This window comes from Sphingobacterium sp. UBA5670 (assembly GCF_002420705.1).
Classification (GTDB): domain Bacteria; phylum Bacteroidota; class Bacteroidia; order Sphingobacteriales; family Sphingobacteriaceae; genus Sphingobacterium.
Window position 1 is genome coordinate 335,362 of sequence record NZ_DIIM01000002.1, and the last position, 105,555, is coordinate 440,916.

The 105,555-nt window shown below is 40.4% G+C and carries 98 protein-coding genes (1 of these 98 only partly in view); 57 read left to right on the forward strand and 41 right to left on the reverse strand.

Annotated features, from left to right (window positions below; all coding sequences use genetic code 11):
- From B3C94_RS02440 to B3C94_RS02455, 4 genes are all read left to right on the forward strand, one after another.
- A protein-coding gene (locus tag B3C94_RS02440; RefSeq protein WP_293898417.1) for a xanthine dehydrogenase family protein molybdopterin-binding subunit crosses the window boundary here: on the forward strand, positions 1-766 show its 3' end. The gene continues 1,526 nt to the left of window position 1, outside the view; only the last 766 of its 2,292 coding nucleotides appear in the window; its start codon lies off the left edge, out of view; the stop codon is at positions 764-766.
- A gap of 318 nt (positions 767-1,084) precedes the next feature.
- A complete protein-coding gene (gene fdhD, locus B3C94_RS02445) occupies positions 1,085-1,966 on the forward strand; it encodes a formate dehydrogenase accessory sulfurtransferase FdhD (protein ID WP_293898420.1) in 882 nt (293 codons plus the stop codon).
- Between the two features lie 26 nt (positions 1,967-1,992).
- On the forward strand, positions 1,993-2,343 hold the full coding sequence (locus B3C94_RS02450; RefSeq protein WP_293898423.1) for a DUF7009 family protein: 351 nt from the start codon (positions 1,993-1,995) through the stop codon (positions 2,341-2,343).
- A gap of 44 nt (positions 2,344-2,387) precedes the next feature.
- Entirely contained in the window at positions 2,388-4,787 is a 2,400-nt protein-coding gene (locus B3C94_RS02455) for an FdhF/YdeP family oxidoreductase (protein WP_293898426.1), read from the forward strand.
- Here the strand turns inward: B3C94_RS02455 and B3C94_RS02460 are convergent.
- Entirely contained in the window at positions 4,775-5,410 is a 636-nt protein-coding gene (locus B3C94_RS02460) for an NTP transferase domain-containing protein (RefSeq protein ID WP_293898429.1), read from the reverse strand. The genes B3C94_RS02455 and B3C94_RS02460 overlap by 13 nt on opposite strands.
- Positions 5,411-5,710: 300 nt before the next feature.
- Between B3C94_RS02460 and B3C94_RS02465 the strand changes: the two genes are divergently transcribed.
- From B3C94_RS02465 to B3C94_RS02475, 3 genes are read left to right on the forward strand one after another with little or no spacing between them, the layout of a single operon-like run.
- Positions 5,711-6,175 (forward strand): (2Fe-2S)-binding protein, encoded by a 465-nt coding sequence (locus tag B3C94_RS02465; protein ID WP_293898432.1) that lies wholly within the window; start codon positions 5,711-5,713, stop codon positions 6,173-6,175.
- Positions 6,176-6,188: 13 nt separating this feature from the next.
- Positions 6,189-6,830, forward strand: coding sequence for a hypothetical protein (locus tag B3C94_RS02470; protein ID WP_293898435.1), 642 nt, complete (start codon positions 6,189-6,191; stop codon positions 6,828-6,830).
- 33 nt (positions 6,831-6,863) lie between these two features.
- A complete protein-coding gene (locus tag B3C94_RS02475) occupies positions 6,864-9,104 on the forward strand; it encodes a xanthine dehydrogenase family protein molybdopterin-binding subunit (RefSeq protein WP_293898438.1) in 2,241 nt (746 codons plus the stop codon).
- A 7-nt stretch (positions 9,105-9,111) separates the two neighbouring features.
- Here B3C94_RS02475 and B3C94_RS02480 read toward each other — a convergent pair whose 3' ends face one another.
- Genes B3C94_RS02480 through B3C94_RS02490 form a run of 3 tightly spaced genes read right to left on the reverse strand, consistent with a single transcriptional unit; the run spans position 9,112 to position 15,283 of the window.
- Positions 9,112-10,581, reverse strand: a complete 1,470-nt coding sequence (locus tag B3C94_RS02480; RefSeq protein WP_293898441.1) for a rubredoxin — start codon at positions 10,579-10,581, stop codon at positions 9,112-9,114.
- Entirely contained in the window at positions 10,571-14,092 is a 3,522-nt protein-coding gene (locus B3C94_RS02485; protein WP_293898444.1) for a nitrate reductase, read from the reverse strand. The genes B3C94_RS02480 and B3C94_RS02485 overlap by 11 nt, the downstream gene beginning before the upstream one ends.
- Positions 14,093-14,110: 18 nt before the next feature.
- Positions 14,111-15,283 (reverse strand): MFS transporter, encoded by a 1,173-nt coding sequence (locus B3C94_RS02490; protein WP_414712630.1) that lies wholly within the window; start codon positions 15,281-15,283, stop codon positions 14,111-14,113.
- 932 nt (positions 15,284-16,215) lie between these two features.
- On the opposite strand from B3C94_RS02490, the gene B3C94_RS02495 reads away from it, so the two are divergent.
- On the forward strand, positions 16,216-16,608 hold the full coding sequence (locus tag B3C94_RS02495; RefSeq protein WP_293898449.1) for a Rid family hydrolase: 393 nt from the start codon (positions 16,216-16,218) through the stop codon (positions 16,606-16,608).
- A 207-nt stretch (positions 16,609-16,815) separates the two neighbouring features.
- On the opposite strand, the gene B3C94_RS02500 is transcribed toward B3C94_RS02495, so the two are convergent.
- Positions 16,816-17,724 carry a DJ-1/PfpI family protein gene (locus tag B3C94_RS02500; protein WP_293898452.1) on the reverse strand — a complete coding sequence of 303 codons (909 nt, stop codon included), beginning with the start codon at positions 17,722-17,724 and terminating at the stop codon, positions 16,816-16,818.
- A gap of 309 nt (positions 17,725-18,033) precedes the next feature.
- Between B3C94_RS02500 and B3C94_RS02505 the strand changes: the two genes are divergently transcribed.
- The 15 genes from B3C94_RS02505 (at position 18,034) to nagA (ending at position 41,905) form a co-directional block, all read left to right on the forward strand.
- A complete protein-coding gene (locus tag B3C94_RS02505) occupies positions 18,034-18,627 on the forward strand; it encodes an RNA polymerase sigma factor (protein ID WP_293898455.1) in 594 nt (197 codons plus the stop codon).
- Positions 18,628-18,716: 89 nt separating this feature from the next.
- Positions 18,717-19,802: a FecR family protein gene (locus B3C94_RS02510; RefSeq protein ID WP_293898458.1), complete on the forward strand. Its 1,086-nt coding sequence runs from the start codon at positions 18,717-18,719 to the stop codon at positions 19,800-19,802.
- Between the two features lie 67 nt (positions 19,803-19,869).
- Positions 19,870-22,911: a SusC/RagA family TonB-linked outer membrane protein gene (locus B3C94_RS02515; RefSeq protein ID WP_293898461.1), complete on the forward strand. Its 3,042-nt coding sequence runs from the start codon at positions 19,870-19,872 to the stop codon at positions 22,909-22,911.
- An 11-nt stretch (positions 22,912-22,922) separates the two neighbouring features.
- Complete coding sequence (locus B3C94_RS02520) at positions 22,923-24,614, forward strand: RagB/SusD family nutrient uptake outer membrane protein (RefSeq protein ID WP_293898464.1); 1,692 nt, start codon at positions 22,923-22,925, stop codon at positions 24,612-24,614.
- Between the two features lie 11 nt (positions 24,615-24,625).
- The gene (locus tag B3C94_RS02525) at positions 24,626-26,626 is read left to right on the forward strand and encodes an FAD-dependent oxidoreductase (RefSeq protein WP_293898467.1); all 2,001 of its coding nucleotides are present in this window, start codon (positions 24,626-24,628) and stop codon (positions 26,624-26,626) included.
- A 4-nt stretch (positions 26,627-26,630) separates the two neighbouring features.
- On the forward strand, positions 26,631-28,280 hold the full coding sequence (locus B3C94_RS02530) for an FAD-dependent oxidoreductase (protein WP_293898470.1): 1,650 nt from the start codon (positions 26,631-26,633) through the stop codon (positions 28,278-28,280).
- Positions 28,281-28,309: 29 nt separating this feature from the next.
- Positions 28,310-30,151, forward strand: a complete 1,842-nt coding sequence (locus tag B3C94_RS02535; protein WP_293898473.1) for a carbon starvation CstA family protein — start codon at positions 28,310-28,312, stop codon at positions 30,149-30,151.
- 324 nt (positions 30,152-30,475) lie between these two features.
- Positions 30,476-33,559, forward strand: a complete 3,084-nt coding sequence (locus B3C94_RS02540) for a SusC/RagA family TonB-linked outer membrane protein (RefSeq protein ID WP_293898476.1) — start codon at positions 30,476-30,478, stop codon at positions 33,557-33,559.
- An 11-nt stretch (positions 33,560-33,570) separates the two neighbouring features.
- Positions 33,571-35,118: a SusD/RagB family nutrient-binding outer membrane lipoprotein gene (locus tag B3C94_RS02545; RefSeq protein ID WP_293898479.1), complete on the forward strand. Its 1,548-nt coding sequence runs from the start codon at positions 33,571-33,573 to the stop codon at positions 35,116-35,118.
- A gap of 15 nt (positions 35,119-35,133) precedes the next feature.
- Positions 35,134-37,176 carry an alpha/beta hydrolase family protein gene (locus B3C94_RS02550; protein WP_293898482.1) on the forward strand — a complete coding sequence of 681 codons (2,043 nt, stop codon included), beginning with the start codon at positions 35,134-35,136 and terminating at the stop codon, positions 37,174-37,176.
- Between the two features lie 5 nt (positions 37,177-37,181).
- The gene (locus tag B3C94_RS23460; protein ID WP_349679112.1) at positions 37,182-37,901 is read left to right on the forward strand and encodes a Gfo/Idh/MocA family protein; all 720 of its coding nucleotides are present in this window, start codon (positions 37,182-37,184) and stop codon (positions 37,899-37,901) included.
- 44 nt (positions 37,902-37,945) lie between these two features.
- Entirely contained in the window at positions 37,946-38,602 is a 657-nt protein-coding gene (locus B3C94_RS23465) for a hypothetical protein (RefSeq protein ID WP_349679116.1), read from the forward strand.
- Positions 38,603-38,640: 38 nt separating this feature from the next.
- On the forward strand, positions 38,641-39,375 hold the full coding sequence (locus B3C94_RS02560; RefSeq protein ID WP_293898485.1) for a glucosamine-6-phosphate deaminase: 735 nt from the start codon (positions 38,641-38,643) through the stop codon (positions 39,373-39,375).
- Positions 39,376-39,384: 9 nt separating this feature from the next.
- Positions 39,385-40,704, forward strand: coding sequence for a sugar MFS transporter (locus B3C94_RS02565; RefSeq protein WP_293898488.1), 1,320 nt, complete (start codon positions 39,385-39,387; stop codon positions 40,702-40,704).
- A gap of 1 nt (position 40,705) precedes the next feature.
- On the forward strand, positions 40,706-41,905 hold the full coding sequence (nagA, locus tag B3C94_RS02570) for an N-acetylglucosamine-6-phosphate deacetylase (protein WP_293898491.1): 1,200 nt from the start codon (positions 40,706-40,708) through the stop codon (positions 41,903-41,905).
- 6 nt (positions 41,906-41,911) lie between these two features.
- On the opposite strand, the gene B3C94_RS02575 is transcribed toward nagA, so the two are convergent.
- On the reverse strand, positions 41,912-42,928 hold the full coding sequence (locus tag B3C94_RS02575) for a LacI family DNA-binding transcriptional regulator (RefSeq protein WP_293898494.1): 1,017 nt from the start codon (positions 42,926-42,928) through the stop codon (positions 41,912-41,914).
- Positions 42,929-43,012: 84 nt separating this feature from the next.
- Complete coding sequence (locus tag B3C94_RS02580; RefSeq protein ID WP_293898497.1) at positions 43,013-43,801, reverse strand: helix-turn-helix domain-containing protein; 789 nt, start codon at positions 43,799-43,801, stop codon at positions 43,013-43,015.
- Between the two features lie 81 nt (positions 43,802-43,882).
- Here B3C94_RS02580 and B3C94_RS02585 point away from each other — a divergent pair, with 81 nt between their 5' ends.
- The 3 genes from B3C94_RS02585 (at position 43,883) to B3C94_RS02595 (ending at position 46,465) form a co-directional block, all read left to right on the forward strand.
- Positions 43,883-45,016, forward strand: a complete 1,134-nt coding sequence (locus B3C94_RS02585) for a 2-isopropylmalate synthase (protein WP_293898500.1) — start codon at positions 43,883-43,885, stop codon at positions 45,014-45,016.
- Between the two features lie 307 nt (positions 45,017-45,323).
- Positions 45,324-45,812, forward strand: coding sequence for a helix-turn-helix transcriptional regulator (locus B3C94_RS02590; protein ID WP_293898503.1), 489 nt, complete (start codon positions 45,324-45,326; stop codon positions 45,810-45,812).
- 11 nt (positions 45,813-45,823) lie between these two features.
- Positions 45,824-46,465, forward strand: a complete 642-nt coding sequence (locus B3C94_RS02595) for a nucleotidyl transferase AbiEii/AbiGii toxin family protein (protein WP_293898506.1) — start codon at positions 45,824-45,826, stop codon at positions 46,463-46,465.
- Between the two features lie 140 nt (positions 46,466-46,605).
- Here the strand turns inward: B3C94_RS02595 and B3C94_RS02600 are convergent, their stop codons facing one another.
- A complete protein-coding gene (locus tag B3C94_RS02600; protein WP_293898509.1) occupies positions 46,606-47,733 on the reverse strand; it encodes a hypothetical protein in 1,128 nt (375 codons plus the stop codon).
- Between the two features lie 305 nt (positions 47,734-48,038).
- Between B3C94_RS02600 and gndA the strand changes: the two genes are divergently transcribed.
- From gndA to pgl, 3 genes are read left to right on the forward strand one after another with little or no spacing between them, the layout of a single operon-like run.
- Positions 48,039-49,457, forward strand: a complete 1,419-nt coding sequence (gndA, locus tag B3C94_RS02605; RefSeq protein ID WP_293898512.1) for an NADP-dependent phosphogluconate dehydrogenase — start codon at positions 48,039-48,041, stop codon at positions 49,455-49,457.
- A gap of 9 nt (positions 49,458-49,466) precedes the next feature.
- Positions 49,467-50,948, forward strand: a complete 1,482-nt coding sequence (gene zwf / locus B3C94_RS02610) for a glucose-6-phosphate dehydrogenase (RefSeq protein WP_293898515.1) — start codon at positions 49,467-49,469, stop codon at positions 50,946-50,948.
- A gap of 17 nt (positions 50,949-50,965) precedes the next feature.
- Complete coding sequence (gene pgl, locus B3C94_RS02615) at positions 50,966-51,676, forward strand: 6-phosphogluconolactonase (protein ID WP_293898518.1); 711 nt, start codon at positions 50,966-50,968, stop codon at positions 51,674-51,676.
- A 430-nt stretch (positions 51,677-52,106) separates the two neighbouring features.
- Here the strand turns inward: pgl and B3C94_RS02620 are convergent, their stop codons facing one another.
- A complete protein-coding gene (locus tag B3C94_RS02620) occupies positions 52,107-52,739 on the reverse strand; it encodes a hypothetical protein (RefSeq protein WP_293898521.1) in 633 nt (210 codons plus the stop codon).
- Positions 52,740-52,918: 179 nt separating this feature from the next.
- Positions 52,919-54,070, reverse strand: a complete 1,152-nt coding sequence (locus tag B3C94_RS02625; protein ID WP_293898524.1) for an Atu1372/SO_1960 family protein — start codon at positions 54,068-54,070, stop codon at positions 52,919-52,921.
- A 58-nt stretch (positions 54,071-54,128) separates the two neighbouring features.
- Between B3C94_RS02625 and B3C94_RS02630 the strand changes: the two genes are divergently transcribed.
- The gene (locus tag B3C94_RS02630) at positions 54,129-54,953 is read left to right on the forward strand and encodes an AraC family transcriptional regulator (protein WP_293898527.1); all 825 of its coding nucleotides are present in this window, start codon (positions 54,129-54,131) and stop codon (positions 54,951-54,953) included.
- Between the two features lie 268 nt (positions 54,954-55,221).
- On the opposite strand, the gene B3C94_RS02635 is transcribed toward B3C94_RS02630, so the two are convergent.
- Genes B3C94_RS02635 through B3C94_RS02645 form a run of 3 tightly spaced genes read right to left on the reverse strand, consistent with a single transcriptional unit; the run spans position 55,222 to position 58,196 of the window.
- Complete coding sequence (locus B3C94_RS02635) at positions 55,222-56,052, reverse strand: glycosyltransferase family 2 protein (protein WP_293898530.1); 831 nt, start codon at positions 56,050-56,052, stop codon at positions 55,222-55,224.
- Position 56,053: 1 nt separating this feature from the next.
- Positions 56,054-57,121 (reverse strand): glycosyltransferase, encoded by a 1,068-nt coding sequence (locus tag B3C94_RS02640; protein WP_293898533.1) that lies wholly within the window; start codon positions 57,119-57,121, stop codon positions 56,054-56,056.
- Positions 57,111-58,196 carry a glycosyltransferase family 4 protein gene (locus tag B3C94_RS02645; RefSeq protein WP_293898536.1) on the reverse strand — a complete coding sequence of 362 codons (1,086 nt, stop codon included), beginning with the start codon at positions 58,194-58,196 and terminating at the stop codon, positions 57,111-57,113. The genes B3C94_RS02640 and B3C94_RS02645 overlap by 11 nt, the downstream gene beginning before the upstream one ends.
- A gap of 379 nt (positions 58,197-58,575) precedes the next feature.
- Here B3C94_RS02645 and B3C94_RS02650 point away from each other — a divergent pair, with 379 nt between their 5' ends.
- The 6 genes from B3C94_RS02650 (at position 58,576) to B3C94_RS02675 (ending at position 64,052) form a co-directional block, all read left to right on the forward strand.
- Complete coding sequence (locus tag B3C94_RS02650) at positions 58,576-58,812, forward strand: hypothetical protein (protein WP_070566443.1); 237 nt, start codon at positions 58,576-58,578, stop codon at positions 58,810-58,812.
- A 233-nt stretch (positions 58,813-59,045) separates the two neighbouring features.
- On the forward strand, positions 59,046-60,047 hold the full coding sequence (locus tag B3C94_RS02655; RefSeq protein ID WP_293898542.1) for an L-histidine N(alpha)-methyltransferase: 1,002 nt from the start codon (positions 59,046-59,048) through the stop codon (positions 60,045-60,047).
- A 12-nt stretch (positions 60,048-60,059) separates the two neighbouring features.
- Positions 60,060-61,253: an ergothioneine biosynthesis protein EgtB gene (egtB, locus tag B3C94_RS02660; RefSeq protein WP_293898545.1), complete on the forward strand. Its 1,194-nt coding sequence runs from the start codon at positions 60,060-60,062 to the stop codon at positions 61,251-61,253.
- A 1-nt stretch (position 61,254) separates the two neighbouring features.
- Positions 61,255-62,175 carry an ABC transporter ATP-binding protein gene (locus B3C94_RS02665; RefSeq protein WP_293898548.1) on the forward strand — a complete coding sequence of 307 codons (921 nt, stop codon included), beginning with the start codon at positions 61,255-61,257 and terminating at the stop codon, positions 62,173-62,175.
- Positions 62,172-63,737: an ABC transporter permease/substrate-binding protein gene (locus B3C94_RS02670; protein WP_293898551.1), complete on the forward strand. Its 1,566-nt coding sequence runs from the start codon at positions 62,172-62,174 to the stop codon at positions 63,735-63,737. Before B3C94_RS02665 ends, B3C94_RS02670 begins: the two co-directional genes overlap by 4 nt.
- 165 nt (positions 63,738-63,902) lie before the next feature.
- Positions 63,903-64,052, forward strand: coding sequence for a hypothetical protein (locus B3C94_RS02675; RefSeq protein WP_293898554.1), 150 nt, complete (start codon positions 63,903-63,905; stop codon positions 64,050-64,052).
- A 9-nt stretch (positions 64,053-64,061) separates the two neighbouring features.
- On the opposite strand, the gene B3C94_RS02680 is transcribed toward B3C94_RS02675, so the two are convergent.
- Entirely contained in the window at positions 64,062-64,619 is a 558-nt protein-coding gene (locus tag B3C94_RS02680; RefSeq protein ID WP_293898557.1) for a DUF4382 domain-containing protein, read from the reverse strand.
- Between the two features lie 747 nt (positions 64,620-65,366).
- Here B3C94_RS02680 and B3C94_RS02685 point away from each other — a divergent pair.
- Positions 65,367-65,639, forward strand: a complete 273-nt coding sequence (locus B3C94_RS02685) for a hypothetical protein (protein ID WP_070566451.1) — start codon at positions 65,367-65,369, stop codon at positions 65,637-65,639.
- 67 nt (positions 65,640-65,706) lie between these two features.
- On the opposite strand, the gene B3C94_RS02690 is transcribed toward B3C94_RS02685, so the two are convergent.
- Positions 65,707-66,315 carry a hypothetical protein gene (locus tag B3C94_RS02690; RefSeq protein WP_293898561.1) on the reverse strand — a complete coding sequence of 203 codons (609 nt, stop codon included), beginning with the start codon at positions 66,313-66,315 and terminating at the stop codon, positions 65,707-65,709.
- Between the two features lie 537 nt (positions 66,316-66,852).
- On the opposite strand from B3C94_RS02690, the gene B3C94_RS02695 reads away from it, so the two are divergent.
- Genes B3C94_RS02695 through B3C94_RS02710 form a run of 4 tightly spaced genes read left to right on the forward strand, consistent with a single transcriptional unit; the run spans position 66,853 to position 68,950 of the window.
- Positions 66,853-67,269, forward strand: a complete 417-nt coding sequence (locus tag B3C94_RS02695) for a MarR family winged helix-turn-helix transcriptional regulator (RefSeq protein WP_293898564.1) — start codon at positions 66,853-66,855, stop codon at positions 67,267-67,269.
- 12 nt (positions 67,270-67,281) lie between these two features.
- Positions 67,282-67,626 carry a GIY-YIG nuclease family protein gene (locus B3C94_RS02700; protein WP_293898567.1) on the forward strand — a complete coding sequence of 115 codons (345 nt, stop codon included), beginning with the start codon at positions 67,282-67,284 and terminating at the stop codon, positions 67,624-67,626.
- 1 nt (position 67,627) lies between these two features.
- A complete protein-coding gene (locus B3C94_RS02705; RefSeq protein WP_293898570.1) occupies positions 67,628-68,050 on the forward strand; it encodes a hypothetical protein in 423 nt (140 codons plus the stop codon).
- A gap of 3 nt (positions 68,051-68,053) precedes the next feature.
- On the forward strand, positions 68,054-68,950 hold the full coding sequence (locus tag B3C94_RS02710) for an alpha/beta fold hydrolase (RefSeq protein WP_293898573.1): 897 nt from the start codon (positions 68,054-68,056) through the stop codon (positions 68,948-68,950).
- A gap of 10 nt (positions 68,951-68,960) precedes the next feature.
- On the opposite strand, the gene B3C94_RS02715 is transcribed toward B3C94_RS02710, so the two are convergent.
- The 10 genes from B3C94_RS02715 to B3C94_RS23495 all read right to left on the reverse strand — a co-directional run bounded on the left by B3C94_RS02715 (position 68,961) and on the right by B3C94_RS23495 (position 75,274).
- The gene (locus tag B3C94_RS02715; protein WP_293898576.1) at positions 68,961-69,854 is read right to left on the reverse strand and encodes an MBL fold metallo-hydrolase; all 894 of its coding nucleotides are present in this window, start codon (positions 69,852-69,854) and stop codon (positions 68,961-68,963) included.
- Positions 69,855-69,878: 24 nt separating this feature from the next.
- A complete protein-coding gene (locus tag B3C94_RS02720) occupies positions 69,879-70,727 on the reverse strand; it encodes an alpha/beta fold hydrolase (protein WP_293898579.1) in 849 nt (282 codons plus the stop codon).
- A gap of 35 nt (positions 70,728-70,762) precedes the next feature.
- Positions 70,763-71,236 carry a PaaI family thioesterase gene (locus B3C94_RS02725; protein WP_293898582.1) on the reverse strand — a complete coding sequence of 158 codons (474 nt, stop codon included), beginning with the start codon at positions 71,234-71,236 and terminating at the stop codon, positions 70,763-70,765.
- 58 nt (positions 71,237-71,294) lie between these two features.
- Positions 71,295-71,834: a DinB family protein gene (locus B3C94_RS02730; protein WP_293898585.1), complete on the reverse strand. Its 540-nt coding sequence runs from the start codon at positions 71,832-71,834 to the stop codon at positions 71,295-71,297.
- Between the two features lie 10 nt (positions 71,835-71,844).
- Positions 71,845-72,489, reverse strand: a complete 645-nt coding sequence (locus B3C94_RS02735) for a hypothetical protein (RefSeq protein WP_293898588.1) — start codon at positions 72,487-72,489, stop codon at positions 71,845-71,847.
- A gap of 48 nt (positions 72,490-72,537) precedes the next feature.
- A complete protein-coding gene (locus B3C94_RS02740; RefSeq protein ID WP_293898591.1) occupies positions 72,538-73,359 on the reverse strand; it encodes a class I SAM-dependent methyltransferase in 822 nt (273 codons plus the stop codon).
- 10 nt (positions 73,360-73,369) lie between these two features.
- Positions 73,370-73,825, reverse strand: coding sequence for a VOC family protein (locus B3C94_RS02745; protein WP_293898594.1), 456 nt, complete (start codon positions 73,823-73,825; stop codon positions 73,370-73,372).
- Between the two features lie 52 nt (positions 73,826-73,877).
- Positions 73,878-74,105 (reverse strand): GNAT family N-acetyltransferase, encoded by a 228-nt coding sequence (locus B3C94_RS02750; RefSeq protein WP_293898597.1) that lies wholly within the window; start codon positions 74,103-74,105, stop codon positions 73,878-73,880.
- A gap of 199 nt (positions 74,106-74,304) precedes the next feature.
- Positions 74,305-74,901 (reverse strand): TetR/AcrR family transcriptional regulator, encoded by a 597-nt coding sequence (locus B3C94_RS02755; RefSeq protein ID WP_293898600.1) that lies wholly within the window; start codon positions 74,899-74,901, stop codon positions 74,305-74,307.
- Between the two features lie 97 nt (positions 74,902-74,998).
- Complete coding sequence (locus B3C94_RS23495) at positions 74,999-75,274, reverse strand: SDR family NAD(P)-dependent oxidoreductase (RefSeq protein ID WP_414712632.1); 276 nt, start codon at positions 75,272-75,274, stop codon at positions 74,999-75,001.
- A gap of 183 nt (positions 75,275-75,457) precedes the next feature.
- Between B3C94_RS23495 and B3C94_RS02760 the strand changes: the two genes are divergently transcribed.
- From B3C94_RS02760 to B3C94_RS02775, 4 genes are all read left to right on the forward strand, one after another.
- Positions 75,458-75,754, forward strand: a complete 297-nt coding sequence (locus tag B3C94_RS02760) for a TetR/AcrR family transcriptional regulator (RefSeq protein ID WP_293898603.1) — start codon at positions 75,458-75,460, stop codon at positions 75,752-75,754.
- 9 nt (positions 75,755-75,763) lie between these two features.
- On the forward strand, positions 75,764-76,126 hold the full coding sequence (locus B3C94_RS02765) for a hypothetical protein (protein WP_293898606.1): 363 nt from the start codon (positions 75,764-75,766) through the stop codon (positions 76,124-76,126).
- Between the two features lie 216 nt (positions 76,127-76,342).
- A complete protein-coding gene (locus B3C94_RS02770; protein WP_293898609.1) occupies positions 76,343-77,884 on the forward strand; it encodes a DHA2 family efflux MFS transporter permease subunit in 1,542 nt (513 codons plus the stop codon).
- 26 nt (positions 77,885-77,910) lie between these two features.
- Entirely contained in the window at positions 77,911-78,660 is a 750-nt protein-coding gene (locus B3C94_RS02775; RefSeq protein WP_293898612.1) for an SDR family oxidoreductase, read from the forward strand.
- A gap of 1 nt (position 78,661) precedes the next feature.
- Here B3C94_RS02775 and B3C94_RS02780 read toward each other — a convergent pair whose 3' ends face one another.
- On the reverse strand, positions 78,662-79,105 hold the full coding sequence (locus B3C94_RS02780; RefSeq protein WP_293898615.1) for a hypothetical protein: 444 nt from the start codon (positions 79,103-79,105) through the stop codon (positions 78,662-78,664).
- A gap of 42 nt (positions 79,106-79,147) precedes the next feature.
- Complete coding sequence (locus B3C94_RS02785) at positions 79,148-79,507, reverse strand: winged helix-turn-helix transcriptional regulator (RefSeq protein ID WP_293898618.1); 360 nt, start codon at positions 79,505-79,507, stop codon at positions 79,148-79,150.
- 107 nt (positions 79,508-79,614) lie between these two features.
- On the opposite strand from B3C94_RS02785, the gene B3C94_RS02790 reads away from it, so the two are divergent.
- Together B3C94_RS02790 and B3C94_RS02795 are read left to right on the forward strand one after the other, a co-directional pair.
- Positions 79,615-80,412: an MBL fold metallo-hydrolase gene (locus tag B3C94_RS02790; RefSeq protein ID WP_293898621.1), complete on the forward strand. Its 798-nt coding sequence runs from the start codon at positions 79,615-79,617 to the stop codon at positions 80,410-80,412.
- A 13-nt stretch (positions 80,413-80,425) separates the two neighbouring features.
- Positions 80,426-80,707, forward strand: coding sequence for a hypothetical protein (locus B3C94_RS02795; RefSeq protein WP_293898624.1), 282 nt, complete (start codon positions 80,426-80,428; stop codon positions 80,705-80,707).
- Positions 80,708-80,979: 272 nt separating this feature from the next.
- On the opposite strand, the gene B3C94_RS02800 is transcribed toward B3C94_RS02795, so the two are convergent.
- Entirely contained in the window at positions 80,980-81,753 is a 774-nt protein-coding gene (locus B3C94_RS02800) for an Fpg/Nei family DNA glycosylase (protein ID WP_293898627.1), read from the reverse strand.
- A gap of 29 nt (positions 81,754-81,782) precedes the next feature.
- Entirely contained in the window at positions 81,783-81,968 is a 186-nt protein-coding gene (locus B3C94_RS02805) for a hypothetical protein (RefSeq protein WP_070568431.1), read from the reverse strand.
- Between the two features lie 93 nt (positions 81,969-82,061).
- On the opposite strand from B3C94_RS02805, the gene B3C94_RS02810 reads away from it, so the two are divergent.
- From B3C94_RS02810 to B3C94_RS02820, 3 genes are all read left to right on the forward strand, one after another.
- Positions 82,062-82,244 (forward strand): DUF3606 domain-containing protein, encoded by a 183-nt coding sequence (locus B3C94_RS02810; protein WP_293898634.1) that lies wholly within the window; start codon positions 82,062-82,064, stop codon positions 82,242-82,244.
- 4 nt (positions 82,245-82,248) lie between these two features.
- Positions 82,249-82,506, forward strand: a complete 258-nt coding sequence (locus B3C94_RS02815; protein WP_293898637.1) for a hypothetical protein — start codon at positions 82,249-82,251, stop codon at positions 82,504-82,506.
- 119 nt (positions 82,507-82,625) lie between these two features.
- Positions 82,626-83,072, forward strand: a complete 447-nt coding sequence (locus B3C94_RS02820; protein ID WP_293898639.1) for a hypothetical protein — start codon at positions 82,626-82,628, stop codon at positions 83,070-83,072.
- Between the two features lie 26 nt (positions 83,073-83,098).
- Here the strand turns inward: B3C94_RS02820 and B3C94_RS02825 are convergent, their stop codons facing one another.
- Positions 83,099-83,491 (reverse strand): hypothetical protein, encoded by a 393-nt coding sequence (locus B3C94_RS02825; RefSeq protein WP_293898642.1) that lies wholly within the window; start codon positions 83,489-83,491, stop codon positions 83,099-83,101.
- Positions 83,492-83,866: 375 nt separating this feature from the next.
- Here B3C94_RS02825 and B3C94_RS02830 point away from each other — a divergent pair, with 375 nt between their 5' ends.
- The 3 genes from B3C94_RS02830 (at position 83,867) to B3C94_RS02840 (ending at position 86,728) form a co-directional block, all read left to right on the forward strand.
- On the forward strand, positions 83,867-84,613 hold the full coding sequence (locus B3C94_RS02830) for a hypothetical protein (RefSeq protein WP_293898645.1): 747 nt from the start codon (positions 83,867-83,869) through the stop codon (positions 84,611-84,613).
- 29 nt (positions 84,614-84,642) lie between these two features.
- Positions 84,643-85,359, forward strand: coding sequence for a hypothetical protein (locus tag B3C94_RS02835; protein WP_293898648.1), 717 nt, complete (start codon positions 84,643-84,645; stop codon positions 85,357-85,359).
- A gap of 1,066 nt (positions 85,360-86,425) precedes the next feature.
- Positions 86,426-86,728, forward strand: a complete 303-nt coding sequence (locus tag B3C94_RS02840; RefSeq protein WP_293898651.1) for an SOS response-associated peptidase family protein — start codon at positions 86,426-86,428, stop codon at positions 86,726-86,728.
- A 272-nt stretch (positions 86,729-87,000) separates the two neighbouring features.
- Here B3C94_RS02840 and B3C94_RS02845 read toward each other — a convergent pair whose 3' ends face one another.
- Positions 87,001-87,954 carry a helix-turn-helix domain-containing protein gene (locus B3C94_RS02845; RefSeq protein WP_293898654.1) on the reverse strand — a complete coding sequence of 318 codons (954 nt, stop codon included), beginning with the start codon at positions 87,952-87,954 and terminating at the stop codon, positions 87,001-87,003.
- 83 nt (positions 87,955-88,037) lie between these two features.
- Between B3C94_RS02845 and B3C94_RS02850 the strand changes: the two genes are divergently transcribed.
- Both B3C94_RS02850 and B3C94_RS02855 read left to right on the forward strand, forming a co-directional pair.
- Positions 88,038-89,204, forward strand: a complete 1,167-nt coding sequence (locus B3C94_RS02850) for an FAD-dependent monooxygenase (protein ID WP_293898657.1) — start codon at positions 88,038-88,040, stop codon at positions 89,202-89,204.
- Positions 89,204-89,599: a hypothetical protein gene (locus tag B3C94_RS02855; RefSeq protein ID WP_293898660.1), complete on the forward strand. Its 396-nt coding sequence runs from the start codon at positions 89,204-89,206 to the stop codon at positions 89,597-89,599. Before B3C94_RS02850 ends, B3C94_RS02855 begins: the two co-directional genes overlap by 1 nt.
- Positions 89,600-89,883: 284 nt before the next feature.
- Here B3C94_RS02855 and B3C94_RS02860 read toward each other — a convergent pair whose 3' ends face one another.
- Both B3C94_RS02860 and B3C94_RS02865 read right to left on the reverse strand, forming a co-directional pair.
- Positions 89,884-94,392 carry an AAA domain-containing protein gene (locus B3C94_RS02860; protein ID WP_293898663.1) on the reverse strand — a complete coding sequence of 1,503 codons (4,509 nt, stop codon included), beginning with the start codon at positions 94,390-94,392 and terminating at the stop codon, positions 89,884-89,886.
- Positions 94,393-94,736: 344 nt separating this feature from the next.
- Complete coding sequence (locus B3C94_RS02865; protein ID WP_293898666.1) at positions 94,737-95,405, reverse strand: flavin reductase family protein; 669 nt, start codon at positions 95,403-95,405, stop codon at positions 94,737-94,739.
- Positions 95,406-95,940: 535 nt separating this feature from the next.
- Between B3C94_RS02865 and B3C94_RS02870 the strand changes: the two genes are divergently transcribed.
- A complete protein-coding gene (locus B3C94_RS02870; protein ID WP_293898669.1) occupies positions 95,941-96,285 on the forward strand; it encodes a nuclear transport factor 2 family protein in 345 nt (114 codons plus the stop codon).
- Here B3C94_RS02870 and B3C94_RS02875 read toward each other — a convergent pair.
- Positions 96,213-96,911: a hypothetical protein gene (locus B3C94_RS02875; protein WP_293898672.1), complete on the reverse strand. Its 699-nt coding sequence runs from the start codon at positions 96,909-96,911 to the stop codon at positions 96,213-96,215. The genes B3C94_RS02870 and B3C94_RS02875 overlap by 73 nt on opposite strands.
- Before the next feature lie 526 nt (positions 96,912-97,437).
- Here B3C94_RS02875 and B3C94_RS02880 point away from each other — a divergent pair.
- The gene (locus B3C94_RS02880; protein ID WP_293898675.1) at positions 97,438-98,094 is read left to right on the forward strand and encodes a response regulator transcription factor; all 657 of its coding nucleotides are present in this window, start codon (positions 97,438-97,440) and stop codon (positions 98,092-98,094) included.
- A 76-nt stretch (positions 98,095-98,170) separates the two neighbouring features.
- Here B3C94_RS02880 and B3C94_RS02885 read toward each other — a convergent pair whose 3' ends face one another.
- The 7 genes from B3C94_RS02885 to B3C94_RS23500 form a co-directional block, all read right to left on the reverse strand.
- Entirely contained in the window at positions 98,171-98,350 is a 180-nt protein-coding gene (locus B3C94_RS02885; RefSeq protein ID WP_349679117.1) for a response regulator, read from the reverse strand.
- 227 nt (positions 98,351-98,577) lie between these two features.
- Positions 98,578-99,054, reverse strand: coding sequence for a pyridoxamine 5'-phosphate oxidase family protein (locus tag B3C94_RS02890; protein WP_293898678.1), 477 nt, complete (start codon positions 99,052-99,054; stop codon positions 98,578-98,580).
- Between the two features lie 125 nt (positions 99,055-99,179).
- Positions 99,180-99,545: a response regulator gene (locus B3C94_RS02895; RefSeq protein WP_293898680.1), complete on the reverse strand. Its 366-nt coding sequence runs from the start codon at positions 99,543-99,545 to the stop codon at positions 99,180-99,182.
- A gap of 3 nt (positions 99,546-99,548) precedes the next feature.
- Positions 99,549-99,926 carry a response regulator gene (locus B3C94_RS02900; protein WP_293898683.1) on the reverse strand — a complete coding sequence of 126 codons (378 nt, stop codon included), beginning with the start codon at positions 99,924-99,926 and terminating at the stop codon, positions 99,549-99,551.
- Positions 99,927-99,930: 4 nt separating this feature from the next.
- Positions 99,931-103,524, reverse strand: a complete 3,594-nt coding sequence (locus B3C94_RS02905; protein WP_293898686.1) for a response regulator — start codon at positions 103,522-103,524, stop codon at positions 99,931-99,933.
- Positions 103,525-103,532: 8 nt separating this feature from the next.
- Positions 103,533-104,996: a hybrid sensor histidine kinase/response regulator gene (locus B3C94_RS02910; RefSeq protein ID WP_293898688.1), complete on the reverse strand. Its 1,464-nt coding sequence runs from the start codon at positions 104,994-104,996 to the stop codon at positions 103,533-103,535.
- Positions 104,997-105,077: 81 nt separating this feature from the next.
- A complete protein-coding gene (locus tag B3C94_RS23500) occupies positions 105,078-105,407 on the reverse strand; it encodes a SemiSWEET family transporter (protein ID WP_414712631.1) in 330 nt (109 codons plus the stop codon).
- Positions 105,408-105,555 lie beyond the last annotated feature (148 nt).

Consider the following 105,555-nt stretch of genomic DNA (forward strand, 5'->3'; position numbering starts at 1 on the left):
ATACAATGTGCCCGCGATCAATATTGCCACACATGATGCGAAAGCTCATTTACGAATTGGCTGGTTAAGATCGGTACGCAATATTCCGCAGGTATTTGCGTCGGCAACAATGCTTGACGAAATTGCTGAAGCCAGAGGTCTTGATGCTGTTGCCAATGCCTTGGAACTGCTCGGAGAAGATCGCCATATCACTTTCGAGCAAGAACTGATCAAGACAACCTATCCAAACTATGGTGAAAAGATCGAAGATTACCCTTGGGATACGGCGCGCATGAAGCATGTCATCAAACGGGTCGCCAAAGAATCCGGCTGGGGTAAATCCATGCCGGCAGGCAGTGCATTAGGATTTGCTGCCCATAAAAGCTTTTTGACCTATGTCGCCTGTGTGGTAGAGGTCAATGTAGACCAGAATAAAAAAATTAGCATTCCAAATGTCTATTATGCCCTGGATTGTGGCCTAGCTGTCAATATAGATCGAATCAAATCACAATTTGAAGGCGGTGCGCAATTTTCAGCTAGTTTAGCGCTAAAAAGTACGATTACGGTTAAAAATGGGCAGGTAGAACAAGGAAATTTTGACGGCTATCAGATCATTCGAATGCCTGATTCGCCCAAACAGATCCATGTGCATATTATCGATAGTGAAGCTAAGCCAACAGGAATTGGCGAGCCACCTGTACCACCGTTTACCCCGGCGCTCTGTAATGCCATCTATGCAGCAACTGGAAAACGGATTTATACATTGCCCATTGATTTAAGCATTTAATCAAAAAAAGGGTGTTCCTGTTCATTTGGACACCCTGATTACTACTAACTGATCTAAATTTTACTCAAAGGTATATATCAATAGGTTCATTCACACAGCTTTTTTAATTACGATACTATCATGAATTAAGCCTACTATTTCCAAAATAAATTTCTATTTGGATTGTTAGCAAAAAGCCTTGTTAGCGAAAGCCTTCAAGATGCTTTTTGAGACTTTTTTTTCCCTTTCTTTAACTACTGTTGTTGTCAATTATTTGGAGCTATAAAGAAGCTTGAGACAATAAATTTTAGTATCTTTAAATAACACGAACCAGCAACTATGGAATCCAATGCGCTACTCGATACGGCCTTAAAACAAATTCAACTCGTCAAAGTCACGGAAGGCGCTGCAGTTTACGCTATAGATAGTGTTTCAGTGGAGGAGCCCCTAGAAATTAGAATAGCGACAACTGTCGACGGGATAATTGAATATAAAAATATTTCAGTCACGATGCGTACTCCAGGCAATGACACAGAACTCGCTATAGGATTTCTATTTACCGAAGGGTTAATTTCCACTATCAGCCAAATCGAAACTGTGGACCGTTTGGATGCCGTTTGCACAAGAAATTCTGATAATATCATTGTTGTGAGACTGGCCGAGGGGGTGGTCCCGAAAACAATAGCCTTAGATCGCAATTTTTACACGACTTCGAGTTGTGGTGTTTGTGGAAAGGGCTCCATTGCGGCCATCAAAACGGTTAGCATATTTAAAGAATTTTCACCAAAGGAAAGCATATTAGAACTAGAAGTCATATACCGTATACCCGATCAGCTTCGTGCCGCACAGGGCAATTTTTCGGCAACGGGCGGAATACATGCCGCAGGGTTGTTTGATCTACAGGGAGAACTTATCGCGTTGCGGGAGGACGTGGGTCGGCATAACGCACTGGATAAGCTCATCGGTTATGCGCTGTCGGATCAAGTGTTACCGTTGCAAAAACAGATCTTGGTGTTAAGCGGAAGGGCAAGTTTTGAACTTATACAAAAGGCGGCGATGGCCGGAATACAGGTTATTGCGGCAATTGGTGCTCCTTCGAGCCTGGCCGTTGAACTGGCGAAGGAATTTGACATCACCTTATTAGGCTTTGTACGTGACCAAAGGTGCAATATATATCATCAGGCAAAACATATTATAATCAATGGTCTGATGAGCCATTGATCAGAATTTGACCAAAACATATAAAGATGAAAATAAGAATTAGAGATAATTCCGTTAGACTACGATTGACCATGTCCGAAATCGATAAATTGGGCGACACGGGTGAAGTTGCTTGTCGCACTGAATTTATCAACCAACCCCTTGTATATCGTATTCTGCAAACGGGTACAGAAGAACTTGTGACTTCTTTTATTGAGAATGAAATCATTACTGAACTATCTGCCAATATGATAAAGGAATTGGTGGAGACAGAAAGAATAGGTTTTGAAGGCCAGTCAGGACCGGTTAAAATTCTCGTCGAAAAGGATTTTGCTTGTATCGATAACACTATGGAGGATCAAAGTGACAATTTTCCGAATCCAAATCTCAAATGCTAAGTGTATAAAACATCCGTTTGAACTGTCCCAAAAATCTACTGGTTATGGAAGAGAACAACAAGCAAAAATTGGAGCAATCAATCCAGGGGGAACCAAAAGCAGAAAACCCCTATAAGCTCTTAGATCTGAAGTTAACGCCAGTTGAAAAGTCGGCGGCCGGCATTCCGGCTGTACTGGCGGCTTTTGCAGATCTTATTGAAGAGAAAACGCTTATTAGAGGTACCAAGGCGCTATTTAAAATGAATCAAGTCGGTGGTTTTGATTGCCCTAGTTGCGCTTGGCCCGATCCTGATGATGAGCGATCTCCTGTGGGGGAGTATTGTGAAAATGGAGCAAAAGCACTGGCGGAAGAAGCTACAACAAAAAGGGTCACGCCAGCGTTCTTTGAGAAAAATTCAGTATATGATCTATCGCAGCTTAGTGACTATGAAATTGGCAAAATGGGCCGTTTAACCGACCCTATGTATTTGCGTCCAGGTGGAACACATTATGAACCAATCAGCTGGGAGGGAGCTTTCGAAAAAATCGCTGAGCAGCTCAATGCTTTAAAATCGCCTCATGAGGCGGCTTTTTATACTTCAGGCCGTACTTCAAATGAAGCATCCTTTGTCTATCAATTATTTGCAAAGGAATTTGGCACTAACAATATGCCCGACTGCTCCAACATGTGCCATGAAACGTCTGGTTCGGCTCTTCGTTCCACGATTGGAATCGGAAAGGGAACAGTCAAACTTGACGATTTTTATGAAAGTGAATTGATTGTCATCATCGGTCACAACCCAGGGACAAATGCTCCCCGTATGATGAGTGCACTGGAGAAAGCCAAAAGAAATGGCGCCAAAATAATCGCTATAAATCCTTTACCGGAGGCTGGATTAATGGGATTTCACAATCCGCAGCAAATCAACGGGATCATAGGAAAAGGAGTGAGTTTGGCCGATCTTTATCTTCCCGTGAAGATTAACGGTGATATGGCACTCTTAAAAGCATTGGAACTTATCTTATTGGACCTTGAAACCAAAAATCCCGGAAAGATCGTTCATCGCGATTTTATTGACAAAAAGACAACCGGATATATTGATTTTGTGAAGCAATTCGATGCACCCGGATATAATCTTGAGCATCTGAGTCATGTTAGCGGGATAGAAATTACAGAAATCCAAAAAGCAGCAGCGCTTCTCGCTTCGAAGAATAAAATTATTTTTTGTTGGGGAATGGGATTGACACAACAACCCAATGGCGTGGATATGATCCGCGAAATCCTCAATATCCTGCTGATGAAAGGAAGTATTGGTATAAAGGGAGGAGGTGTGTGTCCAGTCCGAGGTCACAGCAATGTTCAAGGAAACCGCACAATGCTTATTGATGAGAAACCTACAAGCGAGCAGTTGGATCGTCTTCAGCAGTATTTTGGGTTTAATCCGCCTCGTGAACATGGGTGTGATGTGGTTCACACAATTAAAGCTATGCATGCTGAAAAAATTAAATTCCTGTTTTGCATGGGAGGAAATTTTCTGTCGGCGACGCCTGATACAACTTTTACAGCAAATGCGCTGCGCAAGCTGAATCTATTGGTATCTGTATCCACAAAGCTAAACCGCAGCCATCTCATCCATGGCAAAGAGGCGCTTATTCTGCCCACTTATGGACGCAGTGATAAGGATATTGTCGATGGCGAAGTGCAAATTGTGAGTACGGAAAACTCGATGGGTGTCGTACAGTCTTCTAAAGGTGTACTGGATGCCGTTTCCAAGAATCTAATCAACGAAACGCAGATCGTTTGCCGAATGGCAATAGCAACGCTAAAAGACAAATCGGTAGTCAATTGGAAGCGCTATCACGACAGTTACGATGCGGTGCGAGATGCAATTGAGCAATGCATTCCCGGTTTTGAAAATTACAATGTAAGAGTTCGTCAAAGAGATGGTTTCTATCTACCAAATGCAGCTCGTGATAGGCAATCTTTTGCGCAACAACTTGGAGGAAAAGCGCCTTTCACATTGACCGAGATACCGGATAACCATTTAGATGCGGATGAATATATGATGGCAACAACGCGTACTCATGATCAATTCAATACCACCATCTATGGACTTGATGATCGCTATCGGGGTATAAAAAATGAGCGTCGTGTCATATTTATGAATCAGAAAGATATTGACAAAGCAGGTTTTAAAGCTGGAGACAGCGTGGATCTTTTTAATTACGATGATGGAATAGAACGAATTGCACCTTTATTTTTAATTGTAGCTTATTCTATTCCTGAAAAAAATACAGTCACTTATTTTCCGGAAACCAATGTACTTGTTTCGGTTAATAATGTCGTAAAGGAAAGCAATATGCCCGCGTCTAAATATGTGAAAATTAAAATAAAAAGGCATGATCCCGAAGTGTACAAGAAGGTGGATGCCATGCTTTACAATGGAGCACTTCAGCGGCCTTGACCTTTGCCGGTAATCATTGATTTTGCCAAGGTGGCTTCGGTCGGCGTATTTACATTCGTAAGCGTCTGTCCATCTGGTGCTTGGATGCATAGGGCATGATGTTGTACCAAAACATGACGTGGAGATAATTTATTTTGTACAAACATCTGCTGAAGAATAGACAGACTATGGGGTTCCCAAATAGCAAACAATGGTTCGGGAAAATTGTTCCCTGGGCTTGCAAATGCTGTGGCTATCTTTCGTGGATCGCGTTTTTGAATTAAATGATTGATCGCTTCTGGTCCCAGCATGGGTAAATCACAAGCCGTGACAAGCCAAGCACGCTCTGGCTGAAATTCGAGAGCCGTCAATATACCGCCCATAGGGCCAATATCCACATAACGATCGGAAAGGCATGCATAGCTGGACGTATTCTCTTCGTTGGCGGTTACCTCATTAACCTGTTCCGGACGACAAGAAATATATACGCTTTCGCAGTAGTTCTGTAGCAGGTCAGCTAAATAAAAGCGTTGTTCCTTGCCATGCCAACGGATCTTTTCTTTTGGACTCCCCATACGTTGACTTCTACCGCCAATGAGCACCACACCATTTAATTTCGGAAATCTATTTATATCAGGAATCATTGTGATAGCAATTAATACAATAGCGTTTTGTTGAAGTTACACATTTTAAAAATGGATACAAAAGCTCCATCGCGATATAAGATAGTTTTGTGATCTAACAATACTAAATATCCTTTGAATCTCAATGTCTTCCATATTTAATACCCCAATTACGGAATTTGTTACCCTAATTACGGATTTGCGCAAGAATCTTCTTTTCATATCAATCAAATACTTATTTTTAAGAAAAATCCACTTAAAGTTGAGCTCGATAAAACATCATCCATCAGGTGATGTTTTATATAAATAGAATAAACCATTATGAATTTAATTCGAATCAATAAAAAGGAATATACTGTCGACATAGACAATGAGACACCATTATTGTGGTTTCTGCGGGATCACATAGGTCTAACAGGAACAAAATATGGATGTGGAGTTGCACAATGCGGGGCTTGTGTCGTCCACCTAGATGGTGAAGCTGTGCGCTCTTGCGTAACAAAATTGAAACGTGCCATAGGTAAAGATGTAACTACAATAGAAGGGTTATCCGAGCATGGTGACCATCCTTTACAAATAGCATGGAAAGATGTCGATGTGCCCCAATGCGGCTATTGCCATGCTGGACAGATTATGTCTGCGGCGGTATTGTTACGTGAGCGTCCAAATCCGACAGATCAGGATATCGACGACGCCATGACAGGAAATATCTGTCGATGTGGCACGTATTCCCGCATCCGCAAGGCAATCCATCATGCCGCTGAATTACAAAAACAAAACGGTTAAAAATAAGGATTCTATGGAATTATATAAAGAAAAAAACACCAAAAAAGGCCGTAGAATGCCAATAACCTTAACTGTTATTGCACTGCTTTTAATGGGACTCGTTTCCGCTTTTTCAGAGGATACCAACCAAACAACAGCTTTTAATGCGCCAGTCAGCTCAAAAAAAGATAGCTTAACATCTGTCAATGCCTTTAAAAAGGTCTATGCGGTATTGCAGAGTCCTCGCTGTATGAACTGCCATCCTAAAGGTGACATTCCATTGCAGGGGGACGACAACAGACTCCATGCCATGTTTCCAAAACGTGGGACCGATGGTAAAGGCATCCTTGCCATGAAATGCACGAATTGTCATCAAACCGAAAATACAGCTGGTCTAAAAACACCCCCGGGTAGTCCCGAATGGCATCTACCACCAACAAATATGAAGATGGTGTTCCAAGGACGCAGTGCGCATGAACTGGCCAGACAAATCGTGGATCCCAAACAAAATGGAAACAAAGATCTAAAGACCTTGATCGCTCATGCTGATGATGGTCTGGTCAAATGGGCCTGGACTCCAGGTGAAGGCAGGACATTGCCGCCTATCAGTCATGCTGACTTTAAGAAAGCATGGATCACTTGGTTAACCAATGGTGCTTATGCGCCGACAAAGTAATGTTTTATAGACAGTTTTTTGAAAGAACGAACAATGAAAGCAGACGAAAATACTATCGATAGAAGATCTTTTTTAAAAGCAGCTTTATTGGCTGGAGGAGGAATGATTTTGCAGTTTCATTGGCCAGGCGCCACAGCATTGGCCGCTCATCTCCCAACAGAAACTACAGCAGGTGAACCCTTCTCACTAAATAGTTACATCAAAATTCATCCCGATGGAAAAGTTACGCTCTTTAATCCCAATCCGGAGTTTGGCCAAAACGTAAAAACCTCATTACCCATGATTTTAGCGGAGGAATTGGATGTCAATTGGGAACAGGTGCAAGTCGAGCAGGCCGATTTTTTTCCAGAACGTTTTGAACGGCAATTCACAGGAGGGAGTCAATCTATTCGAAGAGCTTGGCCTGTATTGCGCACAGCAGGTGCGGCTGCCAGGCAGATGTTATTGCTCGCCGCTGCAAAACGATGGTCTGTTGCCGTGAGTGAACTGCGGACCGATGCCGGCCAGGTATTTCACTCGAAGAGCAAGCGCACACTTTCCTATGGTGAGCTGGCATCAGCGGCCGCTTTGGTACCTGTTCCGAAAGATGTTAAGCTCAAGGATGTAGCCAACTTCAAGATTATCGGCTCTTCTAAACATAATGTGGAGATGGACAATATCGTAACTGGCAAACCACTGTTTACGAGCGACTATAAAACGGAAGGTATGCTGATAGCCATGATTGTGCATCCGGCAAGTTTCGGTAGAGAAATTATTGACATAGATGATACAGCTGTGCGGAAAATGCCTGGAATAAAGGATGTGTTTATCATTGAACCTCTTTCTCAAGATTATAAAAAGAACGGGTTTGATGTTATGAGCTATACAAAGCTTGCTGTCATAGTCGGGACGACTACCTGGGAGGTCATGCAAGCCAAAAAAAAGCTGATCATGCAATTGACTGGACCGACCGGAAATGCAAATAATGGAAAGCCAAATTTTTTGGAAAGCACCGAGAGACATTATGCAGACATGGAGCATTATTCCACATTGCCGGCAAAAGTAAGGCGACGGGATGGGGATCCTGAATCTGCCTTTAAAAATGCAGTACGAATTATTGAACGCACCTACACTGCACCATTTCTTGTGCATAATACCATGGAACCAGTCAGTTGTTTTGCGCACGTAACAGCTGATCATGCGGAATTATATGCTCCAATACAGGCACCGGAATTTATCATGTCAACGTTGTCAGCTCGACTGGGACTCGCAAAAGACAAAATAAAAATTAATTTAGCCCGAATGGGCGGGGGGTTTGGGCTACGTGCTTATGGCCACCATCTTGTTGAAGCAGCAGTTATCTCTCAAAAGTTGAGCGCTCCAATCAAGCTTATCTATACCCGTGAGGATGAGGCTACCTATGGGATTTATCGTCCTAGCTATCGTGCTACTTACAGAGCCGCTTTAGATGAAAACAATGAACTTATAGGTTTTCACATTAAAGCAGGAGGGATACCGGAGTCGCCAATTCATGAAAACCGATTCCCTGCAGGGGCGATAGCTAATTACCTTGCTGAAGCTTGGTCTGTACCATCAGCAATAACTATAGGCGCTTTCCGAGCACCTGGGTCCAATTTTATAGCCTGTGCGGAGCAGTCCTTTTTGGACGAATTGGCTTTTGAAATGAAGAAAGATCCAATCGATTTCAGGTTAGAATTGCTTCAACGTGCAAAGGATAAGCCAATTGGACAACGCAATGACTACGATATTGACCGTTATGCAGGTGTCATCCAATTATTAAAGGATAAAGCAAACATAACCGAGAGGCCTCTAGGGACAGGGCGGGGAATGGCGGCATATTTTTGCCACAATACGTATGCTGCAGCAATGGTTGATATTGGCGTAAAAAACGGCGAGCCTTATGTTTTTCAGGCCCTTGCAGCCATTGACTGTGGTATTGTAGTCAATAAGGACGCGGCCATAAACATGGCAGAAGGAGCGCTTACCGACGGGATAGGCAATGCCTTGTATGGCGAGCAACTTTTTATGGACGGTGTACCACAAAAAAGCAATTTCAATAACTATCGGATCATCCGTATGAATGAATCACCAGTTAAATTAGATGTACATTTTGTCGAAAACCAAGATAATCCAACAGGAATGGGCGAACCTGTGTTTCCACCTACATTTGCTGCTGTAGCTAACGCCCTATTTTCATTTAGTGGGAAACGCTATTATAGGCAACCTTTTGTCAAACAATATGTGGATGAAAATGTGTCGGAACAGAAGGCCTAAAGAGTACTCACTTTACCAATTTGCTAAAGGTTAACTTTTCGTTTTCGCAGACACTACAGCAATACGTCTCGGGCAGATCTTCAAATGAAGTCCCGGCAGGGATATCCTGGGTACTATCTCCCCAGATGGGGTCATAGGTGGTCTGACATGCCGGGCATTGATAGGTTACATTGATCGGCTCGGATTCTCCTGTAGTAATCTGTGTAGGTGTAATAGGTAGTTCCTGCGCCAATTCGCTATCTTGAAGCCGATAAAAATCTTCACACAGTGCCAAGATCACAGCTGTAAGTTCTGCGCGCTCCACACGTTTTTGATAGGTAATAAAGTCCCTGGAATTAGGATTAAAGTTTTGTGTATGTTGGACTTGAAACCAAGTTTTGCTTTCCTTGGATTCAATGAAACGCAAAATTACAGATCCCCAAATTCCACTTTTGGGCTGCATTTTAATGCCAAAACACAGTTTGTAAGTACGAATATCCAACCAATTCATACAGTGCACCAATTCCTGTTTGAGGGCTAAGGCAGCGGGATCAAAATCTTCTGTCATCCAATTGAGCTCATTTAGGGCATGGCGCAAATTGATCCGATGTCGATCCAGTACAATATCAAATGAGGATCTTACACTTGCCTGAATATCTTTGATGATGATTGATTTCCAAGGTGTAGTATAGAATTGACCGATCCTGTGTTGCAGACAGAGGTGGCATATGTCGCGTAAAAAAGCGATCGAAAAGGTTTCAGAGCGCCGATACACCCCTAGCCACAGTCTGTCTTGGTAAGTATTAAATCCCTCATAATAGGGGAGTTTAAATGCGGGTTCCAAAAACGGTTGTCCAATGGATTGGAAAAAAAAATTTCCTGAAGCAGTTGCTAAGCTTTCTAATTTTTGGCCCAGCTCTTGTCCTTCGGTTGCCGTTGTGACGAGGGTTTCAATCAGCGTAGACTCGAGAAAATAACAGAGCCTGGCGATGTCATCCGTATTTACCAAGGTGGACCAGGTGTAAAATAAATTGCTTTTTGAGAACCGAAGCTGCAAATGCCAATAATTGCTAATTTCGGAAGTAATGAAATTTAGATTTCCAGTATAGTAAGGTACCAGTGATTGAGTAGAGTCCACAATATTGACTTTTAACCTCGGGTTGAAGTCAAAGCTATCCAAGACATCTTTATATACCCCTTCACGGATCCATGCCCCTTGATTAAAAAGCCCATCTGCCACATATGAGCTCACAATGTTTGGATAGATATCCTGACCAATTTCATAAGCAAACTCCTGGTTGAGTAGTGTATACTCCAATTCTTCAAGCTGTGAATCATTTATCAGAAAATACAATTGTTGCCTACTGCCAAATTTAACCTCTGTAATGCCTGCTTCCTCCAAAGGGATCAATAAATTGAGAAGCTCTCCCGGAGAGATTGCCCCGCCTGAAAGGTTAATCTTAACAAATTGTCCATCTTTCATTATTTTATTTTGCATAGGATTTTACCTCCTTATCCATTTCTACAATATAGTGTTCCAAAATACGCTTCACTTCAGGTTTACAAGATCCACAGCCTGTCCCAGCTCCAGTTGCAGTGCATAACTCCTGGAGATCCGTACATCCATCGCTTAAGCGTCGCTGCAGATTGCCTTCTCCAACCTGACTGCACGAACACACCAGACGACCAATGGCCGCTTCTTTTGCAGTACCGCTGCGTAGCAGCTGCAAACGTTTTTCGCTCAATTCAATTCTGTTTGCAATCAAGTTTTTAAATTCAAGAAATTCATTCTTATCTCCGATTAAGATGGCGCCAACAAGTCTATCCTGATAGATAATACATTTTTTGTAATAACGCTTGGCTTTGTCGATAAAAATAATCTCTTCATAGCCTTCATTTGGTATTTCCGTCAGACCGATGCTACACAGGTCAAAACCTTGTATTTTGATAATATTCATAAAAAGGCTTCCCTTATAATGACTGCTGATATCCCCCTGATGATAATGAGCTACGATAGCTGCCTGTTCTTCGGCGGCTGCCGTAATGCCATAGAGCGTCCCATCAAATTCTGCAATCTCACCAATAGCATAGATTGCAGGGTCACTGGTTTTCAGGTGATGATCCACAACCACGCCTCGCTGGCATAGAAGGCCGGCCTCCTTAGCCAATTCAATATTAGGAGTAGTGCCAATGGCCAAGATAACCGCATCGCATTTGATCTGTCGCCCGCTTTTTAATTCGATCTTTGTCAGTTTATTGCGACCGCAGTATAGCTGCACTTCATCGTTATAGAATATATCACAGCCAAGGTCTACCATTTGTTCATGAAGCAATTGACTTCCCAAAGGATCAAGCTGCCGGTTCAAAAAACGCGAAACGCGTTGTACTACAGTTATTTTTGTTCCATTTTCACGGAGTGAAGCTGCCATTTCCAGCCCCAATAATCCTCCGCCCACGATAACGACATGCGCTTGTTTGGGCAGGTATCGTTTCAAAATATCTGCGTCCGTACGACGACGCATTGTAAAAATACCCGGCAACTGTGGTACATGCTTTGGTAGGCTGGGACGGCTTCCTGTCGCCAATATCAAGACGTCATAATGAGTTTTAATTCCCCGCGAATCCCAGACGTATTTATTGGTTCGGTCAATCTTTGTAACCTGGACACCACGTATATGTTGTATATTGAGTAAAGGCTCCTCGGCATCTTTCATCTTGATTAATTGCTCCCACTGAAGCTCTCCACTTACATAATGCGGCAGCATCACACGATTGTAGAAGGGCAGATCCTCATTACTAAAAACGGTAATTTCATCGACCTTATTTAACTCTCGGAAGGACCGGACAAAGCCATGTGCTCCGGCACCAGCACCTACAATAACAATACGTTCTTTCTTTTTTACATGAGCTTCGACACGTACAGCACAGAATTTAAAATCAGGTTCCTTAGAAATAGGATCCACTAAATCGTTGGTCAGGTTATTGGCCCTATGGAGATCAGATCCCAATAGCTTACCCCAATGCATTGGTAGAAAAACTACGCCCGGTTTGATCGTCTCACTAACCCGTGCTCTGACACGAACTTCACCACGTATCGAATAAACATTTGCCAATTGTCCATCGACCAAGTTGAGCGATGCTGCATCATTTGGGTGAATTTCCAAAAATGCCGTCTGAATATGTTGATTCAGTTTACTTACCTTGCCAGTTTTCGACATTGTGTGCCATTGGTCGCGGATGCGTCCTGTTGTCAAGATAAGCGGAAAATTTTGGTCAGGCAGTTCGCTGTGATTCTGATCAGGAGGGCTATGCAAGTGTGCGCGGCCATTCGGAGTAAGGAATTTTTTATCTTGAAAAAGACGAGCTGTTCCTTGTTTCTTTGTCAAATCAAAAGGCCATTGCACGGTATTCAGGTTGTCAATAAGTGTATAATCCAGGCCGGCAATGTCAATACTTGTTCCGGCCGTTAGCTGGACATGTTCTTTATAAATATCCTGTGGTGTAGGATATGAAAAACCTTTAAATTCCAATTTCTGGGCAAATCGCGATAAGATTTCTGTATCCGGAAGAGCTTCGCCCGGGGGGGCGATAGCCTTATGTAGGTGGCTTATCCTACGTTCTGAATTTGTCATTGTACCTTCTTTTTCAGCCCATGCCGCTGCGGGAAGAATGACGTCTGCAAAGTCTAAGGTCTGCGGTTTGTTGGATATTTCCTGAACGACGACAAATTTAGCCATTTGCAATGCCTTTTCCACCAGCCTAGCGTTGGGAAGGCTGGTGAGGGGGTTGGTGCAAAGAATCCAAATTGCTTTCAATCGTCCATCGGCTAATGCTTCAAACATTTCGGTTGCTGTAAGCCCTGGTTTGTCGCTCACGGCGGTTCCTGACCAGAACTGTTGAAGTTCATCGCGATGTTTTTTATTATCCATATCACGATGAGCGGGCAGAAGATTGGCAAGCCCGCCAACTTCTCTGCCGCCCATAGCATTGGGCTGACCAGTTAGCGAAAAAGGACCGCTTCCCGGCTTCCCGATCTTTCCTGTAATCAGGTTGAGATCAATTAGACTCAGGTTTTTGTTAACGCCCACCACACTCTGATTCAGCCCCATTGTCCACAATGTCAAAAAAGCCTTAGATTCACCGATATATCCAGCTGCGCGCTCAATGTCCTCTGCTGCCAATCCACATATTGCAGCGGATTCCAATAGCGTGCGTTCGAAAACCCGCGCTTTATACGCCTCATAACCTTCGGTATGGTTGTTTATAAAGTCAAGGTCTATATCTCCCTGTTCTATAAGTAATCTTCCCAGCGCGTAATTGAGCACAATATCAGTTCCGGGGTTAATCTGCAGATGCAGGTCAGCCAGTGCACAGGTATCCGTGATACGAGGGTCTACAACAATAATTTTAGTTCCTGGATTTTTAGCTTTGTGCGCTTCTACACGTCGCCAAAGTATCGGATGACACCAGGCCGGATTGGCGCCAGCTACCAAAAAGCAATCAGCAAGCTCGATATCATCGTAACATATTGGCACACTATCTTCGCCCAGCACTTTTTTGTAGGCAGCTACAGCACTGCTCATACAAAGACGGGAGTTTGTGTCAATATTATTTGTACCAATAAACCCCTTGACCAATTTGTTGAGAATATAGTATTCCTCCGTAAGGCATTGTCCGGAAGCATAAAATGCCACGGCATCAGGACCATACTTTGCAATCAGCGTACGAAAGACAGCTGCAGTACGATCCAAAACTTCATCCCATGAAACACGTTGTAACGGACTAGACCTGTGATGGCGCATTTGCGGATAGAGAAGTCTGTCTGAGCGATCGTTGACTGTATATTGCAGATTCATTCCCTTGCTACATAATTTGCCTTGATTGACGGGGTGTTCAGTATCACCCGTAACGGAAATCAGCTGATTTTTTTCGACCGTAATCTTTACGCCACACCCTACACCACAATAGCAGCAGGTACTTTTATAAACACTATTCGACTCTTTGTTCATCGTAAAAGGATCCTAATTTTAGACTTCTAGTGACATATTCTGAACAGCAGATTCAGTTCGAGGGTGGAAGCGCACAAGAAGGACAGTGAAACCTATAAGTAAAACACCAATACCGATGTACTGGAAGGCATCGGCATAACTGAGTGTTTCAGATTTAAAAAGAAATCCGACCAGCATGGCGCCGATATTTCCCCCTGCGCCGACAATTCCGCTTACACTGCCAATGTTATCTTTATTTATGAATGGGACGATACCATAGGTACAGCCATTGGCCATCTTAAGAAAGAGTGCAAAGAGCAACATCGTAATAATGGCAAGAAGCAAGGTGTTCGAAGTGGCGAACAAACTGATGCCGATTCCTTCCAAAAGTAACAGTATGCCCAAAATCATACCCTTCCCTTTCATACCGTAACTTTGCCCTACTTTATCACTTACAATTCCGCCAAGAGCGCGGGCGAATAGATTCATGCCGCCAAAAATACTTGCGAGGGCCCCAGCCAATATAATCCCTGTATCAAAACGATCCATGAAGAAGGTAGCAGCGACATTGTCGACTGTGATCTCTATCCCAAAACAAGCAGCATAGGCGAGAGTGAGGATCCAGACGCGATAGTCCTTGAGCGCAAGCACGAAAGAACCATTTTTCTTTTTATTTGTTCCATGTCCCGCAGACAGTTTATTGAAATTTCCCTGCGGTGTGTCTTGGGTGTACCTATAATAGATAAAGGCCATAATAAGTAAGATAATGCCGGGAACAACCATTGCGATCCGCCAAGAATCAGACTGACTGACGAGGCCCATTCCGACAAATGCTGCTGCGATCAGTGGCATAACCAAATTGGTGATCCCTCCCCCCAGGTTCCCCCAGCCTCCCGTTACGGCATTTGCGGTGCCAATAATACTGGGAGCAAACATCATTGACGTGTGAAATTGTGTGATGACAAAAGACGCGCCGATAATACCGATGAAAAAACGGAATAATAAAAAGGACTCGTAGCTATTGCTCAATCCAATAAGTAAAACCGGAATAGCACCTGCAACCAGCAGAATTGTGTATGAGATTCGTGGGCCAAGTGTATCACACATCTTTCCAACAAATAATCGTGCGATAATAGTTGCCGAAACAGATGCGATTATAATGTTTCCAATTTCACTTTTAGACAGTCCGAGCTGTTCGCGAACCAGTGGCATGAGGGGAGCGACGCCAAACCAGCCAAAGAAACAGAAGAAAAAAGTGATCCATGTGATGTGAAAGGTGCGCATCTGTACCCCTTTAAAAGAGAAGATCCGAAGTTTGTGTAGAGGTTGATTGTGTGCGGTCATGATTTAATAAGTTTATGGTTGATGATTGAAATAATTACATGGTTTTTAAATTTATTTGGTTATTTTTTATTTTTACGTCTGATATTTTTGATTTTTATTGTAAAATAATCTTTAATGTGTTTATTTATTGGTTGTAATCCATTAAACAAACACTTTATTTAAGTGTTTATTTTGTTTATAAGCAATTTTTAATATAATAATGATTTTTTTATTGTTTAAACTATGTATTTTATTAAAATGTATAATCAAATCTAATAAAAATATGATATAAATCATATTTTTATAACATTATAATGGTTTTATGTTTCATTTATTTGGTTTGTTTTGGTATTTTGTTTGATTTTGTTTAGTGAAAATGTTTTTTTATGATTTTTTTATATAAAATGCCTCTTGTTTTTGGAATTTTGTTGGTTTAAAAACTTTAAAGTGAGGTTTTATGATGATTTTTGGATAAAAAGTACAAAAATTATCTAAATAACCTTAACAAACGGCTAGAAGATGCAGAAGAAATGTGGATGGTCACACCGTTTTAGAAATATGAGCATCGCCAGTTAACTATGTGAAGTCCACACTAGACATGAGCAGTTAGGTTGCTAGCGTTGGGAGTATGAAAATTACGATATTTCGTAATTATTACCATTGCTCTCTTGTTTATAAAAGTCTGTATAATAATATATTAAATTTTATGGTATCCTTCTTGGTAGATAAAATGCGATTGTAGATTAGGAGATGGAAAAATTTTCGCTCAGTAAACTACATCCGTGTAATTGTATAAATCATAATACTTTAAAATTCAAAAGATGTCAAACAAAAACAAAAAAGCAGAGGGCTTTGGAATGCCCTGGGAGGAAATTTATGGTTACTCACAAGCGATTAAAAAAGGAAATACAGTTTGGATTTCGGGTCAGCTTGGTCACAATGAAAAAGGCGAGTTGCCGGAAGGAATGGATGCACAGATGAAACAGACATATGTCAATATCAAAGAACTGTTGTCTAGATTTGGGATGAGCATGGAAAATGTTGTTGAAGAAGTTATATATACTATGGATATGACTACAGCATTTGACGCTAGAAAGAATTTTAAAGCAGATTTTTATGCGGATCCTAAAATGGTTGCCAGCACTATGGTCGGCGTAACTGGGCTTGCATTACCCGGTCAATTGGTAGAAATAAAGATTGTTGCAACTGAATAATCAGGTATTGATTATAATAGGGGTATACTTCACTTTTAGCATTTTGTTAATGGTATAGAGATTTGCCGGCGAGAAGTTCTTCACTGTGCTCTGCATATGGGGACTAAATCAGAATGCTGCAGCTGGTGGAATTGATGAACATGCAGAGCGTCCTTAGCGAAATGGTATTAGCATCTTGCGAAAAGTGAAGGAACAATTCGGTTGCCGCTAGGTGCTATTTTTAGCATCACCTCCTGCAGGTTTTTCTACTTTTGATTTTTCATTGGCGAGAAGTTCATCTGCGCAAAGTTTCCCAAATTTATCGGCCGCTAATGGGCTATCCGCAGTAATCAATTTTCTGTCAACGTGACAATCGCCAGCAATTTTTTTATTCAAAATTTCAACCCCAAGTTGTTTGAGTTTTTCGCCATAAAACCAAGGCATCTCACCCGGCTGATAGCCACTTTCCGGCAAAGTCTTATCCATTTCATCCGGAAACGAATTGATCTGATACCCCTTAAACGGAAACTCGGTGTCTCCACAATCTGCTACGCTTAAGAGCGCTGCCGGACCATGGCAGATAGCTAATAGATATTTATCTTCACCTACTGCCCATTTGATAAGTTCTTTTACATCGTTATTTTCGGGTAATCCAAGCATTGCGCCATGCCCGCCCGGGATAAAAACGGCAACGTAGTCAACATATCCTTTGTTCGTGTCAGTTATAAAATCCCTTAGGTTGTGCGGGTTTGAAAATTGAGTATTATACTTGTCGAGGATTTTACCGATATTTTCATCTTCATACGGCATAGCCCACATTTCAAATTTTACAGAAGCACCGGTTGGTGTATAGAAATCCACCTCAAATCCCGCCTGCTCGAAATGAAGAATGGGAACCAGTGTTTCGACCGGATGATTACCCGTTGAAAATTTCTTTCCATTTTTCATTGTCATATACCGTTCCTCGGTACAAAGCACAAGAATCTTTTTCCGGGTGTCCTTGTTGATATCACTGTACTTTTTTTTGCTGTAAGTTGTTTTGGTCGTAACCATCGTCTTTCTTGAAAAAAAAGAAGGTTCGTAACCAATGCCGTCAAATACGGATTCTTTGCTTAAATCGTTTGAAAATATTGACATAGTAGTATTGTTTATAGTTTGTAATTCGTGCTCTTGATAAGCTTCGAATGTCAAACTTTCTACATTTTATAAATCTTTAAGAGATAACAATATCAAAACCCATGCTGTTTCGCCAAAAAAATATTTTTGAAAAACAGCACTCGATGGAGGTGCGAGAATCATGGAGCGCTCACTGTAATCGATGGAATAAAAGAAGCAAACCGATTCGTAGGAAAGATAAAATTTTATTTGGGGTACCAATGATTTTGATTTAGTAAATTTATCACTATATTAAGTTCGTCGTTCGTACCAATTATAAGAATTTGCCAAATGAAATCTCCTAAAGAAGCTGCTACACTGGAAAAACTTAAAAATGGAGACCTAAATTCGTTTAATGAAATTTATTTCCATTATTCGCCAAAAATCTATATTAGATTGATCAAATTGGTGAAAAATCAAACTATTGCAGAAGAAATCTTACAAGAAGTATTTACTAAAATATGGCTCCAACGTGAAAAGATTGACCCTAATAAGGGATTTGTCTCATTTCTCAATCATATTTCGGATAATTTGGCCATGGATTTTTTTCGAAAAGTACAAAGAGACAAGGCTCTTCAATTGGAAATATGGGCTTCGGCAATAGAACTGTATTATCATACCGAAGAAAAACTGTTTTTCAAAGATAAACAGCAGATGTTGACCAATGCAATCGACTCCCTGAGCCCCAAACGAAAGAAGATTCTGTTGCTCAATAAATTTGAAGACAAAAGTTATAAAGAAATCGCCGATTTATTGGGGATTTCAGTCTCTACAGTGAGTAATCAACTCGTAAGTGCACTCAAAGATATCAAAGAATATATTCAAAAAAATTACCGAGATGAGTATATAATCAGTCTTTTTGCAGCCTTTTTATTTAAGCTATAAAAAAAAATCAAAATGCAATAGTGTGATTCTCTTTGCCAAACGTATAGAGTAACAAATACAGCAATGTATTGAACTAATTATAGAAAATTTTGAAAGAGCAATCCTTTAAAGATCAATTGTTGGCGTATATTCACAACCGTTTGGATGCGCAGTATTATGAGTCATTTTTTGACGAAATGGCCGATATGGATACTGCAATTCTGGAACTGTGGATCACTGAGATACTTGATCAGGATGAAGAACAAGTATTACAACAAATTCCCTTACCAGATCTAAGCCTGGTTCATCGGAAAGTGCTCGATCATATCTATGCCGTAGATCCGCCCAAGCCTAAGCTAATCCAGAGAATAAGCCCGTGGACCTGGGCTTCATGTGCCGCCGTGCTACTCTGTGTGCTTTCGGTTCTCTTTTTGAGAAATTTATCAACCTCAACAAAAGAACAGGTCACCTGGTATGAAAATAAAAATGCTTATACGATCAATGCTCAGCTTCCTGATAGCACGACTGTTATACTTTATCCTCATGCAAAAATTGGATTTGAATATAATGGCCAAGGCCACCGGGATGTAAAGCAAGTGCAAGGGCGAGTTATTTATAACGTACACAAAAACAAAAATGCGCCTTTTCAAGTCAATTACAGAGGATATTTGACCACCGCCTTGGGGACAATATTTAGTGTAGACCCCAAGGATGCCGATCATGTACTGATAAAACTAATGGAGGGCAAAATCTCTGTCGGATCAGTTACAGCGGATAGCCGCAATCTAATATACCTCAGACCAAAAGAGGAAGTATTGGTTAACTTAAAACTGCAGCAGATGATTAAGTATTCTGAGCCTGAATTGACAAAATCTCAGCCTGCTCGTGTGGATAAAGAGTTAAGAAAACTCATTCCACATCTAACCACCGCCAATGTCGAATGGACCAATCAGTCTGTCAAATTTAACCAAACCAAAAACGTTCAACTCTTAAGAGTAATCGAAAGCCTTTATGATGTTTCGATTGTATGCGATAATCCTGATTTGCTCAACAGTTCCTTTACAGGAAGTTTAAATAGCAAAGAATCGCTAGCCAATTTTTTGACAAGCTTCTGTCAATTGAACGGTTGTACATTCCAAGTGAACAATGGTATTGTCAACATCAGTAATTCGGGAAGAAAGGAGGACGTACAGTAGGAGAGAGTCAACCCAACGCGGAAAAATAAACCAATATATAAATCAGAATAACCAACTGTAAACAATTATGAAGCATATTCTAATCAAATTAATGCTCGTGGGATTGCTATTTCCATACTTTTCTGTAGGATTTGCGCAATCAAACCTGAAAGTAAATGGTAAAATAGTAGACAACGAAGGGAATACATTACCCGGTGCAACTATTGATCTTGTCCACGAGAAGAGCAGCAAAAAGCTCCATTTTGTGGCCGATAACAACGGATTGTTTGTTTTAACGCCACTTGTAGCTGGCGAAAATTATACGATCTATGCACACCATCTCGGTTACGATACCGATTCTGTTAAGCATTTTGTGGCAACGGCTACCAGCAAAAACACAGTGCTTATCCGTCTGAAACCTCACACCGGAATGATAGATGAAGTTGTCGTCGTCGGTTATGGTGTTCAGAAAAAGGTCAATTTGACGGGCGCTGTTTCCGCCGTATCGGGTGAAGATCTGAATAATAGACCCGCTGGGCAAACTTCGTCAGCCCTACAGGGCATGGCCTCGGGAGTAACCGTGACGCAGCGTTCTGGTAAGCCGGGGTCGGACGGTGCGGATATCCGTATTCGCGGTATCGGTACACTTGGCAACGCCGCGCCTTTAGTACTAATTGATGGGATTGAAGGCTCCATCAATAATATCGACCCCAATTTAATAGAGAATATTTCAATATTAAAAGATGCCGCATCGGCGTCGATCTATGGGTCGAGAGCTGCCAATGGTGTTATCTTGGTCACGACAAAAAGGGGAAGTTCTGATAAGGTCGCTATTGCCTACAATAATTATTTTGGTTGGCAGTCCGCAACCAATATGCCCAAAATCGTCAATGCCCTAGATCATATGCTGCTGACGAACGAAGCGTATACCAATGTTGGTGCGAGTCCATTGTATCCAGAAGATATCATTGCCGCCTACCGTAGTCAGGGCAACGGTAGTTCGGACGAGTATCCCAATACTGATTGGCAAAAGGAATCCTTGCAGGGCAATGGATTTCAGCAAAGCCATTTTCTGACAGTCAATGCAGGCACAAACAAAGTTAAAATGCTGACTTCGGTCGGTTATTTCGACCAGAAGGGCTTGACACTGAATAGTTCGTTTAAGCGCTATACCATCCGCAACAACGTGGATGTTAAATTCTCAGATCAGCTCGCTGTTAAATTTGACTTTCAATACGTCAATCCGATCGTCACCTCACCGGCAGCGAGCATCGAAGAACTTTTTCAGTGGATGAGCAGTATTCCCGCCAATCAATCCTTCAGAAATTCCAATGGTACCTGGGGATTGGGCTGGAATGGTAATAATCCCGTCTCGGCCGCGGCTGATGGTGGTGTTGCTACCAACAAAAGTCCATTTGGCAGTATCAATGCATCATTGATCTACAGACCCAAAGAATGGTTGACCGCCGAGGTCAATTATGCACCTAAATATGCGACACAGGTAAATAAGAATTTCCGAAAAGCAGTACAATCCTATTTTCCAGATGGTACGCCGAGCTTCTCGGTCCCTGTGCGGACAGCACTTACGCAATACAATAGCCAAGAACTTTTTAATAATATGCGGGCGACCCTTACGCTAAACAAAGATTTTGGTCCGCATCAGCTGAAAGCATTGATTGGTGGTTCGCGTGAAGACTACAAAATTGACTACTCCCAGGGTTTTAGAGACACCTACGTTCTCCCTGACTATGAAGTGCTAAATGCCGGTTCGGCACTGAATCAGTCAGCTACAGGTAGTGCCTCCGAGTGGGCGTTACAATCTTTATTTTCCCGCATCAATTACGTTTTCAGAGATCGTTATCTTTTGGAACTCAATGCACGCTACGATGGTTCGTCCAGGTTTGCCAAAGGTAATCGCTATGGCTTTTTCCCGTCGGCGTCTGCCGGATGGCGTTTTTCTGAGGAGCAGTTCCTAACAGCATCCAAGGGCTGGCTTACAGAGGGAAAAATCAGGGCGTCATGGGGTAAACTGGGAAACCAGAATATCGGTACCTATCCAGCCGTGGCCTCTTTAAACCTAGGTTCTTACACATTGGGCAATGGCATCGTCAATACGGCAGCGCTAAATGATATGTCCAATCCTGATATTACATGGGAGTCTACCGAAGAGAAAAATATCGGAATTGATCTTACCTTATTTAAGCGATGGACTATTACCGCAGATCTATACAACAGAAAAACCAGTGATATATTATTACAGCTGGACATCCCGCTCATCATTGGTTTGAATAAGCCTTATCAAAACGCAGGCGTCGTTGAAAATAAAGGGTGGGAGCTTTCCATGGGCTATCGAAGCGATCCGGCCAAAGACTTTAAATATAATTTTACATTCAACCTCTCTGATGTCAAAAACAAAGTGCTGGATATGCGGGGAATCAATCAGACTGGTCTAACGGTTAATCGGGAAGGCTACCCAATTAATTCGATCTTTGGCTATGTTTCGGAAGGCTTTTTCCAGACTGCCGACGAAGTGAAAGCACATGCCACACAGTTTGGTACCTTGGCGCCGGGTGACCTCAAATACCGTGATCAAAATGGCGATGGCGTAGTTAATGAGTCCGATAAGGTCATTATCGGGAGTACCATTCCAAGATATACCTATTCGCTCAACTCCAATTTTAGTTTCAAAGGGTTCGACCTCAGTTTTCTGTTGCAGGGTGTGGGGAAAGCCGATGGCTACCTCTACGGGGCCGGTATACAGCCTTTTACAACAACGGGAGCAATTGGCGGAACGATCCGTGAGGACAATAAAGACCGATGGACGCCTGACAATACTACGGCTAAATATCCGCGGCTCGCTTTCGGACAGAATAATAACCAGCAGTCCTCCCAATTCTGGATGAAAAATGCCGCCTATCTTCGTCTGAAAAATTTACAGTTCGGTTATACCTTTCAGGCTGAGCTGCTAAAGTCTATCGGACTGAATAAACTTCGGATATTTGTTAATGGTTCAAACTTATTCAGCGTAGATAAATTTTGGGACGGCTATGACGTCGAAGCACCAGTAGGTTATGGCAACTTTTACCCACAGGTAAAGGTGTATTCTTTTGGATTGGATATCACATTATAAACTTGGCTTGTATGAAAACTCTAAATAAACTCGCGTTATATATGCTGTCGATCGCAGTTCTCCTTTTGGTGGGTGCATGCGAAAAATACCTGGACAGATCTCCCTTGGATGGCCCTTCGGACGAAAATTATTTCAAAAATCAGGATGAGCTGACATTGGTTGTCAATGGTTTGTACAGTGCCTTGGCATTTCACCCTACGGACGACATGCCCATTAATCTCACACTTGATGATGCCACCGATATTGGCTGGGACCGTAATACCTCTGATCTACAGGCTGTGGGAAGAGGAGACCACGATAGTAACAATGGCTACATCCGGAATATCTGGACCAATTCTTATAAGGTCATTGGCAAATGTAATTTCATCCTGGATAATATCCAAAAGTTGGATGGAAAGATGGATGCCAACCTCCAAAAGCGTTATAAAGCCGAGACACAGTTTATCCGGGCTTTTGTCTACCAATATCTGATCGATTACTTTGGCGGAGTGCCCCTGGTAACGAGTGGCCTAAGCCTTGCTGATGCGAATGTTCCGAAAACATCGCAGGCTGAAATTGCTAGCTTCGTCCTCAAAGAACTTGATGAAGCTGCAGCTATTTTGCCAGTTAGCTATGGTTCGTCAGATATTGGACGTGCGACCAAAGGGGCTGCATTGGCCATACGCGCTCGGGCAGCACTTAATAATGGACTTTGGGAAGAAGCAGCACGTTCGGCCAAAGAAGTCATGGACCTGAAAGTATATGCCTTACACGCTGATTTCAGCCAATTATTTACCTATGATGGGCAGGCTTCCAAGGAGATTATTTTTGCTTTTCAATATTTACGGTTACAAAAAACAAAGACCCACAGTGCTACGCGCGGATTTCTGTCGCGCAATGCACAAGGGACTTCCAACAAAATTCCGTCGCAATCCATTGTTGATAGCTATCTCTGTACCGACGGATTGGCCATTGACAAATCTTCCAGATTTGATCCTAAAAAACCATTCGCCAATCGCGATCCGCGTTTGGGATACACCATTGCGCTCCCTGGTACCACATTTTTTGGTTTTCAGTTTGAGACCCATAAGGATAGCATAACCTGCTGGAACTACACATACAATACGTCGACGGCAGTACGTATCCAAAATCAGGATGCGATCAATGCTTATGCGACCTTTTCTGGTTATTGTTGGAAAAAATATGTCGATATGAAGGACAAGGACTTTACCATGGAGTCGGAGTTAAATATTATTCAGAGCCGATATGCAGAAGTGTTGTTGATCTACGCTGAGGCGATGATCGAAAACAATAAGATCGACCAAACCGTCTATGACGCAATCAACAGCATCAGGCAGCGCCCTAGCGTCGATATGCCAGCGATCGCGAGTAATAAAACACAAGCTGAGCTGCGCGAGATTGTACGTAAAGAAAGACTTTACGAACTAGCCAATGAAGGCTTTCGTCTAGTCGATTTGAGACGTTGGAAACTGGCCGATAAATTTATGAATTCGACGCTCTATGGCCGCATTCCAAAAGGCTTGCTGGCCAATGCGCCGACGATCGATGCGGATAATTACGTGAATTATAAAAATGTCACTAATCAGAAAGACATGCGGGTTATCGAACTCCGAAAGTTCGATCCCGGCAAGAATTACCTTTGGCCGATCCCGAATATTGAAATTGTAACCAATAAAAACCTGGAACAAAATCCAGGCTATTAAATCCGAAGATGATGAAAAAGACACTCCTAATGACCCTTGGACTTTTGACGATGTTTTGGCATTTAGTCAAAGGGCAAACCGACAGACAGGTAGATCTATGTATTTATGGCGCCACCTCAGCCGGCGTAATAGCCGCCTACACCGCTTCACAGGCCGGAAAATCAGTACTACTGATCGATCCTGGTACACGGGTGGGCGGGCTCAGCTCCGGTGGATTGGGGCAGACGGATATCGGAAATAAATATGTCGTCACGGGGCTCGCACTTGATTTTTATCGCAAAATGGGAAAGCACTATGGCGGTTTTGAACAATGGATTTTTGAACCCAAGGTAGCCGAATCTATTTTTAAGGACTATCTGGCACATTCTGGCACACAAATGCTAATGGGACATCGCTTGATAGCTGTAAAGACCGACAACCGATCGATTAAAAATATTTCGCTGCTTCCAAGCGAGAGCAGGAATGGGAAAAAGACCACTGTCAGCGCCAAAATGTTTATGGACTGCAGCTACGAGGGCGACCTCATGGCCAAAGCTGGCGTATCCTACCACGTAGGGCGAGAGTCGAATAGCACTTATGGCGAGACAATTAATGGTGTACAATTGCTAGATGGTCATCAGTTTCCAGATGGTGTGGATCCCTACAAGAAAAAAGGTGATCCTAAGAGTGGTATTTTATGGGGGATCAATTCGGAGCCTTTAAAACAAAATGGAACGGGAGATGCCAAGGTTCAAGCCTATAATTATCGCATCACATTGACTAATGTCCCTGAAAATAGAATAGCAATCACCAAACCCCACAATTACGACGCAACCAAATATGAACTCTTAAAGCGCCAAAAGGAGATACAGCCTTGGAAGAGTATCCAGGACGTATTTATCTGGAGTCTGATGCCCAATGGAAAGACTGATATCAATAACAGGAATGGATTTTCCACGGATATGATTGGCATGAACTGGCGTTATCCCGAAGCCGATTATTTCGAACGGAAAGAGATTGTTCAGGCCCATGAAGATTACACCAAAGGTCTGTTATATTTTGTTGCCACCGATAGTTCAGTACCAGAGGCGATCCGAAGCGAATTTCAAAAATGGGGATACCCCAAAGATGAATATCTTGACAATAGCCACTGGTCCCCACAATTATATATCCGCGAAGCCCGAAGGATGATTGCTGATGTCGTCATGACCCAAGACCACTGTCAGGGTCGTGCGCTAGTCGCCGATGGCGTAGGCTATGCTGCGTATACCATGGACTCGCACAACTGCGATCGTGTGATTGTGAATGGCATGGTCAAAAACGAGGGCAATGTTGAGGTCGGTGGTTTCGCCCCCTTTCCGATTTCCTATAGGGCCATTGTGCCCAAAAAAGAAGAAATCAACAATCTTATTGTCCCCGTATGTCTTTCGGCAAGTCACATCGCCTTTGGTTCCATCCGCATGGAGCCCGTATTTATGGTATTGGGGCAATCTGGTGCTGTGGCCGCTTGCGAAGCAATAGACAACAAAATAGCCGTTCAAGATGTTGATATAAAACGCTTAACGAAAATATTGCGTGACAATCCGAAAGCAGATGGCCGGATGGCCGATTATATTATTCACGTCGAAAATAAAGATCAAGTGATGTTGAAAGGAGCTTGGCACGTCTCTTCAAAAAAGGGCTATGGTATGAGTTATCAGGAAGTGGATAGCGATCTCGCTGCTGTCGCACGTTTTACACCTGGAAAAGATTTTGCCGCGGGGAAGTATAAACTTTATAGCTATTTTCCAAAAACTGCCGAAAGCACGGAAGCCGGAAAATTCATCATTCATACCGGAAAGACAAGGATCGAAAAAAATATAAATTTCAAGGAGGTCAATATTCTCGGACAGACAACCAGTACCTGGGTAGCACTCGGTGAATATGAATTTGAAAACGGAGGCAACAAGCCTTATGTTGAGATTTTGCCAGCCGCAAAAGGCGTTCTGGCCGCAAATGCATTATTGTGGGTTCCGGTTACCGATCAAAATTAGACGTATGAAAAAGACTAAAGTGGCTTTAAAATTAATGCTTGTTTTCGCTTTTCTACAGGCTGAAGCGCAGCATTTAACCAAAAAGGTAGATGTTTTGGTTTATGGAGGAACTCCTGCGGCGATTACTGCCGCATTGCAAGTGAAGCAGGCCGGTAAGTCTGTAATCATCTTATCGCCCGATGAGCATTTAGGAGGTTTAAGTTCGGGCGGACTTGGTTTTACTGATACCGGCAATAAAGCAGTTATTGGTGGCCTCGCCAAGAAATTCTACCAAGACGTATACAATCACTATTCGGAAGAATCGAGCTGGAACTGGCAGTCCCGGACGTCCTTTGGCAATCGGGGGCAGGGCACCGTCGCGATGGACAGTGCGCATGGGACGATGTGGATCTTTGAGCCTCATGTCGCCGAGCGTATTTTTGATGCCTGGGTGCGCGATCATCAGATTGATGTGGTCCGTGGAGCTTATTTAGATCGGCAGGAAAGTGCCATTCAAAAAGAATCCACATCCATCAAATCGATTAAGACCTTAGACGGAACAGTCTACGAAGCGAAGATATTTATTGATGCCACTTATGAAGGTGATCTGATGGCGCTGGCTAAGGTAAGTTATACGATCGGGCGGGAGGCCAACCAGACTTATGGGGAGCAGTGGAACGGTGTACAGACGGGAGTCTTTCAGCACCGGCATCATTTTATTGCGCAGATTAGTCCCTATAAACGTGAAGGCGATCCGGGAAGTGGCCTGGTATTCGGCGTTTCTGCAGAAGATCCCGGGCAATATGGCGCAGCAGACCAGAAGCTGCAGGCCTATTGCTTCCGCATGTGCCTGACCAATGATGCGCGCAATCGGAAGGCCTTTGCTAAGCCTGTTGGCTACGATCCACAGCACTATATTCTTCTGCAACGATTATTCCGTGCCGGCTGGGACGAAGCCTTTCAAAAATTTGATCTGGTGCCCAATCATAAGACCGATGCCAACAACCATGGTCCGTTCAGCACAGATTTTATTGGGATGAATTATGGTTATCCCGAAGCGAGCTATGCCGAACGCAAATCCATTATCGAAGCCCATCGTCGGTATCAGCAGGGCTTATATTATTTTATGGCCAATGATCCTTCGGTTCCAACGGCAATCAGGACAAAGATGGCCGATTGGGGACTTGCAAAAGATGAATTTCAAGATAATGACAATTGGCCTTTTCAATTGTATATACGTGAAGCGAGGCGGATGCTTGGACAATATGTGACGACCGAGCATGATATTTTAGGGAGGAACAAGGTAGAAAATCCGATTGGCATGGGCTCCTATACGTTGGATTCCCACAATGTACAACGCTATGTGACCAAAGAAGGATATGTTCAAAATGAAGGTGATATCGGTGTTCACGTACCACGGCCTTATGCTATTTCCTATGGATCGATCATCCCAAAGAGCGATGAATGTACAAATTTGCTTGTCCCTGTCTGCGTATCCAGTTCACATATTGCCTTTGGTTCAATTCGTATGGAGCCCGTATTTATGGTGCTGGGTCAGAGTGCTGGTGCCGCTGCAGTATTGGCACTTGATCATGATCATGTTGTGCAGCATGTCGATTACGGGCTATTAAAAAAGGAGCTGTTGAAAGCAGGACAAGTATTGGAACAAAAATAATATATTGCGTTAGAATTATACTTAGATATATGATGGATTTGGCTAATATGAATGCCCTCACGCTGGTATTTGCGTCAATTTTAATTTTTGCGCTCGCATACCGCTTTTACGGAATTTTCATGGCGCAGAAAGTGCTACGTCTCAACGATGCGGTAGCGACTCCAGCGGTCGAGTTTGCTGATGGCCATGATTACGTTAGGACGGACCGTAAGGTCTTGTTTGGGCATCATTTTGCCGCAATAGCCGCGGCAGGGCCATTGGTAGGTCCGGTTCTGGCTGCACAGTTTGGTTATCTTCCTGGGGCACTTTGGATTTTGATCGGCTGTGTCCTGGGCGGTGGAGTGCATGATATGGTTGTCCTGTTTGCTTCTGTACGGCACAAAGGGCAGAGTCTTGCTACCATAGCGTCCAAGGAGATCGGCCCCGTTGTCGGGGGTATAGCCGGTATAGCCGTTCTGTTTATTCTGATCCTCACTTTGGCCGGTCTATCCCTGGCCTGCATCAGCGCCATGCACGAAGCCCCCTGGTCCTTATTTACCATTATTCTGACTATGCCAATTGCGATATTTATGGGACTCTTGATGCGGTATAAAACAGGGTCTGTTACATTGGCTAGTGTTTTGGGGGGAATTTTATTGATCGTTGGCATCATTGCGGGGCATCGTCTGATGGAGATTCCGATCGTTCATAACCTGTTCGATTGGGATGTGAAGACCATTTCAATCGCGATTGCTGTTTACGGATTTTTAGCTTCGGTCTTACCCATCTGGCTGCTTCTGGTACCACGCGATTACCTTTCCACTTATCTTAAGATCGGTACGATCCTGATGCTGGCCGTAGGCATTGTGTTTGTGCATCCGATCATACAGATGCCAGCGTTGACCGAATTTATCCACGGCGGCGGACCTGTAATTGGTGGACCTGTACTGCCATTTATCTTTATCGTGATCGCTTGCGGTGCAATTTCGGGTTTTCATGCTATTATTGCCACTGGAACTACGCCTAAGATGCTGGGAACCGAAAGGGAGATTCTTTTTGTGGGCTATGGTGCAATGCTGGTGGAGGGATTTGTTGCCTTAATGGCATTGATCGCTGCCTGTACCTTACTGCCGGGCGACTATTTTGCGATCAACACACCAGTCAGTGACTACGCACATTTTTTGGCACAACATCCCGAATTAAAAGCGGTAGATCTGCAGCATTTTTCAGATCGGATAGGAGTAGACCTTCACGGCCGTACGGGGGGCGCCGTCTCATTGGCCGTCGGGATGGCCCATATTTTTGATAAGGTTCCTTTTATGGACAATGTGATGGCTTATTGGTATAATTTTGCTATCATGTTTGAAGCCGTGTTTATTCTCACAGCTATCGATGCCGGTACGCGGGTCGGACGGTTCTTTTTGCAGGAAATGCTGGGTAATGTCTTTCCGGCATTCAAAGATAAGGATTGGAAACCGGGCGTTTGGTTATGCAGTGCTATTTTTACTTTTTCATGGGGCTATCTTGTTTTTACGGGAAATGTAAGCAGTATCTGGCCGCTATTTGGAATCAGCAACCAGCTGTTGGCTGCCTGTGGGCTTATTGTCTGTACGACAATGCTTATTCGGATGAATCGGGGGAAATATGCCTTAATTACGGCAATTCCGGGTGTATTTATGGCTGGGATTACCTTTTGGGCTGGCTATCTACAGGTCACGGATATTTATTTGCCCAAGGGACAGCTGCTATTGGCTTCATTGGCGATATTGGCTATGCTTTTGATGCTGCTTGTGTTTATAGGTACGTTCCGTAAATGGTATCAGTTATTTAAAACTGAGGCTAAATTTATCGACCAAAATGGAGAATCTGTCAAGGAATTGGTTGACCGTTAAGGGGAAGTTTCAAATCACACTCAAAATTATAATTAAGCTTTTTTAATTTCTTATTTATTACTTTTTAAATTAAAAAGTAATAAATAGGTTATTTAAATACCTTTTTTTGCGGATTTTTATTACTCTTAAATTATATTGTAAGTTTTTTAATAGGAAATTTGTTCCTAATTAAGTGCTATGTTGGGTGCTAAATGAACCGTGATTTTCGATAACGTTACCGCTACTTTATCCGGTTAAAGTGTTGGATTTTTAGGCTTTTAGATCTTTCTTTGGGTTATAACGCAATTGAATAAACTAAAAATCTTAACCCTAAATGGATAAATTATGATAGTTCATATCCACAGTAATCCAACATTTTCAGTAGGCACGATGCTGAGCTGTCTCTTCCTTTGGACAGGTCTCGCTTCGGCACAGACTACAACAATACAGGGACGTGTCACCAATGCGACCGATCATACCGCATTGGAAGGTGTAACGATCACTAATCTGAGTATGACTGCTGCAGCACGGACAGACAAACAGGGAAATTTTAATATCAGAGCGAATGCAGGGGATAGGCTCAAAGTTTCGCTGCTGGGTTTTAAGACAGTCGAAGTTGCTGTTCCCTCCACGGGTAATCTCCAGATAGCACTTAACGAAGAAAGTCGACAGATTGATGAAGTGGTGGTTACCGCGTTGGGTATCAAACGTCAGACCAGGGGGCTGACCTATGCGACACAACAACTTGATGGAAGTGCAGTCAACGATGCCCGCGACAACAGTGGCAACGTGCTGAGTAGTCTGACGGGTAAAGTCGCGGGTGCTGTGGTGACTACGGCGGCTACAGGGCCCGGTGCCTCCGCCAAAGTAGTTTTGCGGGGCAACAAGTCCATTTCCGGTAATAACAATGCGCTAATCGTGGTAGATGGTGTACCTTATGATAATTCCAGTGCACAACAAGCTAGCGGAACAACCTACAATTATGGGACGAGCGATGGCGCTGCAAATATCAACCCGGACGATATAGAATCCATCAATGTGCTCAAAGGTCCTTCTGCTGCTGCACTATACGGTAGCAGGGCCGCCAATGGTGCCATATTGATTACAACTAAACAAGGTAAGGCTGGTCGGTATAATATTGATTACAATGGTAGTGCATCCTTGGATCAGGTCAACATGCTCAGTAAATTCCAGAATACCTACGGGCGGGGAAATGGAGGTGTCAGTGGTACAAATGTCGGGGAAAGCTGGGGACCACAAGGGCAAACCTATAAAAATAATGTCCGCGATTTCTTTGAAAATGCGACTTCCTTCAACAATAGCATTAGCACTTACGGAGGGACGGAAAAAGTGCAGGGTTATGTTTCTTATACAAACAATAAAATTGGAGGCATTATTCCTGGTAACGACTTGAAACGTAATAGCTTGAATCTTCGCGTCAATACGGAACTGATCCCAAAACTAAAAACAGATGTAAAACTCAATTACGTTAACCAGCAGATTGACAATCGTCCGCGTTTGGGTGATATGGGAATCCCGGTGGAAGTGTATGTGATGCCACGGGATATGGATAAGGCTGAACTTAAAGACTTTGAGGCTATTGATCCGGTTACCGGTGAGCCGCAACGGAAGTACTGGTCCGGTTCTGCTGTATACGACAATCCTTATTGGAGTACCAACCGCACCTCGGTCAATGAAGTACGCGATCGCATTACCGCATTGGGTTCGGCAACCTATCAGTTGACGGATTGGCTAAATGTAATGGGAAGGTTCAGTTATGATAAATACATTGATAAGACAACCGGATCATTCTACGCAGGTACTGTTTCTCTTGGCGATGTCCGTCCCGGAGGTAAATATTATGAAACACATGCGCGCTATCAGGAACGCAACTTTGATTTGTTGTTCAATGGAAATAATACACTTAACGAGGCGGTCAAAATCAGCTATAATGTGGGTGCAAGTTCCTTAAATCGGGAGTACAGTAGTTTTCAGAATATGGCTAATGGCCTGTCCGTACCAAATGAGTTTAGTCTAACGATGGCTACAACCCCAGAATTTCTATTGATCAATGGTTACCAACGACGTCTAAATTCGGTTTATGGAAGTGCACAGCTGGCCTTTTTTAATCATACCTTTCTCGATATGACAGCACGCAACGACTGGACGTCAACCTTAAAATCTCCACACAGTTATTTCTATCCCTCAGTCGGCGTATCCACTATTTTCAATGAATGGCTCAAGTTGCCAGCCTGGATCAGTTATGGCAAGCTAAGAGCTTCCTATACGCAGGTAGGTAACGATGCGAATCCCTATCTGCTTCAACAATTGTATTCTTTTGGGCTAGGTGCTGGAAAAGGATTTATCTCCCGTTCACCAATAAAGGCAATCCCAGAATTGAAACCTGAGCTGACCAAATCCTATGAAGCGGGGCTGGATATGAAATTCTTTGCCAACAGATTGGGGTTTGACCTGACGATGTACAAAAGTAATACAGTCAATCAGCTTTTGTTTCTTGGATTGCCAATGGCAAGCGGCTTTAGCAGGCAATACATCAATGCCGGAAATATAGCAAATAAGGGAATTGAAGTCCAATTAACTGCGACGCCTATAAAAAATGAAAAGCTAGAGTGGCAGACCACTTTCAATTTTGCAGCCAATACCAATAAAGTAATTGAACTGCACGAGCGGACAAAACGAGCAACGATTACCGAAAGTACCAAATATGCTTCTGTTGTCGTCAATGAAGGGGAGAAATACGGGGATCTTTACGGTTATAAATGGAAAAGGGATGCGGCGACAGGGAAATATGTGGTTGACGACAGCGGCTTGCCGGTGGTCGAAGCGAATCAAAAATTGGGCAATTTTAACCCCAAGGCCTTATTGGGCTGGTCTAATTCGGTCCGCTATAAGAATTTTACGGTCAATGCCTTAATTGATACACGTATTGGTGGTGAGATCGTATCGGGTACCTCAGCCTATCTAGCGGCTTTTGGAGTGGCTGATTATACCACCGATTACCGGGAAGGAGGTCTGCTGCTCGATGCCGTGGACGTGAGTGGCGCATCGAATACCAAGGCTATCACATCTCAGCAGCTTTGGACCCGAGTATCGCAGAACGGACGCGATGCCTGGGGAGAATTCTTTACCTATGATATGACCAATGTCCGCTTACGAGAACTATCTGTCAGTTATAAATTTAACCTCAAAAATACCGCCGCAATCAAAAGTGCACAGCTGATGCTGACGGGCCGCAACCTATTTTTCTTTTATCGTGGAAAATCCAAATTGGATATTCCGGGAATAGGCAAAACAGACAACCCCATAGATCCTGAAGCAGCATTGGGAGCGGGTAATTTTCAGGGAATTGAAGTGGGCTTGCCGCCGACTGTCCGTTCCTTTGGACTGAATGTTAAGTTAACTTTTTAAATCCTTGAACAATGAAAAAAAGCACCCTCTTTACTTCGCTATTCGCACTAAGCTTGTTGTCCTGTACCAAGGACTTTCAGGACATCAATACCGATCCCAACAATATCACGGTGATCACACAGCGTGAATTGCCCTTTATGTTTGCCAAGGCACAGTCTTCGGCGGCAATGAATAGATCTTTTTATCAAACAGTGCAAAATCTGGGGCCGGATCTATATGCCCAATATTTTGCACTCACTACGAATTCGTTTAGTACGGACCGTTATCTCCTTACGCCTGATTGGCAGCGCCGGTTTTGGACAGTTATTTATGTCGATACCGCACCACAGCTCAAAAGCATTCTCGAAAATACAGAACCCAAATCAGGTGAGGCCGCATTGGCCAATATCATGTGGGTATATGCCTTTCATCGGCTAACAGACCAATTTGGGCCGATACCTTATTTCGGTGCTGCCGAGGCCAACGACGTTATTCCTTATGACTCCATGGATAAGATCTATGCAGATTTCTTTGAAAAATTGACTACAGCGGTAGCCAATCTGAAGGCCTTGCCAGCCGGAACGAAAATCTTTCAGGGATACGACCTGATCTTCGATGGAAATACCGAAAACTGGATCCGCTTTGCTAATTCGCTCCGTTTGCGGTTGGCCTTGCGTATCGCCAAGGTGGATGCCAATCAAGCAAAAGTCGAAGCAGAAGCAGCTGTTGCTGCCGGTCTGATGTCTAGCAATACCCATAATGCCAGTATGCTCAAATCCCTTTCTGGAAATGATACCAATGGATTGGCGCAGGTTGCGGTATGGAACGAGTTTTCAATGAGTTCTACGATTGCTTCATATCTAAAAGGCTATGCCGATCCACGTTTAGGTATTTATTTTCAACCCAGTTATATTGGAAAGACATTCAATAGTGTGCGAAATGGGGCTACGGCCACGGATTTAGGGAACGTACGTAATCAGTCAGGCTCCAATTCCAATGTGGGCACCTATTGGGTACGTTACAATGGCGTGGCTATTGAAGGAAATTTTACCCAGAATTTCCATGTGATGTGTGCTGCAGAATCTTTTTTCTTAAGGGCCGAAGGGGCGTTGAATGGCTGGAATATGGGCGGTGAGGCCAAGCAACTGTACGAGGAAGGCATCAAAACAAGTATGGAACAATGGGGCATTACAGATGCTACCCAGATCAGTAATTACATCGCATCAGACCATGTGCCTATCGCTCCCGGTGATTATCATAATTCGCCAGCTGTAGCCAGTATCCCGGTCAGATGGGCGACAAGCGTGGCCGAACAACGTGAACAGATCGGCGTACAGAAGTGGTTGGCGATCTATCCCAACGGTATGGAGGCTTGGGCAGAATATAGACGTACAGGATTCCCAAAAATGTATGCATTGATCCAGTCCGACAACCCAGACCTGCCTATTGGGACATTTATTAAAAGATTGCCTTATCCACTGACCGAGGCGACAGACAATCTCGTTGAACTGAGCAAAGGACGTGCACTGCTTGGCGGTACAGACAATGCGGCAACCAAACTCTGGTGGGATGTGGACTAAATTGGGTAAATTACAATGATAGACTTCAAGATCTGGTTAGTTTCTTTCGGCACACTTATGGGATTAAATTCGAGCATTCAAGCACAACAACAACAACAACAACAACAAAAAGCGGCGTTGCCCAGCGTATTGGCCATACCTGCTGAGATCGACCCGATAAAGGTCATGGTGGAAGATCAGGCAGAACAGCTCATCAGAGCTTTGGATGGCGAGAAAGCTGCAAATCCGCAAGATATTATCCAGTTAGTCAGAAAAAACCTGAAACTGGACGGATATGCTATTCCGCCACTGGACATGCAGCTAATTTCGTCAATTGAGCAGGACAATTATACCATTCACAGCCTGATCTTTCAGAGCTTGCCTGGGCTGTATGTTCCAGCAAGCTTATATGTGCCAAAAGGCAAGGGACCATTTCCGGCAATACTCAATAGCCATGGGCATTGGCCACCGGGGCGGCGAAGTGAGATTGTTCAGCGTACGGCCCATATGTTGGCATCCAACGGCTATGTATGTCTTTGTATCGATGCCATGGGATCGGGCGAGCGCGGACGTGCGCATGAGCATGAGTATCATGGGGCTAATCTTGGGTCGGCACTGCTCGATCTGGGGACGCCACTGATGGGTATACAGCTGCTTGAAAACAGTCGTGCCATCGACCTGCTGTGTAGCTTACCTGAGGTAGATCCCGAAAGGATTGGGGCTACCGGCGCCAGTGGTGGTGGCAATCAGACGATGTGGCTCGCGGCGATGGATCCGCGGATCAAGGCCGCCGTTCCTGTCGTCAGCGTCGGAACTTTCCGCGCGTATATCATGAACAGCAATTGTGTCTGCGAACTCCATCCCAATGGGCTCCTGCATTTTGAAGAAGGACAACTGTTACAAATAATGGCTCCTAAGGCAATTAAGATTATTTCGGCACTTAAAGATGGTAACGCTGCTTTCAACGCTCATCAGATGCTCAAGTCTTTTCGTATTGCCAAGGAAGCTTTTGCAAGGCAAGGGGTACCTGAGCGGATCGATTATGAGCTTTTTGATGAACCACATAGCTATACCACAGAAATGAATATAAGTATGATCAATTGGTTTGATGGGGCATTTGGCATGATGCGCGAGGAAGGATTAAAGTTGGACAATGTGCTTCTATTGGATACGAATGAGCTTGCAGTACTGAAACATGGGGTTAAGCAAGAGCTGATCCTCAGTATACCAGCTTTTATCAGCCGTGAATTTAGTCGGACCGAATCACGGATTGCGACATCCACACTCGATAAATTGGATTACAAAAAACAACTGCGGGCATTACTTTATACAGGGGGTACCGATAGTTTGCTGCGTGTCCAGCCGTTGGAGTCGCAGCAGGGCTGGCAACGGGTTCTATTGGAGACATCGACGCGACAGCTGATTCCGTTATTAATCAGCCCGCCCCTTAATAACTCAAATACGCTACATGTCTATTTCCCCTCGATGGGTAAGCAACAGGTCGCTATGCAGGAAATTGAGGCGCTTCGAAGCAAAGGTGAGGGAGTGGTGCTCATCGATCTCTTTGGGCTCGGTGAGCGCTCTTCAGCCACTGCTGATCAAATCGATGGGGCGTTACCGCGCTTTCATACACTTTCGCGCTCACTGCTCTGGATGGGTAGTAGTATGATGGGAATTTGGGCGTCTGAAATTGGGCTTGTCAATGCTTATCTGCAACAAGAATATAAGTCCTTCAAGATGACCATGGTTGCAGACCGGGAGACGGCCATAGCAGCATTGATCAGCAATGTGCTGAATACCTCAGAACCGGAATTACTGCTTCGTGAGCTCCCCATCAGTTATCTGCCGGGCGCAACGGGAGCGCTGGACAGCTACAATATGTCAATCCATATTCCAGGTATTCTCCATTGGGGCGATATTCCGATGCTGCTCGCGCTCAATGAACAGCGAGTCATGGTCGATGGACTTAACCAGTTGGACGGTAAGCCTTGCGAAATAGCAAATAAACAGCAATTAAAAAACAAAGTGCAGCACTATAAGAAGCAATTAAATAACCAAGGAACACTCCTTATTAATTAAACATTATGGGAACAAATCGAAGATCATTTTTAAAACTGTCCGGGCTGGCCGGAATTGGATTGATGGCTGGCTGTGGACAGGAAAATAAAGCTTCAGCAAAGACAAATCTGGATCATATCCGGCTGGAAGCAGCAAAGAAATATACAGCTACATTTAATATGTCGGGCTACGCGGCCCCCAAGATACCAACTGTAAGAGTCGGTTTTATCGGTGTCGGCAATAGGGGTTCCGCTGCAGTGGAACGTATGAGCCAGATTGAAGGTGTTGCGATTAACGGCATCTGTGATGTACGGGCCGAAAAGGCTGCTGAAGCAAAGGCAAGGATAAAATCAGCTGGTCACCGCGCGGAGTTATTTACGGAGAATGCCGAACACTGGAAAAAGATGTGTGAACAGGCAGATTATGATCTTATCTATATTGCAACCCATTGGAAGTTGCATGCCGAGATGGCGATATATGCCATGGAACAGGGAAAGCATGTCGCTTTGGAGATTCCTGCAGCGACGACGGTGGAAGACTGCTGGCGATTGGTACAAACCTCCGAGAAGACCAAAAAACACTGTGTCATGCTGGAAAATTGTTGCTACGATTACTTTGAACTGCTGACCTTAAACCTAGCTAGACAAGGTTTCTTTGGAGATATCGTCCACTGCGAAGGGGCTTATATCCATGACATTTTGGAGAGTTTTTTTTTGCTGAAAAACGCTTTGATTTTTGGCGCTTAAAGGAAAATGCGACACGCAACGGAAATCTTTATCCCACCCACGGTCTGGGACCGATCTGCCAGATTCTGAAGGTCAACCGCGGTAATAAGATGGAGTATATGAGTTCGATGTCTTCAAAAGATTTTATGCTAGGGCAGAAAGCCAAAGAGATGGCCGCGACCGATAAGCAATTTGAGTCTTATATAGACAAGCCCTTCCGCGGCAATATGAATATTTCCAATATCCTCACCAATAGCGGCAGTACCATAATGTTACAGCATGATGTGAGTTCGCCAAGGCCTTATTCACGTCTCCATCTGATTAGTGGTACCAAGGCCTTTGCGCAGAAATATCCTCTGCCCGGCAAAATCGCTATTGGCCATGCCGATTTCCTGTCGGCCGAAGAGATGACCAAACTGGAACAGCAATATACACCGGGTATAGTCAAAAAGATCGGCGAACTGGCCAAGCAGATCGGTGGTCATGGAGGTATGGATTTTATGATGGACTGGCGCCTGATCGATTGCCTGCGCAATGGTTTACCGATGGACATGGATGTCTATGATGCCGCCAGCTGGAGTGTCATAGGCCCTTTAAGTGAATGGTCGGTCGCCAATGGTTCTCAGCCAATCGAGGTGCCTGATTTTACTGCTGGTCATTGGAAAAATAATCAGGTACATGATATTGAGCTGGCAAGGGAAACGAGCATAGTATCATCATAAACAAAACACAACGAGAACATTATATTAAATCAAGAGACGTGAATATTAAAACTTTTAACACCCGGTTAGAACTGGGACAACATGCAGGAGCTGCAGGAATTGAAGCTATTAACGCTGCCATTGCGGCGAGGGGAGAAGCCAACATTATTTTAGCAACCGGACAGAGCCAGTTCGAAACATTAGAAACGCTGGTGGCTAGTGATAATATCGACTGGAGCAAGGTGCGCATGTTCCACCTCGATGAATATATTGGCATGCCAATTAGCCATAAAGCTAGCTTTCGGAAATACTTAACCGAGCGTTTCATCACGCAGGTGGCGACACTGAAGGAAGTGGTACTGATTAATGGTGAAGCGGATCCAGCTGCAGAATGCGAACGTCTGCACAACAAGATTAAAGCACATCCCATCGATGTTGCCTTTGTGGGCATCGGAGAGAACGGTCATTTGGCTTTTAATGATCCTCCTGCTGATTTTGAGGTAAAGGATGCTTATCTAATTGTCAATCTGGACGAGCAGTGTCGTCGTCAGCAGTTGGGAGAAGGATGGTTTGGCTCACTCGCCGAAGTGCCATTGCAAGCTATCAGTATGTCCATACAGCAGATTCTATCAGCTCAGAAAATAATCTGTGCGGTGCCGGATGAACGTAAAGCACTAGCTGTGAAAAATTGCCTTACGCAACCTGTTTCCAATTTGTATCCAGCGAGTATCCTGCAGCAGCATGCCGACTGCACCTGCTACCTGGACGCCGGATCTGCATCGCTTTTAAAATGACGGTATCTTATGACAGCATCAGTACACGATAGGAAAACTACCTGGGTATCCATAGGCATTATTGGAACAATGTTTTTTATCTTTGGATTTGTATCCTGGATTAATGCGATTCTCATTCCATATTTTAAAATAGCCTGTGAACTGAGCAATTTTCAGTCATACCTTGTTGCTTTTGCATTTTATATCTCTTATTTGTTGATGTCGATGCCTTCCTCGTATTTGCTCAAAAAAATAGGCTATAAAAATGGAATTATGGTAGGCTTTTGGATTATGGCATTGGGGGCATTTTTATTTGTCCCTGCGGCCTATAATAGGGCCTATCCGATCTTTTTGATTGGTCTATTTACGTTGGGAAGTGGATTAGCCCTGTTACAGACCGTCGCCAATCTATACATTACCCTGATCGGTGAAAAGGAACGTGCAGCGCAACGGATTAGTATGATGGGCATTTGTAATAAGGGAGCAGGTATACTGGCACCCTTACTATTTTCTTATATTATTTTGCGCCCACAGGACAATGAGCTCTTTAAGCAGCTTCCACAGATGACAGAAATGGCTCGTACTTTGGCTTTGGATGAATTGATCTTACGCGTGGTTGGCCCGTATACTGTGGTTGGAATTATCTTACTATTGATCGGGTTGTTTGTTAAGTTTTCTGTTCTTCCCGAATTGGATCAACAACAAGATGGAGCTGGGAAAGACAGGGACGAAACCAAGAAAAGTATATTTCAATACCCACACCTTATTCTGGGTGCTGTGGCAATATTCCTCCATGTGGGTACACAGGTTATCGCGATAGATACGATCATCAATTATGCAGGGGTAATGGGCCTATCCCTACTGGAAGCAAAAGCACTACCTTCTTATACGCTAACGGCAACAATATTAGGCTACCTATCGGGAATTATCTTGATTCCCAAAGTGCTCAGTCAACACAGTATGTTGCGTTTCAGCACAGTTCTTGGTCTGATTTTGTCTATCTTAGTTGTGTCGACTCATGGACATGTTGTCCTGTTTAATATGGATCTGGATATTTCGATCTGGTTTATTGTATTGATTGGGTTTCCTAACGCACTTATCTGGGCGGGCATATGGCCGTTGGCGCTTGAAGGGCTCGGCCCATTGGCCAAACAAGGATCGGCACTATTAATTATGGGACTATGTGGCAATGCTTTACTTCCGCTCCTCTATGGGGTACTGGCCGATACGATCGATCCTAAATCAGCCTATTGGATATTGACGCCATGTTTTTTATACCTGTTATTTTACGCCTTTAAAGGCTATCGGATTCAGACATGGTCAGGACAAACAAAAAAATCAACGAATTAATATGTGGATTATAACAAATACCAATATCATAACACCTTACCGCGTGATCGCGGATGGGACAGTATGGATTGCTGAGGGGAAAATTGTGCATATTAGCGAAGGCTATTTGGCAAAAGAAGCTGTCGAAGAAGGTTGGTCAGCTGCCCAATGGATGGATGCCGAGGGGCTGTATCTTGCACCGGGTTTTATTGATATACATGTCCATGGCGGTGGCGGCGCTGATTTTATGGATAACAGTGTGTCTGCATTTTTAACTGTTGCCGAAACGCATCTACGTTATGGTACCACTGCCATGCTGCCGACCACCTTGACCAGTGAACGCGAGGAGCTATTGGAACTTTTCTCCGTCTATGAAGCAGCTAGGGAGCAGAATAGCAAAGGGAGCCGATTTTTAGGTTTGCATCTCGAAGGTCCCTATTTTGCGATGAACCAACGGGGGGCGCAGGATCCCAAATATATCCGTAATCCGGATCCAAAAGAATACATGCCTATACTCGAACGTTATCATCACCTCATCAGTCGATGGAGTGCGGCTCCTGAGCTGCCTGGAGCATTGGACTTTGGACGGGCTGTGCGCAGTCATGGTATCTTATTGGCTCTAGCACATACCGATGCAGTGTATGAGGAGATATTACCTGCGGTCGAAGTTGGATATCGTCTGGCAACACATTTCTACTCTGGTATGTCCGGCATGAGGCGCGTTCACGCGCATCGTTATGCCGGAGTTATTGAGAGCTGTTTTCTATTGGACCAGATAGATGTGGAGATTATAGCAGATGGTGTCCATCTGCCCGAGCCTTTTCTGCGGCTAATTTATAAAGTGAAAGGTGCGGATAAAATGATCCTGATTACCGACGCGATGCGTGCAGCTGGTATGCCCGAGGGTAAAAGTGTGTTGGGAAGCTTGCGTCACGGAACTGAAGTAATTGTTGAGGAAGGCGTAGCCAAGCTGACCGATCGTTCTTCTTTCGCAGGTAGCGTGGCTACTGCAGATCGCCTCCTCCGCACCATGGTCAGCAAGGGAGGCGTCAGTTTGGTAGAAGCCGTACAGATGATGACGATCAACCCCGCAAGACTACTTGGGCTGGATCATAAGATCGGAGCAATAGCCATAGGAATGGAAGCAGATATGGTGCTTTTTGATGATGATGTGGTCATTCATCACAGTTTCGTTGCTGGTGAATTACGTTACAGTAAATAAAGACCACTAAGAGGATCGTTTGGTAGAATCCCGTTCGATTAATTTGCCAGGCAATACCATATCCTGAATTTCAAAATCCCGATTTTTTATATGACGGATGAGCAGCGCACAACTCCTTTTGCCGATCTCCATGGCAGGTTCTTCAATTGTGCTTAAATTGGGTTCTACCACAGTAGCAATGGGATCATTGGTAAATCCGATGACGCCAATGTCCTGGCCTACACGGAGCCCCTGCTGCTTGATAGTCTGAATGGCACCAACAGCTTTGCGGTCATTGGCAGCGAAGATCGCATCTGGACGGTCAGAAAGGGTAAGTAGCTGCAACGTATCAGTGGCGCCGTGAGCCTGTGAAAAACCAGAATATACAATAAGACGCGGATCGATAGCCATGTTGTGCTGTTTCAGTGCTTGTAGATAACCATTTAGCCGCTGCTGTGTGAATTGCAGATTCTCGGGTCCAGCAATATGAGCAATGCGCGTATAGCCTTGTCGGATTAGGTATTCGGTCGCCTGTAAGGCTCCTGCAAAATCATCTTGGACAACTTTGGAGGCATCTATATCTTTAGGTACACGGTCAAAGAATACGATTGGCATTCCCTTGGCCATCAATTGTTCAAAATGATCGTTTGTGGATGAATCGGAGGAGATCGAAATAAGAAGTCCATCCAGACTGCTCGTTGATAGGTTTTCCAATAGGTTCTGTTCCCGTGCGACATGATCGTTGGTGACGTAGAGAATCACATTATAATCGCGTTCATAAGCTTCTTCCTGAATACCTGAAATCACCATCGAAAAATAATAATTGGTGATAAAGGGAATGACCACACCTATATTTTTTGTTGAACCGGAAGCTAAGGCGGAAGCATTTTTATTAGGCTTAAAGTTTAATTTCTTGGCGAGTGCCAGTACCTTTTTTCGGGTTTCGGGATTGACATCGTGGGTATCCCGAAAAGCCCGCGAAACTGTCGATACCGAAATTTTGAGCATCTTGGCGATATCCTTGATGCCTAAAGGATTCTTCATATTTAGATAGGGTTAACAAATTACGATACAAAATACTAAAAACTATCGAAAAATGTAGGATCCATCTTCATCTATATCTCCAATTCAAACTGGTTCGGTGAGCCTCGCCCTATACTGTTGCGGTGACAGTCCAAAATATTCTTTGAATAGATTGGAAAAGTTAGGTACACTTTCATACCCGACTTGATAGACAATTTCAGCGATATGCATATTCTTATTTTCCAATAATTGAAGAGCCTTTAGAAGTCTATGCTGTTTTATGAACTGGAATATGGTAATCTGCATTTCTTCCTTAAACTGTCTGAAAAGTGTTCGCTCCGATAGAAAAAAATTAGCGCTAATCTCAGCGATTGACAATTTATTATCGAGGTGTTGGAGGATATACGTGCTTACCTGGATCATCAATTCACTTTTTGCCGGCGTGATTTGTAACAGGATCGGTTTTGCCAATACTATTGGAAGCATAGACTTCAAGGCCTCCAAGGTAGATGATGTCAACGTGTCGTGGTCTTTAAGCTTCCAATGTCGTTGTCCAAAAATCAAAAAATGATTCAACAATTCATTTGATGGATATACCTTAACCTCCTCGTGCATATTGTTCATATCCAAAAAAATGGATTTTAATGACAGTTGCTGGGAACGGGAAATGAGTTTATGTGGGACATTTGCCGGGATGTATACATAGAACGTACTGGGCACACAGAAACTGGCTTTTTCGGTATAGATAAAGAGGGTTCCATTTGTTGGGCTAAGTACCTGTACTTGGTCGTGCGCATGCATTTCTGTGTTGAATTGTCCATAATTACGTAGTTCAATTGTGCCATCGGGGAAGTTCTTAGCACATTGAACAAAGGGAATGGTGGATTTTGGCATTATTGAATAACAATTGTTTTATTTTCAAATATATTAAATTCTGTAGTTCCGGTACTTTTGAACTATAAAAATAAGTTGAATATGAAACAAGTTAAGATTTTCGATACTACTTTACGCGATGGCGAACAGGGACCGGGCTGCCAGTTGACACTGAATAATAAATTAGAAATTGCTGAAAAACTCGATGCAATGGGGGTAGATGTGATAGAAGCAGGTTTTCCAATAAGTTCACCTGGAGATTTTAAGGCAGTCACAGAGGTTTGTAAACTGGTGAAAAAGGCAACAGTCTGTGCATTGGCTAGGGCCAATAAAGAAGATATCGAACAGGCCTCTTTGGCCTTGGGTAAAGCAAAGGTAGCGCGGATTCAGCTCGGAATTGGAACATCGGACATTCATATTAAATATAAGTTTAATACCACTCGGGAGGTAATCTTGGCGAAAGCTTATGAAATGGTGGCGTATGCGTCGGATAAATGCGATGAAGTACAATTTTTTGCCGAAGATGCTGGCCGCGCAGACAATGATTTTTTGGTTCAGATGACCAATACGGTGGTTGAAGCGGGTGCAAAAGTGGTGAATCTTCCTGATACCAATGGTTTTTGTACACCCTTTGAGTACTTTGAAAAGATAGCCTATGTGAACCAAAATAGAAGGGAAAAAGAGAGCGCCATTCTATCTGTCCACTGTCATAATGATTTAGGTATGGCTACTGCGAATAGTATAGCCGGGCTAATGGCGGGGGCACTTCAGGTGGAAGGAACGATTAATGGTGTGGGCGAACGTGCTGGAAATGCTGCCCTGGAAGAAATTATTTTGACACTCCTTATAAAAGAAAATCTGGGGATTGCGACTGGAATTGATCCAACATATATTGTGGAACTAAGTAGTATGGTAGAACGGGCGATGTCAAATCCTGTACAGGCCAATAAGGCCATTGTCGGGAAAAATGCTTTTGCGCATTCTTCCGGTATCCATCAGGATGGTGTGCTGAAAGACCGTAGAAACTATGAAATTATTGATCCACAAATTATAGGGGGGAAGCTTCCTGAATTGTTTTTATCCGCAAGGAGTGGACGTGCTGCATTAAAAGATCGGTTAAAAAGTATGAAAATAGATTTCCCTGCTGAACATTTTGAAAATATCTATCACCGATTTCTTGTTTTGGCAGATCAGAAACGCTTTATTGAAGATAAGGACCTGCGGAGTTTGGTTTAGTACTTGGTGTTAGTGATGATTATGTAATTGACTGTCATAGAAATTGGAGTGAATTTGAAAATATAGACAACCTAAATAATTTATCTTGTTTACTATGGAAATTTGAAGAAGGTAAAATTAAAGAAGTATTTAATTTTCCTCAGGATCAGCACGCAGTTGATTCTTTTTTTAATAAAAATTTTAAGGACAAATAATACTTGAGTTATATACAGATAGAAAGGCAAGGATAGGCTGTCCTTAAAATAATATATCATCAATATTTTTTATGTGTCGCAAATATGTAATCAATTTTGATTACATTTGTGTTATGGAAAAAAGTATGGAACGTTTTAAAGGAATTCATCCAGGGCTTATCTTGGAAAGAGAGCTTAAGAGGCGTGCGATTAAGCCTAGTCCATTTGCACGCTCAATAGATACACAAAGACAAATATTCAATGCAATCATAAAAGGTCAACGCGGCATTCCAGTACCCCTATCATTGAAAGTTGACCAAGCACTAGGATTTGAAGAAGGGACTTTTGCCTTGTTACAAACTTTTTATGAGATTAAAAATGCTAAAATAAATATTGGAAATATAAACACGCCAGATTTAACTATTTTGCGAAAAGTTCTTTTTTGGGACACCGATGTCCATAAAATAGATTGGGAAAAACAAGCTAAAGCCGTAATTCATCGCATTTTCGAAAGAGGAGATCAAGAAGAGAAAAATGAAATATTAAGGTTTTATGGCAAGGAGCAAGTTCAGCAGGCTTTATCTGAACCAGCAACAGCTCCAATGTTGTTGCATAAACATTAGCGCAAATAATTATGCTATATTATAATACGGTTAATGACCTATTAAGGGATACACTATTGACCTTAATGAAAGCGGACGTTTTTTCAACTTTCCGATTGGTTGGAGGAACCGCCTTAAGTTTGCATTTAGGCCATAGAGAATCTGTCGATATTGATCTTTTCTCGGATGTTCCATACGGTAGTTTGGACTTTGAGTCAATTGACAATTATCTGAAAGATACTTTTTCGTATGTTGATCACTTATCCAATATTGCTCCCGCAATGGGAAAGTCTTATACGATTGGAAATGATAAAAACAATAGCGTTAAATTGGATGTTTTCTATTCCGATCCATTCGTTCGAGAACTTATCGAAGAAGATGAAATTCGTTTAGCCTCAATCGAAGAAATTATTGCCATGAAGATCGATGTGATTCAGCGAGGAGGACGTAAAAAAGATTTTTGGGATTTACACGAGTTATTAGATAAGTATTCGATTTCACAAATGGTTGCATTACATGAAGAGCGATATCCATTTTCTCACGATGAGAAAACGATCTTGATGAACTTAATCAATTTTGAAAACGCTGATAATGATTTCGATCCAGTGTGTTTAAAAGGTAAATATTGGGAATTTATTAAAGCTGATTTTGAGGAAGTAATAGGTGAGATTTAAACTTGTTAAAAAGCAATTTAAACTGACTGTCAATAAATGCTAATATATTAGTAATAAAGTGTACCAAATTGCCAATGATGGGATATATTGTGTTAATTTCACCTGTCCAGAATCCACAACGTCTTGCAATGTCGTTATTCTTAAATCTCCTTGCTTTTAGTCACTTGAGGAATATAAATCAAATAATCATAACCCTTAATAACTCTTGACAAATAAACATCATCTAACTCCAGCTTATTTTGTAGAATGGATTTCTTCAAAGGCCTTAGATCAAAACAGTACCATTGATCGTCTTTCATCATATTCAAAAATGATTTGAAACTATTGTTGTCGTCTTGGTCTTCTCCTTTTCCGAGAAGCATGATGTGCACCGATTTTCTAAAATTGGCCTCTTCAATATTAGAAACTAAGTTACCAATATCGTAGATATCAGTTTTCGTCAATATAGTTTCGCCTTTTGGTACATGGACCGCACCAAATTTGAAAAGATTCTTTTTACCTTTCCATTCGGATAGTTGATTCAGTAAGATGTTTTTTAACAACTGAATCCTTAATAGATGATTTCTATTTGTATAGATCGCTCTGCTTAATTTTAAGTCTTCAATCTCTTTGCGCTCTTTATCAGAAATTTTTAGATTCAGCAATAAGTCTATTTTTTGAAGGCAATCTTCGGATAAGATGTAGTATTTTTCCAAACCATCCTTAGACGCTATTTGTTTAGAATGTTGAAGCATTTGCTCATAGATCTCAATCGCTTTTTTATTTTTCGAAGTTTCTTTTAAGCTGGAAATGACCATTTGATCTGCAAAAATGCTAATCTGTTCTACGCCATATATTTTCGTATTCCGTTTGACCAAATCCTTAAACAAATCAAATTCAGGTTTGTATTCCAAAAAAGAGAAATTCGAACTATATTCTTTTACAAACAGTTTAAGACGCTCATCAGGAAGTGATTTAACTTTTGTTTCAATGATATCGACTGAATAAGGGTCAACCTCCAGAAAATAGTTGTCAAACTTGATCTCATTGATAACAGCATTTGTAAAATAAGGGATTTCGTTGGTAAAATGAGTCTCTCCCAGTAAAACTGAATTTGATTGTTTGATGTCGTTTAACAAGACATCCCATCCTTTTCCCTGAAATGAAATATTCTTATCACTTTGGAAAGAAAAAGTATTCTTTTGAACCAAACTGTCAAGGACTTTGTTTTGGGCATAGTTAAAATTGCTGATGAATGATGTAAGGAGTAAAAATGTTATTTTTTTCATGTAGAATAAGCTTTTTTATGGAGTATTTAGGTAATGGCACTTCAGTTTTCTGACGCACTAAAGTTTCAATCTAGCGACGGGGTAAGCAAAAGCCAAGTAATGGAATAAAATTAATAAAAAAGTCAATATAATTGGCTTCCATAAAGAGTTTATGTTTTTAATGTTTTCATTATCAGTATATTATTAATTAATGGCATTTTCCAGTTGATGATAACTAGTGTAACGATTGAAAGAAAATCTTAGATAATTTTTTTACTGGCATGCATTTCAGTAATTTTGATCTATAACATAAACTTTAAGTAAGAATGGAAAAATATAATTACGGGGTCGTTGGTCTGGGTGTAATGGGAAGAAATCTGCTTTACAATATTGCCGATAACGGTTTTTCTACCGTAGGATTCGATTTAGATGAAGAAAAGGTAATCGAACTTCGTAAAGGAGTGGCTTCAGGTACAAAGGTTGTTGGAGCTGTTTCTCTAGAAGAATTTGTGTCAAGTTTAGATAGTCCGCGAAAGATTATTTTAATGGTTCCTGCAGGCAAGCCAGTTGATGCTGTTCTTGAAAGCCTAACACCACTTTTGAGTCCAAAAGATGTTGTAATTGATGCGGGCAATTCTTATTTCAAAGATACCGAGAGACGTAGAGCTGATTTAGCTTCTAAAAACCTTCATTTTATGGGAATGGGAGTTTCTGGAGGAGAGCAGGGCGCAAGAAGAGGACCGAGTATTATGCCAGGTGGAGACTTGGAAGTTTTCAATTTGGTGAAGCCTATGCTGGAAGTTATTTCGGCAAAAGTAAACGGGGAGCCTTGCACCGCTTATATGGGGAAAGGAGCTGCAGGCAATTATGTTAAAATGGTTCACAACGGAATTGAATATGCCATCATGCAATTGATCAGTGAAGCATACGATTTACTGAGAAAAGGAGCTAATCTTACCAATGAACAACTGTATGAAGTTTTTAAAAGATGGAATGAAGGCGAGATGAATTCTTTCCTTATTGAAATAACAAGAGATATCTTCCAACAAAAAGATGATGTAACAGACGGTTTTCTTGTCGACAAGATTTTAGATAAAGCAGGAGCAAAAGGAACCGGAAAGTGGACTTCCGAGGAGGCTATGGAAATCGGTGTGTCTATTCCAACTATCGATATTGCAGTAACATCAAGAATTTTATCCGCTTACAAAGATGAGCGAGTGAAGGCATCTCAACTATATGCTAAAGAAGAAGTAAAAACTCCTGAAGATACAGAATTGTTCATCAAAGAGGTGGGGGATGCTTTGTATTTATCTACTTTAATCAGTTATGCTCAAGGTTTGGCATTATTGGTAAAAGCTTCTGAAGAATATCAGTTTGAAATTCCGTTAATAGACGTTGTTAAAATCTGGAGGGGTGGATGTATCATCCGTTCTGGTTTATTGGGAAAATTTTATCAGGCTTATTCAAAATACGAGAACTTATCTAATATTTTATTGGATCAGGAAATTTCAGAAATTGTAAAAGATAAAATTTCGTCATTAAGAAAAACAGCTGCTTTTGCTGTATCAAACGGGATTCCAAGTTTAGGAATTCAGTCGGCTCTAGGCTATTTTGAAGCTTACACCACAGCATCTTTGCCTGTAAACCTGCTTCAGGCTCAGCGTGATTATTTTGGTGCACACACTTACCAAAGAACGGACAGAGAAGGAGTCTTTCATACTTCATGGCAAAACCCAAATAACTAGATCCTAATAATGAGCGACAATACAGTCCTGCACCCAACAACGATCGTTATTTTTGGTGCAACAGGGGATTTGGCAAAAAGAAAGCTTTTTCCTGCCTTTTATAATTTATATATCGATGGCAGAATGCCAAAAGGTTTTAATATTTTAGCTTTAGGAAGAGCCGAAAATACGGATGAAAAATTCAGTGCTTATATTAAAGAGAATCTGGAGACTTTTTCCAGAAAGACTGTAGTCAAGGAAGATTGGGCTGGTTTTCAGGCTCACATCAGCTATTTTCAGCATCAGCTTGATGAAGAAAGCTCTTATCGGAATTTATATCAGAAACTGGAAAATTTCGATAAAGTGTACGGAATGAGAGGAAACAGACTTTTCTATTTGTCCATTGCACCAAACTTTGTTTCGGTAATTTCAAACCATCTTAAAAATACGTCAATAGCATCTGATCCTGCAACAGATCGAATAATTATCGAAAAACCTTTTTGTCACAATAAAGAATCTGCCATTGAGCTGAATAATCTTCTTTCACAGACTTTCCAGGAAGAACAAATTTATCGTATCGATCATTATTTAGGTAAAGAAACAGTTCAGAATATTTTGGCGTTCAGGTTCGGAAATTCAATTTTTGAACCTCTTTGGAACCACAGACATATAGAATCGGTGCAGATTACAGTTGCCGAACAAGTAGGAGTGGAAACAAGAGCCAGTTTTTATGAGCAGACAGGAGCTTTGCGCGATATGATTCAGAACCATCTTTTGCAAATTCTTTGCATGGTTGCTATGGAACCTCCGGCTTCACTCGAATCAGGTGAGATCAGGGATCGTAAAGTTGATGTTTTAAAATCCATCCGTAGGATTTCTCCCGAAAAAGTAGATCATTATGCGGTAAGAGGACAGTACGGACGAGGCAAAGTGAATGGACTAAAAGTAAATGGCTATCGCCAGGAAGAGGGAATTGCTCATGATTCCAATACGGAAACATTTGTTGCTATTAAGTTTTACCTCGATAATGAAAGATGGGAGGATGTTCCTTTTTATGTTCGTACCGGGAAGAAGATGAAAGAAAAGCATTCTTATATAACGATTCAGTTTAAGCCACTTCCAAATTCTACGTTTTCAGAAAGCACCTCGCTTCTGTCGGCTAACCGATTGGTTATTAATATCCAGCCACAAATGGACATCAGATTGCAGTTTATGTCTAAAAAGCCAGGCTTGTCTTTAGAGCTTAAACCTGTGGAAATGATTTTCGATAATTTTGCCTGTCAGACCGATACGCCCGAAGCTTATGAAACTCTTTTATTGGAAGCACTTGTGGGAGACCTTACATTGTTTATGCGCTCTGATCAGGTAGAAGAAGCTTGGGATGTGATAAAAACGATTCAGGAAACCTGGGAAAAAACCAAAGACCCATCTTTCCCAAATTATGCTTCAGGCAACTGGGGGCCTGATGAAAGTGATGCATTGGTAGAGCGGCAGGGACATCAGTGGGTTTAAAATCTAATTAAAAGAAAATGAATATTACAATATTTGATAATCTGGATGCCTTATATAAAAAAGCCGCTGATACATTTGTTGAGCTTTCGGAACAAGCAATCCAGAAGCATGATAAATTTGTGGTTGCGTTGAGTGGTGGCTCTTCACCGAAAGCCATCTTTAGTTTATTAGCTACTCCCGAATATGCAGATAAAATAATTTGGGACAAAATCCATTTTTTTTGGGTAGATGAAAGATGGGTTTCTCTTGAAGATGAGAAAAGTAATTTTAAGATGACTTTGGAAGTCCTTTTGAATAAAGTTCCAGTCAATGAAAATCAGATTTTCCCCATGTATAAAGACGGAATTGAGCCTGAAAAATATGCTAAAGAATACGAAGATCAAATCAGAAATGTTTTGGGAGCTGACGGTATTTTTGATTTCATCCTTTTAGGAATGGGGGATGATGGCCACACAGCTTCTCTGTTTCCAGGTGAAAAGATCTTACAAGAAAAAGAAAAATGGGTTGATGCCTACTATCTAAAGCCACAGGAAATGTTCAGAATTACGTTGACTGAACCTATCATCAATAAAGCTGAAAATATTCTGATTGTTACATTTGGCAAATCCAAGAAAAACGCTTTGAATGAAGTTCTTCATGGTGTATATAATCCTGAACTATATCCGTTACAGTTAATTGAAAAGAAAGCAGGAGTCCAGATTTTTACTGATAAAGAAGCTGGAGTTTAATTGAATTGTCTTTTCATCCGAATGCCCTTTATTTTCAATTGTATTTTTGGGGTAGGCAGTATGCATGCGAAAGATTTAGGAACACGTTAGATTTCTATAAAATCGCAACAAGGAGTATGAGTAGAAGGAGGAACCTAACGCCATACAACACAGGATTCCATTATATGCAGGAATATTAACCTCCATTTCGATATTGAGATTATCAAAAAGACCTTTCCGCAATTACGGAAAGGTCTTTTTTATTCCTCTTTTCGTGCGATGGAAGGAAATATATTGATCCTAAAAATACGCAGATTTTAGCTGAGTATAAGATGAATTTTCTGGAGCGGTCTACAGGACATTTCCCTCAGCAATTGGGACCTGAGGTGAAACAAAAAAATCATAGCAGGTTTTAGTGAATTTCCGAAGATTGACGGGAAATGACTTAAAACTATTTATTTCCTTTGACAGATTCATCTATAAGTTTCATTAGATGATCGACAGTTTTAGCTACCTCTTCTTTCTTCACGACTAAGGTTTTTTTTTCTAGACCCGGAGGAAGAGAAATCTTACCGTTAAATTCAGGAAGAAACAAATTGATCTTTTCCTGATCCATCTTATTGAAATTAATAAAAGTCCATTTTTTGGTTTCGTCCTCTTTTAACGCTAATAAGTAAGCCGAGGTAATAGCCATTTTGCCTTTTTCAGGCATAGACATTACCAATACCTGAGGAATAAAGCAGTAGGCTATCCCATCAATTTTTGAGACATCCATATCGACATAATTGATCGTGGAATCAATTTTAACCCCATATTTTATAAGAGAAGAATAGAGTTCCTTGGTCAGTTTTGTTGCCTGATCTATCCCGCCCATGCTTTCAATTATGCGGGGCGATGTTTGACTTATAATACCTTCGATATCTCCAGAAATAGATGCTTTTGTCATGATAGACAGTGCTTCCCTGAGCTGAGGATCTTTTTGCGCGAAGCTTGTATGATGAAAAATAGTTAATAGCGTAATTAACCAAAATACCCTTTTTCGCTGGATGTATTTAAACCGGTTGAACCAATTGTTACTTTGCATAATGGAAAGAGGTTAATTTCCGTTGAATGTACGGGTTTTTATTTACAAATCAAATTTAGATAAGTGTCTCCGTATGAAGTATATTTTATTAATCTCTATCAACGCCAAAGCACAGGAGATAGAGATTTTAATTTGACTAGATCGTATCGGAAAGCATTTTTCAGGGACACCGATGGAATTTATTCAATTTCGAATATAGCCTGTATTTCGACTGAAGTATTTCCTGGGAGTGACGAGGCTCCCACCGTTGCCCTGGCGTGTTTTCCTTTTTCACCAAATACTTCTACAACCAAATCTGATGCAGCGTTCATGAGGTCAGCGTGTTTGGTATAGTCATCAGTTACATTAAAGTACCCAGTTAACTGAACACATTTTTTTATGCGGTTAAGATCGCCTCCCACAGCATCTTTTAATACTCCCAATACATTGAGCATTGTGGTACGTGTCGCTTCCTTAACCTGCTTTTCATCCACGTCTTTACCGAGTTTTCCGGGGTACTGTAATTTCCCATCCTTTAATGCATATTGATTGATAAATATCAGGTTTCCGGTACGTACAAATGGCTGATAATTTCCAGCAGGTTTTGGAACATCAGGCAGGATAATATTTTTATTGATCAGTTCCTGATTTATATCATTATTGTTTTTTTGTTCAATAGAAGCGGATTCTTTGTGAAATGTTCCTTGTAAGGCCTTTGCAACCTTCCCGAAGTTTTCCCCCTGATCTTCGGCAAGAAGGCGTTCATCGGAGCTCGGACGTGGCACATTTTTTATACTTACCAAGCTCGTGGTTCCTAAAACAGAATTGCCCTGAGCAATTGATCTGTCAATTTTGTCATTTGAGCGTATGCCATTTGAAACAAGTATCATTCCATGAACCGCAAGGGTGTTCCAAAACGACTGTAAGGCAAGTTCACGTCCTGCTCCGGTACCCGCAGACATAAATACACTGGCAGGCATTCCTTCAAGTGCGTGTTTCGCCCATAGATCTGTTGTTTTGGAGAAAAATTCGCTCATGCCGGTACTAATATTTCCAAAATACACCGGAGAGCCAAACGCAATCCCATCATATGATGAAAGCTCCTCCATACTAATAACTGGGATGGTTTTTAAAATTGGATTGTCCGAATGCTTTACTTGTTTGATTACTGATCGAACATTTGAGTTTTTTTCTAAGCCTTTAGCAAATTCTTTTGCTAATTCTAAAGTCCCACCGTTATCGGAGTAAATAAGGACCAAGACATTTACATCTTTCTTTTGTGCCATGGATTGAGTTGATAAAGTAGTCATCATAACCATTAAAAGCAGTAATAACTTTATAAAGTTTTTCATTTCTAAGTATTTGGTCAAAATTAATCAAAGTACTTTTTTTAACTTTGCCAAAAAGTGTATGCAAAACGACATGGTTAAATGTGGATTAACTGAAGTTGAGCCAGGATGCTATACGGATCGAAGTGAAAAAAAATCCTTTGTATGGTATGAAAGAAATTATCAGCATGATAACTATGAGCATTCTCACAGTCATTATCAACTTACCTACGTTGAAGATGGTTATCAGTATTTTCATATTGAAAACAGTATTTACCTCGTTCCGCAAAATAGCCTGATCTGGATTCCTTCGGGTGTGAAACACCGTATCTCTTCTGATTCGAAAACGGTTAATTTAATGGTCCTGTTTTTTAACGATTTGCAGGCCGAAGAATTTCATAAGGAGGTTCATGTTTTTTCTTGTCCAGTGGTATTAAGAGAAATGCTTATTTACGCAAAAAAATGGAACAGGCTTAATGCCATAGATAAAGAAGAATTAAGTTTCCTAAATACGATTATCAATAGCCTTCCTAGTTTCTGTAATGAAAGTACTTCGCTACAGATCCCTGTCCCAACCGACAAACGCCTTTCCAAGGTCTGTAATGAAATTAATGTAAATTATGCCTCTGGGGTTGACCTCCTGGAATTGGCTTCTATAGCATCTTTGTCAGTAAGACAGATGCAACGGATATTTAAGCAAGAGACAGGAATAACTATTTTAAAGTACCAACAGTTGCTGCGAATAGTTAAAAGCATTGAGTTACTCGACAGCGGCCAGTTTACACAGACACAGATTGCCACAATGGTTGGATACAAAAGTCTTCATGCTTTCACAAGCTCTTTTAAATTACTGATGAAAAAAAGGCCTGCAGTGAATAAGCACAAGACCAATTTGGATATAGGATGATAATTTCCTTTGAGCAGATGCAGATATACTTTTGTCGTGCATTCATATTTTCCAGCGAAACCGAGGTTTCGTATTTCTTGATCTCCGGAGTTCATTATGAATTTCACTTCAGCTCAGATATATTGTAGGATTTAAATGCATTTTGGGGAAATTTAAATATGTTGAAAATATGTTATCAATATTTTTTTTAATTTGTTGCGAATTATAATCCGATAATAGTTGACAAGGACGGTTCTTTAAATGTCCGAGAACAACCTTGGCCTGCTTTCTATTCAATGAGGCTGGCCGCAATTTCTTGTTTTGAAGGTTCTCGAACAATGGTTATTTTATTGTTTTTGAAGGATATATAACCGCACTCATTAAATTTCGTTAACCATCCCATCATTGGCCATACTCTCCATTTTAGGAAAAATTGATTAGCGTTGATGACAATTGGTTTGAAGTGGTTTAAAGGGGGATTATAACTTGGATGATATTGGTGGTAGGCCAATGCGTCGATCGTGATATGGGCAACCCCATTATTCCTCGCACTGAAACCAAAATCGGTATCTTCAGCTCCATATCCAATATAATTTTGATCAAATCCTCCAATTTTATGGAAAGTCTCTTTGGTACACGCAAAATTGAGGGACCAAAAAAGTTCATAACTAAATTGATCTACATCTTTCCTGACAGGATCCGGCCTGCTGTTTTGCATCAACTGCGACATCCATCCAAGTTTATCTGCAAAGCCTTTTTTTAAATACCTTACCCGGCCGCTTATTAAGATATTTTTTGTTGAATAGGGCAGATACTGTTCTATTAAATCATCTGCCGGGATACAATCTACGTCTAAAAAGATATTAAATAAAGAACTCGAACTTTTTATAGCCGTATTTCTTGCTTTGGCCAAATTTAATTCACCTGCTGTATCTATTTCCAAGGACTTTATCTTAAAGGGATATTCGTCTTTGAGTGGGTAGGCACGTTCATTGATATAGACAATGATCAGCTCTATGGGTAGAATAGAATTTTTTGCGAGCCCATTCATCAGGTTTATTAGCGCGTCATGGCGTTTATGTACGATCGTCAATACAGAAATGGAAGCGGTAGGGTACATATTATTTATATAAAGTTTTAAATAGATTTGAATGCAGTTTCTTAAGGCGCGCAGCAATTTCGATGGTCGCTTTTGGGTTCATCAATTTTTCCCATGCTTCGACCTTTAATTTTTTTGCGTTTTCAATGATGTGGGACCAATTGACCTGATGTAAAGCTTGCTCTTCTATTATCGTCGCTACACCAGCATTTTGCAGTAGCTTGGCTTTTATTTTCTGCTCTTCAAAAGGCCTTTCCGCAGGTACGCAAATAACTTTTTTTCTTAAGTCGCCCAATTCCATCACGCAGTTGTGTCCCGCATTGCTTATCACGATTCCGCAATTTTTTAATATATCGTATGCAGTTTTTGAATTGCCATAATAGCTGACTCCACTAATAGCGTGATAATCTGGTATTGTGCCGAGTATATGTAGGCTGGATGTTTCAGGTAGATCTTTTCGAATTTGAGCGATGAGCTTCCAATCGAAACATGTGCCACCTTGGCCAAAAAACATCGCTATTTGATCGTCCGCACTCGTATTGTTCTCAACCGACATGCCGCTATACTTGGAGAAGCCACCTGAATAAAATGTTTTATGCGCAAAATCATTTTCAATATCTTGAGCCATTGTTTTTGCGTATGGTGCCAACACAAAGGAAGCGCTTTCATAAGCCATTAAGTGTGCTAGGTCGGAGCGGTTGCCATGTTGTCTTACGACTACTGTTGGTATCCCACAGAGACGCGCAAGTAAAGTTATCTCGACCGACACATCAACGAATAGTAAACAGTGGTTGTGCTTAGCAAAAAATTCTGTTATAAGGTAATTTCTATTTATTATACCCTTCACATTCAACGGAGCATAATGTAAAAAACTCAGGTCACTAGCAGCCCAATCCCGATCGCTATTGGCGGGAATATCAAATGGCAATACGATTGAACGAATACCTTTTGGTATTAAATCTTTATAAGTTTCTAATGAACTACCGAGGAAAACCACTTCGTCAGAGGGTAGTTGCGCAGCTATAGCTAAGGCTCGAGTAAGATGACCAGACCCATGATGGTGAATGTAAAAAGCATATTTATAAGACATATTTATCTGCACATTTTTTGATTACTTGAGCAAATATATTTTCATAGGAAGATACCATATGCTGTATATCCAATGATGATTCGGCATGCACTCGACATGCTTTGCGACTAAGCTGTGCTGCGTCGTTTATGCACTTAGCCAATTCTGTCACTGAGCAGGACGCTGTAAGACATCCAGTTTCTTTTGTCACAATTTTTGGTAGCGCTCCTCTCGCAAAGCCAGCGACTGGCGTTCCGCATGCTAAACTTTCAGCAACAACCAAACCGAAAGGTTCTTCCCAGCAGGGGGTAATCACACTTACTGCCGCATTTCCGATTAGTTCATTAAGTTGTTCGTGTGTGCAGTGCTCTACCCATTCAGCGTTTTCATCGAGAAGCGGTTTGACAAAAGTTTCGAAATAATGTTTGTCTGCGACCGAACCTGCGATTTTGATAGGTCTTCCGGCCAATTTTGCAGCCGCTATTGCGAAATGGGTTCCTTTATCGGGATGAATTCTGCCAAACCATAATGCATACTCTCCAGAGTTATTTGCTATATAGCTCCATTTATTCAAATCAATTCCATTGTGTACGACCTTACAATCCGGTATATAGGGCTTCCACATTGATGCATTTGTTTGCGAGACAGATACATAAGTTATTTTGTTGTATCTGTTTGCTGCCATAATAGCTTTTTTCATCTCAAAAATAGGAGGTGTATGCAATACAGTTACCATCGGTGTTTCCGCCAAGGTCGCCATTGTAATAGGTACGTAATTTAGGCTATTGTTAAATATAACATCAAAATCATATTGGTCTATCTCCTGCATCAGCTCCAGATAGGCGTGATGTGTCGATATAAAGTCTTCACTCAATTCGTGCGAGCGAAATCTACTTAACGTTTCCATATCGTAATCTACATCGCTAAGGATAGCATGCACATTTAGAGAAGGGTCCGAATGCTCACTGGCAAACAAGGTAACCTCGTGTCCCCTTTGCAGTAAAAGTTTAGTTACTTCGTATGTAAAGGCTTCCAACCCGCCCATAAATGGTTTGCGGATGGGATGTTTTAAATGAGCTAGCACTGCTATTTTCATAATATATTGATTGTATATGTGATGCACGTGACGTAACCATGCTGATTAGAACAGCACCAAGTGAAATTCGTTCACCGTTAGTAACAATTATTTTTAGGATACCCTAAAACCAGCTACTATTGAATTGACTATTTCGACGCTATCTAGGTTGATATGCTAAACTCTCGTGAAAACCTATAAAACAATAGGGATTAAGCTTCCTGGTTTTAGCATTTTATTTTAAAACAAAGCTATGTGCCAAATGGTTATTTTAGTCCTCCATTATCAATATTACGTATCATGTTAAGGTCGAGAATCAGAGTCTCGACCTTTTTTTTTGTTTAAATTTAAACTATTTCATTTTGAAAGTAGTTCAATTATAAACCAAAGTAGATATATTATGGCACTTACAACAGGAAATGAAGACAAAGTAACAAGAGAGGTAGAAAACCAAACTTCTAAAATTCCATCGATTTTATTTTTAGCAGCTTCTCTGGCAGCGATGGGAATTTCAGCAGCATTAAAATGTTGCAAAACAAAAGACGACAATAATGCACTGTTTGTCGGCCAGTGGGCGGCACCGTTTTTATTATTAGGTATTTACAACAAGATTGTTAAGACCGAAGGGCACGATTAGTATGTTTTATTGTGATGAGTGTTTTAGAGGCTGATCTTATGATCAGCCTTTTTTAAATAGTAGGAATTCCTCCGAATCGAGAAATTCAATCGTAAATCAGCATAACGTCGCCGCCTTAATCCAGGCTGGCCATTTGCTGTTTCGACCATTTTCACAGATTGGATTATTCCGAAACTATTCGCTCATTTTTCCTGTTATATTTCTGTAACAAAGACCGCAAATACCATAGAGTTATGAGTTTACAATTAAATAATGTTCTACCAGTAATTAGTGCTTCACCTGAGATCGAAAAGTATGAAGGGGTTTTTCACAAGGAAGTGGTAGAAGGTTTAAATACTTATCCGAAGAAATTATCTTCAAAGTATTTTTATGATCCCATTGGCGATCGACTTTTTCAGGATATTATGCATATGCCCGAATATTATCTGACCAACTGCGAGCTTGAAATATTTCGCACAAAAACTGCTGAGTTAGCAGATTTTATCACAACTGATGAATCCGATTTCGACCTGATAGAGCTGGGGGCAGGTGATGCCCTTAAATCAAGTCATCTGTTAACCCATCTCAGTGCACATCATAACACGTACTCCTACATGCCTATCGATATATCGGGCAATATTCTTGCGGTATTAGGCGAAAAATTACATCGTGACATTCCAACTTTAGACATCGTACCGTTGGAGGGAGAGTACTTTGAAATGCTTGACCAGGCGATGAAAATTTCCGAACGGCGAAAAGTAGTTTTATTTTTAGGTGGTAATATCGGAAATATGGATATGGACGAAGCCCAACTTTTTTGTGCCGAAATCCGCCGTAAACTAAGCCCCGGTGATATTTTTATAATCGGTTTTGATCTCAAAAAAAATCCACACACCGTTCTTTCTGCCTACAACGATAAAACCGGAATCACGTCGGCCTTCAACATCAATTTACTGAATCGCATCAACCGGGAACTTGAAGCTGATTTTGATACCCAATATTTTCAGCATTATCAATCCTACGATCCAATCTCCGGAGCCTGCCGCAGTTTCTTGGTCAGTCTAACCAATCAACATGTCCATATCAAAGGCGAGTCTATATTTTTTAAGGAAAATGAATTAATTGACATGGAAATTTCTCAGAAATATGCTCCTGAGGAAATACAGCGAATGGCTTCTCTAGCAGGATTTCAGCTGATCGCAAATGTTGAAGACAGCAAAGGATGGTTTGTTGATTCGGTATGGAGGGTGTTCTAATAAGTTTTATTTATGAAAAATATACAAAATGCGCTTATCGAAATGTCCGAAAAGCAAAAATGGATCGATAGCTATCTTGCTATACGGGCCTATTCCGAAGAAATTTGCCAACCGTTGGAAACTGAGGATTATGTTGTTCAGCCCATAGGAGAGGTTAGTCCTCCGAAATGGCATCTTGGACATACCACCTGGTTTTTCGAAACATTTATTTTACTTCCGCATCTGCCAAACTATCAGCCATTTGACGCTGAATACAATTTTGTATTCAATAGTTACTATGAAACAATAGGAGCTCGGGTGATTCGTACAGATCGAGGAAATCTGAGCAGACCTTCCGTTGCAGACATCTATAGATATCGCAAATGTGTGGACAAGTCCATGATTGAGTTTTTGGATGGTGGTTTTTTGACAAATGATCTCCTTGACATCTTTGTGCTAGGATTAAATCACGAACAGCAACATCAAGAATTGCTGCTTACGGATATCAAATATATACTGGGTCACAATCCCCTTTTTCCTGCTTATGGCAGTACAAAAGCTCCTTTCAGTTATGCCGCTGCTGAATCAACGTATGTCCAATTTGATGCTGGGATTTATGAAATCGGATATGAAGGTTCAGGTTTCTGTTTTGATAATGAGAAAGGAAGACATAAGGTCTATTTGAATGACTTTGAAATCGCGAGTGATTTGGTGACAAATAAGGAATACATTGCTTTCATGGAAGATGGTGGGTACGACGATTTCCGGTATTGGCATTCCGAAGGTTGGGACTGGGTAAAACAGCATCAGGCTCAGGCTCCCTTATATTGGCATTTGACGGATGGACAATGGATGAATTATACCTTAGCGGGGTTGATGGAAATAGACTTGGAGGATGCAGTTTGCCATGTCAACTTTTATGAAGCTTCCGCATTTGCAGCCTGGAGGGGAATGCGGCTTCCGACAGAGGCAGAGTGGGAAGTTGCGGCAGATCATCTCAATTGGGGACAGCGGTGGGAGTGGACCAATTCTGCATATCTTCCTTATCCCGGATTTAAAAAGGAAGCTGGCGCCGTGGGTGAATATAACGGAAAATTTATGGTCAACCAGATGGTCTTGCGTGGAGCCTCCATTGCAACACCTAAAGATCATAGCCGCAAAACGTACCGAAACTTTTTTCAGACGGCACTGCAGTGGCAATTTACAGGTATTAGACTCGCGAGATAATATGATAGATATCGTCTCCATTTCAAAATTCTTTAATGGAAAGGCCGCAGTCGATCAGATTTCCCTTCAGGCCAATCAAGGCGAAGTTCTTGTTCTGCTAGGAACCAGCGGTTGTGGAAAGACGACAACCCTAAAAATGATCAATAGGCTTATCGAACCCGATAAAGGCCAGATCTTTATTGCTGGCAAAGATATCAGAGAAAGAGACATCCATGATTTACGTAGGCAAATTGGTTTTGTCATGCAGCATGCCGGCCTTTTCCCCCATTATACCGTTGCACGCAATATTGCTGTAGTTCCAGAATTGTTGAAATGGGAAAAAAAGAAAATAAGCATGCGTACTGCGGAGCTACTTCACAAATTAAACTTGGGCGAGGAGATCCTCCAACGTTATCCCCATGAACTGAGTGGAGGGCAACAACAGCGCGTAGGCATTGCTAGGGCACTGATCGCCGATTCACCTATTCTATTAATGGACGAGCCATTCGGAGCACTGGATAATATAACCAAAGCAGATATCCACGCAGAATTCAGATCCTTGGAGGAAATACGCAGTAAGACGATCATCCTCGTTACGCACGATGTGTCTGAGGCTTTCGAACTTGGACAGCGGATCTGCTTAATGGACAAGGGGAAAATCGTGCAGATTGGAACGCCAAAAGAACTGTTATATAGACCTGCAAATGAATTTGTAGCCAATTTCTTCGCCGAAAATCGCCTACTATTGGAGTATAAAGTGACTACCTTACAAGAACTACAAGGGATTACGGCGATAGATCCTTTTATCTCGCGTTATGGATTTACATTGAGCACAGATTTATGGCATGCCACCCAGGTTCTGAGTATGCATACAGATACGGCGCAAGCCTATGAAACGCTAGTGGGCGCATTTAACAACTATCGAAAACAACAAGTGGTATGAAAGCGCAAAGTTTTTGGCAATTTATTCTCGAACAACAGGACAAGCTATTGACCCAGATTGGCCAACATCTCGGGCTTACATTTTTATCTTTGGTATTTGCCATTCTTATCGGAGTGCCTCTAGGGGTACTGATCTCGAGGAAGAGAAAATTTGCTGCTATTATTTTAGGTTTTGCAGGTGTTTTGCAAACTGTACCGAGTATTGCATTGTTGGGTTTTCTTATTCCGGTTCTGGGTATCGGAGCCATTCCCGCCATTGTTGCACTATTTATTTACGCACTCTTACCCATTATCCGGAATACCTTTACCGGCATTACAGGAGTTGGTTCCAGTATCGTGGAGGCAGCCAAAGCGATGGGTATGACCGATTGGCAACTGCTTCTCAGAGTAGAACTCCCACTTGCCATGCCAGTGATTATCGCAGGCGTACGTACAGCGGCAGTGATCAATGTTGGTGTAGCTACCTTGGCATCATTTGTTGCCGCCGGAGGCTTGGGTGAATTTATTTTTGGCGGTATATCCCTCAACAATTCCAACATGATCTTGGCCGGTGCTATTCCTGCAGCATTACTAGCAATCCTCTTGGACAAAGGCATTGCACTAATCCAATATTCCCTGGTAAATATCAAAAGTCGACAGACCTATATTATATTGGGCATATTCACCGCTGTGTTCATTTTAAGTATGCTTTATACGGCTATGAGGTCCAATGACAGTCGCATCAAGGCAGGTTTCACGCCAGAGTTTATGGGACGTCAGGACGGTGACCTGGGACTTCGCAGTATCTATGGTCTTCAGGTCAACCCACTTGTTGTCAGCGATGCAATTATGTATAAAGCCGCTTATGAAAAAGATCTTGATCTCATTAGCGGATACTCCACCGATGGGCGGATCAAGGCATACGACCTGTTTGTGCTGGCAGATGACAAGAAGATTTTCCCACCTTATTTTGCTTCACCGATCATCAAAGAGGCAACCCTTCAGAAATTCCCCAAGCTGGAAGAGACAATGAACCTGCTGGCAGATAAGTTCAATGATTCGGTCATGACGGAGCTCAATTATAGAGCAGACTTTTTGAAGCAGACGCCAGAACATATTGCAAAGGACTTTCTACTGCACAACAATCTTTATAAGCCAACTGGTTCTGGGAGCGCCGGTACGATAAGGGTAGGTTCAAAAATTTTTGCAGAACAATATATTTTGGCTGCGATATACAAAATTCTGATCGAAGGCCATACCGATTATAAAGTAGATACAAAGACGGGGTTGGGTGGGACCAAAATATGTTTTGATGCATTGATGAGCGATGCCATTGATTGCTATGTAGAGTACACCGGAACAGGCCTTTTGGTGTTGTTAAAACCAAATCAGCAGGTATTAGGAAGCGTATCCAAAAGTCCTTCCGATACCTATAATTATGTAAACAATGAGTTTCAGAAGCTGTACGGCGTCAAGTGGTTAAAACCTTTGGGATTTAATAATGCTTATGCGTTAATGATGCGGCGGTCTCAGGCCAGAGAACTCCATATTGAAAGAATTAGTGATTTGAAAAAATATTACTAAAACTAGTATAAAAACTAAATAAGAAAGTCAAAAAATGATGTTCCGAAGCATTTCTCCTGTAGGATTACATCTCATATCGTTGGTTTACAAAGCCCAAATTTGCTTGCTTGCTGTTATATAAGGAAAGACAAAAAACAGCATAGCCCCGATTTAATGCCAAGCTGGATGAGACATAATACCAATTCTGCACCTGCGCTCCGTGGGGTCGGTATCTATTTGGTTGAAGGCAAAATTGTCCTGGACTACGGATTCCCTTCCATCGAGTTAATCCGCTTCGTCAAGATGTCCTTAAAGCCTGATCCGGGGAGTGAGTAACCTGCCGCTTTAATCCAGTACTGCAGTGAGGTTAGGATTTATTATAAATTTACCTTCTGCCGTCTCCTGAATGAAATCTGATAGATTGATATGAAGCATTAATGTATGGTTTTCATTTGGAAAAAGCTTACTGTCGGCTGCGATATTCACCGCGATAATTTCTCCTTGTGGCATCTCTAAAGCATAGGAAAGGTCATCTATGACTATTTCATTCCCTGTAGGGGCTACTTTTAGCATAACTTCCTGTAGGCTGCCATGGGGGACATGTCCACCCGCGATGATGCTATCCGTTTGAATTTTCAGGATGTTTACCCTTTTATTTGCTACGACCTTTCCTCCACCTGCAGACGTGCGGGTCCATAGCTGCTGGATCTCGAGATGGACTGCATCATACTGATCACCTTGAGTTTTCACCTTCACTTTTAAGTGCGCCTGCTCAGGTGCGGGGCTATCGTCCTCATGGCAGCTACCTAAAAATATGAGGAGGACCAGAGCCATAAGGTGCAAGAGGGTAGAAACCCTGCGGGCGGTTAACTTCGTGTTTTTTCTATTGGAAATCAGGGCCATAATTGTTTTTTAAGTTGAACACAAGCGGAGCAGTCATCGTTTGTTTTTTTTAACAGCCCGCTACGTGAACCCATATATACATTGTCTTTTCAACAGAAGAGATGATCGTGTAACCACTGTTATCACGAATCGACAATTGCCGAGCTGCCCTTTTTCTTAGAGATCGACCAGAACATAGGTGGCACCCTGTAATAAGAATCTACGAAAATTGCGACAGGGAGGTAGCGGATATTACAATAGAATTGATTGAATCAGGGGAAATTCCAACTTTAGAAAAAAGGCCGGCGAGATGAATTACCGACCTTAATAACTACTAAAACAAACTAACTTAACCTATCAGATAACGATATCCATTTATAATAGTTCATTTTTTAGCAAAAAAAAGACTAATCTTTCGATTAGCCCCTAACAGCTATTTTGTTTTAACGTTCTTCGTTATCTGCCATGATTTTAAATGATGATTGTAGGCGAGCTGTACACCCAACGTTGAGACTTTTTCCTTGAAACATGTTGACGACCAAAATCTGCAATTGGTCGCAAAACTTATACAGGACAGTTTGAATAGTTATATATAAAAAGGAGTAACCACCACGAGTCTCTTGATTCGGGAATGGATCCGATGCAAGCGATCAGTCAGATTTAGTACTTATTAGGATGTGCTGCTAAGCACAAAAAGTTAATGACTTTTGAACCATATGGGTTGTATTTCTGTTCCAAAGTAAAGACAACCGTATATAGCTTTCGAAGATGAAATTTGTCAAAGTAAATCGAGTCGTATTAACCGCGCTGCGAGCGATGGGGTATAATGTGCTAATTTCACCTGTCACTGTCCAGGATCCACAAAATATTACCTGGAAGGCGATATGGGTAGATGACGTAGATACCTGGATCAGGAGTTTGTATTGTGGGCATGGAAGTACAGCTCGTCCTAATATTCTCGACATTGATTATGTATTAGCCAATGTTCCCGAGTGCTATTTGTCGGGAAGTGTATTTATAGAAAGTGATAAGGTCCATTAGGCTATAAGTCCGCTTGGTTATTTGGCGTGAATATCTTCTGTTTAAAGATTATTGTGGCTATATTTTTTTAAGAGATCCAGAGGTTAAAGAATCGTTGTATGATTACCCATTTACCATTCACTTTTTCAAGCAGAAATGCATCACCGTTTCCACATAAAGGGCCGCATATATAGTCAACCGGCACGTATGCTTTTTTGCGATTATACCCTATAATGGGAAGATGAAAGTAATAAATGCTTTGGTTGCGGTCCATCCTGTATTTATCGGCGTCATCAACAGTGTACGCTGCTTTGATCGCGGCTGGAATTGGGATGATTGCCTTCCTTTCGTTCATCTGATTAAGCATATCCAGCGAGTCTGTGAGCTGGTTATCCAGTATTTTCATCAGCTTATGTGGATCGACGTTGTAAAAAACATAATTCTTGTCATGCAATGATGAGATAGAATCTCTCATAAACTTGTTATGGATGAACGCCCTTCGTTCTCCTTCACGTTGCAGTTTGATATCAGCCGAATCGTCAGACAAAATTGTTTCTAAAATGGAAACATAGTCTTGTTGCATTGAGCTGTCATTGTATATTTTGGACTTATTATTTTGTACCGGTGTCATTGTACTTTTACGCATTGTACAGCCCTGGAGAACTAAAAAAAAGAAGATAATATATAGATTATTCATATGCAATTAGTTGTTCCTATTTCCGTACCAGATCTGTGCCAAAAAACTTCACTTTCAGTTTTTGGTCTAATGCGGCTTTCCGTCTTTTGCGCTATCCTAGACTTCAGTAATCCTGTAATACGCATTCTATCTGCGTACTTCTATGTTCCTGTGCAAGCTTCAAATTTTTTTAAGAAAATTATCTACCTGATAATAAGCGATCTTCCATTGTTTTTATGCTCTTTTTTTAATGCGCAAAAAGGCTTCAGTATTGCCATCGATCTTTGTGTTAATCCTTTACCTTCATACCTTTTTACGATAATATGGCTCAACTTTTTAGCGGCATTTCAGATTTGACAAAAAGTAAATTTATTGACTTCAAAAAAGGAAATCCTCAGATAATAAATACTTAAAGAGCTAGCATTTCGATACAAAGATGTTTTAGACCTCCAATCTGTAATATTTATCTTATGGAAATAAGCGATAGCTTTTGCAAGTGTAAGCAAATTCTTTATATTTGCAATATACTTGACTAATCAAGTATATTGCAAATGTAAAATGAAAGAAATAAGTACAATTCTGAATGTTTTAAAAGTTCAATCTGTCATTACGAAAAAGTTTGACGGTTTAAGTCTGCATGGTATTAGCCTTACTGACTATATGATCCTCTATATTTTAAATAATGCACCTGGTAATCGTTTAAAAAGAATTGATCTTGCTGAGAACATTGGTTTAACCGCCTCTGGCATTACGCGGATTATTTTACCAATGGAAAAAATAGGACTTGTAGAGAAAGAAAACAGCGATCGGGATGCTAGGGTGAGTTATGTAAAACTCACTTCTACCGGAGAAAAAATTTTTGCAGAGGCGACCACTACAGCAGAATACATATCCAAAAAGTTATTAGGCGGAATTGTAACGGAAAACTTAGATGTTTTCGCGGGACAATTGAAAATCTTAGGGGGTGATCTTTAAATTAAAATGAACATGGACAAAAAGTACAGAAAGAAATTAAACGCTGAGTTTTTAGAGATGAAACCGTTAATGGGTGTATTGACTATTCTGAATAATGCAGAAAATAAAATATTTATCAAAGAGAGTATAAATTTAAGATCACTTTCCAACAGAATCCGGTTTGAACTGAACAACGGGCAATTTGATAACAGGAACTTACAGTCCGATTGGATCCGGCTAGGAGAGGAGGGTTTCGTTTTTGAAAATGCAATCATTGTTCCATGGGAAGAGAACAAAATCATAGACTATAAAAAGAAGGTGCAAAAAGTCAAAAATGATCTGCAAGAAGAGCAAAGTAATTTAAAAAATATATATTGATATGGAAATCAAAACCTATTTATATCCAACTTACGAAGCCGGCCGGGATCTTATGTTAAAAAATATTCAAGGGTCAATTGTAAATTTAAATCTGATACGTTTAAAGAAAAATGCTGACTATTCCGAGTTTCCTGAAATTGCACCTGCCAGCGAAATTTCAGGTTATAAAGCTTTTATGCGCTATATTAACCTTGCCAAACCTTTTCTAGAGCAGGGTGGTGGAGAGATTCTTTTCGTTGGAAAAGGAGACCGCTTTTTGATAGGTCCTCAGGACGAACATTGGGATATCTGTATGTTAATTAGACAAAGAAGTGTATCGGATTTTTTTGCTTTCGAGCAGAATCCGTATTATATGAAGATTACGGGCCATCGCGTAGCTGCCATATTGGATTCCAGACTTTTACCTTTAGAAATTGCATTGTAATTTATGGGATATATTGACCTAAAAAATGCTACCATCTATTATGAATTATTCGGCGTAGAAAACAAGGAGACCATTGTACTGGTTAGTGGGCTGAATACCCAGATGACCCGTTGGGAAGCACCGTTTCTTGAGATGCTTTCAGAGGAAGGGTTTCGTTTAATCTGTTTTGATAATAGGGATTGTGGAAAAAGTACTTTTAAAACAAGTGACCCTAATGATACAATCAATTTTTCGCTGAACGATTTTCTGCAACATCCAGAAAAATATCCTGTCCCTTATTCTTTATTGGATATGGCGGATGATATAAAAGATTTGCTCCATTCACTTGCCATTCGTAGCGCACATATCGTAGGGCGGTCGATGGGAGGCATCATTGCACAGTTATTTGCATCATGGTATCCGGAAATGACTCAGACACTGAATTTATTGATGTCTTCAAGCTTCAATCCTGCTCTTCCGAAGGCAGATGACGCATTGATAGGCAAAATGACAAACAGCACTGCAAGTTTTCACGATAATAAGCAAGCTTATATAAATGAAAAAGTTGATTTTATGAAAGCTATTTATGGAAATAAATATAGGTTTAATGAAGAAAAGGAACGTTGGTTAATTATCGAAGACGAAAGCCGAAAGTCTCCATTCGTTAGGCCTTTTCGTCAGATCATTGCCCTGCTGAGTTATCAATATGATTCAAATGTTCTTAGTAGTCTCCATGTACCCACATTGGCGATACATGGAGATGAAGATCCGTTATTTAATATGGAGCATGCTGTTGATTTAAAAAATACTATTCCTTACTGTGAGCTGATCATAAAAAAAGGAATGGGGCACGCTATCCCGGATTCATTGTTTTCGTCACTGGTGAAAGACATTTCAGACTTTATTGGTAAAACTGGATGAAAAGTCATGATCAAAATGTAAGTAGCAATGGTGAAATATATGGTTTTGGAGTCCATTGCCATTGATCATGAGATCTGTCAATATATCCTATTCCCGGCCAGGGAAGGTGGGATGCACAAATTAGCAATTTTTGCTCATGACATTGTTCCAGTATATTTTTTCGGGTGTCGATCCCCAAAGAAAAATCAACATCCCACTGTGTACCCCAAACCGGATTAGAGATCAGCACAGGGCTATGAACCAGATCAACCAGATGCGTAATGGATAGCTTACCCGAGTAAACCGTAAATATGATGTGTCCGGGAGTATGTCCGGGAGCTGCCTGCGTTTTAATACAGGAAAATAATTCGTCACCTGCATCATATATTTCTAAACGGTGGCTAATGGCCCCTAATATCCGCTTAACCAGTGAAAGAGAACCATGACCAAACTCAGGTCTCCGGCTGTTGGGGAAATTCGGCTCCTGTGCCAACCAGAATTCCAGTTCAGTCCGTGAAATATAGAATCTTGCATTTGGAAATACCAGATTATCATCTTTGGTTAATATACCTCCAATATGGTCCCGGTGAGCATGCGTTATCAGTACATCGGAAATATCAGTGGCTCTATATCCGGCACTTTCCAGACTATATAATAGTTTCCCCGCATTTTTTTTATCGTAAAAGCCTTCCCCTGTATCTACAAGTATCAATTTGTCATTCTTTCGGATAAGCATCACATTAATAGGAGCTTCGTAGATACCGGCAGGTAAATGCAGTCGGCTTAGCTCTTTTTGAAGATCTGCAGGTGCTGCATCCGTTGCAATAATGGGTTGATATGGTCCTATATCAAAATATCCATCGGAAAGAATATAGATTTCCAGGTTATCAAATGGAATCTTGAGGTGACTGTAGTTTGTTTGCATATTTATTAGAGTACTGCGATTAAATTAGCATTTGGTCTTGTTTAAAAAAGGAAATATTCGTGGTGCTAATCCAGCCAAAACATGTCCCATTTCTGGAATGGTTATTACGGTAAAGTCCTCGATAATATTTTGCAATCTAGTGGCAATTTCCTGAGTAGAGCGGATTATATCCTGTTGACCGCCGATGAATAATACAGGCATTGTCAAACGGCTGAGCTCATCATCTGAAAAAATATATTCTTTTTCTATCCTCGCATTAAAGTTGGTTTGTATTAAATCCATAAATGAAATAATCTTACTGTCCACACGCTGGCTTCCCAAGACCAGTCTATTGATCTTAATACGTCCAGTTGCTCCCAAAAGGGAATAGAGTACGGCTTTTATGATAAATGTTGTTTTGGTAGGAACTACTCCCGCCGGTGTCAGCAAAATCAGCCGGCCGACTAATTCAGGATAGCTTGTTGCAAATCGTAATGCCAACCATCCTCCTTGTGATAATCCGATTATATTTGCCTTGCTGATATCGAGCCTGTCGAAAACCTCTTTTAGCCATTTCGCGAAGTCTTTTGTTTGATAAGAAGGTCTGGTTTCTGCACTCTTTCCTGCCTCTCCGATAATATCTATTGCTATGACTTTATATTGTTTTGAATATTCGGCTATGTCGGATAACCATGACGTCGCATTAGAAGACGCACCATGCAGTAAGATGACGATTTCTTGGTGTTGGCTTCCGGCCTCCAAAAAATGGGTGTCCCCATAAGTTGTTTTCAGCACGCCCGTTTTCAAATTCAATGGAGCATTTTTTATTGCATCGTCGTAAGCCCGGATAATTTTGTCTTTTCCTTCAGGGCTTTTAAAGATTGATTTATTCATGAATGGTTTGTATAAAGTTGTAATTGAGAATTGGATTAACGTCCTGTCGCTTTATCACCTCTTAAAGTCATGACCGTACTTGTTATCATAGCGGCTTTTTTACCATCACTGCGGAAAATATCGCATTTATAATGACTTAAATTTTTTCCACTATGTAAGGGTGATGCTTTGGCAGTGAGTATATCCTCGAAAATGGGCCGGTAGAAATTGATTTTCAATTCTACGGATGTAAAAGTTTCGCCTTCCTGAATAAGGGTCGAATGTGCGGTTCCGATGGCTGCATCTGCCAGTTCACATAGCAGGCCACCGTGAATGGTTCCCTGTTGGTTACTGTGCAGTTCTTTTCTAGTATTGATCTGTACGGTCGCTGTACCTAAACCAACTTCTATAATGTTTATGCCCAATGTTTTTGATATTGGTGTCGGGTAATGCATATGCGTATGCATATCGCCGGTAATTTCCCTTTTTATGAATTTATTTAGGTAATCTAATATCGATAGTTTTGTCATATACGTTGTTATTATATTTATATAAATAAACCAATCGGTCTTTTTATTAATAAAAAAATTATAAGTTTTTCATGCTTCCTATCATAGACTGTATGGCGTACAAATGGTGCAAATCATGCTCCGCAACAAAATGCATTAAGTCAATGATATTCATGGGGTGTTGTAACCTCGGATGCATACTTGTCTTCAATAAGTCTTCTTCACTCAAATTTTGCAGCATTGCAATTGTTTTGTGTCTTTCGCTGACCAGGTTCTTAATAAGCTTTTCAACCAACATGTTGTTGAAAGAAGACTCATCTGTTGCTGTATTGTTTAAATCGGCAGACGACATATCTGGTTTTCCTTCCTTTATATCTCTAAAACGCATTCGCCATAGATCTTCTAAAAGGATTAAATGCCCTATATTCTCATTGACAGACCATTTATCTCCTATTTTGCGGGTTGAAGCTTCTATAGGACAACTTTTCAGCAGTCTATTTAGAACAGACGGAAAATGTTCAAGTCTTTGTAAAAATTCGTCAAAATATTCCGAACCTGTGTTTGAATCAAATTGTCGGTCGAACCATCTGACAAATAATTGTGGCTTTACTTTTTTCATTAGTATTAATTTATAGCTTATTACTATTAATCCATGCTTTGGCAGGTATTATCCACTCATCTAATGCCCTGAACAGAAAGCCATGTTCCAGACCTGTGTTGAGGGTAATCTCTTTAAAAGAATTTAAATCAGAATTTTTAAATCTAAGTTGCCTTGATAATAACTTAGCGCCGACATCGGTTTTTTCATTAATCGATAAAACCTTCCCGTACAGCCGGAACTTTCGATCTTCGTTCATTGAATCATTTTTAAAGCTTGAGCCAATAAAAACAAATTTCAAATCTGGATTTTTGGCATAATAAGAGATATATTGAGCTATATAACCTCCCTGAGACGTTCCGACAATTGAAATATGGTCATAAGGAACTCCATAGTTATGTAAACTGTCAATTGTAAGTATCATCTTTTTTGCATACATCTTAGGATCAGTGTCGGGCTTTCTTTTTTCGGATAGTATGACAGAATTTGTGGATTGAAGCTTTTCTAAAATGGCTGTATAAGCCGCTGGTCCGTATTTAGGATGGGATTCATTTAACGAATGTCCTTCCGAAAATTTATTATGCAAAAAAAAGACATACTTTCTTTGAGTACTATTTTGAGCATTAGTAGCAAACGGAAGAAATAACAGATAAAGAAATATTAATCTAAGAAACATATAATTTGAATAAGACAGACCATTTTAATTTAGAGACAGCATCAGATTTTATTGGTCCTTATCCACAAGATGTCTTTTTGAGGCTGTCAATGCATACACCATAGGGATTTTGTCTCCCAGATGAGCAATTCTGAACTTACCGGGTTCAAATTCAATTGAATTATTGAAATTATTGTATGGTGAATAATCAAATTCTTCAATGGAATTCATTTCTAAACCATTTTGCATCAGACTGCTTATTACTTCGGCTAAGCCGTGGTTCCAGCCAATTGATTTGACTTCAAATTCCGCTTCTTTATCTGCATAAGTTCCTTTTTCAGTTTCTATAATGGCTCCGGAATTAAAATATCTGTATTCAATCTTTTTAAAACCCGCATCAAACATCCAAACAACCGGATGAAATTCTACAAACACAAATGTACCGCCGGGTTTCAGGAATTTCGAAATGATCTTTGCCCACCGATCCAAATCCGGAAGCCAGCCGATGGTCCCATAACTTGTAAAGACAATATCAAACTGACGATTCAGATGATTGGACAGATCATAAACATCGCTGCAGATAAAAGTTGTTGAAACATTACTCTGTTTTACCAGTTCCCGTGCTTGGTCTATTGCTACATCCGAAAGGTCAACGCCGACTACGTCCGCTCCCAGGCGGCTTAAAGAGATACTATCCTGTCCGAAATGGCACTGTAAATGCAATACGGATTTGCCTGTCAGATCTCCAAGTAAATTAAGTTCTATATCTTTTAATGAATTTTTGCCCTTCAAAAAGGCTTCCAGGTTATAAAAATCAGAATTGATATGAGCTTCTGTTCTGGTATTCCACGACTCTCTGTTTATTTCCAAATAGTTCTCTTCTGCATTCATATGTATTTGTCTAATGAAGTGAATTGATTTTTTGCCATTCTTCGTAGCTGATTACGCCAAGTTCTGGCTGGCTTTTACCGTTCAGAATATGGATAAACTCCAGCTGATTTCCGTCTGGATCGTCAAAATAAAGAGCAAGTGCGGGCATCCAGGCAAAAACCATTGGTTCATTGCTTCCATTTTTGAGAAAATTATAAGCCTTTAAGCCGTTTTGATCTAAAAAAGTATTTGCATCTTTTAAAATAAAATCTTTGGAACAGCTGAATGCAAAATGTCGTTTATGGAGATTACCTTCCTGCTCCCAAAGTCCTATCATTGCCTTTTTATTTTCTCCAACCCAAAGAAACGCAATTGGTCTGGTTTCATCATAGTGTGCAAGCCGCAGTCCCAATATTTGAGTATAGAACTGAACTGCGTTTTCCAAGTTGCTTACTTGAATGTGTGTCTCGTATAATCCTTCAATCATATTTATATATTTTATTATTAATAATTATAGTACTTTGATAATAACGACGATTTCATCTTAGCATATGAATAATCGGATAATCTTTGCCAGAGCCGTCTTTTTCGGATCTTCCTACTTTTCTGAACCCTAATTTTTCATAAAATCCGATAGCCTGATAATTTTGCTCGTTGACGTCAACCTTTATAATGCCTTTTGTCTCATCCATAAATTGAAATAAGCTCTTTCCATAACCTTTACCACGGTATTCATTGTGAATAAAAAGCATTTCGAGATTTCCCAAATTTCCATAATTCTGGGGTAATCTCCGATGGTTGCAAGCCTGATTTCAGTGTTATATCCTAATTGAGCGGTTCTGATAGCAGCTACATATCCGCCGGGACCTGACCCTATTACGGTAATATCAAACGTTTCCATTTTATTGTTAAATATTCTTAATAACCTAAAAATAAACCGATCGGTCTTTTTAAAAACAAAAAAAATTATACTTTCAAATTCCTGATCAGCCTCTCTAAGAATGACATCGCTATATTAAGCTCTGTCATACGCTTGTTGACCTTCGCCTGCATAAATGCACCTTCGATCATTGAAATCATCACGACTGCAATTTCAGTCGGATCGGTATCTACTTTTATTTCGTTTCTTTTGATACCACGTTTGATTTGATTTTCTAGGGAAGTTTTCCAAAAATCAAGCGCTTTTTGTACACGTTTTTGGAGTGACGGGTGTGTATCATCAGCCTCGGTAGCAGTATTTAGAATAGGACAGCCTGCCTGTAAATACGGATACCTGAAATAGTTTTTGTAGGTATGGGGATAAACCAGCAATCTTTCAATTGAATCTTCACTTGCTAAAATACGTTCTTTCATATGCTGCGTTACCTTCCCAAAATTGTAGTCAAATACGCTTAATGCAATCTCATCCTTATTCTCAAAATTACCATAAATGCAACCTTTCGAAAGACCAGTGGCGCTCATTACATCATTTATCGATGTACCCGCAAAGCCTTTCACATTAAAAACGGTCGAAGTTTTCTCTATGATTAGCTGTTTGGTATTTTCGGATTTTTGAGTTTTCATCAGTGATAATTCTTGCCCAGGACAAAGTTAAATAAAAAAATAGAACAACCGGTCTTTTTTTTAAGGATATTTGGGTAATGGCTCCAATGTGGAGTTCTTAATTAACTTCAATAATTGGATTTATAACGGCATTGTTGAACAGTATGTCCGCATTTCCGGTCTGATATCGAATCTCATGAAATAAATTCGTAACATCTTCATGTTTTAAAGCATTGGCGCGGATAGCTATAGCACGGCGTCCGCCGGCTATGATTTGATCAGCGATTTCTTCAGCCTCAGCGGATGATATGCCATAATTGATAATAATTGTACATCCTCGTTGGCGAGACGCGGATAACCTCAGAATGTTGCTTCTAATTTGAGCTCGAGAGATTTAGTATCAAATGAAAGTGCAGAATCAGAGTGGGGTGAACAAACCGAGAGCTTCCTTTACTTGAATTTAAAAGTTTTTTAGATAGTAAAAAGCGGTTTCAAAAGGATATTATAATTGATAAACATATTAAACAAATCAATAAATATATATTAATATACCGAAAGGTATTATATTTTTATATATTTGTGCACAATTAAAGTTTTTGTCAATAGTAATGAGCAAGATGCCAAAGCAGAAAAAACAAGAGAGTTTATCATTCAGAAATCAGCACAGGTATTCAATATTAAAGGATATGAAAATACTTCGTTCACTGATATTCGGGAAGCGACTAAACTGACTAAACGAGCGATATACGGTATTTTTTCAGACAAGAATGAATTGGCAGTTGCAGCATTTCAGCATACCATCTCGATTGTGTTCAACCGAATCAGTAAATGCATAAATGATGCTTCAACTTTGTATGGCTACAAAATAATATGATAATAATTTATGAACAATCTCTTAAAATTAACGATCGAAGCACATGGGGGGCTTCAAAATTGGAATATGTTTACTAACATATCTGCACATCTAAAAGTTGATGGGCTGACTTGGATTCGGAAGCAACAGCCAGGAATAATAAACGATACCTACGTGTCTGTAGATACAAAAAGACAATTTGTGTCTTTCCAACCGGTCTATGCAGATTGGAAGACATCGTTTGAACCTGATCATGTTGTTGCTTTAACGCTGGATAATGAAATAATTGAAGAACTCTACAGTCCCAGGCAGTCTTTTTTTAACCACAAGAGAGAAACGCCTTGGACGCGCTTACAGGCATTTTATTCTGCAAGTTATGCTGTTTATCCGTAACGATGATAATACAAGTGTTCAACCTGTGCCCGTCCTGGTAGTCGTTAATGTAATGGATATTGTGCTGAAGTAGTTCGCAAATTTGCTGAACCAAGGCAGATGAAATGGTTCCTCCTGTAACAGGGTAACAATACAACCTTAACTATTTTAAGGATTTTTTTTAAGCTATAATATACCGATTGGTATATTATAGCTTAGGTATTTAAAAATAAAAAAATGAATCGAATACTCCTCATCATTACCGTTATATCAGCGGCTATCATGGAATTGATTGATACGTCTATTGTCAATGTGGCAATCAATCATATGAGCGGAAGCTTGGGCGCAACATTGGAAGATACTTCCTGGGTTGTGACTTCTTACGGCATCGCAAACGTTATCATTATTCCGATGACGGGTTTTCTTGTGAATAATCTGGGCCGTAGAAACTACTATATAGGATCCCTTGTACTATTTACATTATGTTCTTTTATGTGTGGCAATGCCTCTGGTATTTGGGAATTGGTGGCTTTTCGCTTTTTTCAGGGTATCGGCGGAGGAGCATTGCTCTCTGTCTCTGCGACGGTGGTCTACGAATGCTTTCCAAAAGAAAAACAAAATATCGCGAGTGCCCTATTTGGTATCGGTGTTTTTATCGGACCGACCATCGGGCCAACACTTGGCGGACACATAATTGATAACTTTTCCTGGGAATGGATTTTTTATATTAATATTCCTATCGGCATCATTACGGCTATTATCTGTTATCGTATACTTCCGGAATCGCCAACAAGAAAAAAGGTCAAAGAAATAGACTGGGCAGGAATCTTATTATTGATCACAGGGATCGGTTCTTTACAGACCATTCTTGAACGAGGGGAAACAGAAGATTGGTTTGAAACCCGGTATATCACCATACTTGCAGTTATTGCATTTCTTTCACTTCTTCTTTTTATTTATAGGGAACTTACCACAGCACACCCTGTGGTGAAATTATCTATTTTAAGATCTCCTTCATTAAGTATTTCTGCATTGCTCACTTTTATTACTGGTATGGGGATGTTTACTTCTATTTATTTGACCCCTGTATTTGCTCAGAGGCTTTTACAGTTTACCCCGTCAATGGCTGGTTTAATGCTCCTTCCTGGATCTATTATAGCCGTATTTGCGCTAATAATTACAGGACGTGTGCTACAAAAGGGGGTACCACCTGCATTAATTGTATTCATCGGCTTCTGTTGCTTCATCTATTTCAATTGGTCGATGTCCAGGGTAACTCTAAATGTCCCGTTCACAACCATATCAGTTAATTTGATTTTCAGGGCACTGGGAATGGCAATGCTGACGGTTCCGCTTTCTACGCTTGCTATTTCGTCATTAAGATCCGAAGATATACCACAGGGAACAGCCATAAATAATATGATGAGACAGCTGGGTGGGTCTTTTGGTATTTCTATCATCAATACGTTTATTGTCAGAAGAATGGCCCAGCACCGGTCGGATTTAGTTTCAAACATCACCTACACAAATAATTCAGTGGTAGAAAGGCTGGATAAGTATACAGCTCTTTTTCAAACTAAAGGGTTTGGGCATGTTGATGCGCAGCATCGGGCCATCGGCCTAATGGATATGATTGTGCAAAAACAGGTTTTCATGTTAAGTTATATCGACGCTTATCTTTTCATCGGGGCGGCATTCGCATTATCACTGCCTTTGCTGTTATTTTTCTTCATTCGGAAAAGCAATAAAAAAATTGTAGTTGCAGCAGCCGATCATTAATAAAATTAAACTCAAAAAATAAGAATATGAACACAAAAAACAACACAGTTATTATTTCTGGCGGTACAGCCGGAATAGGTTTGGAACTTGCCAAGCTATTTGCAGAATATGGAAATAAAGTTATTATAACAGGCCGTACAAAAGAACGGTTAGATAAAGCTTTACAACTTTTGCCTGGCGCCATAGGAATTCAGTGCGATATCTCAAAACCGGAAGATACCGGCGCCCTGATTAGAGAAATTGAAATGAAACATGGCGAGGTTAACATACTGATCAATAATGCAGGCGCAGCACATGTTTATAATCTGTTAACCGAAAATATAAACGCGGAGGAAAAAGCGCGCGAAGAAATGCTGACTAATTACTTATCCATAATCCGATTAAATGAGAAGCTTTTGCCTTTGCTTCAAGCCCAAAAAGAATCAGCAATAGTTAACGTTTCTTCTGTTGTTGCTTATGTGCCGGGAAAACTTGCAACATATTCAGCAAGTAAGGCTGCTCTGCATTCTTATACACAGTCGTTAAGAATAGCGCTCGATAAAATCGCTTCGACAGTAAAGGTCTTTGAACTTATGCCGCCGTTAGTTGATACGGAATTTTCGGCACCTATTGGAGGACAAAACGGTATTCCCGCGTCTGAAGTAGCTACACGTTTTATGCAGGGATTCAGGGAAAATGAACTTGAAATCAGGGTAGGGAAGACTGAGGATATTTACCACAGTTATCTTTCCAACCCAGCAGAAGCATTGAAAATGATGAATCAGGATAGCAAGTGAATTAAGTAAAACTTTTTATAAAGCGAAATAAGCTGTATAACAGAAGCAAAACTTCAATGGAGGATTTTGCATATTTAGCACATTGTTCCGGTCGTTTTTGTGCCGACACGATCAGCATCATAGGCCTTCTGGGTTCGTCTGCCATTCCGGCGACATTATTAACCATCTCCGTTTTTGGCTGTGGTTCAGTAGCTAAATTGATCGCAAAGTTGTTTGCAAGCAGGATTGTAAGGTAAGTGGTCAGTGTCCTATGGTATTTTATTACATTGTTTTGTAAGAAATGTGTTTCCCGCTTTCCTTCTTCAAAATAATAGTCGACGGGCCAGTATAACTTGTTTCCTGCTGCATCGTAGATCCATTCTTGGTCGGGTCTTGCCGTGAATATCGGATGCTCAACAGAAAATACAAAATTGCCGCCCGGTTGTAGCCAACGGTTTATATACATGCAGAGCTGACCAAAAGTCTTTGATGTACCATTTACTATTTCCTATTTTTGCTTTTCTTTCATTGGGTTTAATTCAGTAGTGTGCTGAAGATGGTAATCTCCCATCCACGATTCAATATGAAGGAGCAATTGCTCTAGGCTTTTACCCGTTTCAGATAACCCATAATACACTTCCGGAGGAAAAGTGTTCACTTGTTTTCGAACCACAATTCCATCGTTTTCCATTTCTTTTAATTGTTCTAATAATACTTTTTTGGAAACCTTGGGCAATTTACGCCACAATTCAATGAAGCGTTCATCCCCCGTATAAAAAAAATGATGGAGAATCAAGGGCTTCCACTTCCCAGAAAATATTCTGAAAAAAAGATTTACGGAACAGTTTTCGAATTCCTTATAATTCATTAGGTAACAATTTTGTAACCGGGAAACCTCTGGGTAAATATCTTTCGTTAGCCGAAGGTTATACCGAAATTTACCAGCTAAGGTAGGAATTTAAATACGTTATCACTATGACAATACATCAAATACGTAATGCCACTATTATTATCGAATCGGAAGACAACTTTATATTGGTTGATCCTTTATTGGGAAAGTCAAAGACATTTGTTCCGCTAACCCTTTTCCGTTTCAAACCCCGTCGCAACCCTTTAGTTGATATACCCATTGAAAGCGAAAAACTGCTGCAGAAAATCGATTATTGCCTGATTACACACCTGCATCCCGACCATATCGATGCGGTAGGAATAGAGTTTTTACGTAGCCGTAAAATTCCCGTCATATGTGGTGAAAACCACGTCCAACAATTAAAAAAATGGGGATTAAATGTCCTGAAGGCGATTGATTATTGGAAGACAATTTCGTTTCTGAAAGGCAAACTTACTGCGACGCCTGCAGTTCATGGTTATGGCTGGGTAAGAAAACCAATGGGGCATGTATATGGATTCGTGTGGCAGACATCCGCTGATGAATCGGTGTATATAAGTGCAGATACCATTTATACCGATGACGTAAAAAAGGTGTTGGCTACTTACAAGCCCGACGTATCTGTGCTAGCTTGCGGTTCGGCACAATTCGATTTCGGCAGACCACTATTGATGACAATAGACGATATTGTAAAGTTCATCCGTGATACCCCAGGCAAAGTATTGGCAAATCACATGGAAGCCATCAATCATTGTCCTACCACGCGCCTTGAGTTAAAGCAAAGATTGGAGAAAGAGGGATTATTGTACAAGACATTTATTCCGGCCGATGGCGAGCGTATTGAGGTTGTAAAACCATTGTATGAATCCAAGATAAAATTTTAAGCATAGTTTTTCCATGGAACACAATTGCTATATAAAGAATGAAGATCCTAACATCCTTTCTTACATGATAGATGGGACAAAAGGAAAAAAATATGGCTTTAAACGATATGATGGAGTCAGTGATGAGTTGCCAATTACATATCTTTATCATGGCATAAGTTTTTTAGGGAAGATTGCTACTGCGAGAGATGGTAGAAATACTCGGCGGGCTTTATTGCAGGCAGAAAGGGCATCTCTTAGGCATCCATCAGGAATAAGCCTTTTTAGACAAAAAACTTTTATGTATAATAAGTGAAAAAATGAAAACAATTATTAAAATCATTGGTATTATTGCTCTGTTGCTTCTAGTATTTGATCAGTCTAGGTCAATATATAGGTTTGATGATAGTCATTACATTACCATTTGGAAAAGATTAGGTAATAAATTTATCATCACATTTGATAAACATTATTCAATTTGTTGTTTTGGAATTTTTAATTCCAAAATGCAATACCATTTTTTGACTCGTCTCCAATAGGAAGGCTTTACCAGCGGGCTAAAAAGTAGTTCTCTAGTTGTATCCTGTGCTATTCGAAAACTTTTTGTTGCTCTGTGTAATAGGTAGTTCTGCCGCTAATTTTGGTTTGCAATATTTCATGGCCCTTACCATCAACCTTCGCATTTTTGTTATGGACTTTCATGAAGTCCCTTATCTCACCGTTAATGATTTCAGGATGCTCTTTTAGAATCTGCTGTTCGGCATTTTCCAGTACCTTCTTAATTGCTTTGGCAAGATGTTGAACCTGCTGTTCGGGGATTTTGTTTGAAATCGAAAGCGGTGATATCCCTGCTTCATACAGGATTTCGTCAGCGTAGGCATTTCCAATACCACCAATGACATTTTGATCCATCAGGAGAGTTTTAATTTTGGCCTTGCTTGATTGCAGCAATCCGAAAAGTAATTTTGGGGTTAGTTTTGGTGAAAGTGCATCCATCACGTTTGCATGTTCAGGATTCAATTCTATATGTGCCATTTTCTGAAAGTCAGTAATGGATAGCGTTCCACCATCCTTAAACTTCATGGAAACTAATGTATACTTTGGGTTTTCGTCCTCCGAATATATCAGTTTGCCATGCAACATGAGATGAATCGACAAGATAGCATCTTTGCCAAAATCAAAAAAAAGCCTTTTACCTTCCCGATAAACTTTGACGAGTTTTTTGCCCTCTAGAGTTTGCAGATCATTCAGGCTGACTTTGTTTTTTTGTTTGTTGTGGATGGCAGCTTTTTCAAGCACTTTACCTTTAAGCATTTTTGTGAGATTTTTGCTGAAGGCCTGTAGGTCTGGTAGTTCTGGCATAGTCGTCGATTTTAATAATTTTTGCTTCCTTACTTTCTATTTTCCTCTTTTACCTTTTTAAAATGCTCCCTTGCTTTTTTTAGGCCGGTTGCTATAGCAATTCCTTCTTCGGCGCCTTCCTCAAGCAAAGCATTTGCGATTTCAGTTGCTTTCTCCCGGATGTTGACCGGTTGATTTTTATATGATGGTGGATAATCTCCATTATACCAAGGCATAATTCCTCCTTTTTGTATTTAGAACAACATCAGAATAGTGATAGTTTTCAAACTCTATTGATTGGCGGTTGTTCTATTCCAAAAACATTTATTATGACAGACAATAAAAATAAAAAAGATGCAAGGGACCGCAATCAGGTAGCAGGTGGTGAATCTTATGAGGTAGATTATTTGGCAAAAGAACTTGGCGTAACCCGGCAGCAAGTCGAAGAGACCATCAAAAGCGTTGGCAATGATCGTGAGGATGTTATTAATTATTTGAAAAATAAAAAATGAGAATATGGCAGCTATAGCAACATTCACTGGAATTCCGGTGACAAATAACATAGGAGTAGAAAAATACTGTGATTTTGAAGTAGGACAGGAGGGGCAAAACGGACCATATGCCCGAATTACGATGGATGGTTGCCAGTTGATCCTAGATGAAGATTTTGGTGTTATAGAGGGCGATCTTGCGGAAGAATGGAGGGAACCCGCTATTGCCAAACTTCTTCTTTTACTGGAAGTAGACCGAAACCGTGATGGAACTTTGAGCTAGCTAATCTGTTCACTACTTTTCTCAAGTTTAATTATGATATTCAGGTTAAAAGGACTCTACAATATATTAGCGGGGATTTGGCCGGGTATTCTGGATCGTATTGAAAGATAAAAATAAATATGACTGGTATTAAGAAATCCAAAAATGAGCTGTTGAAAGATGCACGATTGCAGGAGCTCGAAGGTAAAACCGAAGATGCCATCAGAAGCTACAACCTGGTTATAAGAAAAGCACCATTACAAGCAGGGGCATATAACAGGTTAATGATTCTTTATCGAAAGCTCAAAGAATATAAGAAGGAGCTAGCCATTATTAAGCAGGCTATTGCTGCCTATGAGAAGGATTTTAAGGACGATCAACAGACCTGGAAGAAAGCAAATAGTAAGTCCGCACGCCTCAGTCTTAGTTTAGCTAAATCTATGGGGCTCCTCAACGATAAAGGTCTCCCCGTATATGAAGAATCTCAGATCATCAGCTGGAGAAAACGCATGGAGACCGTACAGAAAAAAATTAAGACGCCAGCAAAGCCACAAAAAGAGAAACCGACAAAACGTTTAAAAAAGTAGCGTTAAACGCACCAATAACCTCGAAATTATCTATTATCATCTTTTCTCCATTTTAGCTCTCCGTGTTGAATCATTCCAATGTATTTTTGTACCTGGTCGTCGGTCAGTAGGCTGTTGTCCTCAATATGATAATCGAAGCTTTTAGCATACTTGTCGTGCTGGATGCTGCCTACATAAGCATTGTTCAGATAAATGTGCCAAAGACTGTATTTTTTTGCGCGTACCTCGACTACCTGGCGCACGCCATGGTGGTAAAATAGCTCCGGTACATCGCTATCGAATCGCATGATCAGTGCATCTATACATGCTTCCTTTATATCATCTGCAAGTTCTCCAAACGCAAGTTCCCAAACTCCCTGAGACTTCCTGAAAACATAAAAAGCAAGCCCATTTTTGTTGTAAAGATGATAGTATTTCATGCCCATGCTTTTATCATTCACAGTCATTTGGACATACATAACGCGATTTCGGCAAAAGACTTCAAGAGGTTTCATGGATCAAAAATACTAATAATTTTAGTAAAAAAGCAGTCAAATTGTGGTGTTTGAAATTTAACCTATCCAAGATCTATTCCAAAAATGGAGTAGTCTAAACATGACCAAGAAGCTCATACCATCATCTGAAGCATCTTTAAAAAGAATTTACAGCAAGATTACCCTCAGATGGTTCAGGTAGGCTTACGATTTCAAATAAATTTATCTGTTTCTGTACTAATTAGTTAATTGACACAGGATTGTTACAGGAGGATTTTTTTCTTAATTTCGAACGGTTAATATTTATAATCCATTCAATTTATGCTGTTCATTTATACACGATACGAGTACGTTTTAGGAAGTAAAAATATCATTGCAACTTTAAAAAATGAAACAATACCGCAGAATTTCAATCTTAGTATCATTACGCCTGCGACCAAATTTTTAGGATTTCCGGTTGGAGGAGGTCTGGTAAAAATGTCTCGTTTAATCAATCAGTACGGGCAGATCATCCACGCAAGAAATTACTCGCCTGAAATAAAAGAGGAGGTAAAGAAATTTAAGAAGACACTAAAAATTCCCTATTTCAAACTTTGGAAAGGGTATTTGATTATAGCATCGATAGCAATTATCGGATCTATTATTTACGGTATTAAACTGGACATGGATGGCAAAAAATATCGGAATGAAAAAGAAAGTCTTGCTAAAGCGGCTCAACAATTACAAGCAGGACAACTATATGGAGCAAGTTTCTTTACCGATGCTGAAGGAAATAACATCCAAGGTGTACCAGCAGGTTGGGTTAAAATTCTAAAGGTAGAAGGAGATACAATTTTTGTCCAACGGTCTAAAAAAATATCGGATCGTGCGATGTTTGAAATGAAAGATTTGGAATCAATTAAGCCAACATCGGATGAAAACTGGAATAATAACATCGAAAAAATGAATTATTCGCTATTTAAAGAAGCCGTGAAAAATAAAAATTTATCCGGTATTGATTTATCTTATATTGGTGCAGATCACGATAAATATTCTGGCGTTATTATGTCTTTTAAAGGTGTTGAATAATATTATTTTCTAGGATTAAAATTAGAAAAATGGGAGAGAAGACAGGCAATTTTGAAGGGATGGAAGCAGAAAATACAGAACAAACACAGCGTAATATATTGTCCAAAAAAAGCAGTCTACTTTTAATAGTGCTACCTTTTTTGTTGCCATTATTTTTTATCGGAAAAACCTTTGGCTGGTGGCAAAAGGAATTTGTTGCCCGGGGGTATATTATTGGAATAGAGTCAAACGGTAAAGTTTATGAGTTGGGCAATGGAGGTGTTTTCGCTTTCAGTAAGCGTTTTATTAGGGATAAGAATGTATTTTTAAAGGCGGGAGCTGGCACGGTGTGTTTTATTTCTGCACTAGCGGAACAACAATATCAGCTCAATTCTGAAACTACTGTTAACCCATTTTTTCAGGGAAACGTTACCTTCATCAATAACAATGAAAGCTCCAACGTTTATTGTCAGGAAGAGAAAAAATACATCGATGCGAGTTCATATTATACGGTCAATAGTGTTTTTGATCGGAACGGGCATCTTCTGTTGGCTTACAGCACCGACAACGAAGCGCCAATATCTTTAAGAAAGACTCCGTTTATTAAAACTATTATAAATCAAGGAATGTCTCGGCGCTCAGGCGGAAGTGTAAGCGATGTAGAAGACCCCTATATCAACGTCTCGGAAATCTTTGAGCAATTTTTCAATAGAAAACTAAATTATTCCGTTGATGAAGAAAAAAAAATCATACGTTTAATATTATAAGCGTCTACTCCATATTTATTTCCGCAGGTAAGTATTGGAGACTACATTTTCAAAGGCTAAGTCGAGCTCAGAAACAATGAGCCTGAAGAGTTTTTAAACTTACTCTAGGTCGTAACAAAAAACCTCTTACAGCCTAGGATAATTTTGAGAATCAATTGCATGTGCGTTGCTTTAATACATGAATTACCAATTATCACTGAGTATTGCTTTTTGCTTTTCGTACCCTGCGGCGGTTAGATCTTAGGCATGGCTTATCCGACGTGGCGGAGCCTCTGCCTGCTTACTTTTCGCCAGCATTGGTGGTGATCACATATCTTTCAGTGCCACAAAACTTCTTTGTACCTTTATTTTTGTGATCTTTTTTTACAATTATAAATACTGCTAACAGTGGGATCTTCCTGTCTTGATACTGCTGATCTGCATAAACCGTATATATCATGGTTCTAAATATTTTAGAAAGAACCACAGCTATCGCATATTGGTTTATCGATTGGTAAATATTGGGCAGCCAGCAATTTTAACCTGCTAGCGTATGCACTGGAAGATCAAAATAGAAGGTGGAAGCCTTATCTTTCATACTTTTCACCTTGATCTCTGAGCCATGCTGACGGAGTATTCTGCCATACCAGCTTCTGTCACATCTTTGGTAAAACACATCTAATGAATAAATTCATCCTCTTTTATAAGTGCACTGGAATTAATAATAAAGTTTTTAAGTTCACCATTTTTGCATTTTAGTGTTCCTGCTGACTAAACGCACCGTTGAAGGTCATCGGCAGCAGTTGATCGATAAAACCGAAACCAAAAATACTGCTGATCCAGTGCGGTTCGCATTTCAGCATAAAATCTTGCAGTAACTGCCGAACATTGTTATCTCGAGCCTAATAACATTATAGTCACCGCCGAATCTTACAATAATAAACTTCTATCAGCTACTCGCTGTCAGGATGGAGATCTGCCGAGTGAGCTCTTCAAAGTCTATCGGCTTCGGAATATAACCATCCATATCCGGCATCATCATATCCATAAGAATCACTCCGATATCCTAACCTTTGAGCATCGCGCGGTGAAAGGCTGGAAAAAGAAAGTTCCTTATTTTATCGGTGCAGAAGGGAGAGAACCGTTATATTTACCAGGTTTGTACGAGCGGCATAAGACGGTGGATGAGGATGACGTAGCTGAACGCGTAGGTTCCTTTGGAATGCTCACACAAGCAGCCAACGAAGTGATGGCCAATATCCATAATGAGGGGCCCAATAAACATCGTATGCCTTTGTTCTTACCGGAGGATCTTGAACGTCAATGGATCGATGATATTCAGGAGGAGGATATGCCACCTAATATTTCTCCAGTGACTTATATTCAATGAAGGGAAAATCGTGCTTAGGCCAATTTAACTTTCAAAACCTGAGGCTTATTCAACTTTTTCTCCGAAATGATCAATAACTATTTTTAAGATCATATTTATTTTTAAATAAAGAAAATCACTCGTTGTTTCGAACCTACACCACATCCAGCCCCATACCTGCACATCCTCGATAGCTGATGTAACCCGTTTTGCGGGTACTTATTGTTATTAGGCCAACTAAAGATGCTGTTCGGAGAGAATAATAACCAATAATAAAGTGTGATATAAGGTTTTTACATTCTATTTTTATCCTGCCACTTCTTTGGTTTTAATCCAAAGTGTTTTTCAAACAACCTTCCGAAATAACTCAGGTTGCTAAATCCTACTTGATAGCCAACTTCGGAAACTGAAAGATTTTCCTGCTGTAATAGTCTTGCTGCTTTTTGCATACGAAGATGATTGTAATATTCGTACATTCCTTTTCCAAAAACTTGTGTAAAAATCCTTCTTAGTTTTAGCTCATTCATTCCACCTATTTTTACCAGTTCATCTTTAGATAGGGATTTTTCCAGATTTGATGCTATCGTATTCCGAACCAAATAAACCGCATCAATTTCAGCGTTGTTAAGATGGAAATAATCTGTTTTTTTCCTTTTTAATAAATTGCTGAAAAGCAGATAAATAAGTTCAAGTGCTTTTAACCGATAAAAAGCTTGCGGTAAAATGTTTTCTATTGAAAGGTCAGCTAATTGAGCAATTAAATCAGTCATTTCAGGTGACAAAAATTCTTCTATCCAAAAGGTTTTTTCTATATCAAAAAGATAAGACAATTTATCTGCATCATTTCCTACAAAATGTTTCAGGTATTCCAGCTCAACTAAAATGCTGATTTGCTGTACGTGGACATCTTTAGGAAATAACACTTCACTTTCCAAATGTGAAGGTATAATACGAACATGAGGCTGATTGTTCAAAGATCTTTTACTAATGGCATTTGCCGATTTTTTGTTAATAAGAATATTTTGAAACGAAATGAGTAGTCCTTTTTCTATTGTCCTGATTGGTTTTCTTTTATAAGCAAAAGTCTTGCTGGCAATTAAAGAGCGAACCATTATTAACATCTCGGGCATCAAGTCCACAATGTTCAATTCGTTGAAATGCAAAAATTTTATCTCATTTTCAATGGAAGATAAGGAGATGCCAAGTTTTTCAGCAAGTTTTCTCATTTTACGCTTTTCATCAAACATAATTTTTTGGACTATTATTAGTTTAATTTGGGCTATTTTATCTGTAAATATAGAAAGATATTTGCTGTATAAAAATGAAAAAAATGAAAAAAAATATTATTATTTCAGGAGGTGGCATCGCTGGATTGACTGTTGCAAAACTGTTGAGCAAACAAGGGCATAAGGTGACTGTTTTGGAAAGAGCGGCATCATTCAGTAAATCCGGATTTCTTATTTCGCTTAAGAGTTTTGGCGTTCGTATTATTGAAGAATTAGGATTAGCAGAACAATTACAACAAGCATCGTCACCCTCTGAATTTGTAAATTTCAGGGAGTCAGACGATTCAATTATACAAAGTCTTAGCTATGAGAAAATGAACGAGAATATTGAACGTTCCGTACTGATAACGCGAGGCGGATTGCATCACGTTTTATACAACGACGTAAAAAATGAAGTGAGTATTCATTTCTCATCTTCTGTTGAAAACGTAATGCATGATGAAGACAAAGTTCAAATATTACTCAACAACGGAACCGTGTTGGAGGCCGATCTCCTTATCGTTTCAGAAGGGTTACGCTCTACAACAAGACAAAATTATTTTCCGGAAAGTACGCTAGCGGATTTTAAATTTGTTTATATGGGTGGACGATTGAGAGAGCATCATTCTTATGAGGTTGGCAAATTCAATATCTATATTGATGTGAATAAGATGCTGTCTATTTATCCCATTGCTTCCGATGAAATAGCCATTCAGTGCTATTTACATGATACAGGAGATTTACCATCTGTTCAAAATAAAGCTAATGAAATACTCAAAACTTCTTTTGCCGGGTATAATGAAGATATACAGCATTTGTTAGGTCGCTTTGCGGATAACGGTCTAATGTTTATTGATAAAATGGGGATGATAAATTCATCCACTTTAGTAAATCGTAATGTGGTTTTATTGGGAGATGCGGGGTATTGTCCCACTGCGCTATCGGGAATGGGAGCATCATTATCAATTTATGGAGCAAAGGCGCTAGCTCATTTTATTCATCAAAATCCGAATGATTTAAAAACGGCTTGTTGCAATTATGATACCATGATGCAGCCAATAATTCAGAAATTTCAGGCTAATGCAAAAAATAATTCAGCATCATTTATCCCTGATAGTAAAGAAAAATTAAACAGTTTTGTCCATTCATTCAGAGCCGCCTCTGAGGCTGATGTGCAAAAAATAATGATTGATCCAATTGTATTAACGGAAGACCAGTTAAATTTTAGATAATGAATTTTAGAAAGATATTTTCCGTCATAGTTGGATTCGGAACGATAGGATTAATGAGTTCTGCTTTTGCAAAGATGCAAGGCTTGCTGTTCACGTCATCTTTAGAAATATTTACCAGTCAGGAAATCGCTGCCACCAATTTTTCCCAATTTATCATCAAACTTTTTTGTGTTTGGGTTAGTTGTGTGTGGGGTGGAATGGCTACTACGAGGATAGGGGGCGAAACAAGAGAAAATCTTATAGTTGGTGGATTAATAATACTGGTCGTGGGTTGGCTATGGTTGTCGGCTAAAAATCCTATATGGTTTTGGGTATTGCTGATTTTAGGTATTTTACCCTGTGTATTTTTAGGATATCGAGTAACTTCTGTTATATGTAAATTTCGTATCAAATGACCATGCGATTCTTGGTTGCAAATTGACCACCTGATTTTCTGGCGAAGATAGATTTAGTGCTGTAGGAGTAATGTCATCAAAAGTGATAATTAATATGCATCTTTTAAGTTATCAAGCCTGAACGTGAGATCAGACTTCGTCATTTGGTGTGAATAGCTCCCTTTTAAAGATTAATGTGTTTACGATTGTTGCCTCGATAACCTTTAAAAGGAGTCGGAAACCAATGAGATAACATTATTTGTGCTGGTTACCTGTGAATTATCGGTTCTATCAATGGCGATTCGCTAATTATCATTTATATTGATTCTCGTAGCGACATGCACATGGTTACCTAAATTTGCCTCTTCTTCATCCTGTTGACGAATAAAATCAAGTAGTCGATTGAGCTCTCCATTGGCATCATCCCACCATTTAATGGACCATATCCTATGGAATATAAATCCATATCTTTCAAGTTGTTCCTGTCGGAAACTGTCCCATGCGTAAGCTTCCGAACTGTTATGGTATTTAGCGCCATCACACTCTATTGCGATGAGTGGTTTGTGGTGTATTTTTGATTTTACAACAATATCAATCCGGAAACCGCCCACGGAATGCTGCTGTTCTAAACGGTCTGCACCGATATGCTGTGCAAGTTGTTCGAATACTTCATCTTCAAATGGAGACTCAGACCCTAAGCTAAATTCCGCTGGTTCATACAGTTTATCTGTACAATACTGACTCAACAGCTGTAGAATGCCTTTTCGCAATTCGTCATTTCCCTCACTTACCGCTTTCGCATAGGTAAAGTAAGCGTACAGAATTCCACGGCCTTTATTGCCCTTCTGTTGGATAAGATTTGGATAATGGCCAACAACCTCCTGAGGGAAAGAAGTACATACATATACTTTTGACCGCGCTCGAGTAATGATTACATTCAACATACGATGTCCCTTGCCCTGTATAATCGGACCAAAGTTTTGACTAAACGAACCGTCAGCTTTCCGTCCAAATGTAGTGGATAGAATGATAATATCCCGTTCGTCGCCCTGAATGTTTTCGAGATTTTTAACAAAGAATGAATCTCCCGCTTGGGCCATTAAGCTATCGAATACAGTATCGTTCTGGCGAACTGCACTCAGTTCCTCCAGGATCAAGTTGCGTTGATAAATATTGAACGTAGCTACACCCACGCTTGGAATACTATCTTTAGCATCCTTCATGATTTGTTGTAACAACTCGACCACTTTCAATGCCTCTTCCTTATTTACCTGTCCTTCATACAATCCATCAATCTGTAAGTATTCAATAGGAGTGTAGTGCTCTTTTGCCGGGACAGGCATTAATCTATTTCCGTAGAACGCATGATTGGAAAAGTCGATAAGATAAGGGTGTTTAGAGCGATAATGGACTTTTAAATAAGATTCAACGAAGCCTTTATCTACAGCATAAGCGAGTAGAGATTCGCTATCTGCAAGATTAAGCTGAGCAGCTTGCAGTGCAGTCCGATCTGAAAATTCATCTTCGGGATCTTCTGTCTCATCATCAATCGGGTCAAGTAGTGCTCCACTTCCTTCGAAGTAAGAGGAGGGAGCCATCTGATGCTTATCACCGGAAACAATTTTGGCCTTTCCACGGATCAAGGCAGCGTAAGTATCTTCGAGACGCAGCTGACTGGCCTCATCGAATATGACCACATCAAAAATTCCTTCCTCCAGTGGCAAGATGGAACTGCAGACCGATGGATTGACCAACAATACTGGAAAAAAATCAGTAAATAGTTCAAATTCTCTGTTTACAATAGTGCGTAGTGAATTGCGACGCATTCCCTTAGCTCCCTTTTTGTTAAAAAGACTATTAATATTTTGTCCTCTAGCTTTGAATTGTCCTACAGCATCAGCCTGTTTTTCCGTCCATAAGGCAATTATACTGTTTAGCTGCGCATGGTTAAACTCCTGTTTATGCTGCTGATATTGTTGTAGTTGGTAATCACTTTTTGGCAGCTCTTGTGGCTCATTTGTCGTCAGTATCCAATACAGATACCAACATTCAAATGCATCAGCCCAATGATCTTTAAGATGTATGCTGATTCTGGAAATAAGCTTTTGTTGCGCTTCGTCCTGTGAAAGGAAAAATGATTTCCACTCGTGATAGATACGGAACTCACCCATATGGTCACTGAACGTTGTGATGGTATGTTTAATCTTATCACAGAGTTCCAGTGCAGCCTGAAGACTTGTATACGGTAAAAATACACCATTCGTCATATTTCCTGTTAACTGGTTACTTTCAATATCTTCGAACGAGTTTTGTAGACTTCGATAGGCATCAGCGCGTGCCGCATAATAATCACGGAAATTATTAAAATACCTTGATTGAAAAGTTACTCTTTCAGTTAGGTAGGGTATTGCCTTTATCACCCCATTGATATCAGTAACTGGAGTCGTTGGAACAATATTGTAATCGGCGATTAGCATTTGCTCTATGCTATCCAATTTTTGAAGTAGGGGTGCTATTTGCGCTTTTAGTTCACTCAGTTCAGTATGAAAATGATGGTCATTAATGTTAGACAAATAGCTATTTATCGTATGTGGGTATTGCTCTTTCCAAGCGGCTGCTTTTTGTCTGAGTTCCTCAATATTGTTTAGGTAAATAGATAAGTCAGTTGCTTCCAAATGATCGTTATATTGATGCTCAATATAATTTTTCTGAACATGGGCTGATCTTACCTGCGCGATACGATTCTTTAATTCGATTCTCGTTTGTTTTATCTGTTTATGCTTTCCCGAGAATATACTTAATAAGCTTGTTTTAAATTTTGCACCACTACTATTATTTAATAAGTTATTGCCATATTGAGCAATGCTTGTTTCAGCGTAAGCAAGATAAGTTGATATTGCATTGCTTAGCGATGAATGATAGCTGCTATAATGTTGTTGCAGAGCATCTTCATATTGCTTGAAAAATTGTTGCGCTTTTATCCCTACTGTTTGTAATCCTAAGACAATTTCATTTATGCGCTGTTCCTGAGGAAAATTGGATGGCAATAGCTCTTCCTTAACTGAATCTCCAATACAAAATGCTAAATAGAGCTTAAAATCCTGCTGCATTATTGCGGGGATGCCACTCAAAAAATCATCAGCCCACTGCGTTCCACTCACTTGAAGTTCAGCAATAAGCTGTTCAATAGTTGGAATCTGTTTATGAGCGTATGCAATAAAATCTTCAATTTTTACACGTGATAGCCCAACCTGTTGATCTAAAAATAGATCGTCTGCCAATGGTCTAAATATAGCATGGACCTGATGCGACTGCTTAAATAAATTATGGCTATGCTTTAAAACAGCAAGTGTCCTTTCCAGTTCTGTATGATCCTGAGCAAAATTAAAATCTTCTTTCGGTATAATATTCTTGAGCGGTACTTGATTAAAGTTTTTCAATAAAGCCAAATACCGTCCGACGATCTGCGACCAACTTTTATCGCCGTAGACCGTTTGAGCTAATGCAGCATGCTGTGCGTTAATAAGTTCAGCTGATTCCTTGAGTTTTGATTTTATCGTATCATATTGGTTTTGGGCTTGTCTTACTGAGATGTAAAACGGAACTCCGACCTGACGATCCCTGACAGAATCCACGATCGCTTCACGCGCATCGTTCACATCATCAATTACACCTACCAGAGCACCGATCTGAGGATTCGTACGTTCGATATTTGCTTTAATCACATCAAGCGCTGTTTTCTTTTCGCAGACGACAAGACATTTCAGACCATTGGCAAGTGCATTTGTGATCAGTGCAGTTAATGATTGACTTTTTCCCGTCCCTGGGGGGCCTTGTATTATTTGATTCGGTTCATTTCCAAGAGCACTTATTATGGCCTGCTGACTTGGGTCGGTATCTACGGCGCTGAAAGGAGTTGTCGATAGATTTTCAACTTTAAGCTCATCAAATTCAAAGGTTTCGAATCGATCCAATAAGCGGGAAATGTCGGTAATAATACTTTCTTTTTGCGCTCTGAACAAACCGAAAACACCACCAAAATGAATGTAAGCTTTGTTATTGGCGATAGCATCTATCTGGGATGCTTCGGGTAATACATTTATAGCTGTTTCAAAGTTTTTGCTTAGCACCTCGAGTATCTGCTCTTTATTATTCGAATTGAGTGCTTCCAGTACTTCAGCACAGGCGTTCACTAATTCGTTGCTATCAATCAGAGCGTCATCTAAGGCTTCATTGGTCAGATTGGGGAGTGTAATGTCATCTTCACTTTTGATAAAAGAAAGGAGGACCTCGTTGATACTAATCGGGTGAATATCTGAATCCACTATTTTCCCATTCGCTTGAATCACTTTATTTCGCAAAAACGACCATTCATTGACTTTGTTTTTAGATTTAACGGCCTCTAGTTGCCAAATAAATAATGGGGCTTTTATGATCTTGGAGGGGTCTTTTGAGGATCTTTTTATAAGAATAGGATAGCCGAATCCGAGAGTCTTCATTCCATGTTCCTTAAAATAATCTTCATTTTCTATGATAATGGAGTTCAGTCGTTTAGAAATTACGGTCAGTTTCTTTTGAGTATCCGCATCTTTTTCATTGAGATCTATATTGTCAAATGAAATCTTAAATTCAAAGTTTGCTTTGGTCAACAATGTATCCAAAAATGATTTGGCGAGACCATCCTCAATGAGGTCGAGCTGCTGCAGGTCTAAGCGGGTGGCCAACCTTCCTGGCAATGCATTTAAATGAATAGAGCGGGCATTGCCGCCCTTTAATTTACTTTGTAATGATTGCAGGAAAATCTTGGATGACATAATTATAATATTTGTATTTATCCTAAGATACAAATATTCAGTATAATCAGCAACGGGATGGAATTGCTGATCTAAAACTTGAATGTTCATTAAAAAGCCTCCATCGCATTCATTGTGAAAGCTTGCCCCATAACTATCAAACTATCTTGATAATATTGCTTGACAAAGGACTCCATATTTTTCCTGGGCTATTGTCTGATCACTGGGAATTATAAAAAGTAAATCAGCATGCAATAGACTGTCGAGTATTTCTACATCATTATTTTTGATGGCTCTGTAAAGTGTGTTCTCGAGATTTAAAATTTCATCCTTTGTTATCATTTCTTATCCATTATTAATGATCATTAAACTTCTTCTTGAGTTGATTTCCTATTGTAGGTGTTGTATAAATATTCAGGAATTTCTGCGAGAGTCGATTCATGTACTTTATCGCCAAGTGTATAAAACTCCTGAAAGCTCATAATAAGAGGTTTCCATTTATCTGGATCAACCCGATTTGGATGGTTATCCATAGTAATTGATTTATCCAAAAATACCCTGTTTATCTTTAGTTCAAACGTGATAATCTTCCCATGCTTTAAAGGTTCGTCTTCCGCCAATTTATGCATGCCCATAACGACAGCTTCCATTTGCACAGGGCACTCGTTAATCCGGGAGGCATTATTGGTTTCGGCTGGGGTTTCCGTCAATCCGGCTATTTCAAATTTATTTTTTTCGAAACGATATCCCTTTAATATTTTAGACGGAGGAACAGGATTCGCCCCCGTGGTTTTGGCCAGTAGGTTCACTGCTTTTGCTTCGTTTACCGATGGCAGGTTTAATACGGCCTCTTTGGTTACCAAAAGGTTTTGGGCCGTTTGAGATGATGCCCCAAGCCCAATCATGCACCTCCAACCTAACCAGAAAATCGAAGATATAGGCGCAAGATTCGATGTACCATCGGGGTTTTTAGTACTGATAAGTACTACCGGTGTGCCGAAGTATAAAATGGAGGGATAACTTTTAATATGCATGTGTAGTACCTTCTAATATTTTACTGATTTTTTATCTTTCTTTTTAAAATTAACCATATCCGACATTTATTAAAATCCGTTTCTTGCGTAATCCAATTGTTACACCTATTCCACGACGACATTGTTACTGCCAGGTTTATCGGACAGGTCTTTGTCGTTAATCAATAGCCCGGCTCTGAAATAGTTGTCGTGTTTATTGTCCTGCCCCAGTATATTGCAGAGCCTGGCCAATTACCTCCTCCGTGTTGCGGGAATTTATTTGGTTGAAGCTAAAGTCGTCGTTGAATACGATTGCCCTTCCATTAAAGTAATCCGCTGTGCTAAGATGCCTCTGAAGCCCGACACGCGGAGTGAATAGCAGGCGCCACTGCATGGTGTATAATTTAGTTAGGGGCGACTAGCAGGAAAATCAGTGCTTTTTTTTAGAGATAATGAACTTTTCGCATTGGACAATGTTCCTTGGAGAGGTAGAGATAGTTGGTTTTAGTAATTATACAGATCGGGAATTCATGCGCCCGCCACTTTTTAGATGAAAATGAAAAATACAAAGATATTACAGGCAGCCAACGAATTTGTGGCAAAAGGAGATTATGAAAGCTTTCTGGCCTACTGTACTGCAGAAACGGAATGGGTCTTTGTAGGGGACCGTGTCCTCCATGGGATAAAAGAAGTCCGCGCTTATATGAAAGAGTTCTATCATGAACCGCCAGTTTTCAAATTGGAAAAGTCTATTGAGGAGGGCGATTTTGTTATGGTGACCGGGGAAATCAGGTTGAAAAATAAGGCCGGGGAATATGAAAACTTCGATTATTGCGACATTTGGCGATTCGAAGATGGAAAAATGGCGGAACTTAAAGCATTTGTCATTGAAAAACACTGATCGTAGCTACAGTCATCGCAACCAATGCCTTGTAAAACAACTGATTCTATTTGGAACGGTGTTTGGATTAGCTGTTTTAACAAAAATAGGAAGTTGAAATTATTGGCATCAACATTCGGTAAAAAATAGCTGTGATTCCTGCCAAAAAAATGATGGATGTTGTTATTATCATCTTTTCTCCATTTTAGCTCTCCGTGTTGAATCATTCCGATGTATTTTTGTACCTGGTCGTCGGTCAGTAGGCTATTGTCCTCAATATGATAATCGAAATTCTTAGTATACTTGTCGTGCTGGATACTGCCTACATAAGCATTGTTCAGATAAATGTGCCAAAGACTGTATTTTCTCGCGCGTACCTCGACTACCTGGCGCACGCCATGGTGGTAAAATAGCTCCGGTACATCGCTATCGAATCGTAGGATCAGTGCATCGATACATGCTTCCTTTATATCATCTGCAAGTTCTCCAAACGCAAGTTCCCAAACTCCCTGAGACTTCCTGAAAACGTAAAATGCAAGCCCATTTTTGTTGTAAAGATGATAGTCTTTCTTGCCCATGCTTTTATCATGCACAGTCATTTGGACATACATAACGCGATTACGGCAAAAGACTTCAAGAGGTTTCATGGATTAAAAATACTAATTAATTAAGTAAAAATAAGTGATCAAATTGTGGTAATTGTATCTTTCAGTGTCACTACACTCCTTTGTACTTTATTTGAGTAATTTTTTTTTACAATTATAAATACTGCTAACAGAGGGATCTTCCTGCCTTGATACTGCTGATCTGCATAAACCGTATATATCATGGTTCTAAATATTTTTAGAAAGAACAACAGCTATCGCATATAGGTTTATCTATTGGTAAATATTGGCCAGCGAGCAATTTTAACCGACTAGTGTATACATCCTCTTTTATAAGTGCACTGGAATTAATGACAACGTTTTTAAGTTCACCATTTTTACATTTTAATGTTCCTGCCGATCTTCAATGTGCTCATTATTTAGCAGCTTTTGCAAAAGTACGGAGCTCAACAGTTAGATAATACTGAATCGCCCGATCACTGCGGTTAAAGAAATATTTTCTCAGTATGAAAAATGGCATTTTAATTGATGCAGGAAGCAGGTTTACGTTTAACTTTCACGTATTGGAATGCACACAATATTACTCGTGGACGATCATACGCTGGTACGAAACGGCTTTCGTCTTATACTGGAATCTTGTAAAGAAATAAGCATTATAGGCGAGTGCGGTAACGGGCTTGAGGCATTGGAGTTCTTGAATAACAATCCGGTTCCGGATCTTGTACTTACAGATATAGCGATGGATGCGATGGACGGGATCACTTTGATCCACAAGGTAAAGGACAAGTTTCCTTCGCTCGGAATCGCAGTTCTGTCCATGATTGAGGATAAGGCAACTGCAGCTGATGCATTTAGGGCAGGGGCGGCCGGTTATATATCTAAAAGTTCCGATTATGGACAACTCGTTGATGGTGTATTACAAGTTTTGAAGAGGCAGAGATATCTTTCAATGTCAATTGGTCTAGCATTGATGGATCATTTCGAGGCACATGAACCTGCTCAGTTTGATAAACAAGCTATTTTCCTCCGTTACGATATTTCTGAGAGAGAACTGCACATCCTTAAGCTTATCTCACAGGGGTTTACGAACTCAGAAATTGCCGACCAGATATTCCTAAGTAAACGCACCGTTGAAGGTCATCGGCAGCAGTTGATCGATAAAACGGGAACCAAAAATACTGCTGACCTTGTGCGGTTCGCATTTCAGCATAAAATCTTGCAGTAGCTGACGAACATTGGTTTGCTTATCTCGAGCTTAATTACATAGAGGCACCACCGGATCTTACAGCAATAAACTTCTATCAGCTACCCGCTGTCAGGATGGAGATTTGTCCGGTAAGCTCTTCAAAGTCTATCGGTTTGGGAATATAACCATCTACACCGACAGCTAGGCATTTTTCTTTATCTCCTGGCATTGCCTGGGCGGTTACTGCTATAATCGGTATATTGTAATAGGAGCGATCTGATGATCTTATGAAAATTGGTCATGTTAGTGTTAGAACAAAAAATAAGCCCAACTAGCTTCTAAAAGCTATGCTTAGCTAGAAATAGCATGCGTTAATTGAATTTTATGGTACGGAATAAGATCGACGAAGCCTATTTTAGAAAAACAAGGCTGGAAGGTCTGTTGTGGAACAGGAAATTGGTTAGTGAAAAAGAGGCTTTTTGTAAGTTGGCGAACTTCGAAAATAGATGTATTTTGGAATCATTAGTGGTCCCGTCGACCAATGGTCCTTCCAAGCAGTTTGAGAATTTCGATCATGCTATTAGAATTAGATTTAAGACATTGTGAATATCCAATAGCTATTTTCAGGACTCTGATCCTGGGATCATTAATTCCTTGGTCGAAGTTGCGTAAATCTTTAAGTGACCAGTATTTCTCTATGTCACAAGAATTTTTGCTGATTTCAGCAGTACCAATTATCTGTAAAAGCTCAGATGTCTGGGGCATGGTATAAATGAGTTTAATATTGTTATTTGCTAGCAAATTGCAGTAGGATTTGCTAGCAGTCGAAAGTAAGCTATTTATATCATCATTTTGATCAATTTCTTTGATTTCCAAGTATTCAACATCGGGAAAATCTTCCTTTCGGGAGGAAGTACATAAAATTCCATTCCGAATTTCATTCAGTACAATCTTGAGCATAGATATGGTCTCTTTTTTATTTTGAATAAGATCTGTCATCCTTAAAATTTTGAATCTAATTTTTAAACAAAAGCTATCTAAACATCGTTGTAAGTCTTTATACTTAAAGTTCTGAATAATTACTTTTTTGAATCGCTATGAATCATGATTGCCAATATGAAATTTTACACTAAAAGAAATTTATTGATCAGATTTTCCAAATCAACAAGATTAAAAGGTTTCTCCAGATAAGTGTCAGCGCCAGCCTGATTAGCAAGAATTTCTATATCTTTATTTGCTGAAAGGTAAATCACTGGTATACAATTGTATTTGGGATGATTTTTTAATAGTCTAGTAGCTTCGATGCCTCCAATCGTTGGGATCCAATTATCCATCAATATTAAATCTGGTTTTATCTCTGAAACTTTCTCAATAACATCTTGAGAAGTATAAGAGACTGCGACATTATAGCCAAAGCTTTCTAGAACAAGCGTAGCCATTTCTAGTAATTGCTTGTCATCATCAAAAAGTAACAATGTTTTCTTATTCATTTTCTAAAATTTTTCAATTAGAGGAATGAGTTCATCAATCTCAATCGGTTTTGAAATATATCCGTCCGCTCCAGCCAAAAGGCATTTTTCTCTATCACCGGTCATAGCCTGGGCTGTTACAGCAATAATCGGAACGTTGCGATAATTTTCTTCTGAGCCCTTTATTTTGGCAATACCTTCATATCCGTCGATATCGGGCATCATCATATCGAGGAGAACAATGTTTACCCGCTCATGTTGTCTAAGCAATTCTAGGCCATCTGCCAGTGAAAAGCTGCTGAGCACAGCATAGCCTTTTGATTTAAGAACTAACTTAAGGGCGAATATATTATAGGGCTCATCATCTATGATAAGAATAAGTTTTTTGTTTTCTATTTTCATACAATTAGTTATTATATAGCCATACGCGTAATAAAGAGAGCAATTGATCTGTATCTACCGGTTTAGAAATGTAGTCAGAAGCTCCCGCAACAAGACATGCTTCGCGATCACCCATCATATTTTTAGCTGTTATTGCTATAATAGGTATCGAACTGTAGTCTGGATTTTGCCGTATCATTTTGATTGTTTCATAGCCATCCATCTCAGGCATCATCATATCCATCAGTATGATTGATATATCGTCATGCTCTTCTATTTTTTCAAGGGCCTCTTTGCCATCCGTAGCAGAAATAACATTTATGTGATGCCTTTCCAAAGCTTGTGAGAGATAGTAAATTGTTCTTATATCATCGTCCGCTATAAGCACCTTTTTATCTTTGAGAACCTCTTTCATGGTTCCCAAACTTAAAGATTTTGAGTTTCCTGCCTCCGGATTATTTCCAACTAAATGTAAAAATAATCCAACCTCATCCAGGATTCTCTGATAAGAATTAGCCGTTTTAATGACGATAGAGTCTGCGTACTGTTTCAATTTTAGCTCTTCGGACTTAGAAAGATTTTTCCCCGTAAAAACAATAATCGGAATATTCTCAAGACTTGGTTTCTGACGGATCGAGTCTAGAGTTTCATATCCCCTGGAACCTGGAACTCCCATATCCAATATGACGCAATCGGCCCCGTGGGAACTCAAACTTTCAATACTATCCGCAATAGATGTTTTTATGTCGGAGATGATGTCATAACTACCTAAAAAATTCGACAGCGCTGCGGCATGTTTTGAATTTTCTTCAACTATTAAAACCTTTTTTGGGTTTCGGGCAAGTGCTTCTTCGATTTTTCTGAACATCTGCGCCATTTGTTCCAATGCAACAGGTTTATCAATAAAATCAATTGCCCCCTGAAGTAGACTTTCTCGTTTCACTTCGAAAGATGACATAATATGAACGGGAATATGACGTGTTATCGGATTACCTTTTATTTCTACCATGACCTGCCAACCATCTTTTACAGGTAACTGAATATCCAATAAGATTGCTGTGGGCTTATACCTAAGGGCTGCATTGGTCGCCTGGTCTCCACGTACAATAACAATTCCTTTATAACTTTGCTGACGTGTATAGCGGAGCAATGCTTTGGCGAAATTAACATCATCTTCTACAATCAGAATGACTTTGTCACCTTCTGTAATGTTATTTCGATCATCATCAACATCTGCGGGTATGATATCAGTGATATGGGGATTATTTGATAGGATAATTTCCTGTGTTCCTTCAATACTTTCCGAAATTGACTGTATAAGCTCACCCGTTGTCTGCGGCATATTTTCATGATTTGTTGGATCTAAAGGTAATATAAGTGTAAATGTACTGCCTTTTCTTTCCTGGCTATTCAAACGGATTTCACCTCCCAACAACCGGGCGAGTTCCCGGCTTATAGAAAGTCCAAGACCAGTTCCACCAAATTTACGGCGGGTGGATCCGTCCGCTTGTTGGAATGCTTCGAATATGACCCCTTGTTTGTCAGCGGGAATTCCTATTCCCGTGTCGGTTACGGCAAAGCTAATATTTCCAGCATCTTGCACTGTATGAGAAATTGCAAGCGTTACCTGTCCAATCGATGTAAACTTAATAGCATTAGATAATAGATTCCGTAGTATTTGTTCTAGCCGTTGCCGATCCGACTTTATTATTGGTGGAAGATCATCTGCGAGCTTAATCGTGAATGATAGTGCCTTTTCTTGCACAATAGGCGAGAATAGATTGTTAAGATCTCGTACCAGATCTGCCATGACAATATTTTGATAGTCAAGATCCATTTTACCCGATTCTATTTTAGATAGATCGAGGATCTCATCTATCAATGTCAGCAGATTTTGTCCGGAGAGCTGGATGACCTCGGCAGATTCGATCTGCTCTGTCGTCAGATTTTTCTCTGGATTGTCGGACATTAAGCGTGACAGCAAAAGGATCGAATTGAGCGGTGTGCGCAATTCATGGGACATATTTGCCAAGAACTCTGATTTATATCTGGTGCTGCGGGTGAGCTCTTCCGCTTTTTTCTGAATCTCGTGGTTGCGATCCGCTATCAGCAAGTTTTTTTCCTCCAGGAGTGCTGAGCGTTCTTCGAGCTCTTTATTTGCTTGCAGCAACTCTTCCTGTTGAACACGGAGCTCCTCTTCTGAGGTCTGGAGTTTTTGGGTATGGATCTCAAGGTTAGCATTGAGGTTTTCAAGCTCGGCATGTTGCGCCTGTAGTTCTTCAGTCTGCGTCTGTGTTTCTTCCAATAAGAGCTGCACTTTTTGGCGCGCTTGCGCCGCTACGATCGCTGCACCGATATGACGGCTAGCTTCCTTGTAGTAGGGAAGCTGCAAAGCCTCAAAATTAGCAAATGATCCTAATTCCATAACACCGATGCAAGTGCGTTCATCAAAAATAGGAAGCAATAAAATATTGCGGAGCGGGAAATGACCACTTGCAAAACTAACTATATTTTCTGCTGGATCAGGATTTTCTAGTATCCGTTCCTTGCCGTTTAAAAATACCTGACCAATAGCGCCTTGGCCAAAATCGATAGATTCTGGCATAGAAGTTTCTTGACCATAAGCACCGATTAAAACAAGTTTTTCCTGCTGTACCAGGTAGAGTGATCCATTGGCACAATCTGTATAATTGATCAAAGTTTGCAATGCTTCTTTGGCGAGGTCTTCTTGGAGTCTGTTGCCCACCAAAACGTCATTCAGCAACGCTAATCCAGTCTGTCGCCATTCATTATTGCTTAGCTCATCAAAAGATTTCTTGAGTGAAGCAGCCATGTGGTTTAATGACCCCGCCAAGCTACCTAGTTCATCGTGTTCCTGATCGTTGATTTTCACCTCATAATTTCCAGCGGCAATTTGCCCTGCGATTCTCTGCGTTGTGATAAGACGCTGTTTTATTTCGCCATCTTTTTTCCTAAGGTCCTCTTCCAATAATACGCGCTTTGCGAGGTCACCCCGAAGACGGATGTATGAAACTATGGTAATAAATAAGGAAACAATGGCCGCAATAATCACAAATAGTGAGGTCAAGGTAGAGGCTGCATTTAACCTTCCAGACCTGCTGTTTAATAATTTCTCCTCATTGTCTACGAAGGTGGCAATAAGTCCGCGGCAAACGTCCATATATTTCTTTCCCTCTTCCATATCCTTAAGGGTGATCGTCCCCTGACTGTTTTTGAGATTGACGAGTCCTATCAATTTGTTGAGGCGCGACTCAACTAATAGACCAACACTGTCAATGATCCGCTTCTGAGTAACATTGTCAGAGACCAGCTCTTTGGCAGAAGCAATGGATTGTGGGAGGGAACGCGTACTGGTATAAAAGGGTTGTAAAAAGTGTTCTCTTCCGGTCAGCAGAAAACCACGTTGTCCTGTTTCAGCATTTTGAAGATCAATCAAAATATTGTTGGCCTTTGAAATGACCCGTCGGCTATGATCTACCATTTCACTATTGTGAATCTGATTTCGGATGCTTAAGTATGAAGCTGTTGAACTCGCCAACAATAGGACCAGCGAAACTCCAAAACCTATTTGGAGATCTCTTAAAAAACGTTTTGGCATGGCCTAGTTTAATTTAAAGGTAAAGAAAAATAAAAAGTAGATCCTCCCGTTGGCGCGCTTCGGACACCTACAGATCCATTGTGCTGCCTGATAATCTCAGAACAGATATAAAGGCCGATACCCAAACCCTGAAAGTTCAGAGAAGATTCTTCCACACGGTAAAATTTATCAAAAACATGCTGCTGTTTGCTCTGTGGAATGCCTATACCATAGTCGGTGACCAATACGCTTACTTGATCACCCTCATACAACGTATCAATAACTATCCGTGGCTCACTAACAGAGTATTTGATCCCATTGCTCAGGTAATTCACTAGAACCTGTTCAATTCTTTTTTTATCACCTTGAACAGCTCGTCGATTAGGTTGCAGCCTCAATTCAAACATCACATCATTATTTATCTTTTTCATTGAATCTACAGTCTCTTCTATCAGATTTTCGATATCAAAGTTTTCTATTTGAAGATTAAGGTGTCCGTTTTCTATTTTGGAAATGTCAAGGAGGTCCTTTATTAATTCCTGTAACTTATCAACATGACCATCCAGTGTAAGGAGATGCTTTTCAATTGAATTCAGGTCATTCAGTTTGATCAAGCGAAGTAGAAATTGGACATACCCCTTTATACTTGTTAACGGTGTTTTTAGCTCGTGACTTGCAATACTTAAAAATTCATCTTTTTTTTGCTCCAGTTGTTTTTGATGGTCAATGTCGGTAAATGTCCCGACCCAAAAGGGGCCAGATTCCTGTTCTCGAATTGGGGATATGCGGAGAAGATGATACCTGTAGTTCTCTGAATCGTGTTCTTTGATGCGAACTTCTTTTTCGTAAAGGTCTTTATTGCTTACTACTTCGTGCCACAGCTCCTTAATTTCGGTCTCTTCAGGATGTGTGGAAGGAAAGGAATCTGCTGCTTGGACAAAATTAAACCATTGGGAATTAACAAATTTGATATCGCCATCAAAATTTGCGGTGAAGGCTAACTGCGGCAGAGACTCAAGAGTCTGATGCAATAGGTTGATCTGTTTTTCTAATCCTCGCTGAGCTCTTTTTCTTTCTTCAATTTCCACTAATAGCTGTTGCTGCATTTTATTTAAAGCAACTGTTTTTTCGTGGAGCTCATAAAAGGTTTTAACTTTCAGTAATAGAATTTCTGGATCTACTGGTTTGGTTACATAATCATGTCCTCCGGCAGCATAACCTTGTGTTATGAATTTTTTATCCTTATTTACTGCTGATAAGAAAATAATTGGAATATTCTTCGTTTTGTTCAGGCCACGTAATGTTGCAGCTACCTCAAAGCCGTCCATATCGGGCATCTGCACGTCCAGAATAATAAGGACATACTCGCCTTTTAATGCTTTTTTTAACGCTTCCTCACCAGAAAAAGCGGTATCTACCAGAAAATTTTTTGATTCCAAAAGCTTTTTTAAAGAGAATATGTTTTCTTCTTGATCGTCTACAATTAAAATCATGATTTATACATTAATGAATGATAAAAGTTTAAATTATCTAAATAAATATTAAATATATAATAGAGGTAGTACATCATCATTTTATATGCTCTTAGGTTTACGATAGATATTATGTAAGGCGAATAAACACAGATTTACAATTACCGCAAAAGAAGTGGAAAGGATAATTGGCATTTCTGTTTTTAATACTCCGTACCATGCCCAAAGGGAAAGACCAACTATTAATATGATGAGTACGACTGGTGCGATGTCATTCACAATTTTTCCTTTTAGAACCTCTCTAAGCTGAGGAAGCAAAGAAATAGATGTCAATATGCCAGCAATTAATCCCAAAATATCAAAGTTAATCAAGTTTGTTAGAACTATATTTCTTAAATATTCTGTCTTTATCTTAACAAGACTAAAAAACAATTCGTTTGTGAATTGGTAAAGTATTAAATAAAATCTAGTATTACAAGGATATTAATAAGAAAACAATAAGAAATAGTTTAAGTGTAGAATTGTTTTAAACTAGAAAATTTTTTAAAGTAGATAAGATATTGTAAGTACCCCATTTTTC

Excerpts from the sequence above, each read along its gene's own strand:
- fdhD (WP_293898420.1), top strand. The coding sequence starts at position 1,085 with ATGGAATCCAATGCGCTACTCGATACGGCCTTAAAACAAATTCAACTC.
- B3C94_RS02450 (WP_293898423.1), top strand. The coding sequence starts at position 1,993 with ATGAAAATAAGAATTAGAGATAATTCCGTTAGACTACGATTGACCATG.
- B3C94_RS02455 (WP_293898426.1), top strand. The coding sequence starts at position 2,388 with ATGGAAGAGAACAACAAGCAAAAATTGGAGCAATCAATCCAGGGGGAA.
- B3C94_RS02460 (WP_293898429.1), bottom strand. The coding sequence starts at position 5,410 with ATGATTCCTGATATAAATAGATTTCCGAAATTAAATGGTGTGGTGCTC.
- B3C94_RS02465 (WP_293898432.1), top strand. The coding sequence starts at position 5,711 with ATGAATTTAATTCGAATCAATAAAAAGGAATATACTGTCGACATAGAC.
- B3C94_RS02470 (WP_293898435.1), top strand. The coding sequence starts at position 6,189 with ATGGAATTATATAAAGAAAAAAACACCAAAAAAGGCCGTAGAATGCCA.
- B3C94_RS02475 (WP_293898438.1), top strand. The coding sequence starts at position 6,864 with ATGAAAGCAGACGAAAATACTATCGATAGAAGATCTTTTTTAAAAGCA.
- B3C94_RS02480 (WP_293898441.1), bottom strand. The coding sequence starts at position 10,581 with ATGCAAAATAAAATAATGAAAGATGGACAATTTGTTAAGATTAACCTT.
- B3C94_RS02485 (WP_293898444.1), bottom strand. The coding sequence starts at position 14,092 with ATGAACAAAGAGTCGAATAGTGTTTATAAAAGTACCTGCTGCTATTGT.
- B3C94_RS02490 (WP_414712630.1), bottom strand. The coding sequence starts at position 15,283 with ATGCCACTGGTTCGCGAACAGCTCGGACTGTCTAAAAGTGAAATTGGA.
- B3C94_RS02495 (WP_293898449.1), top strand. The coding sequence starts at position 16,216 with ATGTCAAACAAAAACAAAAAAGCAGAGGGCTTTGGAATGCCCTGGGAG.
- B3C94_RS02500 (WP_293898452.1), bottom strand. The coding sequence starts at position 17,724 with ATGTCAATATTTTCAAACGATTTAAGCAAAGAATCCGTATTTGACGGC.
- B3C94_RS02505 (WP_293898455.1), top strand. The coding sequence starts at position 18,034 with ATGAAATCTCCTAAAGAAGCTGCTACACTGGAAAAACTTAAAAATGGA.
- B3C94_RS02515 (WP_293898461.1), top strand. The coding sequence starts at position 19,870 with ATGAAGCATATTCTAATCAAATTAATGCTCGTGGGATTGCTATTTCCA.
- B3C94_RS02520 (WP_293898464.1), top strand. The coding sequence starts at position 22,923 with ATGAAAACTCTAAATAAACTCGCGTTATATATGCTGTCGATCGCAGTT.
- B3C94_RS02525 (WP_293898467.1), top strand. The coding sequence starts at position 24,626 with ATGAAAAAGACACTCCTAATGACCCTTGGACTTTTGACGATGTTTTGG.
- B3C94_RS02530 (WP_293898470.1), top strand. The coding sequence starts at position 26,631 with ATGAAAAAGACTAAAGTGGCTTTAAAATTAATGCTTGTTTTCGCTTTT.
- B3C94_RS02535 (WP_293898473.1), top strand. The coding sequence starts at position 28,310 with ATGATGGATTTGGCTAATATGAATGCCCTCACGCTGGTATTTGCGTCA.
- B3C94_RS02540 (WP_293898476.1), top strand. The coding sequence starts at position 30,476 with ATGATAGTTCATATCCACAGTAATCCAACATTTTCAGTAGGCACGATG.
- B3C94_RS02545 (WP_293898479.1), top strand. The coding sequence starts at position 33,571 with ATGAAAAAAAGCACCCTCTTTACTTCGCTATTCGCACTAAGCTTGTTG.
- B3C94_RS02550 (WP_293898482.1), top strand. The coding sequence starts at position 35,134 with ATGATAGACTTCAAGATCTGGTTAGTTTCTTTCGGCACACTTATGGGA.
- B3C94_RS23460 (WP_349679112.1), top strand. The coding sequence starts at position 37,182 with ATGGGAACAAATCGAAGATCATTTTTAAAACTGTCCGGGCTGGCCGGA.
- B3C94_RS02565 (WP_293898488.1), top strand. The coding sequence starts at position 39,385 with ATGACAGCATCAGTACACGATAGGAAAACTACCTGGGTATCCATAGGC.
- nagA (WP_293898491.1), top strand. The coding sequence starts at position 40,706 with ATGTGGATTATAACAAATACCAATATCATAACACCTTACCGCGTGATC.
- B3C94_RS02575 (WP_293898494.1), bottom strand. The coding sequence starts at position 42,928 with ATGAAGAATCCTTTAGGCATCAAGGATATCGCCAAGATGCTCAAAATT.
- B3C94_RS02580 (WP_293898497.1), bottom strand. The coding sequence starts at position 43,801 with ATGCCAAAATCCACCATTCCCTTTGTTCAATGTGCTAAGAACTTCCCC.
- B3C94_RS02585 (WP_293898500.1), top strand. The coding sequence starts at position 43,883 with ATGAAACAAGTTAAGATTTTCGATACTACTTTACGCGATGGCGAACAG.
- B3C94_RS02590 (WP_293898503.1), top strand. The coding sequence starts at position 45,324 with ATGGAAAAAAGTATGGAACGTTTTAAAGGAATTCATCCAGGGCTTATC.
- B3C94_RS02595 (WP_293898506.1), top strand. The coding sequence starts at position 45,824 with ATGCTATATTATAATACGGTTAATGACCTATTAAGGGATACACTATTG.
- B3C94_RS02600 (WP_293898509.1), bottom strand. The coding sequence starts at position 47,733 with ATGAAAAAAATAACATTTTTACTCCTTACATCATTCATCAGCAATTTT.
- gndA (WP_293898512.1), top strand. The coding sequence starts at position 48,039 with ATGGAAAAATATAATTACGGGGTCGTTGGTCTGGGTGTAATGGGAAGA.
- zwf (WP_293898515.1), top strand. The coding sequence starts at position 49,467 with ATGAGCGACAATACAGTCCTGCACCCAACAACGATCGTTATTTTTGGT.
- pgl (WP_293898518.1), top strand. The coding sequence starts at position 50,966 with ATGAATATTACAATATTTGATAATCTGGATGCCTTATATAAAAAAGCC.
- B3C94_RS02620 (WP_293898521.1), bottom strand. The coding sequence starts at position 52,739 with ATGCAAAGTAACAATTGGTTCAACCGGTTTAAATACATCCAGCGAAAA.
- B3C94_RS02625 (WP_293898524.1), bottom strand. The coding sequence starts at position 54,070 with ATGAAAAACTTTATAAAGTTATTACTGCTTTTAATGGTTATGATGACT.
- B3C94_RS02630 (WP_293898527.1), top strand. The coding sequence starts at position 54,129 with ATGCAAAACGACATGGTTAAATGTGGATTAACTGAAGTTGAGCCAGGA.
- B3C94_RS02635 (WP_293898530.1), bottom strand. The coding sequence starts at position 56,052 with ATGTACCCTACCGCTTCCATTTCTGTATTGACGATCGTACATAAACGC.
- B3C94_RS02640 (WP_293898533.1), bottom strand. The coding sequence starts at position 57,121 with ATGTCTTATAAATATGCTTTTTACATTCACCATCATGGGTCTGGTCAT.
- B3C94_RS02645 (WP_293898536.1), bottom strand. The coding sequence starts at position 58,196 with ATGAAAATAGCAGTGCTAGCTCATTTAAAACATCCCATCCGCAAACCA.
- B3C94_RS02650 (WP_070566443.1), top strand. The coding sequence starts at position 58,576 with ATGGCACTTACAACAGGAAATGAAGACAAAGTAACAAGAGAGGTAGAA.
- B3C94_RS02655 (WP_293898542.1), top strand. The coding sequence starts at position 59,046 with ATGAGTTTACAATTAAATAATGTTCTACCAGTAATTAGTGCTTCACCT.
- egtB (WP_293898545.1), top strand. The coding sequence starts at position 60,060 with ATGAAAAATATACAAAATGCGCTTATCGAAATGTCCGAAAAGCAAAAA.
- B3C94_RS02665 (WP_293898548.1), top strand. The coding sequence starts at position 61,255 with ATGATAGATATCGTCTCCATTTCAAAATTCTTTAATGGAAAGGCCGCA.
- B3C94_RS02670 (WP_293898551.1), top strand. The coding sequence starts at position 62,172 with ATGAAAGCGCAAAGTTTTTGGCAATTTATTCTCGAACAACAGGACAAG.
- B3C94_RS02675 (WP_293898554.1), top strand. The coding sequence starts at position 63,903 with ATGAGACATAATACCAATTCTGCACCTGCGCTCCGTGGGGTCGGTATC.
- B3C94_RS02680 (WP_293898557.1), bottom strand. The coding sequence starts at position 64,619 with ATGGCCCTGATTTCCAATAGAAAAAACACGAAGTTAACCGCCCGCAGG.
- B3C94_RS02685 (WP_070566451.1), top strand. The coding sequence starts at position 65,367 with ATGAAATTTGTCAAAGTAAATCGAGTCGTATTAACCGCGCTGCGAGCG.
- B3C94_RS02690 (WP_293898561.1), bottom strand. The coding sequence starts at position 66,315 with ATGAATAATCTATATATTATCTTCTTTTTTTTAGTTCTCCAGGGCTGT.
- B3C94_RS02695 (WP_293898564.1), top strand. The coding sequence starts at position 66,853 with ATGAAAGAAATAAGTACAATTCTGAATGTTTTAAAAGTTCAATCTGTC.
- B3C94_RS02700 (WP_293898567.1), top strand. The coding sequence starts at position 67,282 with ATGGACAAAAAGTACAGAAAGAAATTAAACGCTGAGTTTTTAGAGATG.
- B3C94_RS02705 (WP_293898570.1), top strand. The coding sequence starts at position 67,628 with ATGGAAATCAAAACCTATTTATATCCAACTTACGAAGCCGGCCGGGAT.
- B3C94_RS02710 (WP_293898573.1), top strand. The coding sequence starts at position 68,054 with ATGGGATATATTGACCTAAAAAATGCTACCATCTATTATGAATTATTC.
- B3C94_RS02715 (WP_293898576.1), bottom strand. The coding sequence starts at position 69,854 with ATGCAAACAAACTACAGTCACCTCAAGATTCCATTTGATAACCTGGAA.
- B3C94_RS02720 (WP_293898579.1), bottom strand. The coding sequence starts at position 70,727 with ATGAATAAATCAATCTTTAAAAGCCCTGAAGGAAAAGACAAAATTATC.
- B3C94_RS02725 (WP_293898582.1), bottom strand. The coding sequence starts at position 71,236 with ATGACAAAACTATCGATATTAGATTACCTAAATAAATTCATAAAAAGG.
- B3C94_RS02730 (WP_293898585.1), bottom strand. The coding sequence starts at position 71,834 with ATGAAAAAAGTAAAGCCACAATTATTTGTCAGATGGTTCGACCGACAA.
- B3C94_RS02735 (WP_293898588.1), bottom strand. The coding sequence starts at position 72,489 with ATGTTTCTTAGATTAATATTTCTTTATCTGTTATTTCTTCCGTTTGCT.
- B3C94_RS02740 (WP_293898591.1), bottom strand. The coding sequence starts at position 73,359 with ATGAATGCAGAAGAGAACTATTTGGAAATAAACAGAGAGTCGTGGAAT.
- B3C94_RS02745 (WP_293898594.1), bottom strand. The coding sequence starts at position 73,825 with ATGATTGAAGGATTATACGAGACACACATTCAAGTAAGCAACTTGGAA.
- B3C94_RS02755 (WP_293898600.1), bottom strand. The coding sequence starts at position 74,901 with ATGAAAACTCAAAAATCCGAAAATACCAAACAGCTAATCATAGAGAAA.
- B3C94_RS02765 (WP_293898606.1), top strand. The coding sequence starts at position 75,764 with ATGAACAATCTCTTAAAATTAACGATCGAAGCACATGGGGGGCTTCAA.
- B3C94_RS02770 (WP_293898609.1), top strand. The coding sequence starts at position 76,343 with ATGAATCGAATACTCCTCATCATTACCGTTATATCAGCGGCTATCATG.
- B3C94_RS02775 (WP_293898612.1), top strand. The coding sequence starts at position 77,911 with ATGAACACAAAAAACAACACAGTTATTATTTCTGGCGGTACAGCCGGA.
- B3C94_RS02780 (WP_293898615.1), bottom strand. The coding sequence starts at position 79,105 with ATGTATATAAACCGTTGGCTACAACCGGGCGGCAATTTTGTATTTTCT.
- B3C94_RS02785 (WP_293898618.1), bottom strand. The coding sequence starts at position 79,507 with ATGAATTATAAGGAATTCGAAAACTGTTCCGTAAATCTTTTTTTCAGA.
- B3C94_RS02790 (WP_293898621.1), top strand. The coding sequence starts at position 79,615 with ATGACAATACATCAAATACGTAATGCCACTATTATTATCGAATCGGAA.
- B3C94_RS02795 (WP_293898624.1), top strand. The coding sequence starts at position 80,426 with ATGGAACACAATTGCTATATAAAGAATGAAGATCCTAACATCCTTTCT.
- B3C94_RS02800 (WP_293898627.1), bottom strand. The coding sequence starts at position 81,753 with ATGCCAGAACTACCAGACCTACAGGCCTTCAGCAAAAATCTCACAAAA.
- B3C94_RS02805 (WP_070568431.1), bottom strand. The coding sequence starts at position 81,968 with ATGCCTTGGTATAATGGAGATTATCCACCATCATATAAAAATCAACCG.
- B3C94_RS02810 (WP_293898634.1), top strand. The coding sequence starts at position 82,062 with ATGACAGACAATAAAAATAAAAAAGATGCAAGGGACCGCAATCAGGTA.
- B3C94_RS02815 (WP_293898637.1), top strand. The coding sequence starts at position 82,249 with ATGGCAGCTATAGCAACATTCACTGGAATTCCGGTGACAAATAACATA.
- B3C94_RS02820 (WP_293898639.1), top strand. The coding sequence starts at position 82,626 with ATGACTGGTATTAAGAAATCCAAAAATGAGCTGTTGAAAGATGCACGA.
- B3C94_RS02825 (WP_293898642.1), bottom strand. The coding sequence starts at position 83,491 with ATGAAATACTATCATCTTTACAACAAAAATGGGCTTGCTTTTTATGTT.
- B3C94_RS02830 (WP_293898645.1), top strand. The coding sequence starts at position 83,867 with ATGCTGTTCATTTATACACGATACGAGTACGTTTTAGGAAGTAAAAAT.
- B3C94_RS02835 (WP_293898648.1), top strand. The coding sequence starts at position 84,643 with ATGGGAGAGAAGACAGGCAATTTTGAAGGGATGGAAGCAGAAAATACA.
- B3C94_RS02845 (WP_293898654.1), bottom strand. The coding sequence starts at position 87,954 with ATGTTTGATGAAAAGCGTAAAATGAGAAAACTTGCTGAAAAACTTGGC.
- B3C94_RS02850 (WP_293898657.1), top strand. The coding sequence starts at position 88,038 with ATGAAAAAAAATATTATTATTTCAGGAGGTGGCATCGCTGGATTGACT.
- B3C94_RS02855 (WP_293898660.1), top strand. The coding sequence starts at position 89,204 with ATGAATTTTAGAAAGATATTTTCCGTCATAGTTGGATTCGGAACGATA.
- B3C94_RS02860 (WP_293898663.1), bottom strand. The coding sequence starts at position 94,392 with ATGTCATCCAAGATTTTCCTGCAATCATTACAAAGTAAATTAAAGGGC.
- B3C94_RS02865 (WP_293898666.1), bottom strand. The coding sequence starts at position 95,405 with ATGCATATTAAAAGTTATCCCTCCATTTTATACTTCGGCACACCGGTA.
- B3C94_RS02870 (WP_293898669.1), top strand. The coding sequence starts at position 95,941 with ATGAAAAATACAAAGATATTACAGGCAGCCAACGAATTTGTGGCAAAA.
- B3C94_RS02875 (WP_293898672.1), bottom strand. The coding sequence starts at position 96,911 with ATGAAACCTCTTGAAGTCTTTTGCCGTAATCGCGTTATGTATGTCCAA.
- B3C94_RS02880 (WP_293898675.1), top strand. The coding sequence starts at position 97,438 with ATGCACACAATATTACTCGTGGACGATCATACGCTGGTACGAAACGGC.
- B3C94_RS02890 (WP_293898678.1), bottom strand. The coding sequence starts at position 99,054 with ATGACAGATCTTATTCAAAATAAAAAAGAGACCATATCTATGCTCAAG.
- B3C94_RS02895 (WP_293898680.1), bottom strand. The coding sequence starts at position 99,545 with ATGAATAAGAAAACATTGTTACTTTTTGATGATGACAAGCAATTACTA.
- B3C94_RS02900 (WP_293898683.1), bottom strand. The coding sequence starts at position 99,926 with ATGAAAATAGAAAACAAAAAACTTATTCTTATCATAGATGATGAGCCC.
- B3C94_RS02905 (WP_293898686.1), bottom strand. The coding sequence starts at position 103,524 with ATGCCAAAACGTTTTTTAAGAGATCTCCAAATAGGTTTTGGAGTTTCG.
- B3C94_RS02910 (WP_293898688.1), bottom strand. The coding sequence starts at position 104,996 with ATGATTTTAATTGTAGACGATCAAGAAGAAAACATATTCTCTTTAAAA.